Genomic DNA, 114,284 nt, shown 5'->3' with positions numbered 1-114,284 from the left:
CCTTGCGCGTCCACAGGCACAGCAACTCCCGGTCCCGCGCGGTCCCGCGCAGCCCGCGCCCGTCGAGTACGGCGCGCTCGTGGGGCGTGCACATCCGGTGCTCCAGTACGGACATGGGACGCCCCTGCCGTTCGGCGTCGACGCCGACGCGGCCGCCGCGTACCACCGCGACGGCGAGCAGGGAGCCGGTGTGGCTGAGGCTGAAGTCCAGTTCCGGCAGGTCGGGGGCGTAAGGGCGGCCCAGCGCGGTGCGGGTGAGGCGGATCCGGTCCGGGTCGCGGCCCACGAGCGCGCCGAGGACGCTGCGCAGCATCAGCCGGGAGGCGACGAAACGCCGGCGCAGCCGGTCGTCGCGCAGGGTGCGCAGACGTTCCGCGTCGTCGCCGGGGTACGGGCGGCCGAGCGGCACCGTGCCCCGGGCCTCGGCCGCCTGCGCCCACCGTTCGACGCTGCCGTGGATCACCAGCGGCCGTCCGTCGCCGAGGGAGTCTCGGAAGAAGTCGCCGAGAGAGGCCGGTGCGACCGAAGCCGGTGGCGGGATGCGCGGCCCGGCCTGCGGTCGGGGCACGCCGGTCAGGCCAGCTGGTCGTGGGTGACCAGGCGGGAACGGGTCCGTACGCCCTCGTCCGTGACGACGAGGACGTCGTGGACGACACAGCTGGGGGCGATCTCCGGCTTCCCGCCGGGGCGGACGGTGACGACCAGTGCGTACACGGTGGAGCGCAGCGAGCCGTCGGCCTGGGGCTCCAGGGCGATGTGGTTGAACCAGTGCCGCCGCTGGACCGGGTCGCCGTCGAAGCGCTTGTTGAATTCCACCAGTTCGGCGACGATCCCGGCCCGGCCCACCGCCGGCGCGGCGGAGGGAGAGTGCTGGAAGGTGCCGTCCTCCGTGAACGTGGCCGCGTAGTCGGCGAAGCGACCCCCGTCGAGGGCCTGCATCTGGTGGGCGTAGAAGTGCTGGACCTGGGCGTAGACATCGGTACGGACTGCGGTGGCGGTCACCGGTTCCTCCAGAGCGCGAGACGACGGTCGGTGGCGTCACCCTCGCCGGGCGGGCTCGAAGGCCCCTCCACTACGGCTTGAGTCCGACCGCAGAGCCTCGGAACCTCGGCGAGGACGTCCGGGAGCGGAGTGAAGTGAGTGGAGTGGGGGCGGACGTGGACAGGCTGTTCGAGGACGATTTCCAGGAGGACTGGGCGGCGCCGGGGCGGGCGGCCCGCTGGCGGCTGCGGCCGCTGCCGTGGCTGGCGCGGGGCGACGGCCGGGTGGGGACGCCCGGCGACGGGTGCGGGCTGTGCGTGGAGTCCGGGTACGGCGGCGTGGGGGCGGGGGAGCGGCCCGCGTTCACCCGGGCACCGGAGGGGCGGGAGGGTGAGGCCCACCTGCGGTGGGCGGCGTTCGCGGAGCCCGAGGCGCGGGTGCCCGGGCCGTTCCGGGCGGAGGCGGAGCTGTCGGCGCGGGTCTTCGGCGCAGACCGGCATCCGGACGGGGACGGGCCGCGGTGCGCCATGGCCGCGCTGATCTGCGTGGACATGGCCTCCGGCCTGGCCCTCGACTTCGCCCTGACGAACGGCTTCGTGTGGGTGCTGTACGAGCGGCTGCCCCGGCCCGGCGCGGCGCACGGCTCGTTCGCGTACGCCGTACCGGTGGCTCCCCGCACCCCCGAGGCATGGCATCGCTGTGCGGTTGAGGTGGATCCGTCGGCGGGCCGGGCCCGCTGGCTACTGGACGGCGAGGAGGTGTTCGCGGTCGACCGGACGGGCCTGGAGCTCGACGCCGGCCGCCACGGCCGCCATCTGGAGCGTTCCACCCCCGGCCCGCGCACCGAGGTGGCGCCGGACCGCCTCGCATTCGGCCTCGGACTGCTCGCCACGACGGCGTACGGGCAGGGGGTCCGGCTGCGCGCCAGGCGCGCGGCGCTGAGCGCGGGGGCGGGGACGACCACGGCGGCTGCCCTGACCTCCCGCCGGGGCACGGGGCGCTGAGGGACGTTCGGGCCGGTTCCGTACGCGCTACGCCCGCTGGGCCGCTTCGGCGGCGTGCCGCAGTGTGGCCAGGCTGTTGCGGCCCAGGGCGTCGCGGAGGTAGGCCCGGGCGTCGGCGAGTGTGGCGTCCGGGCCGAGGACCTCGGTGATGCCGCTCGGGTCGACGGCGACGGTGTGGCGGGCGGTCGCCACGGGACCCTCGGGGGTCTGGGCGAACGTCCACTCGCCGCTGTGGCCGGACAGCAGCCGGGGGGTGCGCTGCTGCTTGTACGCGATCCACTCGGGCGCCCGGCAGATGCGCGCCGACCTGGTGGTGTGGGTGGACCCGTCGGCCGTCACGGTGTCCATCTCCAGCCACTGCACGCCCGGTTCCGGCTCGGTCAGCACCACATGGGCGACGTGCGGCAGCAGCTCGGCCCAGCGCTCGGCACGCTCGACGAAGGTGTACGCGTCCCGGGCGGCGCCCTGGAGCGCGAGGGTGTCCGTGAAGGAGAAGACCAGTTCGTCCACCGGGTGCCCGGTCTCGGCGAGCGCCGCGAGCGCGCCCAGTTCTCGGGCGCTGTTGCGGTCGAGGGCCTCCTCGATACGGGCCCCGGCGGCCGGGTCGTCGTCGGCGACGGTGAACCGGTGCCGCAGCACGATCTCCGTCCGGCCGTCGGCCAGCGGGCGGAACAGCCACCCTCCGGACATCGAGGTCACCGGCGGCCGGCTGTGCTCCTGACGGAACGACACGTACCGCCGCACCGGGTCGAGAACGCGGCGCGAACGCCAGTGCGCGATCTCGCCGTTCACCTCGGCCCAGATCTCGAACCGTTCGGTCCGCCCCTCCCGGGCGAGGTGCCGCACGTGCACCGTCGGCTCGAACACGGCCGGCCACCGCGTCACGTCGGCGACGAGCGCGTAGAGCGCCTCGGGCGGTGCGGCCACCGTCACGGTGTGCTCGCTGCGGTGGACGGTGGGGCTGGGCAGGGAGACGGGGGTGGCGGCGGGCTGGACCATGGTGCGTACTCCTTCGGCGGGTGCGCGGGTACGTGTGCGGGGACGCCGTAGGGGCACGCACGGCCGTGCGTGCCCCGGGGCGGAACGGAGAGGGCGGGGTGCGTCGGACGGCTTGGTCAGGCCGCCTCGGCCTGGGCGCCGTTGACGAGGTCGAGGAGGATGCGGGGGGTCAGCTCCTCGTTGATGTCACCGTCGGCGAGGGCGACTCCGAGCTCGCGCTCGATGCGGGAGGCGCTCTCCATGAGGGCGAGGGAGTCGTAGCCGAGCTCCTCGAACGTGATGTCGAGGATGTCGCCGGAGAGGTCGACGCCGTCGTCCTCTCCGGCGCAGGCGACGAGGATGGTGCGCAGTCCGTCGAGGGTGAGCCGAGCCATGTGGGGTCTCCTTGGGTTCAGGTGGGGATCTGGTGCGGATCTGGGGCGGGACCGGGCTGGCCCATGTCCGCCATGGGTCCGTCAGGTGGGCCGTCAGGGTGGGCCGACGGTGGTCAGAGCCGCGGAGCGGTGACGACGACCGCCGAGTTGAAGCCGTGGCGGCCACGCGCGAGGACGAGGGCCGCGCTCAGGGCGGCCTCGCGGGGCCGGCCGGTCACCAGGTCGAGGGCGTAGGCGTCCGGCACCCGCGCGGTGCGGCCGGTCGCGGGGATCACCTGGTCGCGCAGGGCGAGCAGCGCGGCCGCCAGGTCGGCGGGGCCGCCACCGGCGCACAGGCGGCCGGTGAGTGCCTTGGGCGCGGTCACCGGGACGCCCCGCGGCCCGAAGAGCCGGGCGAGGGTGTCGGCCTCGGCGCGGTCGAGCTCCGGGACCCCCGCTCCGTCGGCGAACACCACCGAGATGTCGGCGGGCGTCAGCCCCGCTTCGGCGAGGGCGAGTTCGGCGGCGCGGCCGAGGGCGGGCGGACGGCCGGAGCCGGGTGCCGGGTCGAAGGTCGCGGCGTAGCCGGCGATCTCACCGTAGATCCGCTCGGCACCCCGTGCGCGCGCCGAGTCGGCGTCCTCGACGATGAGGACGGCGCCGCCTTCGCCCGGCACGTAGCCGGAGGCGTCGACGTCGAAGGGCAGATAGGCGCGCTCCGGGTCGGCGACCGTGGAGACGAGACCGCCGGAGAGCTGCGAGGCGAAGCCCCACGGGTCGAGCGCCGAGTCGACGCCACCGCTGAGCACCAGCCGGGTGCCGCGGCGGACCGTACGCCGGGCGTGCCCGATCGCGTCGAGGCCGCCGGCCTGTTCGCCGACCAGGGCGGCGCTGGGGCCGCGCATCGCGTTGCGGATGGAGATCTGGCCGGTGTTGACGGCGTAGAACCAGGCGAAGGACTCGTACACGCTGACGTACGCGGGTCCCTGGCTCCACAGCTTGTGGAACTCTCGGTGGGTGAAGTCGAAGCCGCCCTGGGCGGTGGAGGTGACGACGCCCAGGTCGTAGTCGTCGAGGCCCGACTCGGGGCCGACGCCCGCGTCGGCGAGCGCCCAGTCGGCGGCGGCCAGCGCGTAACGCGTGGAGACGTCGGTCTGCGGCAGCAGCCTGCTGGGCAGGTGCTCGGAGGCCTCGAAGTCGTCGATCTGCCCGGCCAGTCGGGACGGGTAGCGGGAGGCGTCGAAGCGGGAGAGCTCGGCGATGCCGTTCTCGCCGGTCAGCAGGGACTTCCAGTAACGCTCGGTGCCGAGGCCGCCGGGGGCGGCGACGCTGAGGCCGGTGACGACGGCCCGCCGGCGGTCAGGGGTGCTCACGCGGCCACCTCCGGGCGGTGCAGGACCATGGCGCTCTGGAACCCGCCGAAGCCGCTGCCCACGGTGAGCACCGTGTCGACGCGCTGCTCGCGCGCGGTGAGCGGAACGTAGTCCAGGTCGCACTCGGGGTCGGGGGTGTGCAGATTCGCCGTCGGCGGGACGACGTTGTGTTCGATGGCGAGGACCGACGCTGCGATCTCGATGGAGCCGATCGCGCCGAGTGAGTGCCCCACCATGGATTTGATGGAGCTGACGGGCACCGCGTACGCGTGCTCGCCGAGGCTGCGCTTGAAGGCGGCCGTCTCGTGGCGGTCGTTCTGCTTGGTGCCGGAGCCGTGCGCGTTGACGTAGTCGACCGCCGTACGGTCCAGCCGGGCCTCGTCGAGTGCGGCCCTGATCGATTCGGCCATCTCCCGGCCGTCCTTCTTCAGACCCGTCATGTGGTACGCGTTGCAGCGCGTGGCGTAGCCGCCGACCTCGGCGTAGATGTGGGCTCCGCGTCGCTGGGCGGCCTCGTACTCCTCCAGGACGAACATGGCGGCGCCCTCGGCGAGGACGAAGCCGTTGCGGGTGCCGTCGAAGGGCCGGGAGGCGTGCGCCGGGTCGTCGTTGCGCGGGGTCGTCGCCTTGATGGCGTCGAAGCAGGCCACCACGATCGGGGAGACGGGGGTGTCGGCGGCGCCGGCGACCACCACGTCCGCGCTGCCCTCGCGGATCAGCTGAACGGCGTAGCCGACCGAGTCCAGGCCCGAGGTGCAGCCGTCGGAGACCATGGTGACCGGGCCCTCCGCGCCGGCCGCCCAGGCGACCTCGGCTGGCATGACGCCCGGGCTGAGGTAGTCGAACATGTACGGCGACAGGTGTGCCGGGTCCACCAGCCACTCGCGGCCGGAGTCCGACATCACCAGGTACTCGTTCTCCAGGCTCGTCGCCGACGCGACCGCGCTCCCCAGGGCGACGCCGATCCGGGACGGGTCGAGGGCGCCCGTGTCCAGGCCGCTGTCGGCCAGCGCGTCCCGGGTGCAGGCGACCGCGAACTGGGTGGCGCGGTCCATGCGACGGACCTCACGCGGGGAGAAGCCCTCCGCGACGGCGTCGAAGTCGATCTCCCCCGCGATCCGCGAGCGGAACGGGGAGGCGTCGAAGAAACTGATGGGTCGAGTCGCCGTGCGGCCGGCGGTGAGCAGGTCCCAGAACTCCTTCGTCCCCGAGCCGCCAGGGGCACGCACCCCGACCCCGGTGATCACTACGCGTCGGGTCACCGTGGTCCTCCTGTACTGCTGGGCATCGCGTGGGGCTCCTTTCGCCCGCCGTACCTCACTGACACCCCGGCACACTCCCCGGCCCTGCTCGAGAGCGGCTCGCGGCCGGATGGGGCGCGGAGAGGGCAGTGGGTCGTCCCCCCGCCCCCGAACGCCCATCCCCCTCTCCATCGGGCTTCCAGCCCCGCTCGAGGCCCCTTGGCGACGCTCTCCCCCAGCACGGCAGGACGCCCCACCCCGCACCCCACCCAAGGGAGACGAGCAGCGATGACGACGGCGACAGCGACGGCCACGGCCACCCCCGGCACGGCGGCGAAGCCGGTGGCGCTGGTGACCGGTGCCACCAGCGGCATCGGGCTTGCGATCGCCCGCCGGCTGGCCGCGCTCGGCGCGCGCACCTTCCTGTGCGCCCGGGACGAGGAGCGGCTGGCGCAGACGGTGAAGGAGCTGCGCGGCGAGGGGTTCGACGTCGACGGCACGGTGTGCGACGTGGCGGATCCGGCCCAGATCCGCGCCTACGTGGCGGCGGCCGTCCAGCGGTACGGCACGGTCGACATCCTGGTGAACAACGCCGGCCGCAGCGGCGGCGGCGCCACCGCCGAAATCGCCGACGAGCTCTGGCTCGACGTCATCACCACCAACCTGACCAGCGTCTTCCTCATGACGAAGGAAGTGCTCAACGCGGGCGGGATGCTGGCCAAGAAGCGTGGGCGGATCATCAACATCGCCTCCACCGGCGGCAAGCAGGGCGTCGTGCACGCGGTGCCGTACTCGGCGTCCAAGCACGGCGTCGTCGGGCTGACCAAGGCCCTCGGCCTGGAGCTGGCCCGTACCGGCATCACCGTGAACGCGGTGTGCCCGGGCTTCGTGGAGACCCCGATGGCGGAGCGGGTGCGCGAGCACTACGCGGGCATCTGGCAGGTCTCCGAGGAGGAGACGTTCGACCGCATCACCAACCGGGTGCCGCTGGGCCGGTACGTGGAGACCCGCGAGGTGGCCGCGATGGTCGAGTACCTGGTGGCGGACGACGCGGCGGCGGTCACCGCGCAGGCGCTGAACGTCTGCGGCGGGCTGGGCAACTACTGATGGCCACCGACGCGCCCGAGGCGCCTGTCGCCCTGGTCACCGGTTCCTCCTCCGGCATCGGGCAGACCGTCGCCCAGCGGCTGGCCGCCGAGGGGTACCGGGTGGTCGTCAACTCGGCCCGCTCCGTGGAGGACGGCGAGAAGACGGCCGCCGCACTGCCCGACGCGCTCTACGTCCGGGCGGACGTCTCCGAGGAGGCGGACGCCCGCCGTCTGGTGGACACCGCCGTGGAGCACTACGGCCGACTGGACGTCCTCGTCAACAACGCCGGCCGGACCCGCGCCATCCCGCACGCCGACCTGGCGGCCGCCACCCCCGAGGTGTGGCGGGAGATCCTCGGTCTGAACGTCATCGGCACCTGGCAGACCACCGTCGCCGCGATGCCTCACCTCGCCCGCTCGGGGAACGGCTCCGTCGTCAACGTGTCGTCGATCGCGGGGAGCCGCCCGGCCGGCAGCTCGATCCCTTACGCGGTGAGCAAGGCGGCCATCGAGCACATGACTCGGCTCCTCGCCAACACGGTGGGTCCGGCTGTGCGCGTCAACGCGGTCGCGCCGGGGCTGATCGAGACGCCGTGGACGCAGAACAGCGACTTCTTCGCACCGATCGCCGAGCACGTGCGGCAGACGACGCCACTGCGCCGGACAGGCAGGCCGGAAGACGTCGCGGACGCCGTCCTCGGGCTGGTCCGCGCCACGTACACCACCGGGCAGGTCCTGCTCGTGGACGGCGGCGCCCACCTCCTCTGACCCGCCCCCTCCGACCCGGTCCCCCCGCCCCGCTCCCTGCCCCTGTACCCCCCGTCTCCAGCCCCGAGGAGTCAGACCGTGCGGCTCGCCGTGAACCTCGTCCACCAGGGTGCCGGCGAACTCGCCCGCGCCGCCGAGCGGTCGGGCTACGCCGCCGCCCTCGCCCCGGAGGGATACCGGTCCGACGCGGCCAGTGTCCTCGGGCTGGTGGCAGGGGTCACCGAACGCATCGCGCTGATCTCGGGTGTGATGCAGGTCCCGGGCCGCCCGCCGGCCATGACCGCGCTGACCGCCGCCACGCTCGACTCGCTGAGCGGCGGCCGCTTCCGGCTCGGGCTCGGGGTGTCCAACCCCGACGTGTCGGTGGGCTGGTACGGCGTGCCGTTCGCCCGGCCGCTGGAGCGCACCAGGGAGTACGTCGACATCGTCCGGCGCGCCCTGGAGGGCGACCCTGTCACCTACCAGGGCACTCACTTCGAGGTCGGCGGGCCCGCCCCGCTGCATCTGCTGACCGAGCGGCGGCCCGGCCGGCTGCCGGTGCTGCTCGCGGCGGTCGGTCCGCGCAACCTGCGGCTCGCGGGGGAGATCGCGGACGGCTGGCTCGGCGTCTTCACCTCCCCCGAAGCCGTGGCCGAGTCCGTCGCGGAGATCCGCAAGGGCCGGGGCACCGACGACCTGGACGGCTTCGAGGTGCTGCCCAGCCTGCCCACCGCCGTCGCCGACAGCGCGCAGGATGCGGCGGACATGCTGCGCGGCCAGTACGTGTACCTGATGGGCATCGGCGATCCCGACCGCAACTTCTACTGCGCGATGGCCCGTTCGATGGGCTACGAGGCCGAGGTCGCCGCCTTCCTGGAGCGGCTCGCCGCCGGTGACCGCACGGGCGCAGGGGCCGCACTGCCCCTCGGTTTCATCGACCGTACGGCGCTGATCGGCCCGGTCGACCGGATCGCCGACCGGATGCGCGCCTACGCCGACGCGGGCGTGACCACCCTCGGGGTCATGGTCTCGGCCGCCGCGACCGGCCTGGAAGGGCGACTGGCGATCGTCGAAGCGGCGGCCCGCGCACTGGAGCGCTCCGGCACCGCCACCACCGCCGGCACCGGCACCGGCACCGGCACCGACTGACTGTCGCTCGGTTTCACGTGAAACAACGCCGGTTTCACGTGAAACATCGCTGCCGCCGAGCGACCTCGTCCTGTTTCACGTGAAACATCGGCTGCCCTCACCGCCCAGAGAGCATGGAGAGTACGGAGAACGCCATGACGCTCCTCTTCCACGACGACTTCGCCGAAGGGCTACGGGTGCGCGACCCCCAAATCCGGCCCGACGGTCCCTGGTCGCTACGGCCCGCCGGGGCGCTCGCCGACGGGGACGGCGCCGCCCGTCCCACGACCGAGGGTCTGGTGGTCGAGCCGACCGGTACCGACCCGGAGACCGGGCGTCCCGCCTTCGTCGTGCCGCCCGAAGGGGAGACGGTCGAGCATCTGCGCTGGGCCGCCTTCGGGCCCGCGTGCGCGACCGGCGGCTCCACCCTGACCGTGTCGGCGACGCTGTCGGCCGACGTACCCGGGGCCGCGGCCGACGACATACGTGAGGGCGCGGGCGCGCTCGTCGTACTGGACCGCGACGCGGGACTCATCATGGACTTCGCGCTCACCGGCACACAGGTCTGGGCGCTGTACGGCCGAGTGCCCGCCTCGGACGGCACGCGGGGAGGGTTCTCGTACAGCGTGCCGCTCGCCGCGCGCCAACCCTCTGACAGCCATCGATGCGCGCTCGTCGTGGACTCGGCGGCGGGAGTCGCCCGCTGGTTGCTGGACGGCGCCGAGGTGTTCGCCGTGGAAAGGCTGGGACACGGCCTTCCCGATCCGGCCCGGGCCGACGCCTGGACCCCGGGGCCGCTCTCCCGTGTACGGCCCGCTTCCCTTGTGCCCGGCCTGGCTCTCATCGCGGACTCCCCGCACGGCCAGGGCGTGCGGCTGACCGTCTCCGACCTGGCCGTCTCAGCTCTGACCGTCACCGAGGGGGTGGCGAGCTGATGCGAATCACGGACACGGCCGGCTTCCATGCCTGGTTCGCCGAGCGGGGCGCGGCCCACCGCTACCGCATCACCCGGACGCCGCTGCACGACCTGGAGGGCTGGTACACCGACCCGGCGAGCGGCGATGTCCGCCACCGCAGCGGCCGGTTCTTCTCCATCGAGGGTCTGCGGTACGGACGGCAGGAACCTGACGGGCCCGCATGGACGCAGCCGATCATCCGGCAGCCCGAGACGGGCGTCCTGGGCGTGCTGATCAAGTGGTTCGACGGGGTTCCGCATCTGCTGATGCAGGCCAAGATGGAGCCGGGCAACATCAACACGCTCCAGCTCTCGCCGACCGTGCAGGCCACGTTCAGCAACTACACACGGGTCCACCGCGGTTCCCCCGTGCGCTATATCGACCACTTCCTCACACCGGGGGCCGGGGACCGGTTCCACTACGACGCGCTGCAGAGCGAGCAGGGATCGTGGTTCCTGGGCAAGCGCAACCGCAACATCGTCGTGGAGACGACCGGGGAGATCCCGGTACACGAGGACTTCTGCTGGGTGCCGCGTCCGGTGATGGCGGAGCTGCTGCGCGTCGACAACCTCGTCAACATGGACTCGCGCACCGTGCTGGCCGGTCTGCCGGACGATCCCGGTGAGGGCTCCGTGCCGAGGCGGGCGGTGGAGAAGCCGCTGCACGACACCGCGGCGCTGCTGCACTGGTTCACCGGAGCCAAGGTGCGGCACCGTCCCGAGCGCACGACGATCCCGCTGAGTCGGGTCGGCGGCTGGCGCCGCGACGACGACCGGGGTGAGATCGTCCATGAGACGGGCCGGTACTTCCGGATCATCGGCGTCGATGTCGAGGCCGACAGCCGCGAGGTGACGTCCTGGTCGCAGCCGATGCTGGCGCCGGTCGGCCGGGGAGTGGTCGCCTTCGTCAGCAAGGAGATCCACGGGGAACGCCATCTCCTGGTGCAGGCCCGCGCGGAGGCGGGGACCTTCGACGCCGTCGAGCTGGGACCCACCGTGCAGTGCAACCCGGGCAACCTGCCCGACGGCGCACCCCGGCCGCCCTACCTGGACACCGTCCTGACCGCACGGCCCGAGCAGGTGCTCTTCGACACCGTCCACTCCGAGGAGGGCGGCCGGTTCTACCACGCGGAGAACCGCTACCTCGTCCTGGACGGAGACGACGTGCCCGTCGACGTACCCGAGGACTACACCTGGATGACGGTCCGCCAGCTCACCCGCGCCGGCCGGATCGGCAACCTCGTCGACGTGGAGGCGCGCACCCTGCTGGCGTGCGTCCGCACCCTGCCAGACCACGGAGCATCCCGGTGAACGCGGGGCACACCGAAACGGTGAGGGCGCTGCGGATCGGGGTCGCGGGCTGTGCCGACATCGCGCTGCGCCGGATGCTGCCCGCCTTCGCCGCCTCCCCGCACACGGAGCCGACGGCCGTCGCCAGCCGCAGCTCCGAGAAGGCGCGGGCCGCCGCCGAGACCTTCGGGTGCGCGGCCGTCGAGGGGTACGACGCCCTCCTCGAACGCCCCGACGTGGATGCCGTGTACATCCCGCTGCCGGTCGCCCTGCACGCCCCCTGGACCGAGCGCGCCCTGCGCGCGGGCAAGCACGTCCTCGCCGAGAAGCCGCTGACCGCGCGGGCGGCCGACACCGCACGCCTGCTGGACCTCGCCCGCGAACGCGGCCTCGTCCTCGCCGAGAACTATCTGTTCGTCCACCACTCCGCCTACACGGCCGTACGGGACCTGGTGGAGGCCGGTGCGATCGGTGGCGTGCGGGCGCTGAGCGCCTCGTTCACCATCCCGCCGCGCCCCGCGGACGACATCCGCTACCGCGCGGACCTCGACGGCGGCGCGCTCCTCGACATCGGCGTGTACCCGCTCCGGCTGGCCTCTTTGCTGCTCGGCTCCGAGCTGCGGGTGCGCGGGGCCGTCCTGCGCCACGACACCGTGCGCGGTGTCGACCTCGGCGGCAGCGCGTTGCTCGGCGACCCCGGCACCGGCGTCAGCGCCCAACTTGTCTTCGGCATGGAGCACGCCTACACGGCGGGCTGGCGGCTTCTGGGCAGCGAGGGCAGCCTCACCCTCGACCGGGCGTACTCGCCCCCCGCCGGCCACCGCCCGGTCCTGCGCATCGAGCGTCCGGACGGCACCGAGGAGCGGATCCTTCCCGCACACGACCAGGCGACCGCCGCCGTCGCCGCCTTCGCCGAAGCCGTCCGCCGGGCCGGGCAGGGCGCCGGCCAGGACAAGGGCCGGAGCTCGGGCGACGCGGCGGCGGTGCTCCGCCAGGCCGAGCTGGTCGACGCCGTCCGGCAGGCAGCCCATCTCGTGAAGATCTGAGCGGGCAGGCGAGCATGGACATCCAAGAGCTCCGGGAGGTCCCGGGCGCGTACGTGATCACCCCGCGCCAGTGGCCGGACCCGCGCGGCACGTTCTTCGAGTCGCTCCGCACCGACCTCGTCAGCGAAGCCGTCGGCCGCCCTTTCGAAGTGCGGCAGATCAACTACTCGACCTCGCGCCGCAACACGCTGCGTGGCGTCCACGGCGTGCTGATTCCGCCCGGCCAGGCCAAGTACGTCACCTGTGTGCGAGGCGCGCTGCGCGACATGGTCGTGGACCTGCGGGTCGGATCACCCACCTTCGGGCAGAGCGCGAGCACCCTGCTCACCCCGGAGAACGGAGTGGCCGTCCACGTCGCGGAGGGCCTCGGCCACGGCTTCCTCGCGCTCACCGACGACACCTGCATCTCCTACGCCCTGTCCACCGCGCATGTGCCGGGCACCCAGTTCGAGATCGACCCGCTCGACCCCGACCTGGCTCTCCCCTGGGGATTCGACGAGCCACCGCTGCTGTCCGCGAAGGACGCCGGGGCTCCATCGCTGCGCACCGCTCTGGAGCGGGGCATCCTGCCGCGCTGGCTCGGAAGGATCGGGACACCATGAAGCTGCTGTTCGTCGCACCCGTCGTCGGCACCCACGGCGAGGTCACCACCGGGCTTGGCCTGGCCCGGCTGCTCGCCCCCGCCGGGATCACCGCCCACTTCGTCGTGGACACCCACAACGCCCCGCAGCTCGACGCCGCGGGCGTACCCGGCACCCTGATCGACGCGTCGATGGGAATCGGGGTCCGCAAGGTCGTCGAGGACGTCGTACGGGCCGAGCGGCCCGATGTGGTCGTGCTCAGCGACTACCTCTCGTACTGGTTGATGATGCACCGCGTCTACCGAACCGACCCCTGGTTCGTGGAACGGCTCGGCGTCCCGGTGATCCCGCTCGACCTGTACGAGTGGGAGAACACCGACTTCCGCATCGACCACTTCGGGCTCGACCTGGAGGTGGACCGGCGGATCCTCGACATGCCCGTCCAGCTGCGGCCCGCGCCGTGGGCGCGTCCCGACCCGGGCCCCGGCAGCCGAGCCCTGACCTACCCCTTCATGCGGCCGCTGCCCCGCCCCACCGCCGAGGCGCGCCGCACCGTGCGGAGCTCCCTCGGGCTGCGGGACGGGGAACGCCTCCTCTCGCTGTCCGTCTCGGGCTGGCAGCGGTACGCCCAGACCGTCGAGGACCCGACGACCCGCGGGCTCGCCCACCGGGTGCCGGAGCGGGTCGCGGCGGCGCTGCGCAGGCTTCCCCCCGCCACCCGGTTCCTCGTCGTCGGGCCTGATCTGGACGGTCTGGAAGGGCTGCCGGCCGAGCGCACCCACCGTGTGCCGGCCTGCCCGCCCGACCGCTACCAGGAGCTCCTCGACGCCTCGGACGCCGTGCTGTCGCTGCACGTGCCCGCCTCGGCGCTGGTCCGCTCGGTCTTCTCGGACCTGCCCGCGGTGTACATCGGCCACAGCGGCCCGCCCGCGGACGGACCGGTTGGCCCGGACGGGCCGGGCGAGCCGGACGGGCCAGACAGGCCAGACAGGCCAGACAGGCCGGACGCACTGGCCCCGTACAGCATGTGGCCGCTGCGCTGGAACTCCGTCATCCGGCCACTGCTCACCGACAACCCCCTGTCCGAGACCTTCCGGCGGACCGAACTCCTCGACCCCGAAGGGACGGTGGCGGCACTCGACGCCGTGCTCCACGATCCGGCCGAGCGCACCCGGCTGGCCGAGGGACGCGCCCGCTATCTGGCGGCGCTCGACGCGCTGCCCGCCGTGCCCGAGATCTTCACGGAGGCGGTCCGCCGGCTGGGCTGAGCCGCGTACGACGAGCTGAGCCGGTGTATGACGAGGGGGAGGGGCCCGTGAGCAGGCCCCTCCCCCTCCTGTTCCGTCCTCCCGGCCTCAGCGTGCCGAGATCGCGAACTCTCGGATGCTTCCGGCCACGTGGTCGACCATCTCGTCGGTCATGCTGGGATGGACGCCCACCCACAGGGTGTGCTCGGTGATGACGTCGGAGTTGGTCAGCTCGCCCACGACCCGGTAGTCGCGGTCCTGGTAGGCGGGGTGCCGGGTCAGGTTGCCGCCGAACAGCCGCCTGGTGCCGATCTTCCGGGAACCGAGGAAGTCCTCCAGGCCGCGCCGGGTGAAAGACGCGTCGGGCAGCACGGTGAGCACGAAGCCGAACCAGCTCGGGTCGCTGTGCTCCGTCGCCCGGGGCAGCAGCAGCCCCGGAACGCCCGCCAGACCCTCGTACATCCGCTGCCAGTTGGCGCGCCGGGCCTTGCCGAAGGAGTCGAGCCGCGACAGCTGGCTGACGCCGAGCGCGGCCTGGATGTCGGTGGCCTTCAGGTTGTAGCCGAGATGCGTGAAGATGTACTTGTGGTCGTAACCGTGCGGCAGCGTCCCCAGCTGGTAGTCGAACCGCTTGAAGCAGGTGTTGTCCTTGCCCGGTTCGCACCAGCAGTCCCGGCCCCAGTCCCGCAGTTGCTCCACGATCCGCGCGAGAGCCAGATTGCGGGTGAGGACACAGCCGCCCTCGCCCGTGGTGATGTGGTGCGCCGGATAGAAACTGGTCGTCGTCAGGTCGCCGAAGGTGCCGGTCAGCCTGCCCTGGTGGTACGAACCGACGGCGTCGCAGTTGTCCTCGACGAGGTACAGGCCGTGTTCGGCGGCGATGGCGGCGACGTCCGCGACCGGGAACGGGTTGCCAAGCGCGTGCGCGATCATGATCGCCTTCGTGCGCGGGCCGACCGCGGCGAGGACCCGCTCGGCGGTCGTGTTGTACGTCCCCAGCTCCACGTCCACGAAGACGGGGACCAGGCCGTTCTGGATGATCGGGTTGACCGTCGTCGGGAACCCGGCCGCCACCGTGATCACCTCGTCCCCGGGCCGCAGCCTGCGGTCGCCCAGCGTGTGCGAGGTCAGCGAGGTCAGGGCGAGAAGGTTGGCGGAGGAACCCGAGTTGGTCATGTGTGCCTTGCGCAGCCCGAAGTAGCGGGCGAAGTCGCGCTCGAAGCGCTGTGTGCTCGGCCCGGCGGCGATCCTCAGGTCGAGCGCCGCTTCGACGAGCGCCACCCGGTCGTTCGCGTCGAGCGCCGCGCCCGAGGGCTGCACCGGTGTCACGCCCGGCACGAACTCCCGCTGCTCCCTGGCCTGGTGGTACTCGCGCACCCTCTCCAGGATGTGCGTCTTCTCCGCATCCATCGGAATCGTTCGCCTTTCGCCGGGCCGAGATGAGCTGGGCTGCGTTGCGTTGCGTTGCGCTGAACTGAGCTGAGCTGACAGGAGCGGGCGCGGGCATGCCGCCTCGAACCCCGCCACCCTGGGCCCGCCCACTAGCCGGTCACTAGAGGCCCGCTGGAAGACTCACCGCGGTCTCCCACAGTCCGCGCAGCGACTCCTCGGGGCCGCGCACCGCACGCCAGCCCAGCAGCCGCGCCGCCTCGTCGGGACCGGCCGCTCCGGCGCCCACCCCCTCCAGGCCACCAGGAGGTGCCCATCCCGGGTCCGGGAGCCGCTCCTCCACGCGCGCGGGCACGCCACTTATCCGGATCAACGCGTCGAGCAGCTCCCGTACGCCGACGGGGCAGCCGGTCGCCAGGTCGAGCGCCCGGCCCCGCACGCGCCGGGCGGCGGCGGGGGCGGCCGCGGCGAGCACCGCGTCGGCGGCGTCCCGTACGTCCAGGAACTCGCGGCGCTCGCGCACGGCGAGCGTCGTCACGGTCACCGCCTCGCCGGTGCGCGCGGCCCGGGCGAGCTGCGCGCCGACGCGCCCCAGGAAACTGCCCTCGGGGGTGCCGGGCCCCAGCAGGTTCGGCAGCCGCAGCACGGTACCGCCCGCCGCCAGGACCCGCGCGGTGGCGGCCGCCTTGGTCCGTCCGTAGGCGGTCGCCGCCGTGTGTTCGTGCACGGTACCGAGCTGGACGAAACGGGGCGACGGTGCGGCGCCGAGCGCCGTGAGGACCCGGGAGACGAGGGCCTGGTTGGCGTCCGCCATCTCCGTCTCCGTCACGCCCCACACGGCACCGGAAGCGTTGACGACCGTGTCCGGCGCCACCGCGGCCAGCTCGTCCGCGAGCCGTCCGGGCTCGGCACGCACCAGGTCGACGGCGCGCGTCGTGACGCCCGGTGCCCCCCGGTCGTGCCTCGCCCAGCCGTGCACCTCCCAGCCCCGTGCCAGGAACGCGGCACACACATGGCGGCCGACGAAACCGCTGCCGCCGAGAACGAGCACGCGGGGCGCGGGGGTGGGGTGCGGCATGAAGGTCTCCCGGGGAGCAGTGAGCGGCTGTTGGGGCGCGTGGCCGGGCCCGGCAGCCTTCCAGGGCGGCCTGTAGTCCCGCTCGAGCGGCCCCCATGAGGCTGGCGCACAGCACCAGCCAGAGGCACCGTCACGAGGAGCAGACCAGCATGCCGACACAGCAGACGTCACGGCAGATCTCCGACCCCCAGATCTCCGCTCCGCAGATCTCCGCACCGCCGGCAGCCGTGGATCCGGCGTCCGGTATCGATTCCGCCGCCGTCGTCGTCGCGGCGGCCGATGTCGCCAAGATCGCCGCGGAACACGCGCGGGCCGCCGAGCGCGACCGCAGGCTCTCCCCGGAGGTCGTACGGTCCATGCTGGACGCCGGCTTCGCCCGCCACTTCGTGCCCCGTCGGCACGGCGGCGACGCCGGAACGTTCGAGGAGATCGTCCGGGCCGTGGCCGTCGTCGGCGAAGGCTGCACGTCGGCCGCCTGGGCCGCCTCGCTGACCGCCTCCCTCGGCAGGATGGCGGCCTACCTCCCCGAAGCCGGCCGGCGGCGGATCTGGGCGGGCGGCCCGGACACCCTGATCGTCGGCGCTCTGATGCCCTTCGGCCGGGCCCGGCGGGAGGAGGGCGGCTGGCGGATCGGCGGCACCTGGCCCTACGTCAGCGTCGTCGACCACGCCGACTGGGCGCTGGTGTGCGCGATGACGACGGAGGAACGGCCGGTGGCCCGCTTCTTCGCCGTGCCCCGTGGAAGCTGGCGCAGCGAGGACACCTGGTCGTCGGTCGGCATGCGCGGCACCGGCAGCAACACGCTCCACGTCGAGGACGTCTTCGTGTCCGACGAGCTGACCTTCACCCGGGACGCCGTCGCCACGGGCGTCGCCGAGGACGCCGAGGCGCCCTGCCACCGTGTGCCGCTCAAGGCCGTCAACGGTCTGTGTTTCGCCGCCCCCGTGCTGGGCGCCGCGCGCGCCGCCCTGACCGCCTGGCGTGAGGGCACCGCGCCCCGCCACACGTCGGCCTCGGGCGGTCTGGAGAGCGCGGCGGCCGTGGTCCTCGGCCGGGCCGCGGGCGAGGCGGACACGGCGGCGCTCCTGCTGGAGTCGGCGGCCCGCAGGGCGGACAGCGGCCGGGTGACCGATCTCGAGGTGGCCCGCAACAGCCGGGACTGCGCCCTCGCCGCCGAGCTGGCCACGGCCGCCGTCGACCGGCTCTTCACCTCCGCGGGCACCCGCGCCCACCAGGAGTCGGCGCCGCTCCAGCGCCACTGGCGGGACGCCCACTCGGCGGCCGGCCACGTCGTGCTCGGCTTCCCGGCCGCGGCCGAGACGTACGCCCGCGAGCTGCAGCGCGAGAAGTGAGCCCCTGAGCGGCGGCGTACGGCGTACGGACGACGAAGGCGTACGGAACGGGGACCGGCCCTCGCTCCGTACGCCTTCGTCGGTCGTGTCGCGGTCCCGTACGTCTCAGTCGGTCGCGCCGCCCTGGCAGGACGGGCTCACGCCCCCGCACGGATCGGCCACGGGGGCGGTCCTTTCCGCCGTACGGGCCGTGCGCGCCCGGCCGCGGGCACCGCCGCGGGCCGCCGCGCCCGTCGGTTCGCGCAGCAGGCGGCGCGGCCCCGGACCCTCCTCGCCGAGCTCGTCGTACGGATTGGTCAGCGGGCAGTCCCGTACCGACAGACAGCCACAGCCGATGCAGTCCTCCAGGCCGTCGCGGAGCGCGAGCAGCTGCTCGATCCGCTCGTTGAGGTCCGCGCGCCAGCGCCGCGAGAGCCGGGCCCAGTCCTCCCGGGTGGGCGTGCGCTCCTCGGGCAGCTCGGCCAGCGCCTCGGCGACCGTGCTCAGCGGGATGCCCATGCGCTGCGCCACCCGGATCACGGAGATGCGGCGCAGCGTGTCCCGTGTGTAGCGGCGCTGGTTTCCGGGCGTCCGGCGGCTCTTGATGAGCCCCTTGGACTCGTAGAAGTGCAGGGCCGTGACCGCGACGCCGCTGCGCGCCGACAGCTGTCCGACGGTGAGTTCGGTGACGTGGTGCGCGGGCCGGGCGACGGTCATGTCAGCCGGCCTCCACCAGGGCCCGGTGGAACTGGTCGACCGACGGCACTCCGGTGGCGACCCGTACGCCGTCGACGAAGACCGTCGGCACGCCGGTGACCCCCCGGCGGGCTGCGGCCCGCTCGTCCTCGCGGACATCCTCGCCGTAGGCGTCGCCCGCGAGCACCGCCCCGGCCGCGTCGGCGTCCAGGCCCGCGCGGGTCGCGGTGTGCAGCAGGACCTCGTGGTCCGCCACGTTCTGCTGGTCCGTCAGATATGCACGGAAAAGTTCGCTCTTCATCCGGTGCGCGAGGCCGCTCTCGGCGGCGAGATGCACCAGGCGCTGCGCGTCGAAGGAGTTGACGGGGCGTACGCCGGTGAGCCGGATGTCCAGGCCCTCGGCCTCACCCAGGGCGCGGATCTTCTCGAACAGCTCGACCGTCTCGCCGGGTTGGAGTCCGAGCTTCTCCCGCATCATCTCGCCGAGCGTAGCACCGGGCGTGCGGGGCTGATCGGGACGGAGTTCGAAGCTGCGCCACACGACCTCGATGTCGTCACGCCCACCGGCACCACGCCCACCGGCGTCATGGCCGCCCCCGCCGAGACGCTCGATCGCCCGGTCGAGCCGCGCCTTGCCGATGTAGCACCACGGGCACATGATGTCGGACCAGATCTCGATCTTCACTGACGCTCTCTCCCCACTTCCGGATCCTGACTTCCGGATCTCCTGCTCCAGGCTGCAACCTCGACCGCGCTAGAGGTCAAGCGCGACCGCGCCGGCCGGCCCCGCGGAAGGGGGCCGACCGGCGCGGCGCGCTGCTCCCAGCTGCGGAAACCGCTACTTGACCAGCGTCTTGGTCAGCGCGATCGGCTGGTCGGGCCAGCAGGCGAGCTGGGCCTCGCCGGTCCAGTTCGGGGAGATGAAGGTCCAGGTGAAGCCCGGGTCGTCGTGCGACGTGCCGCCGAAGGCCGTCTCCAGGGTGCCCCGGGTGGTGGGGGCCTTCAGCTTGATGGTGATCTTCGGCAGGTCGAAGGGGGCGTTGGCGACGTACGGCCCGGCGGCGCGCAGCACGGCCTTGGTGCCGTCGATCTGCAGCTCGGGGGTGCCGGCGGCACCGCCGTCGGCGACCTCGTAGGAGAGGACCTTGGCGCCGGCGGGCAGCTTGAACTGCAGCGCGACGTTCTTGACCTCCTTGTTGTAGGCGGGGTTCGGGGTGATCGGGGCCGGGTCGAGCGTGACGTCGAAGGTCGCTCCGGGCCGGACGGTGGCCGGGGCCACGCCGTCGACGTACGTGCTGTACGCGAGACCGGTGACGGTGCCGACGCGGCAGTCGAAGTAGGTCTTCACGGGGGCGGCCTGGGCTCCCGAGGTGGTGGCCATCAGACCGGCCAGGGCCAGCGGGACGGCTATGGCGGCGGTACGGGTACGGCTGCGCAGTGCGGGCATGGTGAATTCCGTTCCGTGATGAAGGTGAAGATGAAGGATGACGAAAGGTGACAAACCGATCCTCGAATCGCAGAGCACCGCATCGAGGTGAGGCGGGATCGAGGTGAACCGGGATCGGGGTGACGCGGGCGCGACCCGGACCGGCCGGTGTCAGGAGGCCGGGGCGCGCCAGAAGTCGGGGTGGTCGCGGTACCAGTCCACGACCGCCCCCAGCCCGCTCTCGATCGACCAGCGGGGCGCGTAGCCCAGCTCCTCGCGGATCTTGGAGTCGTCGATCGCATAGCGGAAGTCGTGCCCGAGGCGGTCCTCGACATGGCGCACCATGTCCCAGTCCGCCCCCAGGAGGTCCAGCAGGCGGGCGGTCATCTCGCGGTTGCTCATACCGCTGCCGCCGCCGATGTTGTAGATCTCACCCGCGCGGCCCTTGGTGAGCACCAGTTGCAGCGCCCGGCAGTGGTCGTCCACGTGCAGCCACTCGCGCACGTTGCGTCCGTCGCCGTACAGCGGAACCTGCCGACCGGTCAGCAGCCGGGTGACGAAGTTCGGGATGAGCTTCTCGGGGTGCTGGCGCGGGCCGTAGTTGTTGGAGCAGCGGGTGATGCGGACGTCGAGTCCGTGCGTACGGTGGTAGGCGCGGGCGACCAGGTCGCTGGAGGCCTTGGACGCCGCGTAGGGGGAGTTGGGCAGCAGGGGGCTGTCCTCGGTCCAGGTGCCGCTGTCCAACGAGCCGTACACCTCGTCCGTGGAGACGTGCAGGACTCGGTCCACACCGGCGTGGAGTGCGGCGTCGAGCAGCTGCTGGGTGCCCATGACGTTCGTACGGACGAACTCGCCGGGGCCGGTGAGGGAGCGGTCCACGTGGGACTCGGCGGCGAAGTGCACGACCGCGTCGTGGCCGGGGAGGACCCGGTCCAGGAGGTCGCGGTCGCAGATGTCGCCGTGGACGAAGTCGAGCCGTTCGTGGTGCTCGGGCAGGTTGTCGCGGCGCCCCGCGTAGGTGAGCCGGTCGACGACCGTGACGTGGACGTCGTCGGACTCCGGGTAGCTCCCCGCCAGTATCTCGCGGACGTAGTGCGAGCCGATGAACCCGGCCGCGCCGGTGACCAGGAGCCTCATGCCGCCACCTCCGCCTGCGTATGGTCCCCGATGATGAGCCGCCGTCCGGCCGCCTCGCCGGTGCGCACGGCGGCCGAGCGGCCGATGAGCGAGCCGGAGAGCCCGCGCACGCCCTGGATCGACACCCCGTCGAGCACGATGGAGTCGCGGATCCCCGCGTCCTCCAGCACGCAGTCGCGGCCGAGAGCGGTGTACGGGCCGAGCTCGCTGCCGCGCACGACGCTGCCGGCGCCGACGACGAGCGGTCCGACCAGGCGCGAGCGCTCCACGACCGCTCCCGCCTCGACGACCACGGTCCCCTCGACGGTACTGGCCGCGTCGACCTCGCCGTGTACGCCGGGGCGGAGCCGGCCGAGGAGTACCCGATTGCAGTCCAGCAGGTCGTCGGGGCTGCCGGTGTCCTTCCAGTAGCCGGTGTACTCGTCGGCGACGACCCGGTCGCCGCGCTCCACGAGGTACTGGATCGCGTCGGTGATCTCCAGTTCGCCGCGGGCGCTCGGCTCGATCGCCCGGACGGCGTCGTGGACGGCGGCGGTGAAGAAGTACACGCCGATCACGGCGAGGTCGCTGCGCGGCCGCTCGGGCTTCTCGACCAGCGCGTGGACCCTGCCGGTGGCATCCGTCTCGGCGACGCCGTAGGCACGCGGGTCGGCCACCTTGGTGAGCAGCAGCCGGGCGGCGGAACGTTCGTCGCGGAACGCGCGGGCGGACTCGGCGATGCCCTCGGCGAGGATGTTGTCGCCCAGGTACATCACGAAGTCCTCGTCACCGAGGAACTCCTCGGCGATGGAGACGCAGTGAGCGAGGCCGAGCGGCGCCTCCTGCTGGAGGTAGGTGACGTCGAGGCCGAACGCGGAGCCGTCACCGACCACCGCCCGGACCTCGTCGGCGCGGTCGCCGACGACGACGGCGACCTCCTCGACACCGATGGCACGGACGTTCTCCAGGCAGTGCACGAGGATCGGCTTGTTGGCGACGGGCACCAGTTGTTTGGGCATGGAATAGGTGAAGGGACGCAACCTGGTCCCCATCCCTCCGGACAGAATCAGCGCCTTCATGGCAACCCTTCACTCCCACCTTCGCCCCGGGCCTTGGTTACGGGCTCGATTCTGGAAAGCCGACCTAGAGACCGGGTCCAATCCCACTGGACCCCCACACGGACCCAACGGCCCACCAACCCAGCCTGCCGGAAACGCGGGGAAGGGGGCCGGCGCGAAGCCGGCCCCCTTCGGGGACGCGTACACGGGGGAATGAAGCACGCGTCCGTACGGGGGCGTGCCCACCCGCCGTCACATCACGGCGGGCGGCACGCGCAGGGTGCTCAGGGGCGAGGTGGGTGTTCAGGGGCGAGGGCGCTCAGGGGTGAGCGAGCCCAGCGGTGAACGTGCCCGGGGGTGGGGGCGGTTAGGGGTGAGAGCGCCCAGGGGTGAGGTCACTTCTTGGCCGCGGGCTGCTTCCCCGTCTCCTTGGCGCCGCCCGGCGCACCGGCGGCCGGCTCGCGGCGCTTCTCCTTCGGCACGGCCGCCAGCACCAGGGCGATCAGCAGCATGACCCCGCTGACCGCGAAGACCGTCTGCATCGCCTCGGCCAGGCCCTCCAGGAAGGGCTTCGCCAGCCGCGGGTCGGCGTGATCGAGGAAGGAGCTGTTGTCCAGCGGCACCGCGCCGTCCCGGGCGCCCAGCAGCACCTTGTTCGCGGCCTGTCCGGTCACGGCCGGGTCGTTGACGGCCGCCGTGTACGCCGGGTCGGAGGCCGCGCCCCGGTAGGCGGCGGCCACCTTCTCGCCGACCGCGCCGAAGAACATCGACAGGAAGACGGCGATGCCGGCCGTACCGCCGATCTGACGGAAGAAGGTGAACGAACCCATGCCCGCCCCCATGTACTGCGGCGCGACACCCGTCTGGATCGCGATCAGCATGACCTGCCAGCACAGGCCGATGCCGAAGCCCATCACCCCGGCGGCGACACCGGTCTGCCACAGCGAGGTGTCCGCGGTGAGCACGCCGAACCAGAAGGTCGCGACGACCATCAGCACCAGGCCGCTGAGCAGCACCGCCTTGTAGCGGCCCGTCCTGGTGACGTACGGACCGGCGATCCGGCCGGCGACGACGATGCCCAGCGTCTGCGGCAGCATCATCAGCCCCGCCTGGGTGGGCGAGAGGCCCTTGACCATCTGGAGGTAGAGCGGCAGGACGGACAGGGCGCCGAAGACCGCCGCTCCGACCAGGACGTTCACGCCGTTGTAGACGGAGAAGAGCGGGTTGCGGAACATCGGGGTCGGCAGCAGCGCGGCGTCGGCGGCCCGCTTCTGCGCCAGCAGGAAGAGCACCAGACCGACCGCTCCGAGGCCGAACAGGACGAGCGTCCCGGGGTCCGTCCAGCCCCACGCGGGGCCCTGCTCGACCGCGAAGAGCAGCGGCAGCAGGCAGGCGATCAGGGCGAGCAGCCCCGCGATGTCGAACTTGTGCTGTGCGCGTCCCGGCTGGACGCGGACCAGCGCGGCGATGATCAGCGCCGCCGCCACACCGATCGGCACGTTGATGAAGAAGGCCCAGCGCCAGCCGGACGCGCCGAGGAAGCTGTCGAGTCCGGCGAAGAAGCCGCCCGCGACGGGGCCGACGACCGCCGAGACACCGAAGACCGCGCCGAACCATGCCTGGTAGCGGCTGCGTTCGGCGAGCGGCACCAGGTCGGTGAGGATCGCGAAGGCCAGGCTCATCAGGCCGCCCGCGCCGATGCCCTGGACGCCGCGGAAGACCGCGAGCGTGGTCATGGACTGGGCGAGGCCGCACAGTACGGAGCCGAGGACGAAGACGCCGACGGCCGTGCAGTAGACCGGGCGGCGTCCGTAGATGTCGGAGAGCTTTCCGTACAGCGCCGTCGTGATCACCGAGGTGATCATGTACGAGGTGTTCGCCCAGGCCTGCTCGGAGAGGCCGTTGAGGTCGTCGGCGATGGTACGCAGCGCCGCCGAGATGATCGTCTGGTCGAGGGCGGCCATGAACAGGCCGAGCAGCAGCCCCGTCATGATCAGCCGGATTCTGCGCTTGTCCACCGCGTCGGCACCGGAATCGGGCGTGGCGGAGCCCGGCTTCGCTGTGTCTGTCATCGGGAGTTTTCTTCCTTCGGAATCGGAAGGGACGTCGGGAGTCGGGGTCGGGCCGCTGCGTCCGGACCAGGATGAAACCTCTAGTGCGCTGGAGGTCAAGCGGGATTCTGCGAGCCCGCGCTCGCGCCCGACTCAAGACGCCCTCGGGCCCTTCATCCGCACCACGGGACAGCCCTGCGGCCCTCGGGTCCTCGTCCGCAAGCAGGACGGCCCTTCGCGGCCCACCCGTACCCGCACCCCTGCCCCTGCCCTGCCGCGCGGAAAGCATCTGGGCCCCGCTCGTACCGTCCGCGATCCCTCGGCTTCCAGCAGGGCTCCAGGGACGCTCGACCCCCGCTCCCTAGCGTCCGCGGCCATGAGATTCCTTTTTGTGTCCGGAGGAAGCGCGGGGGCGGTCTTCCCCATCACCCCGCTGGCGTTGGCGGCGCGCAACGCCGGCCACGAGGTGATCGTCGGAGCCACGGAGAACGTGATGCCGCTGGTCGCCGCGACCGGACTGCCCGGCGCCCCGATCACCTCGCGCACCATGTTCGACTTCATGCAGCGCGACCGGCACGGCAATCCGCTGGAGATCCCCAAGGACCCTCACGAGCGGAACCTGTTCAACGGCCGCGGCATGGCCCGCCTCGCCCTCGGCAGCATGGAGGGACTCGTTCCGCTGGTCGAGCGCTGGCAGCCGGACGTCCTGGTCGCCGGAGCGCTCTCGTACGCCGCGCCCCTGGTGGCCCACCGCTTCGGCCTGCCCTGGGTGCGCCACGCGCTCAACATGGGCGAGCCGTCCATCATCGATCTCTCCGCCGCCGCCGAACTGGCGCCGGAGCTCGAGGAGATGGGCCTGTCCGCGATACCCGAACCGGACATGTACGTGGAGATCTGCCCGCCCGGCGCCCGCCGCCCGGACGCGGGGCCCGCACAGTTCATGCGGTACGTCCCCTTCAACACGCAACGGGCCCTGGAGCCCTGGATGTACGCCAAGGGCGACCGGCCGCGCGTGCTGGTCTCGGCGGGCAGCCGGGTCACCGCCGACTATGAGGCCGACGCCCTGTCCGCCCTGGTGGAGAAGGTCGCCGGACTCGACGTGGAACTCCTCATCGCGGCACCGCAGGAGATCGCCGACGCCCTCGGCGATCTGCCGGACAACGTGCGCGCCGGCTGGCTGCCGCTCGACGTCGTCCTGCGCACCTGTGACCTGCTGGTGCACCGGGCCGGCGGCAACACGATGCTGCACGCGATCGTGTGCGGCGTCCCGCAGCTGGTGATCCCCGCCATGCCGAAGCAGGTGGGGATGTCCGCCCGGCTCGCGGAGTACGGCGCCGCCATCATGCTGACCGCCGGGCAGGACGACTCTCCCGAGAACGTGGCCAAGGCCTGCCGGGAGTTGCTGGAGGACCCGGCGTACAAGGCCAGGACCGACGAGTTGAGCCGGGAGATCGCGGGTCTGCCCGCGCCCCACGACGTGACGGTGGCGATCACCGAAATGGTGCGCGCCCGGGCCCGGGGGTGAATCCGTCACGTCGAATTCGTGAGGAGAACACTGGTCGGCGATCATCGGGTGTTCACACAATCCAGCCAAGGCGCTGCGTCACGGCACCTTCAGCCGTACCCGTATCTCTTGGAACGCTCCTGGAAGGAACCCCCATGAACCACGTCCTCGCCGAGAACCCCTCCTGGGCCGCCGTCCTCGCCCCGGACACCGCGCGGGTCCCGGCCACGCTGACGATCGAGGACCTGGACACGGTCCCGGACGACGCGGCGGCGCTGTTCACCCTCTGCGTCCTCGCCCCGGAGCCGGCCGAGACCGTCGCGGCCTGACACGACGGTGCGCGAACAGGGGGGACCAGTGGCCGGGGCCGGGGGCGGACCACGGATCGGCTGGCGCAGCCATCTGCGGAGCCTCGTCGTGACGGGCGAGGCGGTGTATCTGGTCTCCGGCCGGGGGGTTCGCGCGGTGCGCGGCGCCCCGGCCGAGGCGCTGGCCCCCCTGCTCGACGGCACCCGCACCCCCGACGAGGTGCTGCGTGAGGCCGCCGCGCGCGCGGCGGCGACGCCCGCCGCCCCCTCCCCCGAGGAGCTGCGCCGCGCCCTCGCCGAACTCTGGTCCGCCGGTCTCCTCCGCGCCCACCCGGACCCCGCCGCGACCCCCGGCACGGGGGCCGGGCCACCGGCCGCCCACGACCGCTCGGCCGAGGCCTTCTGGGATCTCGCCGGCACCACCCCGCCCGCACGTACGGCCGTACGACTGCTCGTCCTCGACGGCCCGGTGTCGGAGGAGGAGGCGCGGGCCGCCTGCGCCGCCTCGGGGCTCGACGTCGCGCCGCCCGGCGCCCAGGCGTCGGACGCCGAGGTCACCCTGGTGCTCTGCACCGACTATCTGGACCCGCGCCTCGCCGACGTCGACGCGCTCCAGCGCGCCGCCGGCCGCCCCTGGATCCTGGCTCGCCCCGGCGGACCCGAGGCCTGGACCGGCCCGGTCCTGCGTCCCGACGACGGCCCCTGCTGGCACTGTCTCGCCGAACGCCTGCGCCTCCAGCGCGGCTCTGAGGCCCCCCTGCACCGCGCTCTGGGCTGTACGGGCCCGGTCGCGCGGCCCGACGCCTCGCTCGCCGCGAGCCGCGCGGCCGGCCTGCACACCGCCGTCCTGGAGACCGCCAAGTGGCTGGCCGGCGTGCCCGGTCCGACCCGCGACGCGGTCCACACCGTCGACGCCCTCACGCTCGACTCGGCCCGGCATCCGGTGGCCCGCCGCCCCCAGTGCCCCTCCTGCGGCGACGCCGGTCTCGTCCGCGCACGGGTCCGCGCCCCCTTCGTCCCCGCCCCCCGGCCCAAGGCGGCGGACGGCGGCAACGGCCACCGCGCCCTGTCGCCGCGCGAGATGCTGGAGCGCTACGGCCACCTGGTGGGCCCGGTCACCGGCGTCGTACGCGAGGTGCGCCGCGACCCCCGCAGCCCCGCCTTCACCCACAGCTTTCTCTCCGGGCACAACCTGGCGATGCGCGCCCCGACCCTGGCCGGACACAGTGCCGGGCTGCGGGCGCTCAGCGGCGGCAAGGGCCTCACCTCCGAGGAGGCCAGGGTCAGTGCCCTGTGCGAGGCCGTCGAGCGCTACAGCGGCTCCCGGCACGGCGACGAGCCCGTGGTCCGCGACAGCTTCCGGGCGCTCGGCCCCGCCGCCGTCCACCCGGACACCGTGCGGCTCTACGACCCCCGCCAGCTGCGCGACCGGGACGCCTGGAACGCCTCCGGTTCCCCATTCCAGTACGTCGGCCGCCCCTTCGACGAGGACGCCCCGGTCGACTGGACGCCGGTGTGGTCCCTGACCGGAGGCGTCCAGAGGCTGCTGCCCACCTCGCTCCTCTACTTCGACGCCGACCCCGCCGCCCCACTGCGCGCCGACTCCAACGGAAACGCCGCCGGTTCCAGCCCCGAGGACGCCTTCGTCCAGGGCTTTCTGGAGCTGGTCGAACGCGACGCCGTCGCCCTGTGGTGGTACAACCGCACCCGGGCGCCCGCCTGCGACCTGGACGCCTTCGCCGCCTCGGGCGACGCCTGGATCGAGCCGCTGCGCGCGGGCTACCGCTCCCTGGGCCGCGAGATCTGGGCCCTGGACCTGACCTCCGACTTCGGCATCCCGGTGGTGGCCGCCCTGTCCCGGCGCACCGACGGACCGCCGGAGGACGTGCTGTTCGGCTTCGGCGCCCACCTCGATCCGCGCATCGCGGTGCGCCGCGCGCTCACGGAGATGGGCCAGTTGCTGCCGGCGGTCGTCGACGCCCGCCCGGACGGATCCGGTTACACCGTGGACGACCCGCACGCCCTCTCCTGGTGGCGCACCGCCACCGTCGCCGGTCAGCCCCACCTGCTGCCCGATCCACAGCGCGCCCCGAGCCGGCCCGGCAGTTGGACGTACACAGCGCGCGCCGACCTCTCCGAGGACGTGGCGGCGCTCGCCGCGCTCGCCGACGAGCGGGGTCTGGAGGTCCTCGTCCTGGACCAGACGCGACCGGACATCGGGCTTCCGGTCGTGAAGGTCGTGGTCCCCGGCATGCGCCAGTTCTGGCCACGTTTCGCGCCGGGCCGCCTCTTCGACGTGCCGGTCGCGCTCGGCCGGCTCGCCGAGCCCACTCCGTACGCACGCCTCAACCCGCTGCCGTTGTTCGTCTGACCACCCGGTCCGCCACCCACCGGACCGGCCCCCGCACCCGCACCGCACCCGCACCCCGCCCGCCCGAGGGAACCTCCCTCCTCCCGATCCCCTTCTCCCGGCCACCCACGGCCGACCGCCGCCGCAGACTCTGTCCGGCCGCAGGGCGAATCCGACCCGCGCCGGAGGCTGTTGGACGAGGTCACAGCACGGCGGAGCCGCCGGAGGGCGACCGGATCCCACCCGAACCCGACCGGGATCTCCCGGGCATCCACCGAAGCCGTCCGGAAGCCGACAGGGCGTCACACCGCCCCGGCCCGGTATTGATACCTTCCGGTATGTTTTCCCCCTCCACAGAGAAGTCGTCGCGCCTGATGAACTCACGTGAACAGCAGTTCGACGAGCTGGACAGCAGTGCCTCGTACCTCTCTCACGAGGACTCCGACCTGCCCGCCCCGAGGCTGGCCCGCACCGTCCTGCTGGCCGCGATGGCCGGCTATTCCCTGGTCACGGTGGTGAACATCCTGGGCGCCGGACTGTCACCCGCCGAAACCTGTGTCGGATTCACCGCACTGCTCGTGGTGTTCGGACTCCAGGTCGCCCACTCCCGCCCGCAGGCCCGCCAGAGCCCTTACTGGCGCCGCGTGACCACCCTGACGTTGCAGGCCGTCTTCTGTTTCGTACCGCTGGCGCTGTTTCACATGGCGTGGGGAGCGATGGGTGGCTTCTTGGCCGGTTCCGTACTCCTGCTGCTGCCCGGCCGGGCGGCCTGGCCGCTCTACGGCGCGATCGGGGCGTCGCTCTTCGCGTACTCGGCCGCGGCCGGCCACACCCTGCTCGACAGCGTCTACACCTTGGAGGCCACGCTCGTCACCGGGCTCGTGGTGTTCGGACTGAGCAGCCTGACCGGTCTCGTGACCCGGCTGCACGCGCACCGCGCCGACCTGGCCCGGCTCGCGGTCGCCGGCGAGCGGCTCCGCTTCTCCCGCGACCTGCACGACCTGCTCGGCTACAACCTGTCCGCGATCACCCTCAAGACCGAGCTGGTACGCCGCCTCGTGCCGGACATGCCGGAGCGGGCCAGGGACGAGACCGACTCGATCCTCGCCCTCTCCCGCCAGTCGCTGGCCGACGTGCGCAAGGTCGCCACCGGCTACCGCGACATGTCTCTGCGCGAGGAGGCCGCCGCCACCCGCTCGATGCTGGAGGCGGCGGGCATAGAGGTGGAGGCGGCCATCGACATAGGCCCGCTGCCCTCCCAGATCGACACGGTGCTCGCCACCGTGCTCCGCGAGGGCGTCACCAATGCCCTCCGGCACAGCCGCGTCCACCACTGCACCATCCGGTGCTGGGAGAAGGACGGCGTGGTCACGCTCAGCCTCGGCAACGACGGCGTGGACCCGGAGGACGGCGGCTACGAGGGCGTGGACCGCGACGCGCGGAGGGCGGACGACCCGGGCGGCACCGGCCTCGGCAACCTCACCTACCGACTGACCCGCGTCGGCGGCAGCCTCACCACCGAGCTGAGCGACAACGGCTGGTTCCGGATGACCGCCCGGGCCCCGGTGCACCCGCACGTCTGCACCACCCGATGACCACCCCTGTGCAAACTGTGCCCAACAATCGGAGAAAGCGCGCAGAAACCGAAAAAGTGTACTGTGAGCACGGTCAAGATGCGGGGGGATTCACCACAGTGATACGCATATTGCTGGCTGAGGACATGGAAATGGTCCGGGGGGCGCTCGTGGCGCTGCTGGGCCTGGAGGACGACCTGGAAGTGGTCGCGCAGGTCGAGCGCGGCGACAAGATCCTTCCCGAAGCGCTGAAGGTCCGGCCCGACGTGGCGATCATCGACATCGGCCTTCCCGGCATCGACGGCATCAAGGCGGCCGCGCTCCTCGCCGAGGAGCTCCCCAGCTGTCGCACCCTCATCCTGACGAGTCTGAGCCGCCCCGGCGTCCTGCGCCGGGCCCTGGACGCCAAGGTGGCGGGCTTCCTGCCGAAGGACGCCTCGCCCCAGGACCTCGCCGAGGCGGTACGGCGGATCGCGGCCGGCCACCGTGCCATCGACCCGCAGCTGGCCCTCGCCGCCTGGGACAGCGCCGAGAGCCCGCTCACCGAGCGGGAGATGGAAGTGCTCCGTCTCACGGCCGAGGGCGACGAGGCACCGGAGATCGCCGCCCGGCTGCACCTGTCCACCGGAACCGTCCGGAACTACCTGACCTCGGTCGTCACCAAGCTGAACGCCCGCAACCGGGTCGACGCGGTGCGCATCGCGCACGAGTCCGGCTGGCTGGTCTGACCCCGCCGCCGGCCGGCCGAGGCCCCCGGCCGGCGCCACCTGGGCACGACCCGCGCACCGCAGCCCGCCCACCGCAGCCCGCCCACCTCAGCCATTGCCCGGCGTCAGCCGCCGGTCCGCATGAGTTCGAGCCCGGCGTGCCGGGGATCCAGCTCGAGCTCACCGGAGAGCACCGCCCGGTGCAGCAGCTGCAGCCGGTGCGAGGGCTCCACCCCCAGCTCCTCGATCAGCGTCCTGCGCAGTTCCTGGAAGACCTCCAGCGCCCGCCAGACCCCGCCCGACCGGTACAGCGCGGTCATCAGCTGGGCGGCGAGGTTCTCGTTCATCGGGTGCCGGGCGACCAGCATCCGCAGCTCGGCCAGGAGCGAGGCGTGCCGCCCGAGCAGCAGGTCCGCCTCTATGCGCTGCTCCAGTACGCGGGTGCGCTGCTCCTCCATGCCGAGGACCTCCACCCCCAGGACGCGTCCGACCGGCACGTCCACCAGCGCCGTGCCGCGCCATAGTCCGAGCGCCCGCTCCAGCATCGCGGACGCGGCGCGCGCGTCACCGGCCTCGAGCGCTACCGAGCCACGGGCCGCGAGGGACTGGAACTCGCGCAGATCACTGTCCTCCGGGCGAAGGGCGAGGCGGTAGCCGCCGAAGCACGTGCTGAGCACGGACTTGGCGTCCCCGGCCCCGGCCCCGGTTCCGGCGCGATCAGCGGCGGCGCCCGGCTGCCCGGCGCGCAGCGCCGCGGTCACCTTCCGGCGCAGATGGAGGATGTACGTCTGCAGTGTGGTCGCCGCGCTCTTGGGAATCGCGTCACCCCAGATCTCCTCCATCAGCGTCGGCACCGTCACCACTCGTTCCGCCCGGATGGCCAGCAGCGCGAGCAGTTGGCGCGGCTTTCCCGCACTGGGCACGATCGACTGGCCGTTCAGACGGACAGCGAGCGGTCCGAGAATCCCAACATCCATGACACTCCCCCAAAGCGATTCGGCGTGAAGGACTGACCCGCGGTGTCGGTGTCGACGATGGCACGCCTGACCCGTGTCACCCAGTGCCACGTTCATGGAGTGGAGGGTGACCAACTCACTCGAGCGAGGCCCGAGCCCGGGACGAGCCCGGGACGAGGGCAGGACGAGGGCAGGACGACGGCGATGGGCCCCGGAACCACCAAAAAGCCCCTCCACCTGCGTCGCCGCATGTGGAGGGGCTGATCCGGTGGAGCCTAGGGGAGTCGAACCCCTGACATCTGCCATGCAAAGACAGCGCTCTACCAACTGAGCTAAGGCCCCGGAACGAGAACAGAGTACCGGGTCACCCCCTCGATCCCGCAAAAGGATTGGGACTCCCGGTCGGCGACCACGCTCCGTAAGATGCTGACCGAGGTTCGCAGTGGCGAACCGCAGGGATGGGGAGAAGTAATGGATGCAGCGCAGCAGGAAGCCACGGCAAGAGCCCGAGAGCTTCAGCGCAGTTGGTACGGAGAGCCGCTGGGGGCGCTCTTCCGTCGTCTCATCGACGATCTCGGGCTGAACCAGGCCAGGCTCGCGGCCGTGCTCGGACTGTCGGCACCCATGCTCTCCCAGCTGATGAGCGGCCAGCGGGCCAAGATCGGCAACCCGGCGGTCGTCCAGCGCGTCCAGGCCCTGCAGGAGCTCGCGAGCCAGGTCGCCGACGGCAGCGTCAGCGCGGCCGAGGCCACGGACCGGATGGACGAGATCAAGAAGTCCCAGGGCGGCTCCGTGCTCACCGGCACCAGCCAGACCACCAACAGCTCGGGCGCGCCGACCGTGCGCCGGGTGGTCCGCGAGATCCAGTCGCTGCTCCGCTCGGTCGCGGCCGCCGGTGACATCATCGACGCGGCGGACTCCCTCGCCCCGGCCCACCCGGAGCTGGCAGAGTTCCTCCGGGTGTACGGCGCCGGTCGCACCGGGGACGCGGTCGCCCACTACGAGTCGCACCAGAACTGACGACGACGGAACTGATCCGGCAGAGCTCGCACGGTGGAGCTGGCACGACACGACGGGGAGCGGGCACAGCGCGATGGGTGAGGTCTTCGCGGGTCGGTACGAACTGATCGACCCGATCGGACGCGGTGGCGTAGGAGCGGTCTGGCGCGCGTGGGACCACCGGCGCCGCCGCTATGTGGCGGCCAAGGTGCTCCAGCAGAGCGATGCCCACACACTGCTCCGCTTCGTCCGGGAGCAGGCGCTCCGGATCGACCACCCCCACGTTCTCGCCCCGGCCAGCTGGGCCGCGGACGACGACAAGGTGCTGTTCACCATGGATCTGGTGGCCGGCGGCTCCCTGGCGCACGTCATCGGCGACTACGGCCCGCTGCCGCCGCGCTTCGTCTGCACGCTGCTGGATCAGTTGCTCTCCGGCTTGGCCGCGGTGCACGCGGAGGGGGTCGTGCACCGCGACATCAAGCCGGCGAACATCCTGCTCGACGTCACCGGGACCGGGCGGCCGCATCTGCGGCTGTCCGATTTCGGCATCTCGATGCGCAAGGGCGAACCCCGCCTGACCGAGACCAACTACGTGGTCGGGACGCCCGGTTATTTCGCGCCCGAGCAGATGATGGGGGCGGAACCCGACTTCCCGGCCGACCTCTTCGCGGTCGGTCTCGTCGCGCTCTATCTGCTCCAGGGCCGGAAGCCCGACTCCCGCGCCCTCATCGAGTACTTCCTGGCGCACGGGACGCCGGGTGCCCCCCAGGGCATTCCGGAGCCGCTGTGGCAGGTCCTCGCCGGTCTGCTCCAGCCCGACCCGCAGGCCCGTTTCAAGACGGCCACGGGCGTGCGCAAGGCCCTGACCGCGGCGGTCGAGATGCTGCCCGAGGCCGGCCCGGGCGAGGAGCCGGTCGAGGTCTTCGACCAGATCGGCCCGCTGCCCCCCGGCTTCGGCCCGAACGGCCCCGAGGCCCCTTCGCCGGCCGCCCCCGCCCCCGTACGCGTCCAGCGGCACCCCGAGGAGCCGCAGCAGCCCCAGCAGCCGCTGCCGACCCCTTCCGAGACCGGCAGCTTCCACCTGCCCCCGCCCCCGCGGCAGCAGCCCGCACCGCCCCCGCAGCCGGTCGCCGCCCCCGCGCCGCACCCGGCCGCCGTCACGCCCCTCGCCGCGCATACCGACCCCGCCCTCGCCTACGTCCCCACGGCCGCGGTGCCGTACGAACAAGCCTCCACCCGTTCGTACACCGCTCACGCCCCGCGGATTCCCGCCCAGGCCTCACCGGCGGCGCAGAGCCCGGCACAGCGGCCGGGACCGCCCCCGAAGGTGGCGATCCCGGTCCTGTTCGTCGCGCTGATCTGTTTCGCGGTCGGCCTCTGGGCCCTCACCCAGACCTGAGAGCCTTCAGGCCTGAGACCCCCAGGCCTGAGGCCCGCCCCGGCGATATCAGGCCGCCCCGCGCCGCCGTGCCACGACCGTCCACACGCCGAGCCCGAGGACGAGCACGGTCCCGCTGCCGATGCCGGCCGCCGCGACCACGCGCATGACGTCGCTCCGGTCCGCCTCCGCCCCGCCCCGACCGTCGGCAGCCGCGTCCCGGTCGTCCTCGGTCACCTTGAACGGCCCGGCGTCCCCGTCGTACGCGGGCCCCGCCTTCGCCGTGCCCGTGACGTTCACCCGCAGCGTCAGCGGCACCGGCTTGTCGCCGTACGCCTTGGCGATGTCGGGGCTGAGCGTGGCCGACAGGTAGTACCAGCCCGCGAACCGCAGGGCGCTCGTGTAGCTGTTGGAGGAGTAACGGTTCTCGAAGGCCACCGGGCGGTGCGGGTCCAGTGCGAGCGTCGCCGGGTCCCCGTCGTAGCCGACCGTGTCCTGGTCGACGTGTCCGCGGGCCGGGTTGTCGAGCGACAGGACGAGCGCGTTGCCGACGTACGTGTCGCCGGAGGCGCTGCTGCCCAGTTCCGCGCTGGCGAAGATCTGCTGGCCCCAGTCGACCGGCACCCGGTAGAAGAGGGTCTGGCCGGGCTTGATGTCGGAGCGCCACTCGCCCTGCCGCAGCGAGGTGGCGTCGTGGAAGCCCGCACCGCCCTGCCGCTTCTGCGGGCCGCCGGCGGGCGGCTGGGGCGTGCCGGAGGGCCAGTCCTCGGGCAGTTCGGTGGGTCCGGTCTGCTTCACGCCCGGCTCGGTGAGGTGGCGGATCTCCAGTTCCCAGTCCTCGGGCGTGGAGACGGCCTTGGAGGTCCGCTCGACCAGCACGTAGTAGGCGCCCGCCTGCTGACAGATGGAGCTGTCGGCCTCGATCGTGCGGGCGGCGTACGCGGTGACGGGCCGGGTGAACCCGGCGGACCCGAAGGACGCGTCCTGATAGCCGCACTGCGTGCCGGAACCGTCCTGCAGGCTCACCTTGATGCCGTCGCCGTACTCGGCCTTGGCGCCCGGCTTCGGCACGGCGACCACCGAGACGTAGGCGTTCTGCTTGGCGTCGAGATCGACCCGGTAGTAGAGCTTGCCGTCCTTCTTGATGGAGTCCCGGTAGCTCTGACCGGTCTTCAACTGCTGGGAGTCCAAGCTGGAGGCGGCGCCGTCGATCTGCTCGGCCGCGCCGTCGAAGGTGTACGGGCTCTCACCGGCCGCCCAGGCCCGCCCCGGTAGCGCCCCGGCCACGAATACCGTCGCGGTCGCCGTGGCGCACGCCGCCGCGACCAGCCTCCCGGCCGTCCGGATCCCCCCGCGCTGCCTCTTCACGCGCTTCTCCTCGTCGTGTCCGTGTCCGTGCCCGTGGTCGCCGCCCCGGAGCCCCGGCGGCCCGGGCGCCGGTCCATCCTGCCCCGCCCGCCGGCCGCCAGGATCGCACTTTGCTTGCGCAATTCAACAATTTACGAACGCGAACTCAAAGGTCGGCCGGTGCAGAAGGCAGGGCAGAACAGAGCGAGGCCCCGGCCGCTCATTCGCGGCCGGGGCCTCGCCCCTACACAGTCTGCGTCTCAGACACCCGAACCTGCGGGCACGGAGTCGGTCGCCTCCGTCCACAGATCCTGCTCGGCGCGATCCGCCTGGATCTGGCGGTACACGAGGAGCCCGCCGATGGCGGCCAGTGCGACCAGGAGAAGCTTCTTCACCGCGCGACCTCGTCTTTCGTTGACGTAGGAGACTTCTGACGCCCACTCTACACACCGGCCGATACCGATCGGTGACCTACTCCCGGGGCTTCCGCGACAAAAAGCGATCGGCCCGGACGGAGAATCCGTCCGGGCCGATCGTCACTGTGGGGCTAACAGGATTTGAACCTGTGGCCTCATCCTTATCAGGGATGCGCTCTAACCAACTGAGCTATAGCCCCGCCGCGCTCTGCGAGGTGTCCCGCGCGCTGACTCCTGAAGATTAGCGCACGTCGGGGCCAGTCCCAAAATCGGTTCCCGATCACCCGACGGCGGCGCTACTCGTCCTCCGCCAGCGTGAGCTCCACACCGCCCACGAAACCGGCCGACAGGTTGTAGATGAACGCGCCCAGGGTCGCCAGGGCGGTCATCAGGACCACGTCGATGACCGCGATGACCGAGGTGAACATCAGCACGCGCGGCAGCGAGAGGAACGACTGCAGGTCGAAGCCGTTGGACTCGTTCGAGCCCGTCGCCTCGCTGATCGTGCCGCCGACGGTCGAGAAGACACCCATGGCGTCCATGACCATCCACAGCACCGACGCGGCCACCACCGTGCAGATGCCCAGTGCGATGGAGAGCAGGAAGCTCACCTTCATCACCGACCACGGGTCGGCCTTGGCCACCCGCAGCCGCGCCTTGCGCGTACGAGGCGTGGTGCGCGCCCCCGTACGCGGCCGGCGCACCGCGGCGGCGTTCTGGCCGCCCGCCTGGCCGACCGCTCCGCCCGCGCCGCCGGCCGTGCCACCGCCCGCACCCGCGCCCGGCGCCTGAGCGCCGTACGCCTGCGGAGGGTGGTACGGCCCGCTCGGCTGCTGCGCGCCCGCGCGCTCGCCGGGCAGCGGCCCGTTGTACGTCTCGTAGGACGAGGGCTTGGGCCCCCGAGTGTCCGTCACCGCAACCCCCTGGGAGTCCGTGGCGGGGCCACGGGCGCCGTTCGCTCCACCAGAAGCTCCGGCAGCCGCCGATCCGGCGCCCGTGGCTCCACTCACGCTCTACTCCTCGTGCTCCCCGGCCGAGGGCTCGTTGCCCTCGGCTGCCTCGACCGCGGTCGCGGCCTCGACGACTTCGCCGTTCTCGGCCTCGGTCCCGACCGCGTCGACCTCTTCGGCCTCGCTGCCCGCCTCGGCGTTCCGTGCGATGCCGACGACGGCATCGCGCTTGCCCAGGTTGATCAGCTGGACGCCCATGGTGTCACGGCCGGTCTCCCTGACTTCGTTGACTCGCGTACGAATCACACCACCAGAGAGCGTGATGGCGAGGATCTCGTCCGTCTCCTCGACCACCAGCGCGCCCACGAGCGAGCCGCGGTCCTCCACGATCTTGGCGGCCTTGATACCGAGGCCACCGCGACCCTGGACGCGGTACTCGTCGACGTTGGTCCGCTTCGCGTACCCACCGTCGGTGGCGGTGAAGACGAACGTACCCGGCCTGACGACATTCATCGAGAGCAGCTCGTCGCCTTCGCGGAAACTCATCCCCTTGACGCCCGATGTCGCTCGTCCCATCGGACGCAGCGCGTCGTCCGTCGCGGTGAACCGGATCGACTGCGCCTTCTTGCTGATGAGCAGCAGATCGTCCTCCGCCGACACCAGCTCCGCGCCGATCAGCTCGTCGTCGCCGCCGTCCTCCGTCTCCCGGAGGTTGATCGCGATGACACCACCGGACCGCGGTGAGTCGTAGTCCTTCAGCGCGGTCTTCTTCACCAGACCGCCCTTGGTGGCGAGCACCAGGTAGGGCGCGGCCTCGTAGTCGCGGATCGCCAGGATCTCGGCGATCTGCTCGTCCGGCTGGAAGGCCAGCAGGTTGGCCACGTGCTGGCCGCGCGCGTCCCGGCCGGCGTCCGGAAGCTCGTACGCCTTGGCCCGGTAGACCCGCCCCTTGTTGGTGAAGAAGAGGAGCCAGTGGTGGGTGGTGGAGACGAAGAAGTGGTCGACGATGTCGTCCTGCTTCAGCTTCGTACCGCGCACACCCTTGCCGCCGCGCTTCTGCGAGCGGTAGTCCTCGGTCTTCGTACGCTTCACATAGCCGCCACGCGTGATGGTGACGACGATGTCCTCCTCGGCGATCAGGTCCTCGATGGACATGTCACCGTCGAAGGGCACCAGCTTGGAGCGGCGGTCGTCGCCGAACTTCTCGACGATCAGTGCCAGCTCCTCGCTGACGATGGCGCGCTGACGCTGCTCGGAGGCGAGGATCGCGTTGTACTCGTTGATCTTCGCCTGCAGCTCGTCGTGCTCGGCGACGATCTTCTGGCGCTCCAGGGCGGCGAGCCGGCGCAGCTGCATCTCGAGGATGGCGTTGGCCTGGATCTCGTCGATCTGAAGCAGGCCCATCAGGCCCTCGCGCGCGATCTCCACGGTCTGGCTGCGCCGGATGAGCGCGATGACCTCGTCGATCGCGTCCAGCGCCTTGAGCAGACCGCGCAGGATGTGCGCGCGCTCCTCCGCCTTGCGCAGCCGGAAGCGCGTACGACGGACGATGACCTCGATCTGGTGCGTCACCCAGTGGCGGATGAACGCGTCGAGCGAGAGCGTGCGCGGCACACCGTCGACGAGCGCCAGCATGTTCGCGCCGAAGTTCGTCTGCAGGTCGGTGTGCTTGTACAGGTTGTTCAGGACGACCTTGGCGACGGCGTCGCGCTTGAGCACGATGACGAGCCGCTGACCGGTACGGGACGAGGTCTCGTCGCGGACGTCGGCGATGCCACCGATCTTGCCGTCCTTCACCAGGTCGGCGATCTTCTGCGCGAGGTTGTCCGGGTTGACCTGGTAGGGCAGCTCCGTGACCACCAGGCACTGGCGGTTCTGGATCTCCTCGACCTCGACGACCGCACGCATCGTGATGGAGCCGCGGCCGGTGCGGTACGCCTCCTCGATGCCCTTGCGTCCCACGACCAGCGCACCGGACGGGAAGTCCGGACCCTTGATCCGCTCGATGAGCGCGTCGAGCAGCTCCTCGTGCGTGGCCTCCGGGTGCTCCAGCGCCCACTGGGCGCCGGCCGCGACCTCGCGCAGGTTGTGCGGCGGGATGTTGGTCGCCATACCGACCGCGATACCCGCCGAGCCGTTGACCAGCAGGTTCGGGAAGCGCGCCGGCAGGACCGTCGGCTCCTGGTTACGGCCGTCGTAGTTGTCCTGGAAGTCGACGGTCTCCTCGTCGATGTCCCGGAGCATCTCCATCGACAGCGGCATGAGCTTGCACTCGGTGTACCGCATGGCGGCCGCCGGGTCGTTGCCCGGGGAGCCGAAGTTGCCGTTGGAGTCCACCAGCGGCAGGCGCATCGACCACGGCTGGGCCAGCCGGACCAGGGCGTCGTAGATCGAGGAGTCGCCGTGCGGGTGGTACGTACCCATGACGTCACCGACGACGCGGGCGCACTTGTAGAAGCCCTTCTCGGGCCGGTAGCCGCCGTCGTACATCGCGTACAGCACGCGGCGGTGGACGGGCTTGAGACCGTCCCGCACGTCCGGCAGCGCACGGGACACGATGACGGACATCGCGTAGTCGAGGTACGAGCGCTGCATCTCGGTCTCGAGCCCCACGGGCTCCACGCGCATGCCCACGCCCGGAACCATCGGCTCCTCTTCGGGCATCACAGGGGTGTTCTCGTCGGCCATTGCTGGTCTTCAGTCCTTTCGTACGGTCAGCTGAGGCCGACTCAGATGTCGAGGAAGCGAACGTCCTTGGCGTTGCGCTGGATGAACGAGCGCCGCGCCTCGACGTCCTCACCCATCAGCACCGAGAACAGATCGTCGGCCTGCGCCGCGTCGTCGAGGGTGACCTGGCCGAGCACGCGGTGGTCCTGGTCCATGGTGGTGATGCGCAGCTCCTCCGCGTTCATCTCACCGAGACCCTTGAAGCGCTGGATCGAGTCCTCGCGGATCCGCTTGCCGTTCTGCTTGCCCAGCTCGACGAGCGCGTCGCGCTCACGGTCCGAGTACGCGTACTCGAAGTCGTCCCGGCCCCACTTGATCTTGTACAGCGGGGGACGGGAGAGGTAGACGTGGCCGGCCTCGACCAGCGGCCGCATGAAGCGGAAGAGGAAGGTCAACAGCAGGGTGTTGATGTGCTGGCCGTCGACGTCGGCGTCCGCCATCAGGATGATCTTGTGATAGCGGAGCTTCTCGATGTCGAAGTCCTCGTGCACTCCGGTGCCGAAGGCCGAGATGAGCGCCTGGACCTCGGTGTTCTGCAGGATCTTGTCGATCCGGGCCTTCTCGACGTTCAGGATCTTGCCTCGGATCGGCAGGATGGCCTGGTACATCGGGTTCCGGCCGGACTTGGCCGAGCCGCCGGCGGAGTCGCCCTCGACGATGAAGATCTCGCACTTGGAGGGGTCGTTCGACTGGCAGTCGGACAGCTTGCCCGGCAGCGAGGCGCTCTCCAGCAGGCCCTTGCGACGCGTCAGGTCGCGGGCCTTGCGGGCCGCCACGCGCGCGGTGGCCGCCTGGATCGACTTACGGATGATGTCCGTGGCCTCGTTCGGGTTCCGGTCGAACCAGTCGTTGAGGTGCTCGTGCACGACCTTCTGCACGAAGGTCTTCGCCTCCGTGTTGCCCAGCTTGGTCTTGGTCTGGCCCTCGAACTGCGGCTCGCCCAGCTTGACGGAGATGATCGCCGTCAGACCCTCGCGGATGTCCTCACCGGTGAGGTTGTCGTCCTTCTCGCGCAGCAGCTTCTTGTCGCGCGCGTACCGGTTCACCAGGCCCGTGAGCGCGGCGCGGAAGCCCTCTTCGTGCGTACCGCCCTCGTGGGTGTGGATCGTGTTGGCGAAGGAGTAGACACCCTCGGTGTACTGCGAGTTCCACTGCATCGCGATCTCGACCGAGAGCATCCGCTCCTTGTCCTCGGCCTCGACGTCGATGACGGTGGGGTGGATCAGCTCACCCTTGCGGGAGTTGAGGTACTTCACGAAGTCGACGATGCCGCCCTCGTAGTGGTACTTCACCGTCCGTGCCGGCTGCTCCTCCGCCGCCTCGGCGTCGGGGTCGTCGGCGCCGACGGTGGCCTTCGCGGACTCCCGCTCGTCGGTGAGCGTGATCGTCAGGCCCTTGTTGAGGAAGGCCATCTCCTGGAAGCGGCGCGAGAGCGTCTCGAAGGAGTACTCGGTCGTCTCGAAGATGTCCGGGTCGGACCAGAACGTGACCGAGGTGCCGGTCTCGTCGGTCTTCTCGTGCTGCGCGAGGGGCGCGGTGGGGACGCCCATCTTGTAGTCCTGCGTCCAGCGGTGGCCGTCGGTCTTGACCTCCACCGAGACCTTGGTGGAGAGGGCGTTGACGACGGAGACGCCGACGCCGTGCAGACCGCCGGAGACCGCGTAGCCGCCGCCGCCGAACTTGCCGCCCGCGTGGAGGACCGTCAGCACGACCTCGACGGCCGGCTTGCCCTCGGACGGGACGATGCCGACGGGGATGCCGCGGCCGTTATCGACGACGCGGACGCCGCCGTCGGCGAGGATCGTGACGTGAATGGTGTCCGCGTGCCCTGCCAGGGCTTCGTCGACCGAGTTGTCGACGACCTCCTGCACCATGTGGTGCAGACCACGCTCACCGGTCGAGCCGATGTACATGCCGGGTCGCTTGCGGACCGCGTCAAGACCCTCGAGGACGGTGATGGCGCTGGCGTCGTACGACGCAGCGTTGGCGGACGGAATGTTCTCGTTGGGGTTGCCGGAATCGGCCACGAAGCGCCCTTTCTGGCACAGCACAGGCCGTTCTCCGGGCATACGGGAGCGGCTGCGTCGTTCGACATGTTCCGCAGGGTGGCGGGATTGTCTACCAGTCTACCGGTAGCGCTGACACGAATGGGGGTTTGCCGGTACCTGAGTCCTCATGTGCCGCCCTGAGCGGGTCCTCACCGACTCCCCATATACGCCCAGGGGCTCCAGAACGCTCTGACGGCCACCCAGCGCTTCGAGCAGTGACCGGTTGTGGGCAACCATTCCGCAGAGGCGGACCCACCCTCTCCCCCCGTCGTGGGCGATCGTTCCGCAGGGGGTCTTCCCAGGGCGAAGCCCTCGGCGGAGGAACGAATGGGCACACCGCCACGAAGGCGCTGCCCGCGCCCAGGCCTGCCTCGCACCACGGCACCCCGGGGCGGCCGGCACCACGGCATCCGAGCACCCGCGCCCCGAGGCCGCCCCGCCCTCACGGGCCGCCTCAGCCGTACGTGTCCCCAGGCCCCACGGACCCCGGCGCCCTGAGCGGCCCGTACCCCTTCCGCACCCCCGAAGACGGCCCCAAGACCTTGATCATCCGCACGGTCCCCTGCCCCAGGTCCTCGTTCAGCCGCGCCACCAGCCTCGGTGCGAGGAGACGGAGCTGCGTCGCCCACGCCGTGGAGTCGCACTGCACGGTGAGCACCCGCGCCTCCGGGTCCTCCTCGTACTTCAGCGGTACACAGTGCTTCGCCAGGTCCTCGCCCACGATCTGCGGCCAGCGCCCCATGACCCCGCCCACCGCCGCCGGCGTCTCCCAGCCACGCTCGGTGATGAGCCGGTTGATCGCGGCGCCGAGCGCCAAGGGGTCACGGCCGTCCGCTCCGGAGCCGGAGCGCAGCCCGCCGCCCCGCCGGGCCTGCTTCTTCTGCTGGGCGGCGGCGCCCCGAGCCTTCGCCTGCTCCTTGGCGGCGCGCAGCGCGACCCGCGCGAGATCCACCCCCGAGGCCTCGGGCACCTTGGGGCCCTCGGCCTCCGAACCGCCGAGCCGCCCGCTCTCCACCCGCCCGCTCTCGTTCTCGCTCACAACCGCTCCACGTTCCCGTCGGCCACGGCATACCGCGTCCCCGCCAGCACCCCCGGCACGTCGTCGTCCACCGCGGCCGTGACCAGCACCTGCTCGCCCGGAGCCACCAGCTCTGCCAGCCGCTCCCGGCGCCGCGCGTCCAACTCGGCGAAGACGTCGTCGAGGACGAGCACCGGCTCGTTCCCCTCCGCGCGCAGCAGGTCGTACGAGGCCAGTCGCAGCGCCAGCGCGTACGACCAGGACTCCCCGTGACTCGCGTACCCCTTCGCCGGCAGGTCCCCGAGCTTGAGCAGCAGCTCGTCCCGGTGCGGGCCGACCAGCGTGACGCCCCGCTCGATCTCCTGCTTGCGCACCTCCGCGAGCGCGGCGATCAGCTGCTCGTACAGCTCCTCCCGCGTCTGCCCTGGTCCCGGCGCGGACGGCCGGTACTCCAGCAGAATCGGTCCGCCGCCCGGCGCCAGCTGGTCGTACGCCTTGTCGGCCAGCGGCTGCAGCACACCGATCAGATCCAGCCGCTGGGCGAGCAGCTCGGCGCCCGCCCGGGCCAGATGCTGGTCCCACACGTCGAGGGTAGACAGGTCCATGCCACGACCCCCGTGCCGCCGGGCCATCGCCGCGGACTTCAGCAGGGTGTTGCGCTGCTTCAGCACGCGCTCGTAGTCGGACCGCACGCCGGCCATGCGCGGCGAGCGCGCCGTGATCAGTTCGTCGAGGAAGCGCCGGCGCTCCCCGGGATCGCCCTTGACCAGGGCGAGATCCTCCGGCGCGAACAGCACGGTCCGTACGATCCCCAGCACGTCACGCGGTCTGACCTGCGAGGATCGGTTGATACGGGCCCGGTTCGCGCGCCCCGGGTTGAGCTCCAGCTCGATCAGCTGGGAACGCTCGCCCTGGGTGACGGCGGCGCGGATGACCGCCCGGTCCGCCCCCATCCGTACCAGGGGCGCGTCCGACGCGACGCGGTGGCTGCCGAGGGTGGCGAGATAGCCGACGGCCTCGACGAGGTTCGTCTTGCCCTGGCCGTTCGCGCCCACGAAAGCCGTGACGCCCGGGTCGAGCGGGACCTCGACCCGGGCGTAGGAGCGAAAGTCGGCCAGCGACAGATGCGTGACATGCATGGTGTGCGCCGACCTTCCCCCGGCTGCTGTGCACCGTGGGTGCACAGCCTGTGGATTACTTCTTGGACTCGACCGCGTGGCCACCGAACTGGTTGCGCAGTGCGGCGATCATCTTCATCTGCGGGGAGTCGTCCTGACGGGACGCGAACCGGGCGAACAGCGAAGCGGTGATCGCGGGCAGCGGCACGGCGTTGTCGATCGCGGCCTCCACGGTCCACCGGCCCTCGCCGGAGTCCTGCGCGAAGCCGCGCAGCCTCTCCAGGTGCTCGTCCTCGTCCAGGGCGTTGACCGCCAGGTCCAGCAGCCAGGAACGGATGACCGTGCCCTCCTGCCAGGAGCGGAAGACCTCGCGCACGTCGGTGACGGAGTCGACCTTCTCCAGGAGCTCCCAGCCCTCGGCGTACGCCTGCATCATCGCGTACTCGATGCCGTTGTGGACCATCTTCGCGAAGTGGCCCGCGCCGACCTTGCCCGCGTGGACGGAGCCGAACTCGCCCTCGGGCTTGAGGGCGTCGAAGATCGGCTGGACCTTCGCCACGTTCTCGGCGTCGCCGCCGTACATCAGCGCGTAGCCGTTCTCCAGGCCCCACACGCCGCCGGAGACGCCGCAGTCGACGAACCCGATGCCCTTGGCGGCGAGTTCCTCGGCGTGCTTCTCGTCGTCGGTCCAGCGGGAGTTCCCGCCGTCCACGACGATGTCGCCGGGGGAGAGCAGTTCGGCCAGCTCGTCGATGGTGGACTGGGTCGCGGCACCGGCCGGGACCATGACCCACACGACGCGCGGCCCCTTGAGCTTGCCCACAAGCTCTTCCAGGCTGTGGACATCGGCGAGGTCCGGGTTGCGGTCGTATCCGATGACGGTGTGGCCTGCGCGGCGAATGCGCTCACGCATGTTGCCGCCCATCTTGCCGAGACCGACGAGACCGAGCTCCATCAGAGATTCCTTAAGCGTCGTGTGCGGTTCGTACCCGCGTCCGAGCCTACGCCCGGACCCGGGTGCACACCTGTGGGGTCAGCCGCTCACTCGACGCCCCCGTCAGCCGCTGAGGCGCACCGGCATGATCAGGTACTTGTAGGCCTCGTCCGCCTCCGCGTCCACGGCCGGCTTGCCGCTCAGGAGCGCCGGCTTGGTGGAGGTGGTGAAGGAGAGCTGGGCGACCGGGGAGTCGATCGCGCTCAGGCCGTCGAGCAGGAAGGTCGGGTTGAAGGCGATCGAGATGTCGTCGCCCTCCAGCTGCGCGTCCACACGTTCCACAGCCTGTGCGTCGTCGCTGGAGCCGGCCTCCAGGATCAGCACGCCCTGCTCGAAGCTGAGCCGGACCGGGGTGTTGCGCTCGGCGACGAGGGCCACACGCTTGACGGCCTCGACGAAGGGCGCGGTCTCGATCACCGCGACCGAGTTGAACTCGGTGGGGAAGAGCGTCCGGTACTTCGGCAGGTCGCCTTCGAGCAGCCGGGTGGTGGTGCGGCGGCCCGCGCCCTCGAAACCGATCAGGCCCTCGCCCTTGCCGGAGCCCGAGAGCGCCAGGGTGACGGTGTCACCGCTGGTCAGTGCCTTGGCGGTGTCCAGGAGGGTCTTCGCGGGCACCAGGGCGACGGCGGAGGCGTCCGGGGACTCCGGCTTCCACAGGAACTCGCGGACCGCGAAGCGGTAACGGTCGGTGGAGGCCAGGGTGACCGTGTCGCCCTCGATCTCGATGCGCACACCGGTGAGGACGGGCAGCGTGTCGTCACGGCCCGCGGCGATGGCGACCTGGGCGGCGGCGGAGGCGAAGACCTCGCCCGGCACGGTGCCGGTCGCGGTCGGCATCTCCAGCAGCGCCGGGTACTCCTCCACAGGCAGGGTGTGGAGGGTGAAGCGGGAGGAGCCGCAGACCACGGTCGCCCGTACACCGTCTGTGGAGATCTCCACCGGCCGGTTGGGGAGCGCGCGGCAGATGTCGGCGAGCAGGCGGCCGGAGACCAGGACGGTGCCGTCCTCCTCGACCTCCGCCTCGACGGAGACGCGGGCCGAGACCTCGTAGTCGAAGCTCGAGAAGCTCAGCGCGCCGTCCTCGGCCTTCAGCAGAAGGCCCGCGAGCACGGGCGCCGGCGGACGGGCCGGAAGGCTGCGGGCCACCCAGGCCACCGCCTCCGCGAGTACATCGCGCTCCACCCGGATCTTCACCGGAACCGCCTCCTGCTGTTGCTGGCTCTTCGTCGACTGCGGGAACCAGTCTGACGTACGCCGCCGACACTCGGTGCGGCTCGGGGTCAAGTCGCGACAAGAGGCCGCCGAGGCTCCGGCGCCGAGTTGTGCACAGGTCCCACTTCGAAGCGGATTCCGGGCTATCTCTAGGTGGGAGTAGTAGTAGGGCCTGTGGAAACGGTGGATAACGCCATACCCGCAGGTCAACGCCGGTTTTTTGTCCACCGTGCCTGTGGGTGGAGCCCGTGGACAACCGGGGCGTTCTGTGGACACCCGAAAGTTCTGCACACCCGGTACACAGGCCATGGGGAGTTCTCCCCAGTGCTGTCCCCAGCTTTACCCACGTTCCCCACAGCCCAATCGTCTCCCTTGGTGTGACCGCTTTCACTCGCCGCAGTGAGCCGGGGTGTTTCGTTGCCGAACAGTGGACAGCGGTGTGGAGAAGCTGTGGGCAACCACGAGCCGCCTGTGGGTTGCCAGTGGACAACCTTCGGGGCGCCCTGTGGACGAAGATTTCGTCCACAGGCTGTGGATCAAGGTTGCCAACAAATCCACACCCCTCTGACCTGGTGAGATGCCCAGTCCACCGGGACGCCTGTGGAGGCGATCCGGATAACTCCGCAGTCCCCACCCTGTGGACGGGAGATCATCCCCCAATCTGTGGAGAACCCGCCACCCCCTCCGCCGACTCGAACAGCGCGACGGTGCACAGGCATGTGGACAGGGGCCGGCGGCGCGGCCGGGGACGCCGAAGGGCGCTCCGGGGGATGTCCCGGAGCGCCCTTCGGAGGGTGTGGTGCGGCTCCCTCAGCCGTTCTTGATGCGGTTGGTCAGCTCGGTGACCTGGTTGTAGATGGAGCGCCGCTCGGCCATGAGCGCGCGGATCTTGCGGTCCGCGTGCATCACCGTCGTATGGTCGCGGCCACCGAACTGCGCGCCGATCTTCGGCAGCGACAGGTCCGTGAGCTCGCGGCACAGGTACATGGCGATCTGGCGGGCCGTCACCAGCACCCGGCTTCGCGAGGATCCACAGAGGTCCTCCACCGTCAGCCCGAAGTAGTCCGCGGTCGCGGCCATGATCGCCGGGGCGGTGATCTCCGGCGCCGAGTCCTCGCCGCCGGGGATCAGGTCCTTCAGCACGATCTCGGTGAGCCCCAGGTCCACCGGCTGCCGGTTGAGGCTGGCGAAGGCGGTGACCCGGATCAGTGCGCCTTCCAGCTCACGGATGTTCCGGGAGATCCGGGAGGCGATGAACTCCAGCACCTCCGGCGGGGCGTTGAGCTGCTCCTGGACCGCCTTCTTGCGGAGGATCGCGATCCGCGTCTCCAGCTCCGGCGGCTGCACGTCGGTGGTCAGACCCCACTCGAAGCGGTTGCGCAGCCGGTCCTCCAGGGTCATCAGCTGCTTGGGCGGCCGGTCCGAGGAGAGCACGATCTGCTTGTTCGCGTTGTGGAGCGTGTTGAAGGTGTGGAAGAACTCCTCCTGCGTCGACTCCTTGCTCGCGAGGAACTGGATGTCGTCGACCAGCAGGATGTCCACATCGCGGTAGCGCTTGCGGAAGGTGTCGCCCTTGCCGTCGCGGATCGAGTTGATGAACTCGTTGGTGAACTCCTCCGAGCTCACGTACCGCACCCGGGTGCCCGGGTAGAGGCTGCGCGCGTAGTGCCCGATGGCGTGCAGCAGGTGCGTCTTGCCGAGTCCCGACTCTCCGTAGATGAAGAGCGGGTTGTACGCCTTCGCGGGCGCCTCGGCCACCGCGACGGCGGCCGCGTGCGCGAACCGGTTCGAGGAGCCGATGACGAAGGTGTCGAAGAGGTACTTGGGGTTGAGTCGCGCGTGCTGCTCGCCCGGGGCACCGGACGACGGCTGCTGCCCGGAGGACGAGCCGGGACGGCCCACTCCCGGACCGCCGCCCACGGGGCCGCCCGGACGCTGCCCCTGGCCTGCTCCGTGGCCCACGCCGTGACCCGTGCCGTGGCTCTGCGGATCGGTCAGCTCGCCCCGCTCCGGCCGCTGCGGCTGGTCGTAGGCCGGCGGCCGCTCGTCGTACCGGGACTGCTGCTGACGGGGACCCGCGTACGGGTCGCGCTCCTGGTAGCCGCCGAGCCGCGGCTGCTGCCAGGAGAGGTCCTCCTGGGTGCGCGGCCAGGAGCCCGGGTCCGGGCGCGGCTGCTGGTAGTCCGGGTAGGCGGGGCGCGCGGTGGGCAGCCCGTCGTCGGGCATCGGCCGATGGCCGTACCCGTCGTATTTCTCGTAGGACTCCGTCGGCGGGCGCTCGTCGTAGCGCTGCTGCTGGACGGGCGGGGCCGGCGGGGTCGGCTCGCCGGCCGAGTCGTCGACGGTGATCGCGATCCGGATCGGACGGCCGCACTCGCGGCTCAGCGTCTCGCTGATCAGCGGCGCCAGACGTCCCTCGAGAACCCGCTTGCCCCACTCGTTGGGAACGGCGAGGAGCGCGGTGTCGGCCACCAGTGCGAGAGGCTGGCAGCGCTCGATCCACTGCTTGTCCTTGGGCTCGATGCCCTGCTGGCCTTCTCCGAGGAGCTGCTCCAGCACGCGTGGCCACACTGCGGCAAGATCGGCAGGTACGTCAGCCACAGGGCACGCTTCCTCGCAGGTCCCACGAATGTGTGGTTCTCGGGACGGTAGGTCGAAGTCCGTGAGGACAGGTAAGGACAGAACGGGAAAAGGTTCAGGAGTCCAGCCACGGTAGTCGTGGCGGCTGACCTCGTTCAAGTCGTTGTCCACAGCCTGTGCACAATGGGACCCCGGTGATCGGCCGGTTTGACCGGATGGCGTAGCCGCGCGTACCGTAACCAGGTCGAGTTGTCGATGGCTGCTGCCGCCTGCCTCCGATGGGCAAAGATCACGGTCTGTGATCGTGAAGCGGTGCACTCGGGCGTATTGCGAGCTACTCGTGGGCGCACGGTGACAGCCAGGCGATGTCCCGCCACCAACGAATCATTTCTGGAGCCCCCGAGTGAGCAAGCGCACCTTCCAGCCGAACAACCGTCGTCGCGCCAAGACCCACGGCTTCCGCCTGCGGATGCGCACGCGTGCCGGTCGCGCCATCCTGGCGAACCGTCGTGCCAAGGGTCGCGCGAGCCTGTCCGCCTGATCCGCTTAAACAGGTCATGACGTGCTGCCTACCGAGAATCGGCTGAGGCGGCGCGAGGACTTCGCAACCGCGGTACGCCGAGGTCGCCGGGCCGGTCGCCCGCTCCTCGTCGTCCATCTGAGCAGCGGTGCAACGGACCCGCACGCGCCTGGGGAGAGCGCTTCCCCGACGCGTGCGGGTTTCGTCGTGAGCAAGGCCGTGGGCGGTTCGGTCGTCCGCAACCAGGTCAAGCGACGTCTCCGCCATCTCGTCCGCGAACGGCTCTCCGAGCTGCCCCCCGGTAGCCTGGTGGTCGTACGGGCGTTGCCCGGAGCCGGTGACGCCGATCACGCACAGCTGGCCCGAGACCTGGACGCCGCGCTTCAGCGGCTCCTGGGAGGGGGCACGCGATGAAGTACCCGCTGCTGGCTCTCATCAAGCTGTACCAGTGGACGATCAGCCCGCTCCTCGGGCCCGTCTGCCGGTACTACCCGTCGTGTTCCCACTACGGATTCACGGCCATCGACCGGCATGGCGCGATCAAGGGCACCGCCCTGACCGCCTGGCGCATCCTGCGGTGCAATCCGTGGTCGCCCGGCGGCGTGGACCACGTGCCCGCGCGCAAGCGTCCTCGCTGGCACGAAATGCTGCGGAACGCGCTGCGTGACGACAAGGGCGGGTCCACCGCCGAGACGAGCCCGGCCGCAGAGACCTCGCCCAATGCTCAAGGAGCCTGATTAGTGGACACGATTGCCAGTTTTTTCAGCTTCATCACCACACCTGTCTCATGGGTGATCGTCCAGTTCCACAAGGTGTACGGGGCGATCTTCGGTCCTGACACGGGCTGGGCCTGGGGCCTGTCGATCGTGTCCCTCGTGGTGCTGATCCGGATCTGTCTGATCCCGCTGTTCGTCAAGCAGATCAAGTCGACCCGGAACATGCAGGCGCTCCAGCCGAAGATGAAGGCGATCCAGGAGCGCTACAAGAGCGACAAGCAGCGTCAGTCCGAAGAGATGATGAAGCTGTACAAGGAGACGGGCACCAACCCGCTCTCCTCGTGCCTTCCCATCCTGGCGCAGTCGCCGTTCTTCTTCGCGCTGTACCACGTGCTCTCCAACATCGCCGAGGGCGACACGGTCGGTGTCATCAACCAGTCACTGCTCGACAGCGCGCGGCAGGCGCACATCTTCGGCGCCCCGCTGGCCGCGACCTTCACCGACAGCGCTCAGGAAGTCGCCGCTCTCGACGCTTCGCTGACCTCGGTCCGCATCGTCACCGCAGTCATGATCATCCTGATGTCGGCCTCGCAGTTCTTCACCCAGCGCCAGCTGATGATGAAGAACGTCGACCTCTCGGTGAAGACGCCGTACATGCAGCAGCAGAAGATGCTCATGTACATCTTCCCGCTGATCTTCGCGGTCATGGGCATCAACTTCCCCGTCGGTGTTCTCGTCTACTGGCTGACCACGAACGTGTGGACCATGGGTCAGCAGATGTACGTGATCAACCAGAACCCGACCCCGGGCAGCAAGGCCCAGGACGCCTACCTCCAGCGCCTTCTGAAGAACGTCGGGGCGCACGGCGAGGTCCGCGGCCGTCGCCGCAAGAACGTCGTCAAGGCCATCGTGGCCAAGGGCAGCGACCGCAACGAGAACGAGCGCCGCTTCTTCGCGGGTCTGGCCAAGGCCGGCTTCGCGGCCCAGCCCGACGGCACCGTGATCAAGAGCGACACCGTCACCGCCGAGGCCGAGGGCGGCGCCGTCAGGCGCCAGCAGCCCAAGCGCCAGACCAAGGCGAAGCGCCAGGCCGCCGCGGCCCAGCAGTCCACGGCGAAGAGCTCCGAGGACGTCGCCGACTCCACCGATTCCGGCGAGACCACCACCTCGCTGGAGAAGAAACCGCAGGACGCGGTTCAGGACGAGGCCAAGGACTCGGCGCAGGGCGACAAGCCCGCGCGGCCGAGCCGGGCCAACTCCGGAGCCTCCCGTCAGGCCAAGTCCGGTCAGCGCAAGGGCCAGCAGCGCCCCAAGCACCCGTCGTCCAAGAAGTAGAAGGAGTCGATCCGTGACGGAAGGCACCATTTCCGCCGCCGCCGAGGGTGGCGACACCCTGACCCGCCTTGAGCAGGAGGGTGAGATCGCGGCCGACTACCTCGAAGGTCTGCTCGACATCGCCGACCTCGACGGCGACATCGACATGGATGTCGAGGCGGACCGGGCCGCGGTCTCGATCGTCAGCGACTCGAGCAGCCGCGACCTGCAGAAGCTGGTCGGCCGCGACGGCGAGGTTCTGGAGGCGCTCCAGGAGCTGACCCGCCTGGCCGTGCACCGGGAGACCGGTGACCGCAGCCGGCTGATGCTCGACATCGCCGGGTTCCGTGCCAAGAAGCGTACGGAGCTCGCCGAGATCGGTGCCAAGGCCGCGTCCGAGGTGAAGGCGACCGGTGAGCCGGTCAAGCTGGACCCGATGACGCCGTTCGAGCGCAAGGTCGTGCACGACGCGGTCGCCGCCGCCGGTCTGCGCAGCGAGTCCGAGGGCGAGGAGCCGCAGCGCTTCGTCGTCGTTCTCCCTGCCTGAGCCCTTTCGCAGTGTCGGCCCCGTCTGCTCGCAGGCGGGGCCGATCTTGTCAGCCTGATACTCAGCCACCACAGTGCGCTCGCACCTATGCGTGCGGTACGGAAGGACGGTTCCCGTGACGGAGGCAGCGGAGCTCCCCCCTGCGCCCGAACAGGCGCGGACGGTATTCGGTGAGTACTTCCCGGAGGCTGTCCGGTACGCGGAGCTCCTCGCGGACGCGGGCGTCAAGCGTGGCCTGATCGGCCCGCGCGAGGTGCCCCGGCTGTGGGAGCGGCACCTGCTGAACTGCGCGGTGCTCTCCGAGGTGGTCCCCGAGGGAGTCACCGTGTGCGATGTCGGCTCTGGCGCCGGCCTGCCCGGTATCCCGCTGGCCCTGGTCCGACCGGACCTGAAGATCACGCTCCTGGAACCGCTGCTCCGCCGGACGAACTTCTTGCAGGAGGTCGTGGAGCTGCTCGGACTCGACCATGTGACCGTGGTCCGCGGCCGTGCCGAGGAGGTGCTCGGCACGCTCCCGCCCGTCCATGTGGTGACCGCGCGCGCCGTTGCCCCATTGGACCGGCTGGCAGGCTGGGGTGTTCCGCTCCTGCGTCCTTACGGAGAGATGCTGGCCCTCAAGGGAGACACGGCGGAGGAGGAGATCGACGGCGCTCGCGCGGCGCTCTCCAAGCTCGGTGTGGTGGAAACCACAGTGCTGCAGGTCGGTGAAGGCATCGTGGACCCGTTGTCGACCGTCGTACGGGTGGAGGTCGGCGAGAGCCCGGGCGGTGTGAGGTTCGCCGCCAAGCGGGCCAAGGCGGCCCGCCCCAGCAGGACCCGTCGTCGTCGCTGAGTCGTCAACAGAGCTCAACTGATCCGTAAAAGCTGCCATACGTACGTATTTCGGAGTGTCGAGCGGTCCTGGGTCGACGGCGAGTGCATCGTGTTTCACGTGAAACGTCGCTCACTGCTGCAGGGGATCATCAGCCGCGGCCGCGCGGCCGCCACGCCCCGGGACCGTAAGCCGCCCGTGAAACCCCCCGCGAGGGTGAGGGGATTGTCCACAGAGGTGGATTCGTCCACAGAACCACGGGCCTCGCTGGTTCACGACCCCGAAAGCATGGCAGGCTCTGTCCATCGCGAGCCTGAAGCCGAGGAGAGTGAATCCTTGCGGTCCGACGCCAACATCGCGGGACCGATGACCGATCCGGTCCCCGGTCCCCGAACCGAATCGGTGGGGGAGGATGTTTCACGTGAAACACCGCCCCCGATGGACGACACCCCCATTGGTCGTGCTGCCCAACTGGCAGTAGAGGCCCTGGGGCGTGCCGGCGAGGGTCTTCCTCGGCCCGCCCAGACGCGCGTCATGGTGGTCGCCAACCAGAAGGGCGGGGTGGGCAAGACGACCACGACGGTCAACCTTGCCGCTTCTCTGGCGTTGCATGGCGCCAGGGTCCTGGTCATCGACCTCGACCCGCAGGGCAATGCCTCGACCGCTCTGGGAATCGACCATCACGCCGAAGTCCCCTCGATCTATGACGTCCTGGTGGAGAGCAAGCCGCTTTCCGACGTGGTGCAGCCCGTACAGGACGTCGAAGGCCTCTTCTGTGCCCCCGCGACCATCGATCTCGCCGGTGCGGAGATCGAGCTGGTATCGCTGGTGGCGCGGGAGAGTCGACTGCAGCGCGCGATCCAGGCGTACGAGCAGCCGCTCGACTACATCCTGATCGACTGCCCGCCGTCGCTCGGTCTGCTGACGGTCAACGCCATGGTGGCGGGGGCCGAGGTCCTGATCCCCATCCAGTGCGAGTACTACGCGCTGGAGGGGCTGGGGCAGCTCCTGCGGAACGTCGACCTGGTGCGTGGGCACCTCAACCCCACGCTGCATGTCTCGACGATCCTGCTCACCATGTACGACGGCCGGACGAGGCTCGCCTCGCAGGTCGCCGACGAGGTACGCAGCCACTTCGGCAAGGAGGTGCTGCGCACGAGCATCCCTCGATCCGTACGCATCTCGGAGGCGCCGAGCTACGGGCAGACCGTCCTCACCTACGACCCGGGCTCCAGTGGCTCGCTGTCGTATCTCGAAGCGGCTCGCGAGATCGCGATGCGCGGTGTGGGCATCCACTACGACCCGCAGCATGCCCGAGCGGGCCACCAGAACAGCCAGCAGAACATGTCGGAGGGGATCCAGTGAGTGAGCGACGTAGGGGATTGGGGCGTGGGCTCGGTGCGCTGATCCCGGCTGCTCCCCAGGAGCGGCAGGTGCCGGCTGTCGGTGTGGGGGCGAGCTCCTCCACCCCTGGTGCCGTTCCGGGACTCTCGACGGAGCGCGGAGTGGCCGCTGCCAAGGTGGCGACTCTTCCGCAGAGTCCGCAGGCCCCGGACGCGGTGATGCCGACGGAGCCGATGCGTGAGAACGAGTCGGCCCTGGAGCCGGAGTCTCCTGCCGGGGCTCACTTCGCCGAGCTGCCGTTGGACTTCATCACGCCCAACCCGCGACAGCCGCGTGAGGTCTTCGACGAGGACGCACTGGCCGAGCTGATCACCTCCATCAAGGAGGTCGGTCTGCTGCAGCCCGTCGTCGTCCGACAGCTGGGCACCGAGCGTTACGAGCTCATCATGGGCGAGCGCCGGTGGAGGGCTTGCCGTGAGGCTGGTCTGGAGCGCATCCCCGCGATCGTTCGTGCCACGGACGACGAGAAGCTCCTGCTGGACGCCCTCCTGGAGAACCTTCACCGGGCGCAGCTGAACCCGCTGGAGGAGGCCGCGGCCTACGACCAGCTGCTCAAGGACTTCAACTGCACCCATGACCAGCTGGCCGACCGGATCGGGCGCTCGCGTCCGCAGGTCTCCAACACGCTGCGTCTGCTGCGTCTCTCCCCGCCGGTTCAGCGTCGGGTGGCCGCCGGGGTCCTCTCGGCCGGCCACGCCCGCGCCCTGCTCTCCGTAGACGACCCGGAGACGCAGGACAAACTGGCGTACCGGATCGTGGCCGAGGGGCTCTCGGTGCGTGCGGTCGAGGAGATCGTGACGTTGATGGGCTCGGAGCCCACGGCCACGACGAAGCCCAAGGGGCCGCGGGCGGGTGGGCGGGTGTCGCCGGCGCTGACGGACCTGGCCTCCCGGCTCTCGGATCGTTTCGAGACGCGCGTGAAGGTCGACCTCGGGCAGAAGAAAGGCAAGATCGTCGTCGAGTTCGCCTCGATAGAGGATCTGGACCGGATTCTCTCGACCTTGGCTCCCGGCGAAGGGTGCGTCCTGGACCAGAGCAACGCCGACCAGAGCGAGGAAGCCGACGAGGGCTGATCTCCCCCGTATCGCCCAGGGCGGGCCGTGCACCGGTGAAGGCCGGACCACGGTCCGCCCTTTGCCTGTGTGCGGTATCGCCCTGATCGTCCGATGGATACGATTCCAGGAGGGCGTATCCATGCTGCGATGGTCAAGGGAAGCGAGGAACAGCCGTGGGGCGTCGGCTCGTACCGCTCACTCTGGACAACCTTCCGGATCTCCCCAAGCGGTGTCGCTCCTGCGTCTTCTGGGAGCTCGACCCCGTCAGCGGAGAGGCCGCCGTGAAAGCGGGCCGGCCAGAGCTGGAGAAGGAAGCCTGGATCTCCGCCGTCCTGTTGGAGTGGGGTTCCTGCGGGCGGGTCGTCTATGTGGACGAGGTTCCTGTCGGCTTTGTCCTGTACGCGCCCCCGGCGTATGTCCCACGGTCCATGGCCTTTCCCACGAGTCCCGTCTCCGCCGACGCGGTGCAGTTGATGACGGCCTGGATCATGCCGGGCTATCAGGGGCAGGGACTCGGGCGGACGATGGTGCAGACCGTCGCCAAGGATTTGCTGCGGCGGGGGTTCAAGGCGATCGAGGCCTTCGGTGATGCCCGGTGGAAAGAACCGGCGTGCGTGCTGCCGGCGGACCACCTCCTGGCGGTGGGCTTCAAGACCGTACGGCAGCACCCCGCGCATCCCCGGCTGAGGTTGGAGCTCAGGACGACGCTCTCCTGGAAGGAGGACGTCGAACTCGCCCTGGACCGGCTTCTGGGAGCCGTTCAGAAGGAACCGGTGCTGCGGCCGCTGTAGTCTCACCTTCAGTCGGTACGACAACGGCCCGTCCCTCGAAGGGGACGGGCCGTTCGTGTTTCACGTGAAACAGAGGCGTCAGGCCTTGCTGGCCTCGACGAAGCCCTCGAGGTCACGGAGAATCGCGGCCTTCGGCTTGGCGCCGACGATGGTCTTCACGACCTCGCCATTCTGGTAGACGTTCAGCGTCGGGATCGACATGACGCCGTACTTCGCGGCTGTGGCCGGGTTCTCGTCGATGTTGAGCTTCACGATCTCGATCTCGCCGTGCTCGGCGGCGATGGCCTCCAGCGACGGGGCGATCTGGCGGCACGGGCCGCACCACGCGGCCCAGAAGTCCACCAGGACGGGCTTGTCGCTCTTGAGAACGTCCTCTTCGAAAGAAGCGTCGGTCACGGTCTTCAGGGCCACAGCGGCCTCCTTAACTTCGCGGGGTGTGGGGTGGGGAGGAAAGCCGGTGGGTCAGACCGCGGGGGTCTTCTCCGGCTCGGCGAGCTTGTCGCTGTCGGCGAGGGCGGCCAGGAAGCGCTCGGCGTCCAGGGCGGAGGAGCAGCCCGTTCCGGCAGCGGTGATCGCCTGACGGTAGGTGTGGTCGACGACGTCACCGGCTCCGAAGACACCGGGGATGTTCGTCCGCGTCGACGGGGCGTCGACCTTGAGGTAACCCTCCTCGTCCAGCTCCAGCTGGCCCTGGAAGAGCTCCGTGCGCGGGTCGTGGCCCACGGCGATGAAGAGACCGGTCACCGGCAGCTCGCTGGTTTCGCCGGTCTTGGTGTTCCGGAGCGTCAGACCGGAGAGCTTCTGGTCGCCGTGGATCTCGGCGACCTCGCTGTCCCAGGCGAACTTGATCTTCGGGTCGGCGAAGGCGCGCTCCTGCATCGCCTTCGAGGCGCGCAGAGTGTCACGGCGGTGGACGATGGTGACGGACTTGGCGAAGCGGGAGAGGAACGTGGCCTCCTCCATCGCGGTGTCGCCGCCGCCGACGACGGCGATGTCCTGGTCCTTGAAGAAGAATCCGTCGCACGTGGCGCACCAGGAGACACCGCGGCCGGAGAGCACGTCCTCGTTGGGCAGGCCGAGCTTGCGGTGCTGGGAGCCGGTCGTGACGATGACGGCCTTCGCGCGGTGCACGGTGCCGGCGGTGTCCGTGACGGTCTTGATGTCACCCGTCAGGTCCACGGCGACGACGTCGTCCGGGACCAGCTCGGCGCCGAAGCGCTCGGCCTGGGCGCGCATGTTGTCCATCAGGTCCGGGCCCATGATGCCGTCACGGAAGCCGGGGAAGTTCTCCACGTCGGTGGTGTTCATCAGGGCGCCACCGGCGGTGACAGCTCCCTCGAAGACCAGCGGCTTCAGCGACGCACGTGCTGTGTAGAGCGCAGCGGTATAACCCGCGGGCCCCGAGCCGATGATGATCACGTTACGGACGTCGCTCACGGGTTTCTTCCTCGTCTCTGCAGACTGCCTACTGCCTACGGGGCGATCGGTCGGTGACTCTCACCCCACCCAACGGATCCTAAGGGGCGAGCATTCCCGAGTCCGCCGCGCGGCACGGTGGCCACGTCAGGAGCGAGGGTAGGACTGCGTGAGGAGAACCTTCGCCCTGCCTTTCCCGCCCGCGTCCGTGCAGGAGGCGTCCAGCACGTAGGCCTGCACACGAGAGCCGTCGGTGGCATGGGGCAGCAGGAGGAGATAGGCCGCTGTCCCCTGGTACTCCCCCTTCTGGAAGGCGAGAACCGGTTCGGTGCGGCCGGTGCCCGCTGTGACGCAGCCCGGCGCCGACTCGGCCGTGCCTCGCATCGGGGTGTCACCACCCTCGGCGGACATCGACTCGGGGGCCGTCCCCCGGGGGGCCCTCACGTTGTCCTCCTGATGCAGGAGTGCCTGAACCCGGGCCTCGACCGGCGTGCCGTCGAAGTGGCCGGACGCGGCGGAGCGGACGGCCGTGTCACTTTTTGTGTCGCCGGATTCGCCGCTGAGGGTCTGTACGCCTCCCTGGACGAAGAAGAGGCTCATGCCCAGGGCCGCGGCTCCGAAGGCCGCGCCGAGCGCCGCGATGCGGCGGCGCCGCGCCCTGCCGGGTCGGCCAGGCCCCGTGGCGGCCCGAGGGCGTCCGGCGGGGCGGTCAGCCGTCGGCGACGGCGGCGAAGACAGGGACGGCTCGGGCCGAGTGCTCGCTGTTTCACGTGAAACATCGGTGCCGACGTCCGGGGTGGTGGCGTCGAGAAGCGCTTCGGCGGCCAGAGCGGCGGCGATCCGACCGGCGATCTCGGCGGGCATCCGCGGTGGGCCGGGGAGCGTTCCCAGCAGCCCGCGGATCTCCTCCAGTGAGGCCCGTACATCGGCGCAGAGCGGACAGCCCTCGATGTGCTTGCGTACGGCAGCGGTCCGGGACGGCGGGAGCAGCCCCTCGGTGAGGTCGGAGATCTCCGTGACGTCCGGGTGCTGTGTCGTGTCGGCCATGCCGGTCGTGGAACTCACGCGCGCCCACCTCCGCCCTTCACAGCTGCCGGGCCGTTCGGACCGGTATTCGATGACCCCGACACCGGTGGGACGGATGTCCCCGGCGTCCGGTTCCTTCCCCCGTCGAGGCCTTCGTTACCCACCGTGTCGGCGCGCAGATGAGTGAGCATCGGCAGCAGCCGGGCCCGGCCGCGTGCACAGCGACTCTTCACTGTTCCGGTGGGCACATCCAGGATGCGTGCCGCCTCGGCGACGGGGTAGCCCTGCATGTCGACGAGGACGAGCGCTGCGCGTTGTTCCTTGGGGAGCGTGGCGAGGGCGGCCAACAGCTCGCGGTGGAGGTCCTGCCGCTCGGCGGGAGCCTCGGCGGACTCCGCCGGCTCGAGGAGTTGCTCGAAGCGTGCGGTGTCGTCGACGGGGGAGGTCTTGCGGGAGGCGGTCTTGCGGGCTCGGTCGAGGCAGGCGTTGACCGTGATCCGGTGGAGCCAGGTCGTGACGGCCGACTGGCCACGGAAGGTGTGGGCGGCCCGGAAGGCCGAGACGAGGGCGTCCTGGACGGCGTCAGCGGCCTCCTCGCGGTCCCCCAGGGTCCGCAGCGCCACCGCCCACAGTCGATCGCGGTGGCGCCTTACGAGCTCACCGAAGGCTTGGGGGTCACCGGCGACGTGCCGCGCCAGCAGTTCCTGGTCGCTGGTGTCGTCGCCTATGGATTCGTCCAACGGTGAGCCTCCTCCCCAGGTGGCGTTAGCTGGTGATCTTGATGTCCGAGATCTTGCCGCGGTAGCCGCCCGCGTTGCTGGGCAGCTCTGTCAGCCAGACGAGAACGTAGCGCGTCTTCACCGGCTTGGCCGGGGCGAGCGTCACGTGCGTTCCCGACTGCGCGGCCAGGGTGGTGAAGCCGTCGGGCGAGGAGGGCTGGGACGAAGCGCCCTCGGGCGCCGTCCGCAGCTGCACCGAGGTGGTGCCCTCGAACGTGACCTCCACCTTGCCGACCTGCTGGACCGTGCCGAGGTCCAGGACGATCCCCAAACCCTCCTTCAGCCTGCCGAAGTTCGGGTAGCCGTAGTAGTTGGACGTCTGCCACGACGTGGACGGGTCGCCGTCGTAGGCGTTCCCTATCTCCGAGGGGGTTTCGGAACCGTCGCCGAGCGGGTCGAAGTCGTGCGCCCCGATGATGGCGACCGGCTTGCCCGTCGTCTGTTCCTTCTTGTCCTCGACGTCCTGCGGCTGGGTGTTCTTGGGGGTCTCGGCCCCCTTCTTCTGGTCGAGCAACCGGTCCGCCACCTGCCAGCTGCCCAGTCCGAGCGCCGCGATGAGCAGTGCCGAGACGGCCCACTTCAGGACCCTGCCGGTACGGCTCTCCAGCGGGGCGGGGGGCGGCACGGGCGGCTGGAGGACGGTGACGCCCGGCCGCTGCTGGGGGCGGCCGTAGGTGCCCTGCTGGTAGGTGGTGCGCTGGTACTCGGGCGGGGCGGGGAACTCCGGCTCCGGCGGGCGGATGCGGGGCATCGCCGCCACGGCCTTGGCGAGCTCGTCCGGGGTCGTGCACGGCGGCTCCTGGCGCGAGGCGGTGGCCCCGTCGTTGGCCAGGGCGCGCATGGCGATCTCGGACAGGCCGCGGTGGACCCCGGCCCTCACCTGGTCGGGAGGAAGCAGTCCGACGCCCTTGGGGAGTCCGGAGAGCCCGTAGGCGTCGCTGTCGTAGGGCCAGCGCTGCGTCAGCGACGCGTACAGCAGAGCGCCGATCGACTCGGTGTCGGTGCGCTGCGGTCGCTCCGCGCTGATGCCACGCAGAGCGGCGTTCACGGCGAGGCCGCGGATCCGGTACTGGCCGGTGGAGCTGCGCAGTACGGCGCTCGGTGTGAGGCGCAGGTGGGCGAGGCCTTCACGGTGAGCGGCGGCCATGGCCTGGGAGACCTGGCTGACAAGCTGGTAGGCGTCGTGCGGCTCCAGCGGGCCCGCGGCGAGCAGCGCGGTCAACTCGACGGAGTCGGGAAGCCACTCGTGCACCACGTACACGAGGTCGTTCTCCTCGACGGCGTCGAGGACCTGGACGAAACGGGGGTCGCCGAGCAGCGCCGCGGAGCGGGCCGCGGCGAGGACCGAACGGGCCCGGGGGTGGTCCGCAGGCAGCAGGTGAACGCCGACCGCGCGACGCAGCTTCTCGTCGACGGCACGCCAACTGCTGAAACCGTCCAGACGAGTGACGCACTCCTCGAGGCGGTAGCGCCTGGCCAGTTTGTGCCCGCTGTGCAGTTCGGGAGTCTCGATGGAGGGCTGTTCGCCGTTCTGCCGGTCGCCGGCCTTGTTGTCTGCGTCGTCGGCGGACTTCTCCGCCGTGTCCTGCGCTTCCGCCACCCCGTCGGTCGCGGCCTTCTCCGCCTTGGCGGTCAGCGGGTCGTCACCGCTGTTGTCGGCCACGTCGACGGCAGCCGTGCTACGTTCCGCCACCGTCGTTCCTGCCTCCCCATCCGTTGCGCCACATCCCACAGCCAAGCCAATTGTGCCCACAGTCGGCCCCTGTGCACGACACGCGGGGGCCGACGATGGTGTGCGGGGCCGGCTTCTTACCGTCCCAGGCGTCCACGGACCATACCCACCATGGAGTTCAGCTCTGCGATCCGCATGCGCTTTGCGGCCACGAAGAAGACTGCGAGGAGCACGACACCGCCCACCAGCAGAGCCACGAGCGAGCCGACAGCACCTTCCCCGAGGGTCTTCAGGAGCCCGAATCCCACCGCGCCGGCGACGATCGCGGCGGGCAGCGACGCCAGGCAGAGGCGCGCGTAGGTCCGCATGACATGGGCGCCGTCCAGGTCGCCGCCCAGCCGGTTGCGCAGGCGACGCCAGGCGACGCCGACACCCACCGCGTACGCCAGCCCGTACGAGCCGGCCATGCCGACGACGGCCCACTGGGCGGGGAGCAGGAAGTAACAGGCGGCCGAGGCAGCCGCGTTGACGGCGGCGACGATGACCGTGTTGTAGAACGGCGTCCTGGTGTCCTCGTAGGCGTAGAAGCCACGGAGGACGACGTACTGGACCGAGTACGGGATCAGGCCGAGGCCGAAGGCCATCAGGATGAAGCCCATGCCCTGGGCGGCCTCGATGCCGCTGGAGGCGTAGAGCAGGGTGCACATCGGGACGCCGAGCGCCAGGAACGCGAAGGCGACCGGGACGATGGCGACGGCCGAGTTCCGCAGACCCTGGGAGATGTCGTCGCGGACGGTACCCGGGTCGTCGTCGTGGGCCGCGCGGGCGAGACGGGGCAGCAGCGCCGCCATGACCGAGACGGTGATGATGGCCTGCGGCATGCCCCAGATCAGCTGGGCGTTGGAGTACGCGAGGAAGCCGGCACCGTCCTTGCCGGACTCCTCACCGGCCGCGGTGGCGAGCTGGGTGACGACCAGCACCCCCGCCTGGTTGGCCAGGACGAACAGCACGGTCCACTTGGCGAGTTTGACCGTCTTGCCGAGACCGTGGCCCTTCCAGTCGAAGCGGGGGCGGAAGCGGAAACCCGCCTCGCGGAGGTAGGGGATCATCGCCAGGGCCTGGACGACCAGGCCGAGCAGGGTGCCGATGCCGAGCAGGCGGATGCCCTCGTCCGGAATGGTCTGCACACCCATGTGGGACTCGGCGGAGGTGCCGTAGACCCAGATGAACAGGCCGAAGGTGACGATCATGACGATGTTGTTGAGGACGGGCGTCCACATCATCGCGCCGAACTTGCCCCGGGCGTTGAGGATCTGACCCATCACCACGTGCACGCCCATGAAGAAGATCGTGGGCAGGCAGTAGCGGGCGAACGTCACGGCGACGCTGTTGGCCGCGGCGTCGTCGGCGATGGTGTTCGACATCAGCCGGATCAGAAGCGGGGCCGCGAAGACGGCGGCGGCCACGATCAGGCCGAGCGCCACCATGACCAGGGTCAGCAGACGGTTGGCGTACGCCTCGCCACCGTCCTCGTCGTTCTTCATCGAGCGGACCAGCTGCGGCACGAAGACCGAGTTGAGCCCGCCGCCGACCGTGAGGATGTAGATCATCGTCGGCAGTGTGTACGCGACGGTGAAGGTGTCGCCGAGCAGTGCGGCGCCGAGCGCGCCGGTGATGAAGAGGCTGCGGACGAAGCCGGTGAGACGCGAGACCAGGGTGCCGGCCGCCATCACCGCGCTGGACTTCAGCAGCCCCGAGGCACGGCCTGGCTTCTTGGGGGCGGGTGCGGGCATCGGATCGGGCTCCGGAGCGGGCGAGGGCACCTGGCCGGGGGCCTGCTGGTCCCGGTAGAGGTGGGCGAAGGCGTCCGGCTCGGGCAGCTCGTCGCCGGCCCGGGTCACCAGGTCGTCCACGCCGGTGAACTGGACCGTGCGGGCGTCGTCGCCGTAGGGCAGGTGACGGGAGGGCCCGTCCGGCTCAGGTGCCGGGGTCTGCGCCCAGACCCGCGGGTCCGGGGCGTGCTGAGGCGTGGCGGGCTGCTGGTAGAGCGGCTGCGGCTCCTGGTAGGTGCCCGGAGGGGGCGGGGGGTGCGCGGCGCGGTCGTAGAGCGCCTCGGTCACCGGATCCTGGGCCGACAGGTCTTGGGCCTGGTAGGGATCGTGCGTGTAGGCGTCCTGGACATAGGGGTCCTGGGCGTACTGGTCCTCGGCGTACTGGTTCTGGGCGTACGGATCCGAGGCGGGCTGCTGCGGCGGGGTAACCGGCGCCTGGCCGGGTCCCGGGGGCGCCGCGGGCGTTTCACCGGACGGCTCGCCGCCGCCCACGCCCTGGCCGCGGTCACCGTCGTACGGCGCGTTCATGGTTTACCCCACCTCATCGTCCCCGGCCGACCGGCCACGACATCGCTCAACGGTCCACTTTCTCACCCGGGCCCGACGGGGCGCCGCTTTCGGGACCGGTGTCCGGTGTCGGGTCACTCGGCTGCTCGGGATCGTCGTCCTGTGCGTCCTCGGCCTCGGCGCCCTCGGCCTTGTCGGCCTCGGCCTCGGCGTTTCGGGCGGCCGCCCGCTTGCGCTGGGTGTACATCCTCGCGCCGGCGAGGACGAGCAGCAGGACACCGCCGGCGAGGACGAGCATCACGGTCGGAGTGATCTCCGAGACCTTCACGGTGAAGGTCATCGGCTGCCCGTACGGCGTGCCGTCCTCGGTGAAGAGCTGGGCTTTCATCGGTACCGGCCCGTTGGCGTTGGCCGAGGCGGTGAACTTCACGGACTGGCTGTGCCCGGCACTGATCCTGACCGGCAACTCGGCGACGGCGTCGCCCCCGTTGAGCTTCAGTCGCGTCTTGTTGCCGGAGGTCAGCCGCAGCACCAAGTGGTCCACGCCCTGCAGCAGCTTGTTCTGCACGGTGACCGGGATGGTCGCGCTGCGACCGGAGAGCATGAGATCCGACTTCTCGATCAGCCGGACCTCTTCGGTCAGGCCCCGAAGATATTCGAGCACCTCGATCCGGTACAGCGAGGCGGAGGGGGCCTGACCACGCCAGGAGGTGGACATCTCTCGGCTGATCGCGGTGCCGAAGGGAGTCACCACGCGGTCGGCCTGGGTCAGGATGACCTTGAAGTCGTCGAGCTCCTCGCGGGTTTCCTTCATGTCCCGGAAGGCCTGGACGGGCAGCTCCTGCCGCCGCAGTGCCTGCGGATAGCGGGAGACACCGGGCACCGCGGTGGACGCGTCCGGGTCCGGCTTCACCGCCGCCGCCGCGATCAGGTCGAGGGGCTCGGTCCAGCGCTGCGCCGACAGACCTCGCAGCGCGCTCGCCATCGTCTGCGCCTGGGCTGTCGTCGGCATCCGCTGGGGCGCGACGACGACGCTGCGCTGCTGGTCGGGCTGTTCCAGGGTGACCGCGAGCGACTGGGCGAGGAACTCCTGGACAGCGAGGGTGGAGTTCCCGGTGCGCGCCAGGTCGCCCTCGAACGCCGTCGACAGGTAGGCATCGCTGACGACGGCGGTGGTGCCACCCCCGATGGGCCGCGCGGCCGTGGGCGTGTACGGGAGGTCGTCACGGAAGCTGTCGCTGCGGGCGATCACCTTGTGGGCGCCGGCCGAGGTCGCGACGTCCATGATCGAGGGGTCCACGGCTCCGTCGACGGGCCAGGAGAAGTCGGTGGACGGCTTCACATGAAGGATGGTCTCCACGGTCGTCGCGGCCAGCTCCGTGGCGGGCTGGAGATGACTCAGCGACCCGGGCACGTCCTTGCCGCGGTGCGCGAGTGAGGCGATGTCGGGGTCGGCGAACGGCAGGGCGACGATCTTGCGATCCACCACAGCCTTCTCCAGCGAGTCCAGCCAGCGCTTGGCGACGGACTGGTTCGTGCCCGGCACGGTGGTCGTGCCGCTCTTGACCTGGTAGCTCCTGGTCATGGCCTCGACCGTGGCCAGCAGGTCCGGATCGATCACCCACGTGACCGGGAGCTCCTTGCCGAGCGTGACCATGTGGTCCAGCCGCCCGCCGGGTGCGATCTCCGCGGCCAAATCGTCGTTCTCGAAGACGGGGGTCTGCTGGTCGTCCGTGCCGGTCTGCGCGGAGACCCGCGCGGAGGAGATCAGCGGCCAGAGGTAGGTGAGCTGGGTCTTCTTCTCCGTCGCCTCGGGCTGGTAGGGCAGGAAGGTCCGCTCGATCCCCAGCACCCGCTCGCCGGGCTGCGCGGTGGTCTGCCCCGACAGGGAGACGCCCAGCTGGTAGACGCCTGGGTCGTCGAGCCCGAGCTTGGCGACGGGCAGGGAGAGGACGAACTCCTTGCTGAGACCGGCGGCCAGTCGCGGGATCTTGACCGTGTAGGTGCCGCCGAGGGGCGCCGGATCGCTGCCCTGCCGGAAACCGGTACGCCCCGAGACCTGCTCGATCTGGCTCCGGCTGGTCATGCGGGGGCCGACCCTGAGGTCCACCCGGGCGTCGGTGACGGTCTGCCTGCTCTTGTTGGTCAGAGTTCCGGAGACGGTGAGGGTGTCGCCCTCCACCGGGGCGCTCGGCGCGAGCGTGTCGAGAGACACATCGACGGTTCGTGATCCGGTGGGCTCCTCGGCGGATGCCGCGGTGGCCGCCGGTAGCTGCAGGAGTCCGGCGAGCAGCGGTGCCCCGGCGAGCAGAGCCGCCGTGCGCCGCAGCCATCGGCGGGCAGGTGAGGGAACGGTCCCCTGGATGTCTGCCGCCTCGGCCACGCGTTCGCCCGTCCTCGTCGTATCAGTGGTGTCGGTGGTTCCCCGTTGCTGTGTCCACGCATGGTAACGAGGCACGCTGTGGCCAGGTGCCGGGGACTGCTCCAGCTGATGCCGGCGGACTGATCGCCCGCCGGAAATCGAGGACGTCGCCGGGGGCCGGGGCACGTACCCTTTTCTGTTGTGCCGAACGCCAACGAAGACACCCCGACTGCACTGAGCCAGGTGCAACGCCGCGCGGTCAGTGAACTGCTGCGTGTGTCCCCTGTCGCCGACGACCTCGCCGTCCGTTTCCAGGAGGCAGGGTTCAGCCTCGCGCTGGTCGGCGGCTCGGTACGGGACGCGTTGCTCGGCCGGCTCGGCAACGATCTCGACTTCACGACCGATGCCAGGCCCGAGGACGTACTGAAGATCGTCCGACCCTGGGCCGACGCTGTCTGGGAGGTCGGGATCGCCTTCGGCACGGTCGGCTGCCAGAAGAGCGGCTACCAGATCGAGGTGACGACTTACCGGTCCGAGGCGTACGACCGCACCTCGCGCAAGCCGGAGGTCTCCTACGGCGACTCCATCGAGGACGACCTCGTGCGGCGTGACTTCACCGTCAACGCCATGGCCGTGGCGCTCCCGGAGAAGGAGTTCGTCGACCCGCATGGCGGTCTCGACGACCTCGCCGCCCGCGTTCTGCGCACCCCCGGCACCCCGGAGGAGTCCTTCTCCGACGACCCCCTGCGCATGATGCGTGCCGCGCGCTTCGCCGCACAGCTCGACTTCGAGGTCGCTCCCGAGGTCGTCACGGCCATGACGGAGATGGCCGGCCGACTGGAGATCGTCTCCGCCGAACGGATCCGTGACGAGCTCAACAAACTGGTGCTCTCGGCCCACCCCCGAAAGGGCCTCGGTCTGCTCGTCGACACGGGCCTGGCCGAACACGTCCTCCCCGAGCTGCCGGCGCTGCGGCTCGAGAGCGACGAACACCACCGGCACAAGGATGTCTACGAGCACTCCCTGACCGTGCTGGACCAGGCGATCGACCTGGAGGAGGACGGGCCGGACCTCGTGCTGCGGCTCGCCGCCCTCCTGCACGACATCGGCAAGCCGCGGACCCGCCGCTTCGAGAAGGACGGCCGGGTCTCCTTCCACCACCACGAGGTGGTCGGCGCCAAGATGACCAAGAAGCGCATGACGGTGCTCAAGTACTCCAACGAGATGATCAAGGACGTCTCGCGCCTGGTGGAGCTGCACCTCCGCTTCCACGGGTACGGGACCGGCGAGTGGACCGACTCCGCGGTGCGTCGCTATGTCCGCGACGCCGGCCCGCTGCTCTCGCGGCTGCACAAGCTGACCCGTTCGGACTGCACCACGCGGAACAAGCGGAAGGCCGGTGCGCTCTCCCGGGCGTATGACGGGCTGGAGGAGCGGATCGCGCAGCTCCAGGAGCAGGAGGAGCTGGACGCGATCCGCCCGGACCTGGATGGCAACCAGATCCAAGAGGTCCTCGGTATCCGGCCCGGTCCGGCCGTCGGGCAGGCGTACAAGTTCCTGCTCGAGCTGCGACTGGAGAACGGGCCGATGGAGCAGGAGACCGCCGTCGCAGCGCTCAAGGAGTGGTGGGCGGCTCAGCAGTGAGCCGGATCGGTCGATGTTTCACGTGAAACATCGACCGGCTGGGGTCGGAGAGGGGTGACGTTTCACGTGAAACATCACCCCTCGTCTCGTGAACGGGACAGCGCGAACGAGACCGAGGCGTAGAGGACGGCGACCATCACGACGAGGGGGACGGAGCGGCCGTCCGGTGGCAGCATCAACGCCGCCACCCCGGCCGCGCCGACGAAAGCGACGTTGAAGAGCACGTCGTAGAGCGAGAAGATCCGGCCCCGGTAGGCGTCGTCCACCGACGTCTGGACCACCGTGTCCGTCGCGATCTTCGAGCCCTGGGTGATGAGCCCGAGCATGAACGCGGCGACCAAGAGGGGGGTCTCTGTGAAGGAGAGTGTCAGGGTGACCTCCAGAACAGCGGCCGCTCCCGCGCACAAGGCCATCCAGCGGAGAGGGCCGAACCTGCCGATCGTCCAGGGCGAGATCACGGCGGCCGTGAAGAAGCCGGCTCCCGAGACTCCGACGGCTAGGCCCAGCAATGCCAGCCCTTCCGACTCCGTGGAACTCCACGCATAGCGGCAGAGCATCAGCACGGTCACCGTGAGGGCTCCGTAGCAGAAGCGCATCAGTGTCATGGCGGCCAGTGCGCGGGCGGCGGGCCGCCGCTCGGCCAGGTGGCCCAGCCCCTCCCTGAGGCCGTGAGCCGTCGAGGTCAGTGCGGCGCTCAGTCGCGGCTGCACCATGCCGGGATCCGGGCCGAGAAGCTCCCGGGACATCCGCAAGGAGGCAAGGGCGGAGCAGAGATAGAGGAGAGCACCCAGCACGACCACCGCGGCGTCGGAGTCGGCGGAGAGCAGCCGTACTCCGAAGGCGAGGCCACCGCCCACGGTCGCGGCCAGGGTGCCGGCGGTCGGCGAGAGGGAGTTCGCCACGACCAGCCGCTCGGCGTCGACGACCCGGGGCAGGGAGGCGGAGAGGCCGGCGAGGACGAAGCGGTTGACGGCCGTGACGGAGAGGGCCGACACGTAGAACAGCCAGTCCGGGACGGAGGCCAGCATCAGGGCCGCTGTGCCGCAGGCAAGGAGTGCCCGCAGGAGGTTTCCGTAGAAGAAGACCTGGCGCCGCTGCCAGCGGTCCAGGAGAACGCCGGCGAAGGGGCCGACGAGCGAGTACGGGAGCAGCAGCACCGCCATGGCGGACGCGATGGCCGCAGGTGAGGTCTGCTTCTCGGGGGAGAAGACGACGTACGTGGCCAGTGCCACCTGATAGGCCCCGTCGGCGCACTGCGAGAGCAGGCGGACGGCGAGCAGGCGGCGGAAGTTCGTCAGGCGCAGGAGTACGCGCAGATCACGTACGACAGGCATGGCAGCAAGACTCACATACGAAGAGGGCCCCCGGGCGACAGACCGGGGACCCTCCATCGACGAGCCGGATCAGGCGCCTTAGCGCTCGACCTCACCCTTGATGAACTTCTCGACGTTGGCGTAGGCCTCGTCGTCGAAGTACTGCACCGGCGGGGACTTCATGAAGTACGAGGACGCGGAGAGGATCGGGCCACCGATGCCGCGGTCCTTGGCGATCTTCGCGGCGCGCAGGGCGTCGATGATGACACCGGCCGAGTTCGGGGAGTCCCACACCTCGAGCTTGTACTCGAGGTTCAGCGGAACGTCACCGAAGGCGCGACCCTCGAGGCGGACGTAGGCCCACTTGCGGTCGTCCAGCCAGGCCACGTAGTCCGACGGACCGATGTGGACGTTCTTCTCGCCCATGTCGCGGTCGGGGATCTGCGAGGTGACGGCCTGGGTCTTCGAGATCTTCTTCGACTCGAGGCGGTCACGCTCGAGCATGTTCTTGAAGTCCATGTTGCCGCCGACGTTGAGCTGCATGGTGCGCTCAAGACGGACGCCGCGGTCCTCGAACAGCTTCGCCATCACGCGGTGCGTGATGGTGGCGCCGACCTGGGACTTGATGTCGTCACCGACGATCGGGACACCGGCCTCGGTGAACTTGTCCGCCCACTCCTTGGTGCCGGCGATGAAGACCGGGAGAGCGTTGACGAACGCGACCTTGGCGTCGATGGCGCACTGCGCGTAGAACTTCGCGGCGTCCTCGGAGCCCACGGGCAGGTAGCAGACGAGCACGTCGACCTGCTTGTCCTTGAGGACCTGGACGACGTCGACCGGAGCCTCGGCGGACTCCTCGATGGTCATGCGGTAGTACTTGCCGAGCCCGTCGAGGGTGTGGCCACGCTGCACCGTGACGCCCTTGTTCGGGACGTCGCAGATCTTGATGGTGTTGTTCTCGCTGGCGCCGATCGCGTCCGAGAGGTCGAGGCCGACCTTCTTCGCATCGACGTCGAAGGCGGCGACGAACTCGACGTCACCGACGTGGTAGTCGCCGAACTGGACGTGCATCAGGCCGGGCACCTTGGACGCCGGGTCGGCGTCCTTGTAGTACTCGACGCCCTGCACCAGCGAGGCGGCGCAGTTGCCCACGCCGACGATGGCTACGCGAACCGAACCCATTTCCGGTTGCTCCCTGTGTGATCGTGGAATCCCTGCGAGATGCAGGGATTCACTTGGCGGTGTCGTCGGACGGATCCGGCCGGGTACTGCCCCCGTGCCGGGGCAGGCCGCCCGTTTCTCCAGAATCGTTGTCCTGCTGAGCGGCGCCCTCGGGGGCGTCGGGGCCGGATCGCTGATCCCGCCCCGCCCGCTCGCTCTCGATGAGCTCGTTCAGCCAGCGCACTTCGCGCTCCACGGACTCCATTCCGTGGCGCTGCAGCTCAAGCGTGTAGTCGTCGAGGCGCTCGCGCGTACGGGCCAGAGAGGCGCGCATCTTCTCCAGACGCTCCTCCAGCCGACTGCGGCGGCCTTCCAGTACCCGCATCCGCACCTCGCGCTCGGTCTGACCGAAGAAGGCGAAGCGGGCGGCAAAGTGTTCGTCCTCCCAGGCGTCCGGGCCGGTGTGGGAGAGGAGCTCCTCGAAGTGCTCCTTACCTTCCGCCGTCAACCGGTAGACGATCTTGGCGCGGCGCCCTGCGAGTGAAGCGGCGAGAGCGTCCTCGGGGGCGCTGCCCGGCTCCTCGATCAACCAGCCGCTCGCGACCAGCGTCTTGAGGCAGGGATAGAGGGTCCCATAGCTGAAGGCCCGGAAGATCCCCAGCGAAGTGTTGAGCCGCTTCCGCAGCTCGTACCCGTGCATCGGGGCTTCGCGGAGGAGGCCGAGGACGGCGAACTCAAGGATTCCGGAGCGTCTGCTCATCCGTCGCCTCCTTCACCCTCGGGGTCCCTTATGCCGTACTGATGTATCGACTCGATACATCCTGACGATAGAACGGCCGTCCTCCTGCGACAAGCGAGACCACAGTGACCGGCGTCACATCGTCAATTCACAGCGATCGACTTGCCTGATTTGGGGTGAACTTCGTCCCTAGGTGGGTTTTGGCCGTGCGTAGTCTGTGCGGCATGCAGACCACCGGGAACCGAGCGACGCCGCGGAGCGTCAGTGCTGCGGGTGACCGGCTGCGGTACGGATGGGCCTTCCATGGGGCGCGTCCGTGCGCATTTCGGGGGGACCGGAACTCAACTGCCGCTTCCAGGCGTACGCGCCTGCCCGAGGAGTAGTCGTTCGATGAGCGAGCACCGTCGCAAGATGCCGCAGTCGCAGCCGCCGAGTGGCGGCCGCGCGGCGGCCAGGCGCGCCGCCCAGCAGCCCATGGGCCGCAGGTCGGCCGAGGCCCGGGATGTCAGTACGGGATCCCCTTCCTCCGGATACGGAGAGGAGCGACCCTACGGCGGTCGGGCGGAGGCCCGGCGTGCCGCCCAGCGGGGAGGCGGCCGCAGGCGCGCCCCCGACGGCGGTGCGGGAGGTCACGGCGGCCCCGGGGGTGGCCGTCGTGGTGGTGGCGGCGGACAGGGCGGGCCGGAGCGCGGCCGCGCTGGTGGCCGTCCGCCGGGCAGGAAGAGACTGATCGACTACCCGCGGTACGACAAGTACGGCTGGCGTCGCTGGATGCCGTCGTGGAAGCTCGTCACCGGGCTCTTCCTGGCGTTCTTCGGTGGTCTCATGGGCGCGGCGACGCTCGCGTACGCCTGGGTGGATGTCCCGAACGAGGATCTCGCAGCCAAGGCGCAGAACACCGTCTACTACTGGGCCGACGGCACGCAGATGGCGGCGACCGGTGGTGAGGTCAACCGCCAGATCGTCGGTATCGACAAGATTCCGCGGCACATGCAGGACGCGGTGGTGTCGGCGGAGAACAAGACCTTCTGGGACGACTCCGGCGTCGACCCGATGGGTATCGGCCGGGCCGTGTGGAACATGGCCAAGGGCGGGGAGACCCAGGGTGGCTCGACGATCACCCAGCAGTACGTGAAGAACAACCGGCTCGCCGATCAGTCGCAGACCCTGACCCGAAAGGTGAAGGAGCTCTTCATCTCGATACGGGTTGGCAGCGACCTGGAGAAGCGCGAGATCATGGCGGGCTACCTGAACACCGCGTACTACGGTCGCGGTGCCTACGGCATTCAGGCTGCGGCCCGTACGTACTTCGGGAAGGACTCCGACCAGCTCAATGTCAGCGAGTCCGCCTTCCTCGCCTCGCTCCTCAAGGGCGCGACCTACTACGACCCGGCCGGCTCGCCCGAGATCGACCCGAAGGCGACGGCCGAGGCGAACACGGAGCGCGCCACCCTGCGGTGGAAGTGGATCCTCGACGAGATGGTCAAGGATGGGCACCTCCCGCCGGCGGAGCGGGCGAAGTACCCGACGTTCCCCAAGGTGCAGCCTCCGAAGAAGAACGCCCAGCTGACCGGCCAGATCGGCTATCTGGTGAGCACGGCCAAGGCCAACTTCATCAACAACTCGGACATCAGCGAGCAGGACCTCGCCCAGGGCGGCTACCGCATCTACACGACCTTCGACAAGAAGAAGGTCACCGCGCTGGAGAACTCGGTCAAGAAGATCTACACCGAGTTCATCGACCCGAAGAAGCGGCCGAAGACGGACACCCACGTCCAGTTCGGCGGTGCCTCGGTCGACCCCAAGACGGGTGCGATCGTCGCCATCTACGGCGGCACCGACGCCACCAAGCACTTCACCAACAACGCCGACCAGACCGGTGCGCAGGTCGGATCGACCTTCAAGCCGTTCGTGCTGGCCGCGGCCATGGAGTACGGCGTACGGAACCCGCGGCTGGGCAAGGTCCAGGATTCGACGACCCGCAGGATCGTCGACCCCGACAAGAGCCGCTACTCCGGCAAGAACAAGCTGAAGATCAAGAACTACGACGGCACGATCTGGCGCGACGAGAAGGGTGAGGAGTGGGAGCAGGTCAATGACGACGACGCCAGCTACGGCCCCATGAGCCTGCGTGAAGCCATGATCCGCTCGGCGAACTCGCCCTACGTCCAGCTCGGTATGGACATCGGCATCGACAAGGTCCGTGAGACGGCCGTCAAGGCCGGCCTGCGGGAGAGCTCCTTGGTGAAGGCCAACGTGCCGTCTTTCTCCCTCGGTATCTCTGACCCGAGCGCGATCCGGATGGCCGGGGCCTACGCCACCTTCGCGAACAACGGTGAGCGGAACGAGCCGTACTCCGTGAAGAAGGTCGAGTCGAAGAAGGGGCTCGAATACGAGCACAAGGCGAAGGGAGAGAGGGCCTTCTCCACCGCCATCGCCAGCAACGTCACCGACGTCCTGCGGGACGTCGTCGAGAACCCGAAGGGCACCGGCCGGAAGGCCGCCATCCCGGGTCGCGACGTGGCCGGCAAGACCGGTACGACCGACGGCAACAACTCCGCCTGGTTCGTGGGCTACACCCCGCAGCTCTCGACGGCGATCGACATGTACCGCTTCGACGACAACGCGAACAACACGAAGCGCAAGTTCGAGTCCATGTTCGGCACGGGCGCCCAGCCCAAGATCCACGGCTCGTCGTTCCCCTCGCGGATCTGGAACGACTACATGACCGACGCGCTCGAGGGCACGAAGGTGGAGTCCTTCCCGGAGCCGGAGGAGCTGGACGCCGAGGAGGTCTGGGGCGGCGGTATCACCAGCCCGACGCCGACCCCCTCGCCGACTCCCTCCCAGACCCCGTCCGCCACCCCGTCGCAGACCCCGTCCTCGACGCCCAGCAAGACGCCGGACCCGAGCAAGACCTGCGATGTGTGGAACTGGCCGTGCGACAACAACAGCAACGGCGGCCAGGACGGCGGCGCCAACTCCGGTAACGACAACGGGGGGACGTCCGACGGCGGTGTGACCGGTACCCCGACGGCACCCACACCGACCGGCACGGACGACAGCAGCAGCAGTAGCGGTGGCAAACCCAACGGGGGAACCACCGGCTGGCTGGACGGAGGCTGATCCGTCCGCCGGGCGACGCCGCCCGGTACGGCTCTGAGGGCCGCCTTGTCCGGCACGTACATCCAGGTACGTGCCGGGCGCGGCGGCCCTCACCGTTTCCCGGGGACGTACGGCAGGATGTCCCCCATGCCGAGCCTCCAGAAGACGAGTCCGCCTCAGTGCCGGCCGCAGGCCTCGCCGGTGGTGTGCCCCACCCACCGGGACGAGGTCGCCGCGGCGGGCAGCGAACTGATCGGCGGGCCGTTCGGCCGCCGGGCGCTGATCGGCGGCAGCGCTCTCACCCCGGCGCGGGTGATCGCGCTGGTGGTCATCGGGATGTTTGCGCTCGGCATGGTGCAGAAGATCCCCTGTTACGACTGGGCGTGGTTCCGGGGCACCACCTCCCAGTACACACACGCCTGCTACTCCGACATTCCGCATCTCTTCGTCGGGCGCGGGTTCGCCGAGGGCCTGGTCCCGTACTTCGACCGTCTCGGCGGCGACATAGAGTTTCTCGAGTACCCGGTCCTGACCGGGCTGTTCATGCAGCTCGCGGCCTGGCTCACGCCCGGCGGCGGGGACATGATGCACCGCGAGCAGACGTACTGGATGATCAACGCGGGCATGCTGATGGTGTGCGCCGCCGTCATGGCCGTCTGTGTGGCCCGCACCCACCGCCGTCGGCCGTGGGACGGTCTCCTCGTCGCGCTGGCGCCGGCCTTCGCGCTCACCGCCACGGTCAACTGGGACCTCCTCGCCGTCGCGCTGACCGCGGCCGCCGTGCTGATGTGGTCACGCGGCCGGTTCCTCGCCTTCGGCATCCTGATCGGCCTCGCGACCGCGGCCAAGTTCTATCCGCTCCTGCTCCTGGGCCCCTTGCTGCTGCTGTGCTGGCGGGCCTGGAAGTGGCGGGAGTACTTTGTGGCGCTGCTCGGCGCGGGCGGGGCGTGGCTCGCGGTGAACCTTCCGGTCATGCTGCTCGCGCCCGAGGGGTGGAAGCAGTTCTACCTCTTCAGCACGGAACGGAACATCGACTTCGGCTCGGTCTGGCTGCTGATCAGCCAGCGCACCGGCGTGTCGATCCCGCCCGGCACGGCGAACACCTTCGCCGTCCTGCTGATGCTGCTGGCCTGCGCCGGGATAGCGGTCCTCACGCTGACGGCGCCCCGCCGGCCCCGTTTCGTCCAGCTCGCCTTCCTCGTCGTGGCCGCGTTCGTCCTGACCAACAAGGTGTACTCGCCGCAGTACGTGCTCTGGCTGATCCCGCTCGCCGCGCTGGCCAGGCCGCGCTGGCGGGACTTCCTCATCTGGCAGGCGTGCGAGGTCATGTACTTCCTGGGCATCTGGATGTACCTGGCCTTCACCACCAGCGGCAACAAGCAGGGCCTGCCGACGGACGGCTACCACTTCGTCGTCGTCCTGCACGTGCTGGGGACGCTGTACCTGTGCGCGGTGGTCGTACGCGACATCCTGGCCCCCGAGCGGGACGTGGTGCGCCAGGACGGCTCGGACGACCCCTCAGGAGGCGTCCTGGACGGCGCGGAGGACGTCTTCGTCGTGGGCGCGGCCGCACATCCCGCGCGGCACGCCGCAGCGGTCGTGGAGGGCCCGCGGGTGGAGTGGGGCGTCCCGCGGGGCTAGGCCGAGTCCGTGAAGTCGCGCCTGGCCCGCGACGTCTGGCACGTACGCTCGCCGCGTTGTCGGGATCACCCGAGTGCGCCCGGTACGAGGGGGCCCTCCGCCTTGCGATCGCACGCACCAGGCGCCGCGGGGCCCTGTCCTGCGGGCAGACGGCGCTATTTTCCGGACACGACCTTAGAGGTGTCTCGCCGGCCTTGCCGGGCGCGAGGCGCCCGGCCGGTCAGCGCTCGACGAGCCGGTCGAACTGGGTCGTGGTGTGGCGCAGATGGGCCACCAGCTCGTCGCCGACCTTCGGCTCCTGGGCATCGGCCGGGACGAACAGGATCGACACCTGCATGTGCGGCGGCTCGGCGAACCAGCGCTGCTTGCCGGCCCAGACGAACGGGGAGAGGTTCCGGTTGACGGTCGCGAGACCGGCGCGGGCCACGCCCTTGGCGCGCGGCATCACGCCGTGCATCGCCTTGGGAGCCTCCAGGCCCACGCCGTGCGACGTGCCGCCGGCGACGACCACCAGCCAGCCATCGGAGGCGGCCTTCTGCTGGCGGTAGCCGAAGCGGTCGCCCTTGGCGACGCGGGTGACGTCCAGGACGGCTCCCCGGTACTCGGTCGCCTCGTGGTCGCCCAGCCACAGCCGGGTGCCGATGCGGGCGCGGAACCGGGTCTGCGGGAACTGCTGCTGGAGGCGGGCCTGCTCCTCGGAGCGCAGATGGCTCACGAACATCGTGTGCAGCGGCAGCCTGGCGGCGCGCAGCCGGTCCATCCAGCCGATGACCTCCTCGACCGCGTCCGTGCCGTCCGTGCGGTCGAGGGGCAGGTGCAGGGCGAAGCCCTCGAGGCGTACGTCCTCGATGGCGGCGTGCAGCCGGCCCAGGTCCTCCTCGAGGATGCCATGGCGCTTCATCGAGCTCATGCACTCGATGACCACGCGGGCGCCCACCAGGGCGTGCACCCCGTCCACGGAGGAGACGGAACGGATCACCCGGTCCGGCAGCGGCACCGGCTCCTCGCCCCGCCGGAACGGGGTGAGGACGAGCAGATCGCCGCCGAACCAGTCCTTGATCTTCGCGGCCTCGTACGTGGTGCCGACGGCGAGCATGTCCGAGCCGAACCGTGCCGCCTCGTCCGCCAGGCGCTCATGGCCGAACCCGTAGCCATTGCCCTTGCAGACCGGGATGAGACCGGGGAACTGGTCGATCACGGTCTTCTGGTGCGCCCGCCAGCGAGCGGTGTCGACGTAGAGGGAGAGCGCCATGGCCGGCCCGGAACCTTTCTGGTGGCTGCGGTGTGTCAAAGGTATGTACGACACCAACGAGATTACGTACGAGACTACGCAACCGTCGGCGGGACCGTCAGCGGCGCGACATGTAGATGTCCAGCGCCTTGTGCAGGAGCTTGTTGAGCGGGAAGTCCCACTCGCCGACGTACTCCACCGCCTCGCCGCCCGTGCCCACCTTGAACTGGATCAGTCCGAAGAGGTGGTCGGTCTCGTCGAGCGAGTCCGAGATGCCTCGCAGGTCGTAGACCGTGGCGCCCATCGCGTAGGCGTCGCGCAGCATCCGCCACTGCATCGCGTTCGAGGGCCGGACCTCGCGGCCGATGTTGTCGGAGGCTCCGTAGGAGTACCAGACGTGTCCGCCGACCACGAGCATGGTGGCCGCGGAGAGGTTCACCCCGTTGTGGCGTGCGAAGTACAGCCGCATGCGGTTGGGGTCCTCGTTGTTGAGGACGGTCCACATGCGCTGGAAGTACGAGAGCGGACGTGGCCGGAAGTGGTCGCGGACGGCCGTGATCTCGTACAGGCGCTGCCACTCGGCGAGGTCCTCGTAGCCGCCCTGGACGACCTCGACACCGGCCTTCTCGGCCTTCTTGATGTTCCGGCGCCACAGCTGGTTGAAGCCCTTGAGGACGTCGTCCAGCGAGCGGTTCGCGAGCGGCACCTGGAAGACGTAGCGGGGCTGGACGTCGCCGAAGCCGGCGCCGCCGTCCTCGCCCTGCTGCCAGCCCATCTTCCGCAGACGGTCGGCGACTTCGAAGGCGCGCGGCTCGATGTGCGTGGCCTCGACGTCCTTCAGGCGCTTCACGTCCGGGTCCTGGATACCGGACTTGATGGCGGCCGAGTCCCACCGGCGGATGACCACGGGCGGGCCCATCTTCACGGAGAAGGCGCCCTGCTGCTTGAGATGCGCGAGCATCGGCTGCAGCCATTCGTCGAGGTTGGGGGCGTACCAGTTGATGACCGGGCCCTCGGGGAGGTAGGCCAGGTAGCGCTTGATCTTCGGCAGTTGGCGATAGAGCACGAGGCCCGCGCCGACCAGTTCGCCGGACTTGTCGAACCAACCCAGGTTCTCCGAGCGCCACTCGGTCTTCACGTCAGCCCACGCCGGGACCTGGCAGTGGCTCGCCGAGGACAGGCTCTGGATGTACGCCAGATGCTGTTCTCGGCTGATGGTCCTCAGGGTCAGGCTCATGCGGGGCGCTCCTCGGCAGGTGTGTCCCCATCGGTTCAGGGGCTCCGGCTCTCGCGCCGAAGCCTACTGCGACCGAGGAGCGCCTCGATGGGCCTGTGGCCCTTGGCTCGCGGCTAGCCGATCACGCCGCCGAAGAGACCGCCGTGGGCCATGCCGAGGAAGAAGCCCACCGCGGCGGCGCCGAGGCCGACGATCAGAGCGAAGCGTTCCCTGGTCGTGACGGAGATGAACTGGCCGTAGGCGCCCGTGATGATCCCGATGAGGCCCGCCCAGGAGCTGAGCAGGTGCAGGTCGTGGAACATCGCGGTGATGAAGGCGAGGGCGCCCAGGACGAGTGTCACACCGACCAGCGTGTCCTGGAGCGGGTGGGGCTTGCCGTCGGTCGCGAGAAGGGAATGTCCGGGGTCGTGTCGCATTGCCTGTGCCATGGGGCACCTCCTGGCGTGGCTGCCGGAAGGCGGCGCATCCTGGCGCCGCCGACATCCGTTGTGTACAGATTGCGTCCCCCCACCACCGGATTTCAACCGGAAGCCGGTGTGCGGGTACTCTGTACGGTCTGCACCGGTGTCTGCCCAGGTCCGTCCCGGACCGACCGTGCTCCTCGCTCGTCGAGGGGGACTGTCAGTGGCGGCGGATACCGTTGTCTACGCATCACGACCCTCCTGCCACGGAACGACCGTGGCCGCTGAGTCCAAAGGAGGTGGGTTCCACATGCGTCACTACGAGGTGATGGTCATCCTCGACCCCGATCTCGAGGAGCGCGCTGTCTCCCCGCTGATCGAGAACTTCCTCTCCGTCGTCCGTGAGGGCAACGGAAAGGTGGAGAAGGTCGACACCTGGGGCCGTCGTCGTCTCGCCTACGAGATCAAGAAGAAGCCCGAGGGCATCTACTCGGTCATCGACCTGCAGGCCGAGCCTGCGGTCGTCAAGGAGCTCGACCGCCAGATGAACCTGAACGAGTCGGTCCTCCGGACCAAGGTCCTCCGCCCCGAGACCCACTGAGCACCTAGCTCAGAGGTCATCGGGTTCGAGTAGCAGTAAGCAGCCAGAAGCAATCCCGCCGAGAGGTTCACCCAATGGCAGGCGAGACCGTCATCACGGTCGTCGGCAATCTTGTCGACGACCCCGAGCTGCGCTTCACCCCGTCCGGTGCGGCGGTCGCGAAGTTCCGTATCGCGTCCACCCCCCGCACCTTCGACCGTCAGACCAATGAGTGGAAGGACGGCGAGAGCCTGTTCCTGACCTGCTCGGTCTGGCGTCAGGCGGCGGAGAACGTCGCCGAGTCGCTTCAGCGAGGCATGCGCGTCGTCGTGCAGGGCCGCCTGAAGCAGCGGTCGTACGAGGACCGCGAGGGCGTCAAGCGCACGGTCTACGAGCTGGACGTCGAGGAAGTCGGCCCCAGCCTCAAGAACGCCACGGCCAAGGTCACCAAGACCACCGGTCGCGGTGGCCAGGGTGGCTACGGCGGCGGCCAGCAGGGCGGCGACAGCTGGGGCGGAAGCTCCGGTGGTCCCCAGCAGGGTGGTGGCGGTGCTCCCGCCAACGACCCGTGGGCGACCAGTGCGCCGGCCGGCGGTCAGCCGCAGCAGGGTGGCGGAGGCGGTGGCGGCTGGGGCGGAAGCTCCAGCGGCGGCGGCTACTCGGACGAGCCCCCCTTCTAGGGCACTCCCCTGGAAGGCAGCTCGTACCCCCACTTCTTGATCACACAGGAGAAACACCATGGCGAAGCCGCCTGTGCGCAAGCCTAAGAAGAAGGTCTGCGCGTTCTGCAAGGACAAGACCGCGTACGTGGACTACAAGGACACGAACATGCTGCGGAAGTTCATTTCCGACCGCGGCAAGATCCGTGCCCGCCGCGTGACCGGCAACTGCACGCAGCACCAGCGTGACGTCGCCACGGCCGTGAAGAACAGCCGTGAGATGGCGCTGCTGCCCTACACGTCCACCGCGCGATAAGGGAAGGGTGACCGAAAAATGAAGATCATCCTGACCCACGAGGTCTCTGGCCTCGGTGCCGCCGGCGATGTCGTCGACGTCAAGGACGGTTACGCTCGCAACTACCTGGTCCCGCGTGGTTTCGCGATCCGCTGGACCAAGGGTGGCGAGAAGGACGTGGCGCAGATCCGCCGCGCCCGCAAGATCCACGAGATCGCGACCATCGAGCAGGCCAACGAGATCAAGGCCCGGCTCGAGGGCGTGAAGGTGCGTCTGGCTGTTCGCTCCGGCGACGCCGGCCGCCTCTTCGGCTCCGTGACCCCGGCCGACATCGCCACGGCGATCAAGTCCGCGGGTGGCCCCGACGTCGACAAGCGTCGCGTCGAGCTCGGCTCGCCGATCAAGACCCTGGGCTCGCACCAGGTGTCCGTGCGTCTGCACCCCGAGGTTGCCGCGAAGCTCGGCGTCGAGGTCGTCGCCGCGTAACGCTGCTCTCAGCAGTACGGAAGGGCCGCACCCCTCGAGGGTGCGGCCCTTCCGCCGTTTCACGTGAAACGTTCATCGGGTGGCTCCCGTGACGAGCCATCGTCCCGAGCGCGAGCGCAGCCAGAGAGTAAGCATCCGGACCGTCATCATCAGCGTCATCGCCCACCACAGCGCGGTCAGGCCTCCTCCCAGGGCGGGGACCAGGAGGGCCACCGGGGCGAAGGCGACGAGCGTCAGCAGCATGGCCCAAGCCAGGTAGGGGCCGTCCCCGGCACCCATCAGGACGCCGTCCAGGACGAAGACCACCCCGGCGATCGGCTGGGTGACCGCGACGACGAGCAGGGCCGGGAGCAGGGTGTCCTGGACCGTGGTGTCGCCGGTGAAGAGCGGGATGAACAGCGGGCGGGCGAGCACGATGAGCGCGCCGAGCACCACGCCTGAGACGGCGCCCCACTGGACCATACGGCGGCAGACCTGACGGGCTCCTTCGGCGTCGTCGGCGCCGAGATATCGGCCGATGATGGCCTGCCCGGCGATGGCGATCGCGTCCAGGGCGAACGCCATGAGACTCCACAGGGACAGGATGATCTGGTGGGCGGCGACCTCTGCGTCCCCGAGCCGGGCCGCGACGGCGGTGGCGATCATCAGGACCGCGCGCAGGGAGAGCGTACGGACCAGCAGAGGGACGCCCGCCTGCGCGCAGGCGCGTATGCCGGCCGCGTCCGGACGCAGGGAGGCGCCGTGGCGGCGGGCGCCCCGGACGACCACGACGAGGTAGGCCACCGCCATGCCGCACTGGGCGAGCACGGTTCCCCAGGCGGAGCCGGCGATTCCGAGACCGGCGCCGTAGACCAGTCCCACGTTGAGGCCGGCGTTCGCGGCGAAGCCGGCGATGGCAACGTAGAGCGGCGTGCGGGTGTCCTGGAGGCCGCGCAGCACGCCGGTGGCCGCCAGGACGACGAGCATGGCGGGGATGCCGAGGCTGGAGATGCGCAGATAGGTGATGGCGTACGGAGCGGCGGTGTCGGACGCGCCGAAGACGTCCACGAGCCACGGGGCCGTGGGAAGGGTGAGCGTGACGACGGCTCCGCCCAGGAGGAGGGCGAGCCAGATGCCGTCCATCCCCTGCCGGATGGCGGCCTGGAGGTCACCCGCCCCCACCCTGCGGGCGACGGCTGCCGTGGTGGCGTAGGCGAGGAAGACGAAGACGCTCACGGCGGTGGCCAGGAGGGCCGCGGCGATGGCGAGACCTGCGAGCTGCGGGGTGCCGAGATGGCCGACAATGGCGCTGTCGACCATGAGGAAGAGCGGCTCGGCGACGAGCGCGCCGAAGGCCGGGACGGCGAGCGAGATGATCTCTCGGTCGTGCTGTCGGCGGACGGCCTTGGGGGGCGCGGGTGCCTGGGTCATGGGCTCAAATCTAATCTTCCACAGGTAAGAGATGCAATGCCGCTGGAGCCCTTACGAATCCTTGGTGCGGAGCTTCGGGTGTGCGCCGTTTGTTCTGATCTTGATCTGGGGGGAGAAGTTTTTCTCTCCCACAGCCCGTGGACGGAAGAAGGCCAGGTCAGAGCGGTGAAGGCGGGGCAGCTATGAGTTTGTCCACATGACTGTCCCCCGGTCCGTGCACAGGTTCTGCAGGGTTCTCCACAGCATCTGGTCCTTCACCCACAGGCCCTGTGGATAACCAGATTGGCTGACGGTGCCCGCGGGCCTACCGTGGTCCGGCGCCCGACGCGCCAGAAGCGGAGTCAAAGCCTCTTGTTTGTCCGAGCCGTGGCGTAAGAAATGAGTGGCACGGCTAGGTCCGCCGGAGCGGACGGGAGGAGGTGGCTTGATGAGCATTCCCGAGCCCTTGGACGACCCCTGGGCGGACAGCGGACCGAGCGACCGGCTGCCGGTCGCCCGCCCCCGCAGCGAGGGCCGGGGACGTGGCCGGGGCCGTGACGACCAGCACGACCGCGGGAGCGATAGCGGCCCCTGGGACGGCGGCCTGTCCGGCTTCGAGCGGGTTCCGCCGCAGGACCTCGACGCCGAGCAGTCGGTCCTGGGCGGCATGCTGCTCTCCAAGGACGCCATTGCGGACGTCGTGGAGATCATCAAGGGCCACGACTTCTACAAGCCCGCCCACGAGACGGTCTACGCGGCCATTCTCGACCTGTACGCCAAGGGCGAGCCGGCCGACCCGATCACGGTCGGCGCCGAACTCACCAAGCGCGGCGAGATCACCCGTGTCGGCGGTGCCTCGTATCTGCACACCCTCGTGCAGTCGGTGCCGACCGCGGCCAACGCCTCCTACTACGCGGAGATCGTTCACGAGCGCGCCGTGCTGCGCCGTCTCGTGGAGGCCGGCACGAAGATCACGCAGATGGGATACGCGGCCGACGGAGACGTCGACGAGATCGTGAATTCGGCCCAGGCCGAGATCTACGCGGTCACCGAGCAGCGCACCACCGAGGACTACCTGCCGCTCGGCGACATCATGGAGGGCGCGCTCGACGAGATCGAGGCGATCGGCTCCCGCAGCGGCGAGATGACGGGTGTGCCCACGGGGTTCACCGACCTCGACCAGCTGACCAACGGTCTGCACCCGGGCCAGATGATCATCATCGCGGCCCGTCCCGCCATGGGTAAGTCGACGCTCGCGCTCGATTTCGCCAGGGCCTGCTCCATCAAGCACAACCTGCCCAGCGTCATCTTCTCCCTCGAAATGGGCCGCAACGAGATCGCGATGCGACTGCTCTCCGCCGAGGCCCGGGTGGCGCTGCACCACATGCGTTCCGGCACCATGACCGACGAGGACTGGACCCGGCTGGCGCGCCGCATGCCCGATGTCTCACAGGCGCCGCTGTACATCGACGACTCCCCCAACCTCTCGATGATGGAGATCCGCGCCAAGTGCCGCCGCCTCAAGCAGCGTGCCGGCCTCAAGCTCGTCGTCATCGACTATCTGCAGCTGATGCAGTCCGGCGGCTCCAAGCGGGCCGAGAGCCGGCAGCAGGAAGTCTCGGACATGTCGCGAAACCTGAAGCTGCTGGCCAAGGAGCTCGAGCTGCCGGTGATCGCGCTCTCCCAGCTGAACCGTGGCCCCGAGCAGCGCACCGACAAGAAGCCGATGGTCTCCGACCTGCGTGAGTCCGGCTCGATCGAGCAGGACGCGGACATGGTGATCCTGCTGCACCGCGAGGACGCGTACGAGAAGGAGTCGCCCCGCGCGGGCGAGGCGGACATCATCGTGGGCAAGCACCGTAACGGCCCGACGGCGACGATCACGGTCGCCTTCCAGGGCCACTACTCGCGCTTCGTGGACATGGCGCAGACCTGACGCTCCAGTTTCACTCCGTCACCGGCAGGCACTCGGCGAGGAGGCCGACGATGTCGCGCCAGGCCCGCTGCGCGTGCTGCCGGTGGTAGCCGATGCCGGGGAGCACGGTCTGGTCGACCGGCGGGTGGTGGAAGGCGTGCAGGGCTCCGCCGTAGATGACGAGGCGCCAGTCGACGCCTGCGCCCTGCATCTCGGCGGCGAAGGCCTCCCGTTGCTCGGCAGGCATGATCGGGTCCTCCGATCCGACCCCGGCCCACACGGGGCAACGGATGCGTGCCGCCTCGCCCGGCCGGCCCGTGGTCAGTGCGTTGACCGTCCCGATCGCGCGCAGATCGACGCCGTCGCGGCCGAGTTCCAGCGCGATCGCGCCCCCTGTGCCGTAGCCGACAGCGGCGATCCGGTCGGGGTCGGTCCGCGGTTCGGCGCGCAGCACATCGAGTGCCGCGTGGCCGATACCCCGCATCCGGTCGGGGTCGGCGAGCAGGGGAGTCACACGCGCCAGCATCTCCTGGGGGTCGGTGTACCAGCGCCCGCCGTTGATGTCGAAGGCCAGCGCCACGTAGCCCAGTTCGGCGAGGGCGTCGGCCCGGCGGCGCTGGAAGTCGTTCAGGCCCGGCCCCTCGGGCCCGATCAGGACCGCGGGCCGGCGGTCGGCACCGGCGGGGAGCGCGAGGTGCCCGATCATCGTGAGGCCGTCGGCCGGGTATTCGACCGTGCGCGTGGTGACCACTGTCATGGGACTGGACCGTAGTGCTTGTCGAGCCCGGCCGGACCGGTCTTCACCGTCGGCAGAACAGCGCGGGTGGGGGCCCGTGGGCGGGTACGGTGGAAGGCTCTGGCCCTGGCGGAACACAAATGGGGTCGACTCCGCAGTGGCGGCAGCGTTGGATCGGTGTATGACCTCATCCTTCGAAGCGCTGCTTCCCAGTACCGAGCGGGCCTTGTCGCACCGCGTCGCCGTCGCCCAGGCCGAGGGGCGGGCGCCTTCCTTCGTCGGGGCGGTGGCCCGTGACGGGCGGAGAGTGTGGAGCGGATCGCGCAGCTGTGTCGACGGGCACGCGCCGGACGCGGACACGCAGTACCGGATCGGCTCCCTCACCAAGGTGTTCACCGCTGTTCTGGTGATGCGGCTCAGAGACGAGGGCCTCCTGGATCTGAACGATCCGCTGGAGAAGCACCTTCCCGGTACAAGGGTCGGCGAGGTGACCGTCGCCCAGCTTCTCGGGCACAGTGCCGGCCTCGGGGCCGAGGCACCCGCGCCGTGGTGGGAGCGGACGCCCGGGACCGTACGGCCGGAGCTGGCCGATGTGCTCGGCGACGAGCCGCTCGTCCAGCCGATGGGGCGCCGGCACCACTACTCCAACCCCGGCTACACCCTGCTCGGTTCACTGGTCGAGGCGGTACGTGGGGTCTCCTGGGAAGAGGCGCTGCGCGGTGAGGTCCTGGAGCCGCTGGGGCTGACCCGTACGAGTACGCAGCCGATCGCCCCGCACGCCGGCGGTTGGGCCGTGCACCCCTGGGCCGACGTGATGCTTCCCGAACCGACCGAGGACCTGGGGCTGATGGCGCCGGCCGGGCAGCTCTGGTCGACGGCTGACGACCTCTGCCGCTTCGCCGGGTTCCTCGCCCAGGGGGACGACCGGGTCCTGTGCGCGGCGTCCGTCGAGGAGATGCGCACCCCCGCGGCGCCACCGGCAGCGGGGGACTGGGAGGGCGGCTACGGCCTCGGTGTGCAGCTGGTGCACAAGGATGGTCGGACGCTGATCGGTCATACCGGTTCGCTGCCGGGCTTCGTCGCCTGCCTGTGGGTCAGCGTGGCTGACGGAGTGGCCGCGGTCGCCCTCGCCAACGCGACCTCCGGGCCGTTGACCGCGGCGGTGGCCGCAGACCTCGTACGGATCGTGGCAGACGCTGAGCCGAGGTTTCCCGAGCCGTGGCGGCCGCTGCCCGAGGCCGAGGTCGACCAGGAACTGCTCGAGCTGACCGGCCCCTGGTACTGGGGAACGTACGCGTTCGGGCTGCGCCTCGGGCCCGGGCGGGGCGTGGCCCTGGAGCCCCTGCGCGGTGCCGGCCGGCGAGCGGAGTTCCGGCCGTTGCCGGGTGGCGGCTGGATCGGGCTGAACGGGTATTACGCGGGGGAGACGCTGCGGGTGGTGCGTCGTCCGGACGGCTCGGTGAGCCACCTCGACCTTGCGTCCTTCGTTTTCACCCGCGAGCCGTACGAACAGGGGGACGCCGTGCCCGGCGGTGTGGACGAGGCGGGCTGGCGCGGCCTCTGAGCGCCTGTTTCACGTGAAACAGGGCGCTGGGGGTGTCCTTCGGCGCCCTGTCGTGTCGGCGGCTCTCAGAGGCTCATCTTGAATCCCAGATGGGACGCCTCGAAGCCGAGCCGTTCGTAGAAGCGGTGGGCGTCCGTGCGGGTCGCGTCGGAGGTGAGCTGCACCAGTCGGCAGTTCTGGCGGCGGGATTCCTCGACGGCCCACTCGAGGAGCTGGGTGCCGAGGCCGCTGCCTCGTTCCTCCGTGTGGATGCGGACGCCCTCGATGATCGAACGGGTGGTTCCACGACGGGAAAGGCCGGGAACGATCGTGAGCTGCAGGGTGCCCACGACCGCGCCAGCGCGTACGGCCACGACCAGACGCTGGTTCGGGTCATGGACGAGCCGCTCGAAGGCCTCGGTGTACGGGGTGAGGTCGCCGGGTGACTCGCGCTGGGCGCCGAGGGGATCATCGGCGAGCATCGCGACGATGGCCGGCAGGTCGCTCGCGGCGGCGGGCCTTATCTCAAGATCGCTCATGCGGCGCAGGGTACGCCCTCCGCACGTGGCGTCAGGCGGGGACGTCGAGTCCTTCGACGACGCGGACGAGGGGCGCCAGCTCCGGATTCTTGGCAGCCTCGTCGAGTGCCTCGCGCAGAGCACCGTCGTTGGTGGGCCGTGCTTCTTCGAGCAGCTTCAGGCCGGCTTCGGTGACATCGGTGTAGATGCCGCGCCGGTCGGTTGCGCAGAGGTACCGCGTGAGCAGGCCCCGGTCCTCCAGGCGGGTCACCAGCCGGGTGGTGGCGCTCTGGCTGAGCACGACGGCGTCCGCGACCTGCTTCATCTGCAGGTGCCCGCCGGGGCCGCTGTGCTGGCGGCTGAGTACGTCGAGGAGGGAGTACTCGCGAACGCTGAGGCCGTGCTTGGCCTCCAGGGCGCGCTCGATGTGCGACTCGATCCTGCCGTGCAGCAGAGAAAGGGCGCACCAGCCCTGGGAGAGGGCGGTGAGGGCGGGCGCGGTCGCGGTCATGGTCTCTCCTCGGATCCCGAGCGGCTCCTCCCAGGGTAGAGGATCTGTGCAAAAGCCCGCGTCTGCAATAAACCAGTCCGTCAAGGCCGCCCGGTGGTCAGCCCGCCGCCACGGTGAGGGGGGCGAAGCGTCGGCTCCAGTCGCCCGGAAGGCCGGGCAGGGAGCGGACCATGACCGCGTTGAAGGCGATGGGGGCGAGACCGTTCGTCTTGAGCCAGGTCAGCAGCGACGCGTGGCGCACGTCGATGTCTGTCCGGAGGGGGCGGTCCGTCACCGTGGCCAGCGAGGCGACGAGAGACCGGGCCGTGGCCTCGTCCCGGGCGATCAGGGGGCCGATGACATGGGTCTCCATGTTCGGCCAGGCCGCTGCGTAACCGGTGATCTCCCCGTTCTCCTCCGCGACCCGGAACTGGTCCGCGAAGGCCGGCAGGCGGGTGATCATCGGGGTGCGGTCCAGGCCGAAGACCTCGGTGTCCAGGCGAAGGATCGCGTGGAGGTCCTCGGCGGTGGCCGGACGGGTCCGGATCTCCGGTGCCGGTTCCCTGAGCGTGAAATGGCCTTGGATCATCTCGGCACGGCCCGTCTCGACGAAGCCCAGCTGCTCGTAGAGCGGCTGCCCGTTCGGGGTGGCGTGCAGGGTGAGCGGGATGTCCATGGACTGGGAGATGACATGGTCCATCAGTCGGCGGCCGACGCCCTGGCGGGCGTGCCGCTCGGCGACCAGGACCATCCCGATCGCGGCGAGACCAGGACCGTAGGACGTGACCACGCATGCGGCGATGAGCCCGTTGCCCGCCGGGTCGTCGATGCCGTACCCCGTCCCCGCGGCGAGCAGGAGACCCCACTTGTGCTCTTCGCGCGGCCAGCCGCGGTCCTCCGAGAGATCCGCGCAGGCGGTGAGGTCGCCCGAGGAAAGACAACGGATGGGGAGCTGGTCGAGCGTGGCGATCGAGGTCGGCATGCCGTTCAGGCTGTCCGACGCGGTGATCGTCCGTCCACCGCTTTACCGGAACTGGCCGATACCCGCAGGCGGCGGCCCCTGTGGATCAGCCCCCATGGCTTCAGGCCCGGGATACCGTCATGAAGAGAGGGCCCACCGTGAACACCTTCATCGCGCGGTAGGAGGTTTCTGTGAATGAGGGGAGCCCGCCGAGCGGGGCGGCTGAGATGTTTCACGTGAAACACCGTGCCGCCCCGCCCCCGTGACTCGTGTCTGACAGCGGGAGGAACGGCCCCTGACTAGCCTCGGCGTACATAACGGCCCCTGACTAGCCTCGGCGTACATGACGAGTCCGACAGACAGACCCAGGCTCCATCTCTTCGACCTCGACGGCACCCTGATCCGGGGATCGGCAGCCGCCGTGGAGATCTCCCGGCAGCTCGGCCTCAGCGAGGAGATCACGGCCCTGGAGCAGGCGTTCCTGCTCCAGGGGATGACTCCGGACGAGTTCGCCGTCCAGGCGCGAGAGCTCTGGTCCGCCCTGACACCCGAGCACGTGACGGCCGCCTTCGAGGGGGCGCCCTGGCTGGCCGGGATCCGTGAGGTCTGGGCGGACATCCGCGCACGGGGCGGCCGCTGCGCCGTCATCTCGCTCTCCCCGGACTTCTTCGTCGAACGCCTCCTCGACTGGGGTGCGGACGCCACCCATGGGTCCCGATGGCCCGCCGTCCCCTTCACCCGGCCGGTCCACCGGCCGGGGATCCTCGACGCGCGAGCGAAGGTACGGATCGCACGTGATCTCTGCGCGGAGTACGGCGTGGGCTTCGACGAATGCGTGGCCTACGGGGACTCGATGTCCGACGCAGAACTCTTCTCCGTCGTACCGGTGACCGTGGCGGTGAACGCCGATCACCATCTGGCCGGCCTGTCGCGCCGGCAGTACGTCGGAGGCGATCTGCGGGAGGCCTATGAACTGGTTCGAAACGACGTACTGTAGCCGCACCCGGGGGAGGATTGCCCAGAATTCCGCTTTCTGTCCGTGGTGCGGAGAGGAGCTGCCAGGCTGGGGCGACGGCAGACGGCAGACGGCTCCTCGATGCGAGGCACATGATGGATGCTCCGACCACTGGGACGGCCGCGGAGGAGCCGGACGGGGAGGCGGCGCCCCGAATACCCGCGGGACCCTCCCCCGATGCACTGCTGATCCGCCGCACCCTGGCCGATATCGCACCCGCCGCCGACAAGGTGACCTCGTACTTCTACGCCCTGCTCTTCGTGCGCCACCCCGAGCTGCGCTCGTTGTTCCCTCCGGCCATGGACACCCAGCGGGACCGCCTGCTCAAGGCGCTGTTGACGGCGGCGGAACACCTGGACGACGCCCCGGTGCTCACCGCGTACCTCCAGCACCTGGGCCGCGGACACCGCAAGTACGGCACCCAGCCGACGCACTACCCGGCCGTCGGCGAAGCCCTCATCGGCGCCTTGACCCGGTACGCCACCCTGACCTGGGACGAGGAGAGCGAGGCCGCCTGGGTCCGGACGTACACCACGATCTCGCAGATCATGATCGACGCGGCGGCCGAGAACGAGCGGCTCGCTCCCGCCTGGTGGCACGCCGAGGTGGTCTCGCACGACCTGCGGACACCGGACATCGCGGTGGTCACGCTCCGCCCCGACCAGCCGTACCCCTTCCTCGCCGGCCAGTACACGACGTTGGAGACCCCGTGGTGGCCCCGCGTGTGGCGGCACTACTCCTTCGCCTCCGCGCCGCGACCCGACGGACTCCTCACCCTGCACGTCAAGGCCGTCCCGGCCGGCTGGGTGTCCAACGCCCTGGTCCACCACGCCCGCCCCGGAGACGTCCTGCGGCTCGGGCCGCCCGCAGGGTCCATGACCGTCGACCACTCCACCGACAACGGGCTGCTCTGTCTGGGCGGCGGCACCGGGATCGCCCCCATCAAGGCGCTGGTCGAGGACGTCGCCGAGCACGGGGACCGGCGCCCCGTCGAGGTGTTCTACGGGGCGCGGAGCGGCCATGACCTCTACGACATCGACACGATGATGCGGCTCCAGCAGACATTTCCGTGGCTGTCGGTGCGGCCGGTCACCGAGGACCAGGCACAGCTGCCGGACGCCGTGCGCCAGTACGGTCCATGGAACGAGTACGAGGCCTATCTCTCGGGACCGCCCGGCATGATCCGCCGTGGGGTCGACACCCTGCGGCGCATCGGCATCCCTGCGGAGCGGATCCGTCACGACTCCTTCGAGGATCTGGTCGCCACGAGCGCCGTGGGTGCCGCCGGCGCCGTCGGCGGTCCCTAGCCGATCCGGAGGGGCATCAGCCCAGGTCGGGAGCGTGCATCGCGCGGACGCCCTCGATGTTGCCGTCCAGGTAGTGACGCAGCGAGAGGGGTACGAGATGGACGGCGGCGATGCCGACCCGGGTGAACGGCACCCGGACGATCTCGTACTCGCCGCACGGCTCCTCGACCTCGGGGCCGTGCCGCAATGAGGGGTCCATCGACTCGAGCCGGCAGACGAAGAAGTGCTGGACCTTCACTCCGGAGACGCCGCCGTCGACGATGTGTTCGACGGTGTCCACGAAGCAGGGGACCACATCGGTGATCTTGGCGCCGAGTTCCTCGTGCACCTCGCGGTGGAGGGCCTGGACGACGGTGGAGTCCGAGGGCTCGACCCCGCCGCCGGGCGTCACCCAGTAGGGATCCATCCCCGGCTTGGTGCGCTTGATCAGGATGAGGTCGTTTCCATCGAGCAGGATGGCGCGTGCGGTGCGCTTGACCACGGGACGTTCGGTCATGGGAAGAAAATGGCCCATCAGAGGTGTCCTGAAACTCACCAGTCCTCGGAAGCCCGCAGCAGCCACTCGTGTGCCCGCGCGATGTGCGGCAGCGCCAGGGTGCCCGCGCGCACGATCAGGAAGTACGTCCGCAGCGGGGGCACCGGCGGATCGAGCAGCGCGACGAGACGGCCCTGCTGCAAGGCCTCCTCGCACAGATACCGGGGCAGCACGGCGAGGCCGGCGCCGGAGGCCGCCGACTCCAGCACGGCCCGTAGATCAGGGGCTATGACGGTCGCCGTCGCGGCCGGCTTGGTCTCGAAGACCGCCGCCCAGTACCGGGAGACGAACGGCAGCGACTCGTGCACCTCCACGACCGGGAGCTGCTCCAGGATGACCGCGCCCCTGCGCAGCAGTACTTCGGGTACCAGCCGGGCGGCCCACCGAGGGGCGGCGACGAGGACGTGTTCCTCGTCGCAGAGGGGGGTGGAGGTGAGAAGGCCGCCGCGTGGGCGAGCGGTGGCGATGGCCAGATCGTGATGCCCCGCGGCCAGCCCGTCGAGGATGTCCTCGGAGTTGCCCAGGAAGGACGCCCGGACCGCCAGGCCCTGGGCGACCAGCGGGGTGAGGGCCGGCAGGGCGCGAGCCGCGGTGAACTCAGGAGGCCCGGCGAGGTGGAGGGTCCGTACGCCGCTCTCCTCGTCCAGCCCGGTCTCGGCGATCTCGACGAGGGCGTCCAGATGAGGGGCGGCGCGGTGGGCGAGCTCGTCACCGATGGTGGTGGGGGTGACCCCGCGGGCCTGTCTGAGGAAGAGGGGGCGGCCCAGCTGCCGTTCCAGCGTGCGGATCTGGCTGGTGACCGCGGGTTGTGAGAGTCCGAGCAGCGCGGCGGCACGGGTGAAGGAACCGGCCCGGTGCACCGTGACGAACGTGCGCAGCAGGGCGAGGTCCATGTCTGCCCCCTCCCGGCCGTGCGGCCGTTCGACTCTGGCGGCCGGCTGACGCCGCCTCAGGACCGTCCAACTATAAATAAGTCGATAGGTCTCTGTCGCTACCGTGATTGGACACTGACGCAGAGTCAACTAGCCTTGTGCAGGCGGGTTCTCCGCGCGTGGAACCGGGGCGTTCCGAGCCATGAGGGGGGAGGCTCGGAGCGCCCTCGTTCCGTGCGCCGGCGTCAGCCCGCCGCGTCAGCGCGCCGCCCGGTCATCGTCGCCTTCGGCCCGGTCGAGCGCCCGCAGCACGTCCGCGATCAGATCGTCCGGGTCCTCCGCCCCGACCGAGAAGCGGATGAAACCCTCTGGGACCGCGTCGCCGCCCCACCGCCCGCGCCGCTCGGCCGTGGAGCGCACGCCACCGAAGCTGGTGGCGTCGTCGACAAGACGCAGCCCGTCCAGGAATCGCTCGGCCCAGGCCTTGTCGGGCAGGACGAAGGACACCACGGACCCGAAGCGCCGCATCTGTGTGGCGGCCACCGGGTGGGACGGGTCGTCGGGCAGCCCCGGGTAGCGCAGCCCGGTCACCTCACCGCGATTGCCGAGTGCCTCTGCGACAGCGAGGGCCGAGGCGCACTGCCGGTCGACGCGGAGCTGGAGCGTGGCGAGCGAGCGGTGGGCGAGCCAGGCTTCCATGGGGCCGGGGATCGCTCCGACGATCTTGCGCCACCGCCGCACGTCCGCGGCCAGCCGCGGATCACGGCAGCTCACATGACCGAGCAGGATGTCGCCGTGCCCGGTCGTGCCCTTGGTGTCGCTGGCGACGGAGAAGTCCGCTCCCAGCTCCAGGGGCCGCTGGCCGAGCGGGGTGGCCAGGGTGTTGTCGACGGCGACGAGCGCTCCGGCCTCGTGCGCGGCGCGGGCCAGGCGACGGATGTCACAGACGTCGAGCCCGGGGTTGGACGGAGTCTCGATCCACAGCAGCCGTGCTCCCTCCAGAACGGACAGCTGCGCGTCGCCGCCGGTCGGCGCGGTGCGGACCTCGATCCCGTACGCCCTCAGCTGCTCGTGGACCAGGGGGAGCGCCTGGTAGCCGTCGTCCGGCATCACGACAGTGTCACCGGCCCTGAGCTGGGAGAAGAGGACGGCCGAGATGGCGGCCATGCCGGACGCGAAGACGAGCGTCTGGACGTCCTGCTCCCCCGGGGCCTCCAGTTCGCCGAGGGCACGTTCCAGATGGGTCCAGGTGGGGTTCTCGTCCCGCCCGTACGTGTAGGGGCCGGTGGGGTCGCCCGGCAGATGGAAGTGGGCGGCGAAGACCGGCCCCGGGAGAGTCGGTTCGTACTTCACCGGCTCGGGCAGCCCGGCCCGTACCGCCCGCGTCCCGTCGCCGAGTCCGGCACTCCACGACCGCGTCGGCTCTGTCGACTCCATACGCGCTCAGTCCCCGTCCGGGAGCATCACGTTGAGCGCCCAGGACACGACGGAGATGATCAGGCCGCCGAGGACGGCGGTCAAGAAGCCCTCGACATGGAAGCTGAGGTCGAGCTGGTCGGCCAGCCAGGAGGTCAGCAGCAGCATCAGCGCGTTGACCACCAGCGTGATCAAGCCGAGCGTGAGGATGAACAGGGGAAGCGTCAGCAGCTTCACGACCGGCTTGACCAAGAAGTTCACCAGCCCGAAAACCAGGGCGACGAGGATGAGCGTCCAGGCCTTCTTGCCGGTGCTCTCACCGGTCAGGGTGATGTCCTGGAGAAGCCAGATGGCCACTCCCAGCGCGCCCGCGTTGGCGAGCGTCTTGACTACGAAATTCATCATGTGTCTGATCGTGGCAGACATGATCGGGCCGAGGCAGGGGTGGACAGAACGATGAAGGCTTTCCGACTGGACGAGTTGGAGGCGGAGCGCGCCGCCAATGACGGCAGGTACCTCCAGTTCCTGCGCGAGCGGAACATGTCGGTCGGTCTGTACGCGCTCGACGCCGGCGCCCTCGACCCGCAGCAGCCGCACGGCCAGGACGAGGTGTACTTCGTCGTCAGCGGCCGGGCCTCGATCACCGTCGGGACGGAGACCACGCAGGTGGCGCGCGGCAGTGTGGTCTACGTGCCCGCGGGTGTGGCCCACAAGTTCCACCACATCACCGAGGATCTGAGGGTCATGGTGGTCTTCTCTCCGCCGGAGAGCTGACGTCTCCGGGGTCCGCGTGCCGATTCCCTAGGGGTCGGATCAGGGGAGTCCCAGGGCCGCGAGGCCCCCGTGGGGACCGGTGCGGGCCCTAGCATCGAGGGTGTTCGGCGCAGAGCGCGCGGAACGGACTCTTCGGGAGACGAGGTAGGCGCGATGGCGGTACGAGAGATGCTCGCGGGGATGCCCTGGTGGGTGAAGTGGGTTGCCATACCGCTCATCGCCCTGTTCGTCTTCGGCGGCCTGATCACCAGCGTCGCGACGTTCGTGATCGGTCTGCTCTTCAAAGTGCTGGTCTTCGTCGCCCTCGTCGGCGGACTCATCTACGTGGTGCGGAAGTTCATGTCCTCCTCCACCTCGAGGGAGGACTGGTAGAACCAGTTACTCGCCGGTGTCGGCAGCCGTCCAGTGTTAGCCCGGCCGGGGGAACCCGCTGGTTGAAACCGTGTGCACGTCGCGAGGCTGCCGTTACAGTGGCAATCCTCTGCCGCTCCGGGGAAAAACCGGCGTAGATCTCTGCTCCGACCAGCGGTTCTTCACTTCTCCCGGGCGGGTCCGCCACCGGACCCCACCGGTTCCCAGGCCGCGGTGGGCGCGCGGGGGCGGCCCCCGCGGGCGGGTGCACGGCACCCGTCGTCACGCCTGGGGGTGACCTTTGGCCACGGCTACGCAATCCGCTGTCCCTACCCTGATCGGCTCGGTGCAGCGGGCGCTGAGACTTCTGGAGGCCGTGGGCTCCCACGAGGACGGAGCCCCCGCCAAACAGCTCGCGCGCGAAGCGGGGCTCCCGCTTCCCACCGCGTACCACTTGTTGCGCACCCTGACGCACGAGGGCTATCTGCGCCGCGAGAAGGGTGTGTTCGTGTTCGGCGACGCCGCGGGGCGACTGGCCGGCGGCGGAGTTCTGCAGAATCGTCGCACCAAGATCGAAGACTCTCTCGCGCACTGGCGGGACGAGATCGGCGTCCCCGTCTACTTCGCCATCTACCGCGAGGGTGAGATCGAGCTCGTCGCCGTCGCCGACACCCCCTCCGCCCCCGCCGTGGACGAGTGGGCCGACTTCCGCGAGACCGGTCACGCCCATGCGATCGGACAGTGCCTGCTGAGCCAACTCGATCTGAAGAGTCGTCAAGACCACCTCGACCGGCATCCGATCGAATCCATCACTCCGTATACGGTGCGTAACCGACGTATGCTTTTGGATCGTTTGGGCGGTATGGGGCGAATGGAACCCCTGGTAGAGCGTCAGGAATACGCGCTCGGCACGGTCTGCGCCGCCGTCCCCATCACGGCGGGGTCCACGGCGGCTGCCATGGCCATTTCCCTCCCCCTTCACCAGCAAGAACGATTGCTCCCCGCAGTCGAACGACTACAGAACGAGATCGGAAGGCTCTTCAGTTCCTTCGCTTTCTCTATCAGTATCTGAAAAATCACTCCTTGTGATCTGCTAGTGCGTGCAGCACGATGGCGTCAAGAGGGCCATCGGGGATGATTCCTGGCCGTTTCCACCACAGCTTTCAGCAGCTGTATCTACCCAACTGCTTGATCTACTGCGGGGTACATGATGCGAGAGTCGGTTCAGGCCGAGGTCCTGATGAGTTTCCTGGTCTCCGAGGAGCTCTCCTTCAGAATCCCGGTGGAACTGCGATACGACACCAGGGATCCCTACGCGGTGCGGATGACCTTCCATCTTCCCGGTGACGCGCCCGTGACCTGGGCGTTTGGCCGGGAGCTTCTGATCGACGGGATCAACCGACCGAGCGGGGACGGCGATGTCCACATCGCGCCGACCGAGCCCGAGAATCTTTCCGACGTCGCCATCCGGCTCCAGGTCGGCAGCGACCGGGCCTTCTTCCGGGCCAGCGCTCCGCCGCTCGTCGCCTTCCTCGACCGTACGGACAAGCTGGTCCCGCTCGGTCAGGAACGGACATGGGGCGACTTCGAGGACAACCTGGAGGCGGCGCTCGGCCGGATTCTCGCGGAGGAGAACGCGGGCTGAACGCCCCTCGCCAGATCGGTCACTTCGCCCGGCGGCGCCGCCCGCCCTTGGACGAACGCTTCTCCGAGGAGCCCAGGGGACCCGCAGACCCCGGAGCCCCGGCCGAGGCGGACGCCGGCCGATCGGCGGAGACCACCAGCGCCGCGAGCGCGGTGGTGACCGGCACCGAGGCCACCAGACCGATCGACCCCACCAGCGTCCGCACGATCTCCTCGGCGACCAGCTCGCTGTTGGCCACGGTGCCCACGCTGCTCTGCGCGATCGAGAAGAGCAGCAGCAGGGGGAGGGCCGCACCGGCGTAGGCGAGCACCAGCGTGTTCACCACGGACGCGATGTGGTCGCGTCCGATCCGGATCCCGGCTCGGTACAGCGCCCGGGGTCCCATCCGCGGATCGGCCTGGTGCAGCTCCCACACCGCCGAGGTCTGGGTCACCGTCACATCGTCGAGGACGCCGAGCGAACCGATGATGACGCCCGCGAGCAGCAGACCGGACATGTCGATGCCCGGGTAGAGGCCGTGGATCAGACCGGTGTTGTCGTCCGTGTTGCCGCTGAGAGAGGCCCAGCCGATGAAGAGCGAGCCGAGCAGCCCGATCAGCAGCAGCGAGATCAGGGTCCCGAGCACCGCGACCGAGGTACGGGCCGAGAGACCGTGGCACATGTAGAGCGCGATCAACATGATCGCGCTCGACCCGACCACCGCCACCACCAGCGGGTTCGAGCCCTGCAGGATCGCCGGCAGGATGAAGAAGGTCAGGATCAGGAAGCTGACCGCGAGCGAGATGAGCGCCATCAGGCCACGCATCCGGCCGACCAGCACGACCGCGAGCGCGAAGATCAGGGCGAGCACCGTCAGCGGTACCTTGCGGTCCACGTCCGTGACGGAGTACTGCAGGTCGCGCGGCGCGTCGGGGGCGTACGCCACCACCACGCCCTGCCCCTCGTCCAACTGCCGGGGAGCGTCCGGCTGCACGATCTCGACGAAGGTGCGGCCCTTGTCGTTCCCGGTGGTGACTTCGATCGTCGCCTTCTCGCACTCGCCCTGCTGGGCGGCGACGGCCTCCCGTCCCTCCGGGGTGGAGGTGTCGCCGGTCGGCGGGACCTGAGCGGCGTTCACGTCCTTGCAGTCGATCCGCTCGACCGAGACGACCTTGCCCTGCTCGGTCTGCCGGTCGAAGCCGACGCCGGTGCGCTCGTGCGCCGGGGCACCGCCGGGCCACAGGACCGCCAGTCCGACCACCACGGCGGTGGCGAACGGGATCAGGACCGCGGCGATGACCTTGCGCAGATGCCGGGACACGGGCGCGGCCGGCCCGTGGCTGTGGGCGTGGCCGTGCCCGTGGCCGGCGCTCCCATGTCCGTCGTGGCCGTCGGGTTCGGGGGTCTGCTGCGAGGAAGTCACCGACCGATCATCGCAAGAACGACGGGGGCCCACTGTTCAGCACGCCAGGGTTGACGCTAGCGTGGTGGCACCTTTGCACACGCGGGAGCTCGGAGCACCGGGCTGAGAGGGCGCTGAAGGATCGCTGCGCCGACCGCCGAACCTGTTACCGGGTAATGCCGGCGTAGGGAGATCGGTCTCATGACCATTCAGGATGCACGCACGCCTGCCACCAGCCAGGACGGCCGGAACAGCCAGGACGGCCAGAACGGCGACGACGGTCAGGTCGAGCGCAAGCCGGGCTGGCACAAGGGGTACATCGCGGGCTCGCGCCCCGATCTCCGCGTGCCGGTCCGTCAGGTGCACCTCACCAACGGCAAGGACGTGACGCTCTACGACACGTCCGGTCCGTACACCGACCCCACCATCGACACCGACGTACGGCGCGGCCTGCCGCCGCTGCGCGAGAACTGGATCATCGGTCGGGGCGACACGGAGGAGTACGCGGGCCGCCCGGTCCGGCCCGAGGACGACGGGATCAAGCACACCTCTCCGCGCGGAGGCCTGAAGAACCTCGACGCGGTCTTCCCCGGCCGCCCGCGCCAGCCCCGCCGCGGCCGCGACGGCCAGGCGGTGACACAGCTCGCGTACGCCCGCCGGGGTGAGATCACCCCGGAGATGGAGTACGTCGCCATCCGCGAGAACGTCTCCCCCGAGGTCGTACGCGAGGAGATCGCCGCGGGCCGCGCGGTGCTCCCGGCGAACGTCAACCACCCGGAGATCGAGCCGATGATCATCGGCAAGCGGTTCCTGGTGAAGGTCAACGCCAACATCGGAAACTCCGCCGTCACCTCCTCCATCGAGGAGGAGGTGGAGAAGATGACCTGGGCGACCAAGTGGGGCGCCGACACGGTCATGGACCTCTCCACCGGCCGCAACATCCACACCACCCGCGAATGGGTGCTGCGCAACTCCCCCGTGCCGATCGGTACCGTGCCGCTCTACCAGGCCCTGGAGAAGGTCGACGGCAGGGCCGAGGAGCTGACCTGGGAGATCTACAAGGACACGGTCATCGAGCAGGCCGAGCAGGGCGTCGACTACATGACGGTGCACGCCGGTGTGCTGCTGCCGTACGTGCCCCTGACCGCCCGTCGCAAGACCGGCATCGTCTCGCGCGGCGGCTCGATCATGGCCGCCTGGTGCCTCGCGCACCACAAGGAGAACTTCCTTTACACGAACTTCGAGGAGCTCTGCGAGATCCTGGCGGCGTACGACGTCACGTACTCGCTGGGCGACGGTCTGCGCCCCGGTTCGATCGCGGACGCCAACGACGAGGCGCAGTTCGCGGAGCTGCGCACACTCGGTGAGCTGAACACGATCGCCAAGCGCCACAACGTACAGACGATGATCGAGGGCCCGGGCCACGTCCCGATGCACAAGATCAAGGAGAACATCGACCTTCAGCAGGAGATCTGCGAGGAGGCGCCGTTCTACACCCTCGGCCCGCTGACCACGGACGTCGCGCCCGCGTACGACCACATCACGTCCGGGATCGGCGCCGCGATGATCGCCTGGTGGGGCACTGCGATGCTCTGCTACGTCACGCCCAAGGAGCACCTGGGCCTGCCCAACCGCGACGATGTGAAGACCGGTGTCATCACGTACAAGATCGCGGCGCACGCGGCCGACCTGGCCAAGGGCCACCCGGGGGCGCAGGAATGGGACGACGCGCTCTCGGACGCGCGGTTCGAGTTCCGCTGGGAGGACCAGTTCAACCTGGCGCTCGACCCGGACACGGCCCGTGAGTTCCACGACGAGACGCTGCCGGCGGAGCCCGCGAAGACCGCGCACTTCTGCTCGATGTGCGGTCCGAAGTTCTGCTCGATGAAGATCTCGCAGGACATCCGGCGCGAGCACGGTGGCGACCTCAAGTCGGACGAGATCGCGGCCGGCATGGCGGAGAAGTCCGCGGAGTTCGCCGCCGCCGGGAACCGGGTCTACCTGCCGCTGGCGGAGTAGCCGCCCGCGGCCGTACGTACGGGACGGGCGCGGACCGCACGGTCACGGGGGGCCGTGCGGCACGCGCCCGTCCCGATGGGGTCGCTCCGGCGGCGTGACTCCCTCGATCCGTCCGAAGGTGTCCCTCCGACGGTGTCACTCCGGCTGGTGCTCCGGCGGGCCGAAGTCGGGGCTGGAGAAGTCGGGGCTCGAGAACGTCGGCCGGTTGCCCGAGGAGCCCTCGCTCGGGCTGGAGAAGTCCGGGCCGCTGTAGCCGATCTTCGGTATCCGGGACGTCCTCGGCGGCGGCACGGGCGGGGCCGGGCGGGTGTCCGGCTCGGCCAAGGCATCCCGGAGGAACGGCAGGATGCCCCGTTCCAGCAGCGCGCGGCGCCAGGCGTCGCGGGCCCGGGAGAGTTCGTCGTCCGCCTCGCCCGGGGCGGTGGCTCCGGCGCCCACCTCGGTGGAACGGTTGCGCCGCGCCGTCACGAGCAGTCCGGCGGCGGCGCAGAGCAGTCCGGCGGCGGCGACGGAGCCGAAGAACAGACCTGCCGTCAGCAGGGTCTCGGCGAACACCATCGCCGGATCGAGCACCTTCAGCAGCGCGCCCACCAGCAGGAAGATCACCGCTGCCGAGCCGGAGAGCACCGGCGCGAGGACCGTGACGATCGCGACGATGCCCGCTCCCGGACCGCTGACGCCGTCGCCGTCGCCCGTCAGGACGGCGTTCATGACGCTCGTACCGGTCGGGGAGCGACCTTCCTGACGGACCTTCACGAAGTGGTCGTACTCGACCGCCGCCGCGGTGGTGATCAGCGCCGTCGCGTTCAGCGCCATCGTGCGCAACTGCGCGGTCGTGAACCGTCTCCCGACCTCGGCGAGATCCGGACGTTCGTGTGCGGAGCGCAGTGCGTCGTCGAGGATGCGCTCGTACTCGGCGCGGTCCTCGGTCAGCAGGTGCGGAGCCACGTTCATGTGCATCCCCCGATGCCCCGTCTGGCCGGATTGACCGTGGAGAACGGGCAGTTGGGCGGAGACGGAGGAGAGCCTGCTACGGATGATCCGATGGTATTGCGGTTACGGCACAGGGTGACAGGGGGTTTCCGGAAATCGACTTCTCCGGATGCGCAGGGTTATGGCTCAGCGCTGCAGGGGAAGTTGGACGACCAGCAGTTTTCCGGCCATCGTCACACCGCCGTCCATGGCGATGGCCAGACCGTCCGCATATACGTGCGGACCGTCGACGACCGGACCCGCGCCGCCCTCGTCGTCCTCGGTGCCGACCTGGCCGAGGAGGTACGGGATGGGGCTGTGCCCGTGGACCACCCGGCCGCCGCCGTACGTACCGAGCAGCTCCTGCACGGCCTGGGGGCCGGCGTCGTCGCGGAAGGCGAAGCGCTTGGTGAACTTCCGGAAGAGGTCCCAGACCTCGTCGGCGTCGTTCCGGTTGAGGATCTCGTGGACGGTCTCGTTGACGTCCTCGATGGTGGAGCCGTACTCGAGGTACGCGGTGGTGTCGGAGTGCATCAGGAGGTGCCCGTCCTCCTCCACCACGGCGTCGAGACGGGACATCCACTGCAGATGGACGTCCTGGAGGCGGTCCATGTCGTGCTTCTGGCCGCCGTTGAGCAGCCACGCGGCCTGGAAGGTGGCGGTGCCGGCGCCGGAGTTGACCGGGGTGTCGGCGAAGCGCTTGGCGCCGATGAGGAGCAGCTCGTGGTTGCCCATCAGGGCCTTGCAGTAGCCGCCGGCCGCGGCGGCCTCGGCGGACAGGCGCATGACGAGGTCGATGACGCCGATGCCGTCGGGGCCCCGGTCGGTGAAGTCGCCGAGGAACCAGAGACGGGCGTTGCCGGCCGCCCAGGCGCCGTTCTCGTCGATGAGGCCCTGCTCACGCAGGGCGGTGAGCAGTTCGTCGAGGTAGCCGTGGACGTCACCGACCACGTAGAGCGGGCCGGGTCCCTCGCCTGCGGGCGCCGGGGCGGGGGCCGGGTCGACCCGGACCTGCACGGTGTCTCCCCGGTTGATGACCGGGAGGTCCCGCTCGGTGGGGGTGTAGCCCTCGGGGACGTCCCCCTCCGGGAAGGCGTTGCCGGGGTGCCCTGTGGCGACGGCGACGATGGACGAACCGGCGGCGGGCGGCGCGGTGACGTGGCTCAGCCGGAGTGTGGGGGCGAGCGACGAGGGGGGGCCGACGGGGGGACCGAGTGGCACCGGCGGCACCGGCGGTGCCATGGGGTCCCGCGGGGCCGGTGCGGCGTCAGGGCCGGAAGGTGCCGTGTGGCCGGTGTGGCCGGTGAGGTCGAGTGCGGCCGCCGGGTCGAAGGGAGCCCCGTCGGACGGCTCGGCGGGCGGCTCGGTGGCGTGACCCTGCACGGGCACGCGGGCGTACGGCGGTACGCGGAAGTCACGCAATGTCGCCGTGCGCACCACGGGTTCCTGCCCGGCCCCCTGAGTCATCGACCCCTCCACCACCGTCGTGACGCCCTGCACATCACGGACCGGCCTGGTCGGGGTGGTCCGCGATGTCGTGCGCCCATCATAGGAATGAGGGTCCTCCTGTGTGACGCACCAGGGGTGGTGAATCCGGGTCCACTCCGGGTTCACCGGTTGTTTCGCCCGAATTGAGAAGGTCCAGGCCAGGGTCGGGGCAGGGCCGGCCCTGGGTTTGGGCCGGAACCTCGCCACGTACTGGTCCTTCTCTTCCTCTTCTTCTATTCCTTCGCGGGTGACCGGGGCGGGCTGACGGTCGTGCGGGGCGAACGCCTCTGCGAGGACGTCCGGACGATCAGTTCGGTCGGTATCACCTGCTCGACCGGTCCGTCGGTGTCGACCCCTTCGATGGCGTCGATGAGGAGTTGGACGACGGCCGTACCGATGCGGCGCGGTTTGAGCGAGAGTGTCGTGATCGGTGGTTCGGTGTTGGCGTAGACGGTCGATTCGCTGCAGCAGACCAGCAGCAGATCGTCCGGGACGCGCAGTCCGTAGCGGCGGGCTGCCGCCAGCAGATCGGTCCCGTTGGGGTCGAAGAGTCCGTACACGGCGTCGGGTCGGTCGGGGCGGGCGAGCAGCCGGTCGGCCGCGACGGCGCCCGCGCACGGGTCGTGCGCCGGATAGGCCTCATAGACGGGGTCCTGTCCGACCCGCTCGCACCAGTTGAGGTACGCGGTGGTGGACAGGCGGGTGTAGGTGTCCGTGGTGGTGCCGGTGAGCAGGCCGATCCGGCGGGCGCCGGCGTCGGCGAGATGGTCGAGAAGGTCGAGTACGGCGGCTTCGTGATCGTTGTCGACCCAGGCGGTCACCGGGAGCGTGCCGGCGGGGCGTCCGTCGGAGACGACGGGTAAGCCCTGTCGGACGAGCTCGGTGACGACCGGGTCGTGGTCGGAGGGATCGATGACGACGGTGCCGTCGAGGGCGACGTTCGACCAGACGTCATGGCGGGAGGTGGCGGGGAGGATGACCAGCGCATAGCCGCGTGCGAGTGCGGCCGATGTGGCGGCTCTGGCCATCTCCGCGAAGTACGCGAATTCGGTGAAGGTGAAAGGTTCATCCCCGTAGGTCGTCACGGTCAGGCCGATGAGGCCCGACTTGCCGGTACGGAGCGTGCGGGCCGCTGCGGATGGGCGATAGCCCAGCCGGTCTGCGACCTCGCGGACGTGGCGGCGGGTGGCGTCCGGGAGCCGGCCCTTGCCGTTGAGCGCGTCGGAGACAGTCGTGATGGAGACCCCGGCGGCGGCGGCCACGTCCCGGATGCCCGCTCGCCCCTGCCGGCTTCCCCGGGTCTGTGCCCGGCTCACCTGGTGCTTCCCTGCTGCTGTCATGGCGAGCCGATAGTAGGGCGAGGGCGGGTGGTCGAGCCGGTCGCATATGCACGCGTTGACAGACACGTTTCTGCATGATCGAAGTAGGTCAACTTCCTTGGAAATAAAGGAAGTTAAGGGATTAGGCGTGTGATCTTGGGTTGTCGATGCGTGTGAACCTGCCAAGGGGGCCAGGTCTCGAAGAGGTCTCAACTCACCTCTACGGGCGATGCGCGCTACGGCGCCCGCCACCGGCGCACGCCACCCAAGCCCGCGCTCCCCCTGTTGTCCGCAGCTTGTCCCACCCGTTGTCCACAGCCCATTCGCAGCGGAGGCGAATCCTCATAAGGTGAGGAGTATTGGTGGTACGGACGGTCGAGGAGGACCACAGTGAGCGCAGTGAGCGAGACCGGCGGAGCGGGCGGGGCCGGCGGGGCGAGCGCGGGCGGCCCGAAGCTGCGCGCGGTGCTGGACGGCATCCCCACCTACAAGCCGGGCAAGCCGGCCGCCGCGGGCGGTCCGGTCGCCTTCAAGCTGTCCTCCAACGAGAACCCGTATCCCCCGCTGCCCGGTGTCATGGAGAGCGCGCTGGCCGCGGCCGCGTCCTTCAACCGCTACCCGGACATGGGCTGCACCGGGCTGATGGCGGAGCTCGCGGACCGCTTCGGCGTCCCGCTCTCGCACCTGGCCACCGGCACCGGCTCGGTCGGCGTCGCGCAGTCGCTGATCCAGTCGACCGCCGGCCCGGGCGACGAGGTGATGTACGCCTGGCGGTCCTTCGAGGCGTACCCGATCATCACGCAGATCAGCGGGGCGACCTCGGTGCAGGTGCCGCTGACCGACGGCGAGGTGCACGATCTCGACGCGATGGCGGCGGCGATCACCGACCGCACCCGGCTGATCTTCGTCTGCAACCCGAACAACCCCACCGGCACGGCGGTGCGCCGTGCCGAGCTGGAGCGCTTCCTGGACCGGGTGCCCTCGGACGTCCTGGTCGTGATCGACGAGGCGTACCGCGAGTTCGTCCGCGACGCCGACATCCCGGACGGCATCGAGCTCTACCGCGACCGCCCGAACGTGGCCGTGCTGCGTACGTTCTCCAAGGCGTACGGCCTCGCGGGGCTGCGGGTCGGCTTCGCGATCGCCCACGAGCCGGTGGCGGCGGCGCTGCGCAAGACGGCGGTGCCGTTCGGGGTGAGCCAGCTGGCACAGGACGCGGCGGTGGCGTCGCTGCGGGCCGAGGACGAACTGCTCGGCCGGGTCGGCTCCTTGGTGGCCGAGCGGGAGAGGGTCCACGCGGGGCTCGTGGCCCAGGGCTGGACCGTGCCGGACACCCAGGCGAACTTCGTCTGGCTGCGGCTCGGCGAGCGCACAGTGGACTTCGCGGCCGAGTGCGAGCGGCACGGCGTGGTGGTGCGGCCGTTCGCGGGCGAGGGCGTGCGCGTCACGATCGGTGAGTGCGAGGCCAACGACCTGTTCCTGAAGACGGCGGAGGGCTTCCGCAAGGAGGGCTAGACGCCTCCTCGGGAGCGCCCCCGGTGCGCCTGCTCCACCGGCTCCACGCGGATCGGGTCGCCGTCCCGAACGGTGGCCAGGACGCGGGGATCGCTGTCCAGTGCGCCGAGGAGGTTGCACGGAGAGGCGAGCCGGCACTCCGCGCCCCGCGCTATGGGGGTCGGGCCGTAGGGGAGGGCGAGCGCGTCGCCCTCTGTCCAGAAGGCCACGGTGCCCGGCTCGACCACCTGTCGCGCGTCGCTTTCGACCGCGGCTGACACCGGTGTGTCGAAATACACTTCCTCGCCCCAGGTCCGGGCGGTGGAGGTGATCGGGAGAACCCCCATGAGCGCCTTGCTCGTGGGGGTTTCCTCAAGAGTGGCCGTGGTGTGCCCGGCCGGCCAGGAGATACGGATCCGAAGGGTCATACCCCGATTCAACAATATGTTGAAGGTCTGGGGAAGGGGTGGCCTTCGAGTAGAGGCACCCCGGTCTTACGTACGGATTTCGTATGAGCCATAATGCTTGTGAATGTGAACGCGTTCACAAGCGTGTCACAGTTCATCCCGGGATGGGTGGGATTAAAGGGGCAGGTGGCCCCCTGTGACCACGGCGATGTAAGGAGAAGACGACGTGGACCTCGCTCTGGCGCCAGAGACTCTGGCGCGATGGCAGTTCGGCATCACCACCGTCTACCACTTTCTCTTCGTTCCCCTGACGATCTCCCTCGCCGCGCTCACCGCCGGTCTGCAGACGGCGTGGGTACGCACGGGGAAGGAGAAGTACCTCAGGGCGACGAAGTTCTGGGGCAAGCTCTTCCTGATCAACATCGCCATGGGTGTGGTCACCGGCATCGTGCAGGAGTTCCAGTTCGGCATGAACTGGTCCGACTACTCGCGCTTCGTCGGCGATGTCTTCGGCGCCCCGCTCGCCTTCGAGGCCCTGATCGCCTTCTTCTTCGAGTCGACCTTCATCGGCCTGTGGATCTTCGGCTGGGACAAGCTGCCGAAGAAGGTCCACCTCGCCTGCATGTGGATGGTCTCGATCGGCACCGTCCTCTCCGCGTACTTCATCCTGGCGGCCAACTCCTGGATGCAGCACCCGGTCGGCTACCGGATCAACGAGGAGCGGGGCCGGGCCGAGCTCACCGACTTCTGGCTGGTGCTCACCCAGGACACCGCCCTCACTCAGTTCTTCCACACCATGACGGCCGCCTTCCTGGTCGGCGGCGCGTTCATGGTGGGCATCTCCGCCTTCCACCTGGCGCGTAAGAAGCACGTCCCGGTGATGCGGACCTCGTTGCGGCTGGGTCTGATCACGCTGATCATCGCCGGACTCGGCACGGCGATCAGCGGTGACCTGCTCGGCAAGGTCATGTTCAAGCAGCAGCCGATGAAGATGGCGGCCGCCGAGGCGCTGTGGGACGGCGAAGCGCCCGCGCCCTTCTCGATCTTCGCCTACGGCGATGTCGAGAAGGGCCACAACAAGGTCGCCGTCGAGATCCCCGGCGTGCTGTCCTTCCTCGCGAACGGCGACTTCACCTCGCACGTGCCGGGCATCAACGACGTCAACAAGGCGGAGCAGGAGAAGTTCGGCCCCGGCGACTACCGGCCGAACATCCCCGTCGCCTACTGGGGCTTCCGCTGGATGATCGGCTTCGGCATGGCCTCGCTGACCCTCGGCATGCTTGGTCTCTGGCTGACCCGGAAGAAGTTCATGCTGCCGCCGGGGATGCGGACCGGTGAGGACGAGGTGCCGAACCTGGTCCTGTTCCGGCGGCAGGCGCTCAGCCCGCGCCTGACGAAGTGGTACTGGCTCATCGCCCTCTGGACCATGCTCTTCCCGCTGATCGCCAACTCCTGGGGCTGGATCTTCACCGAGATGGGCCGTCAGCCCTGGGTCGTCTACGGCGTGCTGCGCACCCGGGACGCGGTCTCCCCCGGCGTCTCGACGGCTGAGGTCCTGACCTCGATGATCGTCTTCACCCTCCTCTACGCCGTGCTCGCCGTCATCGAGGTCAGGCTCCTGGTCAAGTACGCCAAGGCCGGACCGCCCGAGCTCAGCGAGAACGACCTCAACCCGCCCACCAAGATCGGCGGGGACCACCGCGACCCCGACCGGCCCATGGCCTTCTCGTACTGAGGCTCAGGAGATCGAGGCATGGAACTCCACAACGTCTGGTTCGTACTCATCGCCGTCCTCTGGATCGGCTACTTCTTCCTCGAAGGGTTCGACTTCGGGATCGGCGTCCTGACCAAGCTGCTCGCTCGCGACCGCAGCGAGAAGCGGGTTCTGATCAACACCATCGGCCCCGTCTGGGACGGCAACGAGGTGTGGCTGCTGACGGCCGGCGGCGCGACCTTCGCCGCGTTCCCCGACTGGTACGCGACCCTCTTCTCCGGCTTCTACCTGCCGCTGCTGATCATCCTGGTCTGCCTGATCGTGCGTGGTGTGGCCTTCGAGTACCGGGCGAAGCGGCCGGAGGAGAACTGGCAGCGCAACTGGGAGCACGCCATCTTCTGGACCTCCCTGATTCCCGCCGTGCTGTGGGGGGTCGCCTTCGGCAACATCGTGCGCGGAGTCGCCATCGACGCGCAGAAGGAGTACGTGGGCACCTTCGGGGACCTGCTCAACCCGTACGCGATCCTCGGCGGGCTTGTCACGCTCGGGCTCTTCACCTTCCACGGGGCGGTCTTCGCCGCGCTCAAGACGGTGGGGGACATCCGTGTACGGGCCCGGGCGCTCGCCCTGAAGACCGGACCGGTCGCAGCCGTCGTCGTCCTCGGATTCCTGACCTGGACCCAGGCCGACAAGGGCGACGTCTGGAGCCTGGCCGCCATGCTCGTCGCCGTGGTGGCGCTCGTCGCCGCCATCGGCGCGATCAAGCTGGGGCGCGAGGGCTGGTCGTTCGCGCTGTCGGGCGTGACCATCGCGGCAGCCTTCGCGATGCTTTTCCTGACGCTCTTCCCGGACGTCATGCCGTCTTCGCTCGACCCCGCGTGGAGCCTCACCGTGACGAACGCGTCGTCGAGCCCGTACACACTGAAGATCATGACCTGGTTGGCGGCGATCGCCACTCCTCTCGTCCTGCTCTACCAGGGTTGGACCTACTGGGTGTTCCGCAAGCGGATCGGCACGCAGCACATCGCCGACGCCGCTCACTAGTGGGGGATGTTTCACGTGAAACCGATCGACCCGCGTCTGCTCCGGTACGCCCGTGCCACCCGCCTCTTCCTCGCGGCCGTGGTGGTTCTCGGCCTGGCCGGGGCGGCTCTGGTTGTCGCCCAGGCGATGCTCATCGCCGAGGTGGTGGTGGGGGCCTTCCAGAAGGGCCTCCCCGTCTCCGACCTGCGCACGCCCCTGATCCTGCTCGCGGGCGTGGCGGTGGGTCGCGGGCTTGTCTCCTGGCTGACCGAGCTGGCCGCCCACCGGGCCGGCGCGGCGGTCAAGTCCGAGCTGCGGGGGCGGTTGCTCCAGCAGGCGGCCGCGCTGGGGCCGGAGTGGCTCGGCGGACAGCGGGCCGGCTCGCTGGTCGCGCTGGCGACGCGCGGTGTGGACGCGCTGGACGACTACTTCGCGCGCTACCTGCCGCAGCTGGGGCTCGCGGTCGTGGTGCCGGTGGCGGTCCTGGCGCGGATCGTCACCGAGGACTGGATCTCGGCCGCGGTCATCGTGGTCACGCTGCCGCTCATTCCGCTCTTCATGATCCTGATCGGCTGGTACACCCAGGCCCGCATGGACCGTCAGTGGAAGCTGCTGTCCAGGCTGTCCGGTCACTTCCTGGACGTGGTGGCCGGGTTGCCCACGCTGAAGGTGTTCGGACGGGCGAAGGCGCAGGCCGAGTCGATCCGGTCGATCACGGCGGAGTACCGGCGGGCGACGATGAAGACGCTGCGTATCGCGTTCCTCTCGTCCTTCGCCCTGGAGCTGCTGTCGACGCTGTCAGTGGCGCTGGTGGCGGTCGGCATCGGTATGCGCCTCGTCCACGGCGACCTCGACCTGTACACGGGTCTGGTCATCCTGATCCTGGCTCCCGAGGCCTACCTGCCGATCCGGCAGGTCGGGGCTCAGTACCACGCGGCCGCGGAGGGGCTGGCCGCGGCGGAGGAGATCTTCGAGGTTCTTCAGACCCCGGTGGTGGACGGGGGCGGGGCGGCCGTGCCCTCGCCCGCGCGCATCGAGCTGGAGAACGTGACCGTACGTCACGCCGGCCGGAGCGAAGCGTCGCTGGACTCGGCTTCGCTGGTCGTGGAGCCGGGTGAGACGGTGGCCCTGGTGGGACCGAGTGGCGTCGGCAAGTCCACCCTGCTCGACGTGGTCCTCGGATTCGCGACTCCTGAGACGGGCGGCTCCGTCCGGGTCGGGGGCGTGGAGCTCGGTGAGCTGGACATCGAGGAGTGGCGGTCCCGGATCGCCTGGGTGCCGCAGCGGCCCTGTCTCTTCGCGGGCACCATCGCCGAGAACGTCCGCCTGGCCCGCCCGGACGCCTCCGACGAGGCGGTACGAGAGGCCCTGCGGGACGCCGGGGCGGACGGGTTCGTCGCGGAGCTTCCGGACGGGGCCGACACGATGCTGGGCGAGGACGGCGCCGGCCTCTCGGCGGGGCAGCGCCAGCGGCTCGCCTTGGCGCGTGCCTTCCTGGCCGATCGTCCACTGCTGCTTCTGGATGAGCCGACGGCCGCGCTCGACGGCGCCACGGAGGCCGCCGTCGTCGACGCGGTCCGCCGCCTCGCGGACGGCCGCACGGTCCTCCTGGTGGTCCACCGCCCGGCGCTGCTCGCGGTCGCGGACCGCGTGGTGGAGCTGCGGCGGCCGGAGAGGGCGACCGGGGCGAGCGACGGTGTCGCGCCGCCTGCCTCTGCCGCGCCGCCGGTTACCGCCGCTCCTTCCATGCTCCCGACACCTGACGACGCGCCGACGCCCTCCGGCGCGCCGACCGTTGCCGGGCGGTCGGTCTTCCGGCGCGTCCGCGCGACGGCGGGCGAGCTGAAGGGCCGGATGGGACTCGCGCTGCTGCTCGGAAGTCTGGCCCTGGGGTCCGCCGTGGGGCTCATGGCGGTCTCCGGGTGGCTCATCTCGCGGGCGTCCGAGCAGCCCCCCGTGCTGTATCTGATGATGGCCGTCACCGCCACGCGGGCCTTCGGCATCGGCCGGGCCGTGTTCCGGTACGCCGAGCGGATCGTGTCCCACGACGCCGTCCTGCGGATGCTCGCCGAGCTCCGGGTATCCGTCTACCGCCGACTGGAGCGCATCGCCCCCGCCGGGCTGCGCCGCAGCCGTCGCGGCGACCTGCTCTCCCGGCTCGTCCAGGACGTCGACGCCCTGCAGGACTACTGGCTGCGCTGGCTGCTCCCCGCGGGCGCCGCGGTCGTCGTCGGAGCGGGATCTGTCGGGTTCACCGCCTGGCTGCTCCCCGAGGCCGGGGCGGTGCTCGCCACGGGCCTGCTGGCCGCCGGGGTCGCCGTACCACTGGTCAGCGGCGCCCTCGCCCGCCGGGCAGAGCGCCGGCTCGCACCCGCCCGCGGCGCGCTCGCCACCACCGTCGTCGACCTGCTGCGCGGCTGCGCCGAACTCACCGTGGCGGGGGCCTTGAGGGGCCGCGTCGAGCGGACCGAAGTCGCCGACCGGTCGCTCACCTCCATCGCATCCCGTCAGGCCGCCGCGACCGCGCTCGGTGCCGGACTCTCCGCGCTCGCCGGCGGTCTGACGGTCGTCGCAGCGGCGCTCGTCGGCGTCCAGGCCGTCCGCGACGGGCGACTCGACGGAGTGACGCTCGCGGTCGTCGTCCTCACCCCGCTCGCCGCCTTCGAGGCCGTCACCGGACTCCCGCTGGCCGTCCAGTACCGCCAGCGCGTCAAGCGCAGTGCCGAGCGGGTGTACGAGGTGCTCGACGCGCCCGTGCCCGTACACGAGCCGGAACACCCCGCCACGCCTCCGCGCAGCCCCTTCCCGCTGGAGATCATCGACCTCTCCGCCCGTCACGCCGGACAGGAGCGGGACGCGCTCGGCGGCTTCACGCTCACCCTGGAGGCCGGGCGACGGGTCGCCGTCGTCGGAGCCTCCGGGTCCGGGAAGACCACGCTCGCCCAGGTGCTGCTCCGTTTCCTGGACGCCGACGCCGGTTCGTACCGTCTCGGCGGGGTGGAGGCGGCGGCGCTCGACGGCGACGACGTGCGTCGCCTCGTCGGACTCTGCGCGCAGGACGCGCACACTTTCGACAGCACCCTCCGCGAGAACCTGCGGCTGGCCCGTACCGGTGCGAGCGACGAGGACCTGCGCGCGGCGCTCGGCCGGGCCCGTCTCCTCGACTGGGTGGAGAGCCTGCCGGACGGTCTCGACACCCCGGTGGGCGAGCACGGCTCGCGCCTCTCGGGGGGCCAGCGCCAGCGCCTCGCCCTCACCCGCGCACTGCTCGCCGACTTCCCCGTCCTCGTCCTGGACGAGCCGGCCGAACACCTCGACCTGGCCACGGCGGACGCGCTCACCGACGACCTGCTGCGGGCCACCGAGGGCCGCACCACCGTCCTGATCACCCACCGTCTGCGGGGTCTCGACGCCGTCGACGAGGTGGTGGTCCTGGACGAGGGCCGGACCGTGCAGCGAGGTCCGTACGCGGCGCTGGCGGAGGCAGACGGGCCCCTGCGCCGGATGCTGCTGCGGGAGCGGGAGAGCGACCTGCTGCTCGCCCTGGGCGAAGCCGGTCACGACAACCCGACTTTTCTTGCCAAATAGGGCTTACTAGGCTCGCGGGCATGACCGCTGCCGTGCCGGACGTTCCGGATCCGCCGGAGCCCAAGCCTCTGGAGCCCAAGCCTCGGGAGCCGCAGCCTCAGGAGTGCAAGCCTCGGGAGCCGCAGCCGCTCGAATCCGAGCCGCTCGAGGCCGCGACCCTGACCACCCGCAGCCTCCAGGGGCTGTCCACCGAGCTCACCGCGCGAGTGCCGCAGCTCCTGGAGGCCATGCGCTCGGTCGGCACGGGGCTCGAACTGCACTCCACCCTCGACCGCATCTGCGAGACCGCCGCCGATCTCGCCGACGCCCGCTACGCCGCCATCGGCGTCGTCGACGAGGAGGGCGACGGCCTCTCCGACTTCGTCACCCACGGCGTCGGCGAGGACGTGGCCCGCCGGATCGGCCGGCGTCCCGACGGGCATACGGGGCTGCTCGGCGCGCTGATCCGCCACCCGGCGACGATCCGGCTCGCCGACCTGTCCGCCGACCCGCGCGCCGCCGGCTTCCCGGCCGGGCACCCTGCGATGCGCAGCTTCCTCGGCATGCCCATCCGGATCCAGGGAGAGATCTTCGGCAACCTCTACCTGGCCGAGAAGAGGAGTGGCGAGTTCACCGACGACGACGTCCACATGGTGCGCGTGCTCGCCACCGAGGCGGGGATCGCCATCGGCAACGCCCGCCTCTATGAGGCTGCCCGGCAGCGCGAGCGCTGGATCGACGGCTCCGTCGCCGTCACCACGGCCCTGCTCTCCGGGGGCGACGCGGACGACGCGCTCACGGTGGTCGCCGAGCAGGCCCGCCGCCTCGCCGACGCGGCAGCCGGGATCGTCCTCCTGCCCGCCGAGGGCGGTGGCCTGGAGATCGTCGCCGTCGCCTCGGAGCGGGCGGCCAAGTCGCTGGGCGTGGTGATCCCCGCCCAGAGCGCGGTGGTGGAGCGGCTGCTCGAAGGCGAGGCGGTGTTCCTGGAGGACGCCTCCGAGGACCCCCGCATGTTCAGCCGGCTCGCGGCCCCGTACGGGCCCAGCATGCTGCTGCCGCTGCGCAGCGGGGGGAAGGTGCTCGGCGCGCTCGCCATCCCCCGCGCCCGGGGCGCCCGGCCGTTCACCGAGGCCGAGCGGACCCTGGCCGCACAGTTCGCCTCCCAGGCCGCGCTCGCGCTGATGATGGCCGACGCGCAGCGGGACCGGGAGCGGCTCGCCGTCTACGAGGACCGCGACCGGATCGCCCGCGACCTGCACGACCTCGTCATCCAGCGGCTGTTCGCCACCGGGATGATGCTGGAGGGCGCCCAGCGGAAGTCGATCGTGCCGGCCGTGCGCGATGGAGTCGGCAAGGCGGTGGACGAACTGGACGTGACCATCCAGGAGATCCGTACCGCCATCTTCGCGCTTCAGCAGGGACCGGCCGAGGCCCCGTCCGGGCTGCGCACGCGGATTCTGCGGGAGATCAACATGGCGGCCGTGCCGCTCGGCTTCAAGCCCGCGCACCGCTTCCTCGGCACGATCGACTCGACGGTCGGCGACCTCACCGGCAAGAACCTCATCGCCGCCCTGCGCGAAGCCCTGTCCAACGCCTTCCGGCACGCGGAGGCGAGCCGGATCGAGGTGGTCGTCGACGCCGGGGCGGAGCTGCCGGACGGCACCGCCGGGGTCCGGCTCTCGGTCGCCGACGACGGCGTGGGCATTCCGGAGGGCGGGCGGCGCAGCGGTCTGCGCAACCTGACCCGGCGCGCGGAGTCGCTGGGCGGGTCGAGCTGGTGCGGCCCGGGCATCGGCGAGGACGGCGGAGGTACGACGGTCGGATGGGAGGTGCCGCTGTAGCCGGGAGGGCGGCCCGGCCCGGGCGTGGGCCGGGTTCGGTGCAGCCTCGAGGGTTCCGGGTCACCCCGGCGAGGGTTCGGGGGCTCCCGTCGAGGGTTCCGGGTCAGCTGTCGAGGGTTCCGGCGAGGATCCGCTCGATGACGACGGCCACACCGTCCTCGTTGTTCGCGACCGTACGGCCGGAGGCGGCGGCGATCACGTCCGGGTGAGCGTTGCCCATCGCGTACGAGCGGCCGGCCCAGGTCAGCATCTCGATGTCGTTGGGCATGTCCCCGAAGGCGACCACCTCGTCCGCCGAGATGCCGCGCTCGGCGCAGCACAGCGCCAGGGTGGACGCCTTGGAGACGCCGAGGCCGCTGATCTCCAGCAGCGCCGTGGGGCTGGACCGGGTGAAGGAGGCCAGTGTGGCGGCGGCCGTACGGGCCGTGGCCAGGAAGGTGTCGGGGTCGAGCCGCGGGTGCTGGGCGAGGAGCTTGAGCACGGGGGCGGCGGCGCCCGGCTCCTCCTCGAAGAGGAGCTTCTCAGCCGTGGCGACGGTCGCGCCGGGGTCGAGGTAGAAGGGCGGGTACTCCGGCTCGTAGTGGAAGCCGGTGGTGAACTCGACCGCGAAGGAGGTGCCGGGGGCGGCCGCGCGCAGCGTCCGTACGACGTCGAGAGCGACGTGCCGGTCCAGTGGACGCACCTCCAGGAATGTTCCGCCCGCGTGCAGGTCCACGACGGCCGCTCCGTTGGCGCAGATCGCGAGGCCGTGGCCGTGGACGTGGTCGGCGACCACATCCATCCAGCGGGCCGGGCGGCCGGTGACGAAGAAGACCTCGACGCCGGCCCGCTCGGCGGCGGCGAGCGCCGCGACCGTGCGCTCCGAGACGGACTTGTCGTCGCGCAGCAACGTGCCGTCGAGGTCGGTGGCGATCAGCCGGGGGGCCGGGGCGGCGGGGCGCGAAGAATGGGGTGAGGTCACCGATCCATTCTTCCGTACAAGATGCACGGGCGTGCGAGGGGGCGCACATCTGAGAGCCGCCGTTTCCGGCCTCGGATGTCCGGTTCTCGGCGCCCCGCTCGCGTGACCCGTGTGGTCTCAGCCGAGCTGGGCGACCGCCTCGGTGGCGATCTTCTCGAAGACGGCCTGGTCGGCGGCGAAGTCCGAGTCGTCGATGGGCCAGTGGATCACGATCTCGGTGATGCCCAGCTCCTGGTGGCGGCCGGCGAAGTCCACGAACGCGTCGAGGGACCCCAGCGGGCGGCCGCGGTCCGGGGTGAAGCCGGTGAGCAGGATCTTGTCCAGTCCGGCCGTGTCCCGGCCGATCTCGGCACACGCCTTGCCGAGCCTCTCGATCTGGCCGCGGATCGCCTCGACCGACTGCTCGGGGGTTCCCTCCTCGAAGATCTTCGGGTCGCCGGTGGTCACCCATGCCTGACCGTGACGGGCGGCCAGCTTCAGTCCGCGCGGGCCGGTCGCGGCGACCGCGAACGGCAGCCGGGGACGCTGGACGCAGCCGGGGATGTTGCGGGCCTCGTCGGCGGAGTAGTGGGTGCCGCGCAGCGTGACCGCGTCCTCGGTGAGCAGGCGGTCGAGGAGGGGGAGGAATTCGCCGAACCGGTCCGCGCGCTCTCGGGGCGTCCACGGCTCCCGCCCGAGCACGGTGGCGTCGAAGCCGTTGCCGCCGGCACCGATGCCGAGGGTGACGCGGCCGCCCGAGATGTCGTCGAGGGAGATGAGCTCCTTGGCGAGCGTGACCGGGTGGCGGAAGTTCGGGGAGGTCACCAGGGTGCCCAGGCGCATGCGCTCGGTGGCCGTCGCGGCGGCGGTGAGCGTGGGCAGGGCGCCGAACCAGGGGCCGTCGCGGAAGCTCCGCCAGGAGAGGTGGTCGTATGTGTACGCGGCGTGAAAGCCCAGCTCCTCGGCGCGTAGCCAGCGGTCGCGGCCGCCCTCGTGCCAGCGGTGGACGGGCAGGATCACGGTGCTCAGGCGCAAGGTCATGCC

The 114,284-nt window shown here is 70.3% G+C and carries 101 protein-coding genes and 2 tRNA genes (1 of these 103 running past the window's edge); 47 read left to right on the top strand and 56 right to left on the bottom strand.

The genetic code is table 11. The features are described from left to right. Together IE136_RS04630 and IE136_RS04625 are read right to left on the bottom strand one after the other, a co-directional pair. A protein-coding gene (locus IE136_RS04630) for a 4'-phosphopantetheinyl transferase family protein (protein ID WP_158988518.1) crosses the window boundary here: on the bottom strand, positions 1-568 show its 5' portion. Its footprint begins 266 nt before the window's first position; 568 of the gene's 834 nt are visible here — the first part of the coding sequence; its start codon is at positions 566-568; the stop codon falls past the left edge of the window. A 5-nt stretch (positions 569-573) separates the two neighbouring features. After that, the gene (locus IE136_RS04625; protein WP_158988519.1) at positions 574-1,002 is read right to left on the bottom strand and encodes a nuclear transport factor 2 family protein; all 429 of its coding nucleotides are present in this window, start codon (positions 1,000-1,002) and stop codon (positions 574-576) included. A gap of 155 nt (positions 1,003-1,157) precedes the next feature. Here IE136_RS04625 and IE136_RS04620 point away from each other — a divergent pair, with 155 nt between their 5' ends. Beyond that, entirely contained in the window at positions 1,158-1,985 is an 828-nt protein-coding gene (locus tag IE136_RS04620; RefSeq protein WP_189599567.1) for a DUF6081 family protein, read from the top strand. A 27-nt stretch (positions 1,986-2,012) separates the two neighbouring features. Here IE136_RS04620 and IE136_RS04615 read toward each other — a convergent pair whose 3' ends face one another. The 4 genes from IE136_RS04615 to IE136_RS04600 form a co-directional block, all read right to left on the bottom strand. Further along, positions 2,013-2,984 (bottom strand): aromatase/cyclase, encoded by a 972-nt coding sequence (locus IE136_RS04615; RefSeq protein WP_158988521.1) that lies wholly within the window; start codon positions 2,982-2,984, stop codon positions 2,013-2,015. Between the two features lie 116 nt (positions 2,985-3,100). Continuing rightward, complete coding sequence (locus IE136_RS04610) at positions 3,101-3,358, bottom strand: acyl carrier protein (protein ID WP_158988522.1); 258 nt, start codon at positions 3,356-3,358, stop codon at positions 3,101-3,103. A gap of 113 nt (positions 3,359-3,471) precedes the next feature. After that, complete coding sequence (locus IE136_RS04605; protein ID WP_158988523.1) at positions 3,472-4,710, bottom strand: ketosynthase chain-length factor; 1,239 nt, start codon at positions 4,708-4,710, stop codon at positions 3,472-3,474. Further along, positions 4,707-5,972 (bottom strand): beta-ketoacyl-[acyl-carrier-protein] synthase family protein, encoded by a 1,266-nt coding sequence (locus IE136_RS04600; protein WP_158988524.1) that lies wholly within the window; start codon positions 5,970-5,972, stop codon positions 4,707-4,709. Before IE136_RS04600 ends, IE136_RS04605 begins: the two co-directional genes overlap by 4 nt. A 267-nt stretch (positions 5,973-6,239) precedes the next feature. Here IE136_RS04600 and IE136_RS04595 point away from each other — a divergent pair, with 267 nt between their 5' ends. From IE136_RS04595 to IE136_RS04560, 8 genes are all read left to right on the top strand, one after another. Next, entirely contained in the window at positions 6,240-7,058 is an 819-nt protein-coding gene (locus IE136_RS04595) for an SDR family NAD(P)-dependent oxidoreductase (protein WP_189599565.1), read from the top strand. Next, on the top strand, positions 7,058-7,807 hold the full coding sequence (locus IE136_RS04590) for an SDR family NAD(P)-dependent oxidoreductase (RefSeq protein ID WP_189599562.1): 750 nt from the start codon (positions 7,058-7,060) through the stop codon (positions 7,805-7,807). Before IE136_RS04595 ends, IE136_RS04590 begins: the two co-directional genes overlap by 1 nt. A 78-nt stretch (positions 7,808-7,885) precedes the next feature. After that, the gene (locus IE136_RS04585; RefSeq protein ID WP_189599560.1) at positions 7,886-8,935 is read left to right on the top strand and encodes an LLM class flavin-dependent oxidoreductase; all 1,050 of its coding nucleotides are present in this window, start codon (positions 7,886-7,888) and stop codon (positions 8,933-8,935) included. 134 nt (positions 8,936-9,069) lie between these two features. Next, positions 9,070-9,849 (top strand): DUF6081 family protein, encoded by a 780-nt coding sequence (locus tag IE136_RS04580; protein WP_189599559.1) that lies wholly within the window; start codon positions 9,070-9,072, stop codon positions 9,847-9,849. Next, positions 9,849-11,180: an NDP-hexose 2,3-dehydratase family protein gene (locus tag IE136_RS04575; protein WP_189599557.1), complete on the top strand. Its 1,332-nt coding sequence runs from the start codon at positions 9,849-9,851 to the stop codon at positions 11,178-11,180. The genes IE136_RS04580 and IE136_RS04575 overlap by 1 nt, the downstream gene beginning before the upstream one ends. Further along, positions 11,177-12,205 (top strand): Gfo/Idh/MocA family protein, encoded by a 1,029-nt coding sequence (locus IE136_RS04570; RefSeq protein WP_229818627.1) that lies wholly within the window; start codon positions 11,177-11,179, stop codon positions 12,203-12,205. The genes IE136_RS04575 and IE136_RS04570 overlap by 4 nt, the downstream gene beginning before the upstream one ends. A 14-nt stretch (positions 12,206-12,219) precedes the next feature. Continuing rightward, entirely contained in the window at positions 12,220-12,807 is a 588-nt protein-coding gene (locus tag IE136_RS04565) for a dTDP-4-dehydrorhamnose 3,5-epimerase family protein (protein WP_189599555.1), read from the top strand. Beyond that, on the top strand, positions 12,804-14,054 hold the full coding sequence (locus tag IE136_RS04560; protein ID WP_189599554.1) for a DUF6365 family protein: 1,251 nt from the start codon (positions 12,804-12,806) through the stop codon (positions 14,052-14,054). The genes IE136_RS04565 and IE136_RS04560 overlap by 4 nt, the downstream gene beginning before the upstream one ends. 87 nt (positions 14,055-14,141) lie before the next feature. Here the strand turns inward: IE136_RS04560 and rfbH are convergent, their stop codons facing one another. After that, positions 14,142-15,443, bottom strand: coding sequence for a lipopolysaccharide biosynthesis protein RfbH (rfbH, locus tag IE136_RS04555; protein WP_158988532.1), 1,302 nt, complete (start codon positions 15,441-15,443; stop codon positions 14,142-14,144). Positions 15,444-15,585: 142 nt separating this feature from the next. Continuing rightward, the gene (locus tag IE136_RS04550; protein WP_158988533.1) at positions 15,586-16,500 is read right to left on the bottom strand and encodes an NAD-dependent epimerase/dehydratase family protein; all 915 of its coding nucleotides are present in this window, start codon (positions 16,498-16,500) and stop codon (positions 15,586-15,588) included. Between the two features lie 149 nt (positions 16,501-16,649). On the opposite strand from IE136_RS04550, the gene IE136_RS04545 reads away from it, so the two are divergent. Beyond that, a complete protein-coding gene (locus tag IE136_RS04545) occupies positions 16,650-17,852 on the top strand; it encodes an acyl-CoA dehydrogenase family protein (RefSeq protein WP_158988534.1) in 1,203 nt (400 codons plus the stop codon). Positions 17,853-17,957: 105 nt separating this feature from the next. On the opposite strand, the gene soxR is transcribed toward IE136_RS04545, so the two are convergent. The 6 genes from soxR to IE136_RS04515 all read right to left on the bottom strand — a co-directional run bounded on the left by soxR (position 17,958) and on the right by IE136_RS04515 (position 24,199). Beyond that, positions 17,958-18,548, bottom strand: coding sequence for a redox-sensitive transcriptional activator SoxR (soxR, locus tag IE136_RS04540; protein WP_158988535.1), 591 nt, complete (start codon positions 18,546-18,548; stop codon positions 17,958-17,960). Between the two features lies 1 nt (position 18,549). Then, positions 18,550-19,212: a DsbA family oxidoreductase gene (locus IE136_RS04535; protein ID WP_189599552.1), complete on the bottom strand. Its 663-nt coding sequence runs from the start codon at positions 19,210-19,212 to the stop codon at positions 18,550-18,552. A 153-nt stretch (positions 19,213-19,365) separates the two neighbouring features. Then, entirely contained in the window at positions 19,366-19,974 is a 609-nt protein-coding gene (locus IE136_RS04530) for a hypothetical protein (RefSeq protein ID WP_158988537.1), read from the bottom strand. 150 nt (positions 19,975-20,124) lie between these two features. Beyond that, complete coding sequence (gene rfbB, locus IE136_RS04525; RefSeq protein ID WP_158988538.1) at positions 20,125-21,090, bottom strand: dTDP-glucose 4,6-dehydratase; 966 nt, start codon at positions 21,088-21,090, stop codon at positions 20,125-20,127. Next, positions 21,087-22,148 carry a glucose-1-phosphate thymidylyltransferase gene (locus IE136_RS04520; RefSeq protein WP_189599550.1) on the bottom strand — a complete coding sequence of 354 codons (1,062 nt, stop codon included), beginning with the start codon at positions 22,146-22,148 and terminating at the stop codon, positions 21,087-21,089. The genes rfbB and IE136_RS04520 overlap by 4 nt, the downstream gene beginning before the upstream one ends. Positions 22,149-22,522: 374 nt before the next feature. Then, positions 22,523-24,199, bottom strand: coding sequence for an MDR family MFS transporter (locus tag IE136_RS04515; RefSeq protein WP_189599548.1), 1,677 nt, complete (start codon positions 24,197-24,199; stop codon positions 22,523-22,525). Between the two features lie 355 nt (positions 24,200-24,554). Between IE136_RS04515 and IE136_RS04510 the strand changes: the two genes are divergently transcribed. The 5 genes from IE136_RS04510 to IE136_RS04490 all read left to right on the top strand — a co-directional run bounded on the left by IE136_RS04510 (position 24,555) and on the right by IE136_RS04490 (position 30,642). Continuing rightward, on the top strand, positions 24,555-25,703 hold the full coding sequence (locus IE136_RS04510) for a glycosyltransferase (RefSeq protein WP_158988541.1): 1,149 nt from the start codon (positions 24,555-24,557) through the stop codon (positions 25,701-25,703). Between the two features lie 134 nt (positions 25,704-25,837). After that, the gene (locus IE136_RS04505) at positions 25,838-26,011 is read left to right on the top strand and encodes a hypothetical protein (RefSeq protein ID WP_158988542.1); all 174 of its coding nucleotides are present in this window, start codon (positions 25,838-25,840) and stop codon (positions 26,009-26,011) included. A gap of 88 nt (positions 26,012-26,099) precedes the next feature. Beyond that, on the top strand, positions 26,100-28,361 hold the full coding sequence (locus IE136_RS04500) for a TOMM precursor leader peptide-binding protein (RefSeq protein WP_229818626.1): 2,262 nt from the start codon (positions 26,100-26,102) through the stop codon (positions 28,359-28,361). Positions 28,362-28,714: 353 nt separating this feature from the next. Continuing rightward, complete coding sequence (locus IE136_RS04495) at positions 28,715-29,935, top strand: sensor histidine kinase (RefSeq protein WP_158988544.1); 1,221 nt, start codon at positions 28,715-28,717, stop codon at positions 29,933-29,935. Positions 29,936-30,033: 98 nt separating this feature from the next. After that, entirely contained in the window at positions 30,034-30,642 is a 609-nt protein-coding gene (locus IE136_RS04490; protein WP_158988545.1) for a response regulator transcription factor, read from the top strand. 104 nt (positions 30,643-30,746) lie between these two features. Here the strand turns inward: IE136_RS04490 and IE136_RS04485 are convergent, their stop codons facing one another. Further along, positions 30,747-31,598 carry an AfsR/SARP family transcriptional regulator gene (locus IE136_RS04485; protein ID WP_158988546.1) on the bottom strand — a complete coding sequence of 284 codons (852 nt, stop codon included), beginning with the start codon at positions 31,596-31,598 and terminating at the stop codon, positions 30,747-30,749. 248 nt (positions 31,599-31,846) lie between these two features. Continuing rightward, positions 31,847-31,919 (bottom strand) — tRNA-Ala (locus IE136_RS04480). A gap of 129 nt (positions 31,920-32,048) precedes the next feature. On the opposite strand from IE136_RS04480, the gene IE136_RS04475 reads away from it, so the two are divergent. Together IE136_RS04475 and IE136_RS04470 are read left to right on the top strand one after the other, a co-directional pair. Next, a complete protein-coding gene (locus IE136_RS04475) occupies positions 32,049-32,597 on the top strand; it encodes a helix-turn-helix domain-containing protein (protein WP_158988547.1) in 549 nt (182 codons plus the stop codon). 73 nt (positions 32,598-32,670) lie between these two features. Continuing rightward, positions 32,671-33,975 carry a serine/threonine-protein kinase gene (locus tag IE136_RS04470; RefSeq protein WP_189599543.1) on the top strand — a complete coding sequence of 435 codons (1,305 nt, stop codon included), beginning with the start codon at positions 32,671-32,673 and terminating at the stop codon, positions 33,973-33,975. 48 nt (positions 33,976-34,023) lie between these two features. On the opposite strand, the gene IE136_RS04465 is transcribed toward IE136_RS04470, so the two are convergent. The 11 genes from IE136_RS04465 to dnaA form a co-directional block, all read right to left on the bottom strand. Then, positions 34,024-35,322 carry a hypothetical protein gene (locus tag IE136_RS04465; RefSeq protein ID WP_158988549.1) on the bottom strand — a complete coding sequence of 433 codons (1,299 nt, stop codon included), beginning with the start codon at positions 35,320-35,322 and terminating at the stop codon, positions 34,024-34,026. Between the two features lie 239 nt (positions 35,323-35,561). Continuing rightward, positions 35,562-35,696 carry a DLW-39 family protein gene (locus tag IE136_RS04460; RefSeq protein WP_003958712.1) on the bottom strand — a complete coding sequence of 45 codons (135 nt, stop codon included), beginning with the start codon at positions 35,694-35,696 and terminating at the stop codon, positions 35,562-35,564. A gap of 147 nt (positions 35,697-35,843) precedes the next feature. After that, a tRNA-Ile gene (locus IE136_RS04455) sits at positions 35,844-35,917 on the bottom strand. 96 nt (positions 35,918-36,013) lie between these two features. After that, positions 36,014-36,631, bottom strand: a complete 618-nt coding sequence (locus IE136_RS04450; protein WP_158988550.1) for a DUF3566 domain-containing protein — start codon at positions 36,629-36,631, stop codon at positions 36,014-36,016. A gap of 99 nt (positions 36,632-36,730) precedes the next feature. Further along, complete coding sequence (gene gyrA, locus IE136_RS04445) at positions 36,731-39,355, bottom strand: DNA gyrase subunit A (protein WP_158988551.1); 2,625 nt, start codon at positions 39,353-39,355, stop codon at positions 36,731-36,733. 41 nt (positions 39,356-39,396) lie between these two features. After that, positions 39,397-41,445 carry a DNA topoisomerase (ATP-hydrolyzing) subunit B gene (gene gyrB / locus IE136_RS04440; protein ID WP_158988552.1) on the bottom strand — a complete coding sequence of 683 codons (2,049 nt, stop codon included), beginning with the start codon at positions 41,443-41,445 and terminating at the stop codon, positions 39,397-39,399. A 451-nt stretch (positions 41,446-41,896) separates the two neighbouring features. Then, complete coding sequence (locus tag IE136_RS04435; protein ID WP_189599750.1) at positions 41,897-42,457, bottom strand: DciA family protein; 561 nt, start codon at positions 42,455-42,457, stop codon at positions 41,897-41,899. A 20-nt stretch (positions 42,458-42,477) separates the two neighbouring features. After that, positions 42,478-43,599: a DNA replication/repair protein RecF gene (gene recF / locus IE136_RS04430; protein ID WP_158988553.1), complete on the bottom strand. Its 1,122-nt coding sequence runs from the start codon at positions 43,597-43,599 to the stop codon at positions 42,478-42,480. Between the two features lie 55 nt (positions 43,600-43,654). After that, positions 43,655-44,533, bottom strand: coding sequence for a phosphogluconate dehydrogenase (NAD(+)-dependent, decarboxylating) (gnd, locus tag IE136_RS04425; protein WP_189599541.1), 879 nt, complete (start codon positions 44,531-44,533; stop codon positions 43,655-43,657). A gap of 102 nt (positions 44,534-44,635) precedes the next feature. After that, a complete protein-coding gene (dnaN, locus tag IE136_RS04420) occupies positions 44,636-45,766 on the bottom strand; it encodes a DNA polymerase III subunit beta (RefSeq protein WP_189599539.1) in 1,131 nt (376 codons plus the stop codon). An 828-nt stretch (positions 45,767-46,594) separates the two neighbouring features. Beyond that, positions 46,595-48,385 carry a chromosomal replication initiator protein DnaA gene (gene dnaA, locus IE136_RS04415; protein WP_158988555.1) on the bottom strand — a complete coding sequence of 597 codons (1,791 nt, stop codon included), beginning with the start codon at positions 48,383-48,385 and terminating at the stop codon, positions 46,595-46,597. 382 nt (positions 48,386-48,767) lie between these two features. Here dnaA and rpmH point away from each other — a divergent pair, with 382 nt between their 5' ends. The 9 genes from rpmH (at position 48,768) to IE136_RS04370 (ending at position 55,522) form a co-directional block, all read left to right on the top strand. After that, entirely contained in the window at positions 48,768-48,905 is a 138-nt protein-coding gene (gene rpmH, locus IE136_RS04410) for a 50S ribosomal protein L34 (RefSeq protein ID WP_015659252.1), read from the top strand. Between the two features lie 21 nt (positions 48,906-48,926). Beyond that, positions 48,927-49,298 (top strand): ribonuclease P protein component, encoded by a 372-nt coding sequence (rnpA, locus tag IE136_RS04405; RefSeq protein ID WP_158988556.1) that lies wholly within the window; start codon positions 48,927-48,929, stop codon positions 49,296-49,298. Next, positions 49,295-49,621, top strand: coding sequence for a membrane protein insertion efficiency factor YidD (gene yidD, locus IE136_RS04400; RefSeq protein WP_158988557.1), 327 nt, complete (start codon positions 49,295-49,297; stop codon positions 49,619-49,621). The genes rnpA and yidD overlap by 4 nt, the downstream gene beginning before the upstream one ends. Positions 49,622-49,624: 3 nt before the next feature. Continuing rightward, positions 49,625-50,935, top strand: a complete 1,311-nt coding sequence (gene yidC, locus IE136_RS04395; protein WP_158988558.1) for a membrane protein insertase YidC — start codon at positions 49,625-49,627, stop codon at positions 50,933-50,935. A gap of 13 nt (positions 50,936-50,948) precedes the next feature. After that, the gene (locus IE136_RS04390) at positions 50,949-51,461 is read left to right on the top strand and encodes a Jag family protein (protein WP_158988559.1); all 513 of its coding nucleotides are present in this window, start codon (positions 50,949-50,951) and stop codon (positions 51,459-51,461) included. Between the two features lie 115 nt (positions 51,462-51,576). After that, positions 51,577-52,293 (top strand): 16S rRNA (guanine(527)-N(7))-methyltransferase RsmG, encoded by a 717-nt coding sequence (rsmG, locus tag IE136_RS04385; RefSeq protein ID WP_158988560.1) that lies wholly within the window; start codon positions 51,577-51,579, stop codon positions 52,291-52,293. 267 nt (positions 52,294-52,560) lie between these two features. Then, the gene (locus IE136_RS04380) at positions 52,561-53,637 is read left to right on the top strand and encodes a ParA family protein (RefSeq protein WP_158994477.1); all 1,077 of its coding nucleotides are present in this window, start codon (positions 52,561-52,563) and stop codon (positions 53,635-53,637) included. Further along, entirely contained in the window at positions 53,634-54,749 is a 1,116-nt protein-coding gene (locus tag IE136_RS04375; RefSeq protein ID WP_158988561.1) for a ParB/RepB/Spo0J family partition protein, read from the top strand. Before IE136_RS04380 ends, IE136_RS04375 begins: the two co-directional genes overlap by 4 nt. 155 nt (positions 54,750-54,904) lie before the next feature. Beyond that, a complete protein-coding gene (locus tag IE136_RS04370; RefSeq protein WP_158988562.1) occupies positions 54,905-55,522 on the top strand; it encodes a GNAT family N-acetyltransferase in 618 nt (205 codons plus the stop codon). Positions 55,523-55,600: 78 nt separating this feature from the next. Here IE136_RS04370 and trxA read toward each other — a convergent pair whose 3' ends face one another. The 7 genes from trxA to IE136_RS04335 form a co-directional block, all read right to left on the bottom strand. Then, positions 55,601-55,933, bottom strand: coding sequence for a thioredoxin (trxA, locus tag IE136_RS04365; RefSeq protein ID WP_308432372.1), 333 nt, complete (start codon positions 55,931-55,933; stop codon positions 55,601-55,603). 51 nt (positions 55,934-55,984) lie between these two features. After that, a complete protein-coding gene (trxB, locus tag IE136_RS04360) occupies positions 55,985-56,959 on the bottom strand; it encodes a thioredoxin-disulfide reductase (protein WP_158988564.1) in 975 nt (324 codons plus the stop codon). A 126-nt stretch (positions 56,960-57,085) separates the two neighbouring features. After that, complete coding sequence (locus tag IE136_RS04355) at positions 57,086-58,003, bottom strand: RsmA family anti-sigma factor (protein ID WP_189599537.1); 918 nt, start codon at positions 58,001-58,003, stop codon at positions 57,086-57,088. After that, the gene (gene sigM / locus IE136_RS04350; RefSeq protein WP_158988566.1) at positions 58,000-58,704 is read right to left on the bottom strand and encodes an RNA polymerase sigma factor SigM; all 705 of its coding nucleotides are present in this window, start codon (positions 58,702-58,704) and stop codon (positions 58,000-58,002) included. The genes IE136_RS04355 and sigM overlap by 4 nt, the downstream gene beginning before the upstream one ends. Before the next feature lie 25 nt (positions 58,705-58,729). Continuing rightward, complete coding sequence (locus IE136_RS04345) at positions 58,730-60,436, bottom strand: protein kinase family protein (RefSeq protein WP_189599535.1); 1,707 nt, start codon at positions 60,434-60,436, stop codon at positions 58,730-58,732. 116 nt (positions 60,437-60,552) lie between these two features. After that, positions 60,553-62,775 (bottom strand): murein biosynthesis integral membrane protein MurJ, encoded by a 2,223-nt coding sequence (gene murJ / locus IE136_RS04340; RefSeq protein ID WP_158988567.1) that lies wholly within the window; start codon positions 62,773-62,775, stop codon positions 60,553-60,555. A gap of 46 nt (positions 62,776-62,821) precedes the next feature. Then, positions 62,822-65,137, bottom strand: coding sequence for a DUF6049 family protein (locus tag IE136_RS04335; RefSeq protein ID WP_189599534.1), 2,316 nt, complete (start codon positions 65,135-65,137; stop codon positions 62,822-62,824). 180 nt (positions 65,138-65,317) lie between these two features. On the opposite strand from IE136_RS04335, the gene IE136_RS04330 reads away from it, so the two are divergent. Beyond that, on the top strand, positions 65,318-66,760 hold the full coding sequence (locus IE136_RS04330; protein WP_158988569.1) for a CCA tRNA nucleotidyltransferase: 1,443 nt from the start codon (positions 65,318-65,320) through the stop codon (positions 66,758-66,760). 74 nt (positions 66,761-66,834) lie between these two features. Here the strand turns inward: IE136_RS04330 and IE136_RS04325 are convergent, their stop codons facing one another. From IE136_RS04325 to IE136_RS04315, 3 genes are all read right to left on the bottom strand, one after another. Next, complete coding sequence (locus IE136_RS04325) at positions 66,835-68,094, bottom strand: MFS transporter (RefSeq protein ID WP_158988570.1); 1,260 nt, start codon at positions 68,092-68,094, stop codon at positions 66,835-66,837. 78 nt (positions 68,095-68,172) lie between these two features. Beyond that, entirely contained in the window at positions 68,173-69,255 is a 1,083-nt protein-coding gene (locus tag IE136_RS04320) for an inositol-3-phosphate synthase (RefSeq protein ID WP_158988571.1), read from the bottom strand. A gap of 49 nt (positions 69,256-69,304) precedes the next feature. After that, positions 69,305-69,994, bottom strand: a complete 690-nt coding sequence (locus IE136_RS04315) for a PadR family transcriptional regulator (protein WP_158988572.1) — start codon at positions 69,992-69,994, stop codon at positions 69,305-69,307. Positions 69,995-70,363: 369 nt separating this feature from the next. On the opposite strand from IE136_RS04315, the gene IE136_RS04310 reads away from it, so the two are divergent. Continuing rightward, positions 70,364-73,099 (top strand): transglycosylase domain-containing protein, encoded by a 2,736-nt coding sequence (locus tag IE136_RS04310; protein ID WP_189599532.1) that lies wholly within the window; start codon positions 70,364-70,366, stop codon positions 73,097-73,099. 126 nt (positions 73,100-73,225) lie between these two features. Beyond that, a complete protein-coding gene (locus IE136_RS04305; protein ID WP_189599530.1) occupies positions 73,226-74,719 on the top strand; it encodes a glycosyltransferase family 87 protein in 1,494 nt (497 codons plus the stop codon). Positions 74,720-74,939: 220 nt separating this feature from the next. On the opposite strand, the gene IE136_RS04300 is transcribed toward IE136_RS04305, so the two are convergent. The 3 genes from IE136_RS04300 to IE136_RS04290 all read right to left on the bottom strand — a co-directional run bounded on the left by IE136_RS04300 (position 74,940) and on the right by IE136_RS04290 (position 77,615). Continuing rightward, positions 74,940-75,971, bottom strand: a complete 1,032-nt coding sequence (locus IE136_RS04300) for an alanine racemase (RefSeq protein WP_158988575.1) — start codon at positions 75,969-75,971, stop codon at positions 74,940-74,942. Between the two features lie 97 nt (positions 75,972-76,068). Next, a complete protein-coding gene (locus IE136_RS04295; RefSeq protein ID WP_158988576.1) occupies positions 76,069-77,187 on the bottom strand; it encodes a lipid II:glycine glycyltransferase FemX in 1,119 nt (372 codons plus the stop codon). Between the two features lie 113 nt (positions 77,188-77,300). Beyond that, the gene (locus IE136_RS04290; RefSeq protein WP_158988577.1) at positions 77,301-77,615 is read right to left on the bottom strand and encodes a hypothetical protein; all 315 of its coding nucleotides are present in this window, start codon (positions 77,613-77,615) and stop codon (positions 77,301-77,303) included. A 283-nt stretch (positions 77,616-77,898) separates the two neighbouring features. Between IE136_RS04290 and rpsF the strand changes: the two genes are divergently transcribed. The 4 genes from rpsF (at position 77,899) to rplI (ending at position 79,608) form a co-directional block, all read left to right on the top strand. Continuing rightward, positions 77,899-78,189 (top strand): 30S ribosomal protein S6, encoded by a 291-nt coding sequence (gene rpsF / locus IE136_RS04285; RefSeq protein ID WP_004950685.1) that lies wholly within the window; start codon positions 77,899-77,901, stop codon positions 78,187-78,189. Between the two features lie 74 nt (positions 78,190-78,263). Continuing rightward, entirely contained in the window at positions 78,264-78,848 is a 585-nt protein-coding gene (locus tag IE136_RS04280; protein WP_158988578.1) for a single-stranded DNA-binding protein, read from the top strand. Positions 78,849-78,906: 58 nt separating this feature from the next. Next, positions 78,907-79,143: a 30S ribosomal protein S18 gene (gene rpsR, locus IE136_RS04275; RefSeq protein WP_005315025.1), complete on the top strand. Its 237-nt coding sequence runs from the start codon at positions 78,907-78,909 to the stop codon at positions 79,141-79,143. Between the two features lie 18 nt (positions 79,144-79,161). Beyond that, on the top strand, positions 79,162-79,608 hold the full coding sequence (gene rplI / locus IE136_RS04270) for a 50S ribosomal protein L9 (RefSeq protein ID WP_158988579.1): 447 nt from the start codon (positions 79,162-79,164) through the stop codon (positions 79,606-79,608). A gap of 72 nt (positions 79,609-79,680) precedes the next feature. Here rplI and IE136_RS04265 read toward each other — a convergent pair whose 3' ends face one another. Continuing rightward, a complete protein-coding gene (locus IE136_RS04265) occupies positions 79,681-81,018 on the bottom strand; it encodes an MATE family efflux transporter (protein WP_158988580.1) in 1,338 nt (445 codons plus the stop codon). 427 nt (positions 81,019-81,445) lie between these two features. On the opposite strand from IE136_RS04265, the gene dnaB reads away from it, so the two are divergent. Then, positions 81,446-82,933, top strand: coding sequence for a replicative DNA helicase (dnaB, locus tag IE136_RS04260; protein WP_158988581.1), 1,488 nt, complete (start codon positions 81,446-81,448; stop codon positions 82,931-82,933). Between the two features lie 10 nt (positions 82,934-82,943). Here the strand turns inward: dnaB and IE136_RS04255 are convergent, their stop codons facing one another. Continuing rightward, positions 82,944-83,669, bottom strand: a complete 726-nt coding sequence (locus IE136_RS04255) for a dienelactone hydrolase family protein (protein WP_189599528.1) — start codon at positions 83,667-83,669, stop codon at positions 82,944-82,946. Positions 83,670-83,829: 160 nt separating this feature from the next. Between IE136_RS04255 and IE136_RS04250 the strand changes: the two genes are divergently transcribed. Continuing rightward, positions 83,830-85,212, top strand: coding sequence for a serine hydrolase domain-containing protein (locus tag IE136_RS04250; RefSeq protein ID WP_189599527.1), 1,383 nt, complete (start codon positions 83,830-83,832; stop codon positions 85,210-85,212). A 65-nt stretch (positions 85,213-85,277) separates the two neighbouring features. Here the strand turns inward: IE136_RS04250 and IE136_RS04245 are convergent, their stop codons facing one another. The 3 genes from IE136_RS04245 to IE136_RS04235 form a co-directional block, all read right to left on the bottom strand. Then, the gene (locus tag IE136_RS04245) at positions 85,278-85,730 is read right to left on the bottom strand and encodes a GNAT family N-acetyltransferase (protein ID WP_189599525.1); all 453 of its coding nucleotides are present in this window, start codon (positions 85,728-85,730) and stop codon (positions 85,278-85,280) included. Between the two features lie 31 nt (positions 85,731-85,761). Continuing rightward, positions 85,762-86,220, bottom strand: coding sequence for a MarR family winged helix-turn-helix transcriptional regulator (locus IE136_RS04240; protein ID WP_158988585.1), 459 nt, complete (start codon positions 86,218-86,220; stop codon positions 85,762-85,764). Between the two features lie 97 nt (positions 86,221-86,317). Then, a complete protein-coding gene (locus IE136_RS04235) occupies positions 86,318-87,181 on the bottom strand; it encodes a GNAT family N-acetyltransferase (protein WP_189599523.1) in 864 nt (287 codons plus the stop codon). Positions 87,182-87,503: 322 nt separating this feature from the next. Here IE136_RS04235 and IE136_RS04230 point away from each other — a divergent pair, with 322 nt between their 5' ends. Next, a complete protein-coding gene (locus IE136_RS04230; protein WP_189599521.1) occupies positions 87,504-88,157 on the top strand; it encodes an HAD family hydrolase in 654 nt (217 codons plus the stop codon). 17 nt (positions 88,158-88,174) lie between these two features. Further along, positions 88,175-89,482, top strand: a complete 1,308-nt coding sequence (locus IE136_RS04225) for a globin domain-containing protein (RefSeq protein ID WP_373308992.1) — start codon at positions 88,175-88,177, stop codon at positions 89,480-89,482. A gap of 16 nt (positions 89,483-89,498) precedes the next feature. Here IE136_RS04225 and IE136_RS04220 read toward each other — a convergent pair whose 3' ends face one another. The 4 genes from IE136_RS04220 to IE136_RS04205 all read right to left on the bottom strand — a co-directional run bounded on the left by IE136_RS04220 (position 89,499) and on the right by IE136_RS04205 (position 92,710). After that, a complete protein-coding gene (locus tag IE136_RS04220; RefSeq protein WP_158988589.1) occupies positions 89,499-89,978 on the bottom strand; it encodes an NUDIX domain-containing protein in 480 nt (159 codons plus the stop codon). Positions 89,979-90,013: 35 nt separating this feature from the next. Beyond that, positions 90,014-90,910, bottom strand: a complete 897-nt coding sequence (locus IE136_RS04215) for a LysR family transcriptional regulator (protein ID WP_158988590.1) — start codon at positions 90,908-90,910, stop codon at positions 90,014-90,016. A gap of 237 nt (positions 90,911-91,147) precedes the next feature. Beyond that, positions 91,148-92,326 carry a cystathionine gamma-lyase gene (locus tag IE136_RS04210; RefSeq protein WP_158988591.1) on the bottom strand — a complete coding sequence of 393 codons (1,179 nt, stop codon included), beginning with the start codon at positions 92,324-92,326 and terminating at the stop codon, positions 91,148-91,150. A gap of 6 nt (positions 92,327-92,332) precedes the next feature. Further along, positions 92,333-92,710 (bottom strand): phage holin family protein, encoded by a 378-nt coding sequence (locus IE136_RS04205; protein WP_158988592.1) that lies wholly within the window; start codon positions 92,708-92,710, stop codon positions 92,333-92,335. A 51-nt stretch (positions 92,711-92,761) separates the two neighbouring features. On the opposite strand from IE136_RS04205, the gene IE136_RS04200 reads away from it, so the two are divergent. The 4 genes from IE136_RS04200 (at position 92,762) to IE136_RS04185 (ending at position 95,075) form a co-directional block, all read left to right on the top strand. Next, positions 92,762-93,079 carry a cupin domain-containing protein gene (locus IE136_RS04200; RefSeq protein WP_158988593.1) on the top strand — a complete coding sequence of 106 codons (318 nt, stop codon included), beginning with the start codon at positions 92,762-92,764 and terminating at the stop codon, positions 93,077-93,079. A gap of 153 nt (positions 93,080-93,232) precedes the next feature. Further along, the gene (locus IE136_RS04195) at positions 93,233-93,451 is read left to right on the top strand and encodes a DUF5326 family protein (RefSeq protein ID WP_158988594.1); all 219 of its coding nucleotides are present in this window, start codon (positions 93,233-93,235) and stop codon (positions 93,449-93,451) included. Positions 93,452-93,731: 280 nt separating this feature from the next. Next, positions 93,732-94,502, top strand: a complete 771-nt coding sequence (locus IE136_RS04190) for an IclR family transcriptional regulator (RefSeq protein ID WP_189599519.1) — start codon at positions 93,732-93,734, stop codon at positions 94,500-94,502. A 138-nt stretch (positions 94,503-94,640) separates the two neighbouring features. Then, on the top strand, positions 94,641-95,075 hold the full coding sequence (locus IE136_RS04185; RefSeq protein ID WP_158994481.1) for an SsgA family sporulation/cell division regulator: 435 nt from the start codon (positions 94,641-94,643) through the stop codon (positions 95,073-95,075). Between the two features lie 19 nt (positions 95,076-95,094). Here the strand turns inward: IE136_RS04185 and IE136_RS04180 are convergent, their stop codons facing one another. Then, on the bottom strand, positions 95,095-96,477 hold the full coding sequence (locus IE136_RS04180) for a YibE/F family protein (protein WP_189599517.1): 1,383 nt from the start codon (positions 96,475-96,477) through the stop codon (positions 95,095-95,097). Between the two features lie 180 nt (positions 96,478-96,657). On the opposite strand from IE136_RS04180, the gene thiC reads away from it, so the two are divergent. Beyond that, the gene (gene thiC / locus IE136_RS04175; RefSeq protein WP_189599515.1) at positions 96,658-98,475 is read left to right on the top strand and encodes a phosphomethylpyrimidine synthase ThiC; all 1,818 of its coding nucleotides are present in this window, start codon (positions 96,658-96,660) and stop codon (positions 98,473-98,475) included. Between the two features lie 135 nt (positions 98,476-98,610). Here thiC and IE136_RS04170 read toward each other — a convergent pair whose 3' ends face one another. The 3 genes from IE136_RS04170 to IE136_RS04160 all read right to left on the bottom strand — a co-directional run bounded on the left by IE136_RS04170 (position 98,611) and on the right by IE136_RS04160 (position 102,275). Continuing rightward, positions 98,611-99,435: a hypothetical protein gene (locus IE136_RS04170; protein ID WP_189599513.1), complete on the bottom strand. Its 825-nt coding sequence runs from the start codon at positions 99,433-99,435 to the stop codon at positions 98,611-98,613. Positions 99,436-99,594: 159 nt separating this feature from the next. After that, positions 99,595-100,914: a metallophosphoesterase gene (locus IE136_RS04165; RefSeq protein ID WP_189599512.1), complete on the bottom strand. Its 1,320-nt coding sequence runs from the start codon at positions 100,912-100,914 to the stop codon at positions 99,595-99,597. 254 nt (positions 100,915-101,168) lie between these two features. Then, positions 101,169-102,275: a LacI family DNA-binding transcriptional regulator gene (locus IE136_RS04160; protein WP_158988599.1), complete on the bottom strand. Its 1,107-nt coding sequence runs from the start codon at positions 102,273-102,275 to the stop codon at positions 101,169-101,171. Positions 102,276-102,653: 378 nt separating this feature from the next. Here IE136_RS04160 and hisC point away from each other — a divergent pair, with 378 nt between their 5' ends. Continuing rightward, positions 102,654-103,769, top strand: a complete 1,116-nt coding sequence (hisC, locus tag IE136_RS04155; protein WP_158994483.1) for a histidinol-phosphate transaminase — start codon at positions 102,654-102,656, stop codon at positions 103,767-103,769. On the opposite strand, the gene IE136_RS04150 is transcribed toward hisC, so the two are convergent. Continuing rightward, on the bottom strand, positions 103,766-104,176 hold the full coding sequence (locus IE136_RS04150; protein ID WP_189599510.1) for a cyclophilin-like fold protein: 411 nt from the start codon (positions 104,174-104,176) through the stop codon (positions 103,766-103,768). The genes hisC and IE136_RS04150 overlap by 4 nt on opposite strands. A 205-nt stretch (positions 104,177-104,381) precedes the next feature. Between IE136_RS04150 and IE136_RS04145 the strand changes: the two genes are divergently transcribed. The 4 genes from IE136_RS04145 to IE136_RS04130 are packed head-to-tail and all read left to right on the top strand — an operon-like array spanning position 104,382 to position 112,300. After that, entirely contained in the window at positions 104,382-105,890 is a 1,509-nt protein-coding gene (locus IE136_RS04145; RefSeq protein WP_158988601.1) for a cytochrome ubiquinol oxidase subunit I, read from the top strand. 18 nt (positions 105,891-105,908) lie between these two features. Next, complete coding sequence (cydB, locus tag IE136_RS04140) at positions 105,909-106,913, top strand: cytochrome d ubiquinol oxidase subunit II (RefSeq protein ID WP_158988602.1); 1,005 nt, start codon at positions 105,909-105,911, stop codon at positions 106,911-106,913. Positions 106,914-106,928: 15 nt separating this feature from the next. Beyond that, positions 106,929-110,480, top strand: a complete 3,552-nt coding sequence (cydD, locus tag IE136_RS04135; protein ID WP_189599508.1) for a thiol reductant ABC exporter subunit CydD — start codon at positions 106,929-106,931, stop codon at positions 110,478-110,480. Between the two features lie 20 nt (positions 110,481-110,500). Then, on the top strand, positions 110,501-112,300 hold the full coding sequence (locus tag IE136_RS04130) for a sensor histidine kinase (RefSeq protein ID WP_189599500.1): 1,800 nt from the start codon (positions 110,501-110,503) through the stop codon (positions 112,298-112,300). A gap of 103 nt (positions 112,301-112,403) precedes the next feature. On the opposite strand, the gene IE136_RS04125 is transcribed toward IE136_RS04130, so the two are convergent. Next, the gene (locus tag IE136_RS04125; RefSeq protein WP_189599498.1) at positions 112,404-113,261 is read right to left on the bottom strand and encodes a Cof-type HAD-IIB family hydrolase; all 858 of its coding nucleotides are present in this window, start codon (positions 113,259-113,261) and stop codon (positions 112,404-112,406) included. Positions 113,262-113,378: 117 nt separating this feature from the next. After that, positions 113,379-114,281: an LLM class flavin-dependent oxidoreductase gene (locus IE136_RS04120; RefSeq protein ID WP_189599496.1), complete on the bottom strand. Its 903-nt coding sequence runs from the start codon at positions 114,279-114,281 to the stop codon at positions 113,379-113,381. Positions 114,282-114,284 lie beyond the last annotated feature (3 nt).

The sequence above is a fragment of the Streptomyces lateritius genome (genome assembly GCF_014649715.1).
In the GTDB taxonomy this organism is placed as follows: Bacteria; Actinomycetota; Actinomycetes; order Streptomycetales; family Streptomycetaceae; genus Streptomyces; species Streptomyces lateritius.
Note: the sequence above shows the minus strand (reverse complement) of the source record. Positions and strands in the feature narration are given on the sequence as shown.

Excerpts from the sequence above, each read along its gene's own strand:
- IE136_RS04615 (WP_158988521.1), bottom strand. The coding sequence starts at position 2,984 with ATGGTCCAGCCCGCCGCCACCCCCGTCTCCCTGCCCAGCCCCACCGTC.
- IE136_RS04610 (WP_158988522.1), bottom strand. The coding sequence starts at position 3,358 with ATGGCTCGGCTCACCCTCGACGGACTGCGCACCATCCTCGTCGCCTGC.
- IE136_RS04595 (WP_189599565.1), top strand. The coding sequence starts at position 6,240 with ATGACGACGGCGACAGCGACGGCCACGGCCACCCCCGGCACGGCGGCG.
- IE136_RS04590 (WP_189599562.1), top strand. The coding sequence starts at position 7,058 with ATGGCCACCGACGCGCCCGAGGCGCCTGTCGCCCTGGTCACCGGTTCC.
- IE136_RS04580 (WP_189599559.1), top strand. The coding sequence starts at position 9,070 with ATGACGCTCCTCTTCCACGACGACTTCGCCGAAGGGCTACGGGTGCGC.
- IE136_RS04575 (WP_189599557.1), top strand. The coding sequence starts at position 9,849 with ATGCGAATCACGGACACGGCCGGCTTCCATGCCTGGTTCGCCGAGCGG.
- IE136_RS04565 (WP_189599555.1), top strand. The coding sequence starts at position 12,220 with ATGGACATCCAAGAGCTCCGGGAGGTCCCGGGCGCGTACGTGATCACC.
- IE136_RS04560 (WP_189599554.1), top strand. The coding sequence starts at position 12,804 with ATGAAGCTGCTGTTCGTCGCACCCGTCGTCGGCACCCACGGCGAGGTC.
- rfbH (WP_158988532.1), bottom strand. The coding sequence starts at position 15,443 with ATGGATGCGGAGAAGACGCACATCCTGGAGAGGGTGCGCGAGTACCAC.
- IE136_RS04550 (WP_158988533.1), bottom strand. The coding sequence starts at position 16,500 with ATGCCGCACCCCACCCCCGCGCCCCGCGTGCTCGTTCTCGGCGGCAGC.
- IE136_RS04545 (WP_158988534.1), top strand. The coding sequence starts at position 16,650 with ATGCCGACACAGCAGACGTCACGGCAGATCTCCGACCCCCAGATCTCC.
- soxR (WP_158988535.1), bottom strand. The coding sequence starts at position 18,548 with ATGACCGTCGCCCGGCCCGCGCACCACGTCACCGAACTCACCGTCGGA.
- IE136_RS04530 (WP_158988537.1), bottom strand. The coding sequence starts at position 19,974 with ATGCCCGCACTGCGCAGCCGTACCCGTACCGCCGCCATAGCCGTCCCG.
- rfbB (WP_158988538.1), bottom strand. The coding sequence starts at position 21,090 with ATGAGGCTCCTGGTCACCGGCGCGGCCGGGTTCATCGGCTCGCACTAC.
- IE136_RS04520 (WP_189599550.1), bottom strand. The coding sequence starts at position 22,148 with ATGAAGGCGCTGATTCTGTCCGGAGGGATGGGGACCAGGTTGCGTCCC.
- IE136_RS04515 (WP_189599548.1), bottom strand. The coding sequence starts at position 24,199 with ATGACAGACACAGCGAAGCCGGGCTCCGCCACGCCCGATTCCGGTGCC.
- IE136_RS04510 (WP_158988541.1), top strand. The coding sequence starts at position 24,555 with ATGAGATTCCTTTTTGTGTCCGGAGGAAGCGCGGGGGCGGTCTTCCCC.
- IE136_RS04505 (WP_158988542.1), top strand. The coding sequence starts at position 25,838 with ATGAACCACGTCCTCGCCGAGAACCCCTCCTGGGCCGCCGTCCTCGCC.
- IE136_RS04495 (WP_158988544.1), top strand. The coding sequence starts at position 28,715 with ATGAACTCACGTGAACAGCAGTTCGACGAGCTGGACAGCAGTGCCTCG.
- IE136_RS04485 (WP_158988546.1), bottom strand. The coding sequence starts at position 31,598 with ATGGATGTTGGGATTCTCGGACCGCTCGCTGTCCGTCTGAACGGCCAG.
- IE136_RS04475 (WP_158988547.1), top strand. The coding sequence starts at position 32,049 with ATGGATGCAGCGCAGCAGGAAGCCACGGCAAGAGCCCGAGAGCTTCAG.
- IE136_RS04470 (WP_189599543.1), top strand. The coding sequence starts at position 32,671 with ATGGGTGAGGTCTTCGCGGGTCGGTACGAACTGATCGACCCGATCGGA.
- gyrA (WP_158988551.1), bottom strand. The coding sequence starts at position 39,355 with ATGGCCGACGAGAACACCCCTGTGATGCCCGAAGAGGAGCCGATGGTT.
- recF (WP_158988553.1), bottom strand. The coding sequence starts at position 43,599 with ATGCATGTCACGCATCTGTCGCTGGCCGACTTTCGCTCCTACGCCCGG.
- gnd (WP_189599541.1), bottom strand. The coding sequence starts at position 44,533 with ATGGAGCTCGGTCTCGTCGGTCTCGGCAAGATGGGCGGCAACATGCGT.
- yidD (WP_158988557.1), top strand. The coding sequence starts at position 49,295 with ATGAAGTACCCGCTGCTGGCTCTCATCAAGCTGTACCAGTGGACGATC.
- IE136_RS04380 (WP_158994477.1), top strand. The coding sequence starts at position 52,561 with ATGGCAGGCTCTGTCCATCGCGAGCCTGAAGCCGAGGAGAGTGAATCC.
- murJ (WP_158988567.1), bottom strand. The coding sequence starts at position 62,775 with ATGAACGCGCCGTACGACGGTGACCGCGGCCAGGGCGTGGGCGGCGGC.
- IE136_RS04325 (WP_158988570.1), bottom strand. The coding sequence starts at position 68,094 with ATGCCTGTCGTACGTGATCTGCGCGTACTCCTGCGCCTGACGAACTTC.
- IE136_RS04320 (WP_158988571.1), bottom strand. The coding sequence starts at position 69,255 with ATGGGTTCGGTTCGCGTAGCCATCGTCGGCGTGGGCAACTGCGCCGCC.
- IE136_RS04315 (WP_158988572.1), bottom strand. The coding sequence starts at position 69,994 with ATGAGCAGACGCTCCGGAATCCTTGAGTTCGCCGTCCTCGGCCTCCTC.
- IE136_RS04310 (WP_189599532.1), top strand. The coding sequence starts at position 70,364 with ATGAGCGAGCACCGTCGCAAGATGCCGCAGTCGCAGCCGCCGAGTGGC.
- IE136_RS04305 (WP_189599530.1), top strand. The coding sequence starts at position 73,226 with ATGCCGAGCCTCCAGAAGACGAGTCCGCCTCAGTGCCGGCCGCAGGCC.
- IE136_RS04300 (WP_158988575.1), bottom strand. The coding sequence starts at position 75,971 with ATGGCGCTCTCCCTCTACGTCGACACCGCTCGCTGGCGGGCGCACCAG.
- IE136_RS04295 (WP_158988576.1), bottom strand. The coding sequence starts at position 77,187 with ATGAGCCTGACCCTGAGGACCATCAGCCGAGAACAGCATCTGGCGTAC.
- IE136_RS04290 (WP_158988577.1), bottom strand. The coding sequence starts at position 77,615 with ATGGCACAGGCAATGCGACACGACCCCGGACATTCCCTTCTCGCGACC.
- rpsF (WP_004950685.1), top strand. The coding sequence starts at position 77,899 with ATGCGTCACTACGAGGTGATGGTCATCCTCGACCCCGATCTCGAGGAG.
- IE136_RS04280 (WP_158988578.1), top strand. The coding sequence starts at position 78,264 with ATGGCAGGCGAGACCGTCATCACGGTCGTCGGCAATCTTGTCGACGAC.
- rpsR (WP_005315025.1), top strand. The coding sequence starts at position 78,907 with ATGGCGAAGCCGCCTGTGCGCAAGCCTAAGAAGAAGGTCTGCGCGTTC.
- rplI (WP_158988579.1), top strand. The coding sequence starts at position 79,162 with ATGAAGATCATCCTGACCCACGAGGTCTCTGGCCTCGGTGCCGCCGGC.
- IE136_RS04265 (WP_158988580.1), bottom strand. The coding sequence starts at position 81,018 with ATGACCCAGGCACCCGCGCCCCCCAAGGCCGTCCGCCGACAGCACGAC.
- dnaB (WP_158988581.1), top strand. The coding sequence starts at position 81,446 with ATGAGCATTCCCGAGCCCTTGGACGACCCCTGGGCGGACAGCGGACCG.
- IE136_RS04255 (WP_189599528.1), bottom strand. The coding sequence starts at position 83,669 with ATGACAGTGGTCACCACGCGCACGGTCGAATACCCGGCCGACGGCCTC.
- IE136_RS04250 (WP_189599527.1), top strand. The coding sequence starts at position 83,830 with ATGACCTCATCCTTCGAAGCGCTGCTTCCCAGTACCGAGCGGGCCTTG.
- IE136_RS04245 (WP_189599525.1), bottom strand. The coding sequence starts at position 85,730 with ATGAGCGATCTTGAGATAAGGCCCGCCGCCGCGAGCGACCTGCCGGCC.
- IE136_RS04240 (WP_158988585.1), bottom strand. The coding sequence starts at position 86,220 with ATGACCGCGACCGCGCCCGCCCTCACCGCCCTCTCCCAGGGCTGGTGC.
- IE136_RS04235 (WP_189599523.1), bottom strand. The coding sequence starts at position 87,181 with ATGCCGACCTCGATCGCCACGCTCGACCAGCTCCCCATCCGTTGTCTT.
- IE136_RS04230 (WP_189599521.1), top strand. The coding sequence starts at position 87,504 with ATGACGAGTCCGACAGACAGACCCAGGCTCCATCTCTTCGACCTCGAC.
- IE136_RS04220 (WP_158988589.1), bottom strand. The coding sequence starts at position 89,978 with ATGACCGAACGTCCCGTGGTCAAGCGCACCGCACGCGCCATCCTGCTC.
- IE136_RS04215 (WP_158988590.1), bottom strand. The coding sequence starts at position 90,910 with ATGGACCTCGCCCTGCTGCGCACGTTCGTCACGGTGCACCGGGCCGGT.
- IE136_RS04210 (WP_158988591.1), bottom strand. The coding sequence starts at position 92,326 with ATGGAGTCGACAGAGCCGACGCGGTCGTGGAGTGCCGGACTCGGCGAC.
- IE136_RS04205 (WP_158988592.1), bottom strand. The coding sequence starts at position 92,710 with ATGATGAATTTCGTAGTCAAGACGCTCGCCAACGCGGGCGCGCTGGGA.
- IE136_RS04200 (WP_158988593.1), top strand. The coding sequence starts at position 92,762 with ATGAAGGCTTTCCGACTGGACGAGTTGGAGGCGGAGCGCGCCGCCAAT.
- IE136_RS04195 (WP_158988594.1), top strand. The coding sequence starts at position 93,233 with ATGGCGGTACGAGAGATGCTCGCGGGGATGCCCTGGTGGGTGAAGTGG.
- IE136_RS04185 (WP_158994481.1), top strand. The coding sequence starts at position 94,641 with ATGCGAGAGTCGGTTCAGGCCGAGGTCCTGATGAGTTTCCTGGTCTCC.
- thiC (WP_189599515.1), top strand. The coding sequence starts at position 96,658 with ATGACCATTCAGGATGCACGCACGCCTGCCACCAGCCAGGACGGCCGG.
- IE136_RS04170 (WP_189599513.1), bottom strand. The coding sequence starts at position 99,435 with ATGCACATGAACGTGGCTCCGCACCTGCTGACCGAGGACCGCGCCGAG.
- IE136_RS04165 (WP_189599512.1), bottom strand. The coding sequence starts at position 100,914 with ATGACTCAGGGGGCCGGGCAGGAACCCGTGGTGCGCACGGCGACATTG.
- IE136_RS04160 (WP_158988599.1), bottom strand. The coding sequence starts at position 102,275 with ATGACAGCAGCAGGGAAGCACCAGGTGAGCCGGGCACAGACCCGGGGA.
- IE136_RS04150 (WP_189599510.1), bottom strand. The coding sequence starts at position 104,176 with ATGACCCTTCGGATCCGTATCTCCTGGCCGGCCGGGCACACCACGGCC.
- cydB (WP_158988602.1), top strand. The coding sequence starts at position 105,909 with ATGGAACTCCACAACGTCTGGTTCGTACTCATCGCCGTCCTCTGGATC.
- IE136_RS04130 (WP_189599500.1), top strand. The coding sequence starts at position 110,501 with ATGACCGCTGCCGTGCCGGACGTTCCGGATCCGCCGGAGCCCAAGCCT.
- IE136_RS04120 (WP_189599496.1), bottom strand. The coding sequence starts at position 114,281 with ATGACCTTGCGCCTGAGCACCGTGATCCTGCCCGTCCACCGCTGGCAC.